This is a genomic window from Nocardia carnea (assembly GCF_029868325.1).
Classification (GTDB): Bacteria; Actinomycetota; Actinomycetes; order Mycobacteriales; family Mycobacteriaceae; genus Nocardia; species Nocardia carnea_C.
The window spans coordinates 1-115,343 of record NZ_JARWNW010000261.1; the positions used below are offsets into that span (position 1 = coordinate 1).

Annotated in this window: 79 protein-coding genes and 2 pseudogenes (1 of these 81 running past the window's edge); 42 read left to right on the plus strand and 39 right to left on the minus strand. The window is 68.2% G+C overall.

Annotated features, from left to right (window positions below):
* Positions 1-48: 48 nt before the first annotated feature.
* The 3 genes from QH196_RS23860 to QH196_RS23870 all read right to left on the minus strand — a co-directional run bounded on the left by QH196_RS23860 (position 49) and on the right by QH196_RS23870 (position 9,010).
* Positions 49-1,005, minus strand: a complete 957-nt coding sequence (locus QH196_RS23860) for an MFS transporter (RefSeq protein WP_280418055.1) — start codon at positions 1,003-1,005, stop codon at positions 49-51.
* Positions 1,002-7,721: a type I polyketide synthase gene (locus QH196_RS23865; RefSeq protein WP_280418056.1), complete on the minus strand. Its 6,720-nt coding sequence runs from the start codon at positions 7,719-7,721 to the stop codon at positions 1,002-1,004. The genes QH196_RS23860 and QH196_RS23865 overlap by 4 nt, the downstream gene beginning before the upstream one ends.
* Positions 7,722-7,960: 239 nt before the next feature.
* Positions 7,961-9,010, minus strand: coding sequence for an alpha/beta hydrolase (locus tag QH196_RS23870; protein ID WP_280418057.1), 1,050 nt, complete (start codon positions 9,008-9,010; stop codon positions 7,961-7,963).
* Between the two features lie 278 nt (positions 9,011-9,288).
* Here QH196_RS23870 and QH196_RS23875 point away from each other — a divergent pair, with 278 nt between their 5' ends.
* The gene (locus tag QH196_RS23875) at positions 9,289-9,789 is read left to right on the plus strand and encodes an SRPBCC family protein (RefSeq protein ID WP_280418130.1); all 501 of its coding nucleotides are present in this window, start codon (positions 9,289-9,291) and stop codon (positions 9,787-9,789) included.
* Positions 9,790-9,825: 36 nt separating this feature from the next.
* On the opposite strand, the gene QH196_RS23880 is transcribed toward QH196_RS23875, so the two are convergent.
* From QH196_RS23880 to QH196_RS23890, 3 genes are all read right to left on the minus strand, one after another.
* On the minus strand, positions 9,826-10,203 hold the full coding sequence (locus QH196_RS23880; RefSeq protein WP_157112590.1) for a hypothetical protein: 378 nt from the start codon (positions 10,201-10,203) through the stop codon (positions 9,826-9,828).
* A 192-nt stretch (positions 10,204-10,395) separates the two neighbouring features.
* Positions 10,396-11,373 (minus strand): hypothetical protein, encoded by a 978-nt coding sequence (locus QH196_RS23885; RefSeq protein WP_280418058.1) that lies wholly within the window; start codon positions 11,371-11,373, stop codon positions 10,396-10,398.
* A 72-nt stretch (positions 11,374-11,445) separates the two neighbouring features.
* Positions 11,446-11,625, minus strand: a complete 180-nt coding sequence (locus QH196_RS23890; protein ID WP_280418059.1) for a hypothetical protein — start codon at positions 11,623-11,625, stop codon at positions 11,446-11,448.
* Between QH196_RS23890 and QH196_RS23895 the strand changes: the two genes are divergently transcribed.
* The gene (locus QH196_RS23895; RefSeq protein ID WP_280418060.1) at positions 11,608-13,077 is read left to right on the plus strand and encodes a hypothetical protein; all 1,470 of its coding nucleotides are present in this window, start codon (positions 11,608-11,610) and stop codon (positions 13,075-13,077) included. The genes QH196_RS23890 and QH196_RS23895 overlap by 18 nt on opposite strands.
* A 42-nt stretch (positions 13,078-13,119) precedes the next feature.
* Here the strand turns inward: QH196_RS23895 and QH196_RS23900 are convergent, their stop codons facing one another.
* From QH196_RS23900 to QH196_RS23910, 3 genes are all read right to left on the minus strand, one after another.
* A complete protein-coding gene (locus QH196_RS23900) occupies positions 13,120-14,694 on the minus strand; it encodes a DHA2 family efflux MFS transporter permease subunit (protein ID WP_280418061.1) in 1,575 nt (524 codons plus the stop codon).
* Positions 14,691-15,173 (minus strand): MarR family winged helix-turn-helix transcriptional regulator, encoded by a 483-nt coding sequence (locus tag QH196_RS23905; RefSeq protein WP_280418062.1) that lies wholly within the window; start codon positions 15,171-15,173, stop codon positions 14,691-14,693. Before QH196_RS23905 ends, QH196_RS23900 begins: the two co-directional genes overlap by 4 nt.
* A 155-nt stretch (positions 15,174-15,328) precedes the next feature.
* Positions 15,329-16,267, minus strand: a complete 939-nt coding sequence (locus QH196_RS23910) for an alpha/beta fold hydrolase (RefSeq protein WP_280418063.1) — start codon at positions 16,265-16,267, stop codon at positions 15,329-15,331.
* 207 nt (positions 16,268-16,474) lie between these two features.
* Between QH196_RS23910 and QH196_RS23915 the strand changes: the two genes are divergently transcribed.
* Positions 16,475-16,801 carry a histone-like nucleoid-structuring protein Lsr2 gene (locus QH196_RS23915; protein ID WP_280418064.1) on the plus strand — a complete coding sequence of 109 codons (327 nt, stop codon included), beginning with the start codon at positions 16,475-16,477 and terminating at the stop codon, positions 16,799-16,801.
* Positions 16,802-17,083: 282 nt separating this feature from the next.
* On the opposite strand, the gene QH196_RS23920 is transcribed toward QH196_RS23915, so the two are convergent.
* The 3 genes from QH196_RS23920 to QH196_RS23930 form a co-directional block, all read right to left on the minus strand.
* On the minus strand, positions 17,084-17,944 hold the full coding sequence (locus QH196_RS23920) for an SAM-dependent methyltransferase (protein WP_280418065.1): 861 nt from the start codon (positions 17,942-17,944) through the stop codon (positions 17,084-17,086).
* A 228-nt stretch (positions 17,945-18,172) separates the two neighbouring features.
* Complete coding sequence (locus tag QH196_RS23925; protein WP_280418066.1) at positions 18,173-19,075, minus strand: SAM-dependent methyltransferase; 903 nt, start codon at positions 19,073-19,075, stop codon at positions 18,173-18,175.
* A gap of 49 nt (positions 19,076-19,124) precedes the next feature.
* A complete protein-coding gene (locus QH196_RS23930; protein ID WP_280418067.1) occupies positions 19,125-19,580 on the minus strand; it encodes a hypothetical protein in 456 nt (151 codons plus the stop codon).
* A 694-nt stretch (positions 19,581-20,274) separates the two neighbouring features.
* Here QH196_RS23930 and QH196_RS23935 point away from each other — a divergent pair.
* From QH196_RS23935 to QH196_RS23945, 3 genes are all read left to right on the plus strand, one after another.
* The gene (locus QH196_RS23935; RefSeq protein ID WP_062971388.1) at positions 20,275-21,168 is read left to right on the plus strand and encodes a helix-turn-helix domain-containing protein; all 894 of its coding nucleotides are present in this window, start codon (positions 20,275-20,277) and stop codon (positions 21,166-21,168) included.
* Between the two features lie 283 nt (positions 21,169-21,451).
* Positions 21,452-22,810: a M20/M25/M40 family metallo-hydrolase gene (locus QH196_RS23940; RefSeq protein ID WP_280418068.1), complete on the plus strand. Its 1,359-nt coding sequence runs from the start codon at positions 21,452-21,454 to the stop codon at positions 22,808-22,810.
* A gap of 21 nt (positions 22,811-22,831) precedes the next feature.
* Complete coding sequence (locus QH196_RS23945) at positions 22,832-23,359, plus strand: YbhB/YbcL family Raf kinase inhibitor-like protein (RefSeq protein ID WP_280418069.1); 528 nt, start codon at positions 22,832-22,834, stop codon at positions 23,357-23,359.
* Between the two features lie 64 nt (positions 23,360-23,423).
* Here the strand turns inward: QH196_RS23945 and QH196_RS23950 are convergent, their stop codons facing one another.
* The 3 genes from QH196_RS23950 to QH196_RS23960 form a co-directional block, all read right to left on the minus strand.
* Complete coding sequence (locus QH196_RS23950; protein WP_280418070.1) at positions 23,424-25,253, minus strand: AMP-dependent synthetase/ligase; 1,830 nt, start codon at positions 25,251-25,253, stop codon at positions 23,424-23,426.
* Positions 25,254-25,395: 142 nt separating this feature from the next.
* Positions 25,396-26,073: a GTP cyclohydrolase II gene (locus tag QH196_RS23955; protein ID WP_280418071.1), complete on the minus strand. Its 678-nt coding sequence runs from the start codon at positions 26,071-26,073 to the stop codon at positions 25,396-25,398.
* A gap of 236 nt (positions 26,074-26,309) precedes the next feature.
* On the minus strand, positions 26,310-27,824 hold the full coding sequence (locus tag QH196_RS23960) for a carbohydrate kinase family protein (RefSeq protein ID WP_280418072.1): 1,515 nt from the start codon (positions 27,822-27,824) through the stop codon (positions 26,310-26,312).
* Between the two features lie 374 nt (positions 27,825-28,198).
* Between QH196_RS23960 and QH196_RS23965 the strand changes: the two genes are divergently transcribed.
* Positions 28,199-28,579 (plus strand): hypothetical protein, encoded by a 381-nt coding sequence (locus QH196_RS23965; RefSeq protein WP_280418073.1) that lies wholly within the window; start codon positions 28,199-28,201, stop codon positions 28,577-28,579.
* Positions 28,580-28,588: 9 nt separating this feature from the next.
* On the opposite strand, the gene QH196_RS23970 is transcribed toward QH196_RS23965, so the two are convergent.
* From QH196_RS23970 to QH196_RS23980, 3 genes are read right to left on the minus strand one after another with little or no spacing between them, the layout of a single operon-like run.
* Entirely contained in the window at positions 28,589-29,665 is a 1,077-nt protein-coding gene (locus tag QH196_RS23970; protein WP_280418131.1) for a quinone-dependent dihydroorotate dehydrogenase, read from the minus strand.
* A gap of 5 nt (positions 29,666-29,670) precedes the next feature.
* Positions 29,671-29,937, minus strand: coding sequence for a DUF5703 family protein (locus QH196_RS23975; protein ID WP_033246167.1), 267 nt, complete (start codon positions 29,935-29,937; stop codon positions 29,671-29,673).
* Positions 29,937-30,929 (minus strand): YncE family protein, encoded by a 993-nt coding sequence (locus tag QH196_RS23980; protein WP_280418074.1) that lies wholly within the window; start codon positions 30,927-30,929, stop codon positions 29,937-29,939. Before QH196_RS23980 ends, QH196_RS23975 begins: the two co-directional genes overlap by 1 nt.
* Before the next feature lie 193 nt (positions 30,930-31,122).
* Between QH196_RS23980 and QH196_RS23985 the strand changes: the two genes are divergently transcribed.
* From QH196_RS23985 to QH196_RS23995, 3 genes are read left to right on the plus strand one after another with little or no spacing between them, the layout of a single operon-like run.
* Positions 31,123-31,470 (plus strand): hypothetical protein, encoded by a 348-nt coding sequence (locus QH196_RS23985; protein WP_280418075.1) that lies wholly within the window; start codon positions 31,123-31,125, stop codon positions 31,468-31,470.
* Positions 31,471-31,489: 19 nt separating this feature from the next.
* Positions 31,490-32,044 (plus strand): hypothetical protein, encoded by a 555-nt coding sequence (locus tag QH196_RS23990; RefSeq protein ID WP_280418076.1) that lies wholly within the window; start codon positions 31,490-31,492, stop codon positions 32,042-32,044.
* A gap of 15 nt (positions 32,045-32,059) precedes the next feature.
* Complete coding sequence (locus QH196_RS23995) at positions 32,060-34,309, plus strand: MMPL family transporter (RefSeq protein ID WP_432279548.1); 2,250 nt, start codon at positions 32,060-32,062, stop codon at positions 34,307-34,309.
* Between the two features lie 375 nt (positions 34,310-34,684).
* Here the strand turns inward: QH196_RS23995 and QH196_RS24000 are convergent, their stop codons facing one another.
* The 4 genes from QH196_RS24000 to QH196_RS24015 form a co-directional block, all read right to left on the minus strand.
* Entirely contained in the window at positions 34,685-35,659 is a 975-nt protein-coding gene (locus QH196_RS24000; protein WP_280418078.1) for a heme ABC transporter ATP-binding protein, read from the minus strand.
* Positions 35,660-35,781: 122 nt separating this feature from the next.
* Positions 35,782-36,873, minus strand: a complete 1,092-nt coding sequence (locus QH196_RS24005; RefSeq protein WP_280418079.1) for a FecCD family ABC transporter permease — start codon at positions 36,871-36,873, stop codon at positions 35,782-35,784.
* Positions 36,874-36,898: 25 nt separating this feature from the next.
* Positions 36,899-37,915 carry a heme/hemin ABC transporter substrate-binding protein gene (locus tag QH196_RS24010; protein ID WP_280418132.1) on the minus strand — a complete coding sequence of 339 codons (1,017 nt, stop codon included), beginning with the start codon at positions 37,913-37,915 and terminating at the stop codon, positions 36,899-36,901.
* Positions 37,916-38,051: 136 nt separating this feature from the next.
* Entirely contained in the window at positions 38,052-39,026 is a 975-nt protein-coding gene (locus QH196_RS24015) for an aldo/keto reductase (RefSeq protein WP_280418080.1), read from the minus strand.
* Positions 39,027-39,461: 435 nt separating this feature from the next.
* Between QH196_RS24015 and QH196_RS24020 the strand changes: the two genes are divergently transcribed.
* The 6 genes from QH196_RS24020 (at position 39,462) to QH196_RS24045 (ending at position 44,926) form a co-directional block, all read left to right on the plus strand.
* Positions 39,462-40,403, plus strand: coding sequence for an undecaprenyl-diphosphate phosphatase (locus QH196_RS24020; RefSeq protein ID WP_280418133.1), 942 nt, complete (start codon positions 39,462-39,464; stop codon positions 40,401-40,403).
* A gap of 76 nt (positions 40,404-40,479) precedes the next feature.
* Positions 40,480-41,181: a histidine phosphatase family protein gene (locus QH196_RS24025; RefSeq protein WP_280418081.1), complete on the plus strand. Its 702-nt coding sequence runs from the start codon at positions 40,480-40,482 to the stop codon at positions 41,179-41,181.
* Between the two features lie 123 nt (positions 41,182-41,304).
* Positions 41,305-41,889 (plus strand): DUF3090 domain-containing protein, encoded by a 585-nt coding sequence (locus QH196_RS24030; protein WP_068036102.1) that lies wholly within the window; start codon positions 41,305-41,307, stop codon positions 41,887-41,889.
* Between the two features lies 1 nt (position 41,890).
* Positions 41,891-42,685 carry an SCO1664 family protein gene (locus tag QH196_RS24035; protein WP_280418082.1) on the plus strand — a complete coding sequence of 265 codons (795 nt, stop codon included), beginning with the start codon at positions 41,891-41,893 and terminating at the stop codon, positions 42,683-42,685.
* Positions 42,686-42,851: 166 nt separating this feature from the next.
* Positions 42,852-44,093: a cysteine--1-D-myo-inosityl 2-amino-2-deoxy-alpha-D-glucopyranoside ligase gene (mshC, locus tag QH196_RS24040; protein WP_280418083.1), complete on the plus strand. Its 1,242-nt coding sequence runs from the start codon at positions 42,852-42,854 to the stop codon at positions 44,091-44,093.
* A 272-nt stretch (positions 44,094-44,365) separates the two neighbouring features.
* Positions 44,366-44,926 (plus strand): TetR/AcrR family transcriptional regulator, encoded by a 561-nt coding sequence (locus QH196_RS24045; protein WP_280418084.1) that lies wholly within the window; start codon positions 44,366-44,368, stop codon positions 44,924-44,926.
* A 69-nt stretch (positions 44,927-44,995) separates the two neighbouring features.
* Here QH196_RS24045 and QH196_RS24050 read toward each other — a convergent pair whose 3' ends face one another.
* Complete coding sequence (locus QH196_RS24050; RefSeq protein WP_280418085.1) at positions 44,996-45,574, minus strand: TetR/AcrR family transcriptional regulator; 579 nt, start codon at positions 45,572-45,574, stop codon at positions 44,996-44,998.
* Between the two features lie 119 nt (positions 45,575-45,693).
* Here QH196_RS24050 and QH196_RS24055 point away from each other — a divergent pair, with 119 nt between their 5' ends.
* Positions 45,694-46,353 (plus strand): class I SAM-dependent methyltransferase, encoded by a 660-nt coding sequence (locus QH196_RS24055; protein ID WP_280418086.1) that lies wholly within the window; start codon positions 45,694-45,696, stop codon positions 46,351-46,353.
* A 124-nt stretch (positions 46,354-46,477) separates the two neighbouring features.
* On the opposite strand, the gene QH196_RS24060 is transcribed toward QH196_RS24055, so the two are convergent.
* Positions 46,478-46,939, minus strand: a complete 462-nt coding sequence (locus tag QH196_RS24060) for a VOC family protein (protein ID WP_280418087.1) — start codon at positions 46,937-46,939, stop codon at positions 46,478-46,480.
* Positions 46,936-47,520 (minus strand): DinB family protein, encoded by a 585-nt coding sequence (locus QH196_RS24065; RefSeq protein ID WP_280418088.1) that lies wholly within the window; start codon positions 47,518-47,520, stop codon positions 46,936-46,938. The genes QH196_RS24060 and QH196_RS24065 overlap by 4 nt, the downstream gene beginning before the upstream one ends.
* Before the next feature lie 62 nt (positions 47,521-47,582).
* Between QH196_RS24065 and QH196_RS24070 the strand changes: the two genes are divergently transcribed.
* Positions 47,583-48,566 (plus strand): helix-turn-helix transcriptional regulator, encoded by a 984-nt coding sequence (locus QH196_RS24070; protein WP_280418089.1) that lies wholly within the window; start codon positions 47,583-47,585, stop codon positions 48,564-48,566.
* Between the two features lie 172 nt (positions 48,567-48,738).
* Here QH196_RS24070 and QH196_RS24075 read toward each other — a convergent pair whose 3' ends face one another.
* Genes QH196_RS24075 through QH196_RS24090 form a run of 4 tightly spaced genes read right to left on the minus strand, consistent with a single transcriptional unit; the run spans position 48,739 to position 52,456 of the window.
* Positions 48,739-50,355, minus strand: a complete 1,617-nt coding sequence (locus QH196_RS24075; protein WP_280418090.1) for an acyl-CoA synthetase — start codon at positions 50,353-50,355, stop codon at positions 48,739-48,741.
* Between the two features lie 42 nt (positions 50,356-50,397).
* On the minus strand, positions 50,398-51,648 hold the full coding sequence (locus QH196_RS24080; protein WP_280418091.1) for a hypothetical protein: 1,251 nt from the start codon (positions 51,646-51,648) through the stop codon (positions 50,398-50,400).
* Between the two features lie 5 nt (positions 51,649-51,653).
* Positions 51,654-52,205: a nuclear transport factor 2 family protein gene (locus tag QH196_RS24085; protein ID WP_280418092.1), complete on the minus strand. Its 552-nt coding sequence runs from the start codon at positions 52,203-52,205 to the stop codon at positions 51,654-51,656.
* A gap of 44 nt (positions 52,206-52,249) precedes the next feature.
* Positions 52,250-52,456: a ferredoxin gene (locus QH196_RS24090; RefSeq protein WP_280418093.1), complete on the minus strand. Its 207-nt coding sequence runs from the start codon at positions 52,454-52,456 to the stop codon at positions 52,250-52,252.
* Between the two features lie 319 nt (positions 52,457-52,775).
* Here QH196_RS24090 and QH196_RS24095 point away from each other — a divergent pair, with 319 nt between their 5' ends.
* From QH196_RS24095 to QH196_RS24115, 5 genes are read left to right on the plus strand one after another with little or no spacing between them, the layout of a single operon-like run.
* On the plus strand, positions 52,776-53,204 hold the full coding sequence (locus QH196_RS24095; protein WP_432279549.1) for a carboxymuconolactone decarboxylase family protein: 429 nt from the start codon (positions 52,776-52,778) through the stop codon (positions 53,202-53,204).
* A gap of 59 nt (positions 53,205-53,263) precedes the next feature.
* On the plus strand, positions 53,264-54,133 hold the full coding sequence (locus tag QH196_RS24100; protein WP_280418094.1) for an LLM class F420-dependent oxidoreductase: 870 nt from the start codon (positions 53,264-53,266) through the stop codon (positions 54,131-54,133).
* A 2-nt stretch (positions 54,134-54,135) separates the two neighbouring features.
* On the plus strand, positions 54,136-55,431 hold the full coding sequence (locus QH196_RS24105; protein ID WP_280418095.1) for a glycosyltransferase family 4 protein: 1,296 nt from the start codon (positions 54,136-54,138) through the stop codon (positions 55,429-55,431).
* Positions 55,425-56,156: a class I SAM-dependent methyltransferase gene (locus QH196_RS24110; protein WP_280418096.1), complete on the plus strand. Its 732-nt coding sequence runs from the start codon at positions 55,425-55,427 to the stop codon at positions 56,154-56,156. Before QH196_RS24105 ends, QH196_RS24110 begins: the two co-directional genes overlap by 7 nt.
* Positions 56,143-57,207 (plus strand): prenyltransferase, encoded by a 1,065-nt coding sequence (locus tag QH196_RS24115; RefSeq protein WP_280418097.1) that lies wholly within the window; start codon positions 56,143-56,145, stop codon positions 57,205-57,207. The genes QH196_RS24110 and QH196_RS24115 overlap by 14 nt, the downstream gene beginning before the upstream one ends.
* A 127-nt stretch (positions 57,208-57,334) precedes the next feature.
* Here QH196_RS24115 and QH196_RS24120 read toward each other — a convergent pair whose 3' ends face one another.
* The 3 genes from QH196_RS24120 to QH196_RS24130 all read right to left on the minus strand — a co-directional run bounded on the left by QH196_RS24120 (position 57,335) and on the right by QH196_RS24130 (position 60,100).
* Complete coding sequence (locus QH196_RS24120) at positions 57,335-58,201, minus strand: LLM class F420-dependent oxidoreductase (RefSeq protein ID WP_280418135.1); 867 nt, start codon at positions 58,199-58,201, stop codon at positions 57,335-57,337.
* A gap of 66 nt (positions 58,202-58,267) precedes the next feature.
* The gene (locus QH196_RS24125; protein ID WP_280418098.1) at positions 58,268-59,098 is read right to left on the minus strand and encodes a class I SAM-dependent methyltransferase; all 831 of its coding nucleotides are present in this window, start codon (positions 59,096-59,098) and stop codon (positions 58,268-58,270) included.
* Positions 59,099-59,716: 618 nt separating this feature from the next.
* Positions 59,717-60,100, minus strand: a complete 384-nt coding sequence (locus tag QH196_RS24130; RefSeq protein ID WP_280418099.1) for an ArsR/SmtB family transcription factor — start codon at positions 60,098-60,100, stop codon at positions 59,717-59,719.
* 41 nt (positions 60,101-60,141) lie between these two features.
* Between QH196_RS24130 and QH196_RS24135 the strand changes: the two genes are divergently transcribed.
* Positions 60,142-62,181, plus strand: a complete 2,040-nt coding sequence (locus QH196_RS24135; protein ID WP_280418100.1) for a heavy metal translocating P-type ATPase — start codon at positions 60,142-60,144, stop codon at positions 62,179-62,181.
* Between the two features lie 169 nt (positions 62,182-62,350).
* Here the strand turns inward: QH196_RS24135 and QH196_RS24140 are convergent, their stop codons facing one another.
* Both QH196_RS24140 and QH196_RS24145 read right to left on the minus strand, forming a co-directional pair.
* Positions 62,351-63,037: a TetR/AcrR family transcriptional regulator gene (locus QH196_RS24140; protein ID WP_280418101.1), complete on the minus strand. Its 687-nt coding sequence runs from the start codon at positions 63,035-63,037 to the stop codon at positions 62,351-62,353.
* Between the two features lie 185 nt (positions 63,038-63,222).
* The gene (locus QH196_RS24145; RefSeq protein ID WP_280418102.1) at positions 63,223-63,639 is read right to left on the minus strand and encodes a Fur family transcriptional regulator; all 417 of its coding nucleotides are present in this window, start codon (positions 63,637-63,639) and stop codon (positions 63,223-63,225) included.
* Positions 63,640-64,194: 555 nt separating this feature from the next.
* Here QH196_RS24145 and QH196_RS24150 point away from each other — a divergent pair.
* Together QH196_RS24150 and QH196_RS24155 are read left to right on the plus strand one after the other, a co-directional pair.
* The gene (locus QH196_RS24150) at positions 64,195-66,045 is read left to right on the plus strand and encodes an ABC transporter ATP-binding protein (RefSeq protein WP_280418103.1); all 1,851 of its coding nucleotides are present in this window, start codon (positions 64,195-64,197) and stop codon (positions 66,043-66,045) included.
* The gene (locus QH196_RS24155) at positions 66,042-67,787 is read left to right on the plus strand and encodes an ABC transporter ATP-binding protein (protein WP_280418104.1); all 1,746 of its coding nucleotides are present in this window, start codon (positions 66,042-66,044) and stop codon (positions 67,785-67,787) included. The genes QH196_RS24150 and QH196_RS24155 overlap by 4 nt, the downstream gene beginning before the upstream one ends.
* Before the next feature lie 204 nt (positions 67,788-67,991).
* Here the strand turns inward: QH196_RS24155 and QH196_RS24160 are convergent, their stop codons facing one another.
* The 3 genes from QH196_RS24160 to QH196_RS24170 form a co-directional block, all read right to left on the minus strand.
* The gene (locus QH196_RS24160; protein ID WP_280418105.1) at positions 67,992-69,371 is read right to left on the minus strand and encodes a salicylate synthase; all 1,380 of its coding nucleotides are present in this window, start codon (positions 69,369-69,371) and stop codon (positions 67,992-67,994) included.
* A 226-nt stretch (positions 69,372-69,597) separates the two neighbouring features.
* The gene (locus QH196_RS24165; protein ID WP_280418106.1) at positions 69,598-70,830 is read right to left on the minus strand and encodes a cytochrome P450 family protein; all 1,233 of its coding nucleotides are present in this window, start codon (positions 70,828-70,830) and stop codon (positions 69,598-69,600) included.
* 13 nt (positions 70,831-70,843) lie between these two features.
* Positions 70,844-71,857, minus strand: a complete 1,014-nt coding sequence (locus QH196_RS24170) for a methyltransferase (RefSeq protein WP_280418107.1) — start codon at positions 71,855-71,857, stop codon at positions 70,844-70,846.
* A gap of 145 nt (positions 71,858-72,002) precedes the next feature.
* On the opposite strand from QH196_RS24170, the gene QH196_RS24175 reads away from it, so the two are divergent.
* The 5 genes from QH196_RS24175 to QH196_RS24195 all read left to right on the plus strand — a co-directional run bounded on the left by QH196_RS24175 (position 72,003) and on the right by QH196_RS24195 (position 91,755).
* Positions 72,003-82,319 (plus strand): non-ribosomal peptide synthetase, encoded by a 10,317-nt coding sequence (locus tag QH196_RS24175; RefSeq protein WP_280418108.1) that lies wholly within the window; start codon positions 72,003-72,005, stop codon positions 82,317-82,319.
* On the plus strand, positions 82,316-87,817 hold the full coding sequence (locus QH196_RS24180) for a non-ribosomal peptide synthetase (RefSeq protein ID WP_280418109.1): 5,502 nt from the start codon (positions 82,316-82,318) through the stop codon (positions 87,815-87,817). The genes QH196_RS24175 and QH196_RS24180 overlap by 4 nt, the downstream gene beginning before the upstream one ends.
* 181 nt (positions 87,818-87,998) lie before the next feature.
* Positions 87,999-89,138 carry a saccharopine dehydrogenase NADP-binding domain-containing protein gene (locus QH196_RS24185; RefSeq protein WP_280418110.1) on the plus strand — a complete coding sequence of 380 codons (1,140 nt, stop codon included), beginning with the start codon at positions 87,999-88,001 and terminating at the stop codon, positions 89,136-89,138.
* 197 nt (positions 89,139-89,335) lie between these two features.
* On the plus strand, positions 89,336-90,466 hold the full coding sequence (locus QH196_RS24190; RefSeq protein ID WP_280418111.1) for a Gfo/Idh/MocA family oxidoreductase: 1,131 nt from the start codon (positions 89,336-89,338) through the stop codon (positions 90,464-90,466).
* Entirely contained in the window at positions 90,463-91,755 is a 1,293-nt protein-coding gene (locus QH196_RS24195) for a cytochrome P450 (RefSeq protein ID WP_280418112.1), read from the plus strand. Before QH196_RS24190 ends, QH196_RS24195 begins: the two co-directional genes overlap by 4 nt.
* 57 nt (positions 91,756-91,812) lie before the next feature.
* On the opposite strand, the gene QH196_RS24200 is transcribed toward QH196_RS24195, so the two are convergent.
* A complete protein-coding gene (locus QH196_RS24200; RefSeq protein WP_280418113.1) occupies positions 91,813-92,526 on the minus strand; it encodes a class I SAM-dependent methyltransferase in 714 nt (237 codons plus the stop codon).
* Positions 92,527-92,866: 340 nt separating this feature from the next.
* On the opposite strand from QH196_RS24200, the gene QH196_RS24205 reads away from it, so the two are divergent.
* A complete protein-coding gene (locus tag QH196_RS24205; RefSeq protein WP_280418114.1) occupies positions 92,867-94,333 on the plus strand; it encodes an MFS transporter in 1,467 nt (488 codons plus the stop codon).
* A 447-nt stretch (positions 94,334-94,780) separates the two neighbouring features.
* Positions 94,781-96,394: a (2,3-dihydroxybenzoyl)adenylate synthase gene (locus QH196_RS24210; protein ID WP_432279550.1), complete on the plus strand. Its 1,614-nt coding sequence runs from the start codon at positions 94,781-94,783 to the stop codon at positions 96,392-96,394.
* Between the two features lie 86 nt (positions 96,395-96,480).
* On the opposite strand, the gene QH196_RS24215 is transcribed toward QH196_RS24210, so the two are convergent.
* Positions 96,481-97,794: a salicylate synthase gene (locus tag QH196_RS24215; protein WP_280418115.1), complete on the minus strand. Its 1,314-nt coding sequence runs from the start codon at positions 97,792-97,794 to the stop codon at positions 96,481-96,483.
* 311 nt (positions 97,795-98,105) lie between these two features.
* Between QH196_RS24215 and QH196_RS24220 the strand changes: the two genes are divergently transcribed.
* From QH196_RS24220 to QH196_RS24260, 9 genes and pseudogenes are all read left to right on the plus strand, one after another.
* Positions 98,106-100,796 (plus strand): ABC transporter ATP-binding protein/permease, encoded by a 2,691-nt coding sequence (locus QH196_RS24220; protein WP_280418116.1) that lies wholly within the window; start codon positions 98,106-98,108, stop codon positions 100,794-100,796.
* On the plus strand, positions 100,793-102,547 hold the full coding sequence (locus tag QH196_RS24225) for an ABC transporter ATP-binding protein (protein ID WP_280418117.1): 1,755 nt from the start codon (positions 100,793-100,795) through the stop codon (positions 102,545-102,547). Before QH196_RS24220 ends, QH196_RS24225 begins: the two co-directional genes overlap by 4 nt.
* A gap of 278 nt (positions 102,548-102,825) precedes the next feature.
* Positions 102,826-106,230: pseudogene (locus tag QH196_RS24230) on the plus strand (amino acid adenylation domain-containing protein); the annotation flags it as partial.
* Positions 106,231-106,290: 60 nt separating this feature from the next.
* A pseudogene (locus QH196_RS24235) lies at positions 106,291-106,824 on the plus strand (GNAT family N-acetyltransferase); the annotation flags it as partial.
* Positions 106,821-108,653 carry an IucA/IucC family protein gene (locus QH196_RS24240; RefSeq protein WP_280418118.1) on the plus strand — a complete coding sequence of 611 codons (1,833 nt, stop codon included), beginning with the start codon at positions 106,821-106,823 and terminating at the stop codon, positions 108,651-108,653. The pseudogene QH196_RS24235 and the gene QH196_RS24240, both read left to right, overlap by 4 nt.
* Positions 108,650-110,998 (plus strand): penicillin acylase family protein, encoded by a 2,349-nt coding sequence (locus QH196_RS24245; protein ID WP_280418119.1) that lies wholly within the window; start codon positions 108,650-108,652, stop codon positions 110,996-110,998. Before QH196_RS24240 ends, QH196_RS24245 begins: the two co-directional genes overlap by 4 nt.
* On the plus strand, positions 110,995-112,446 hold the full coding sequence (locus QH196_RS24250; RefSeq protein WP_280418120.1) for a condensation domain-containing protein: 1,452 nt from the start codon (positions 110,995-110,997) through the stop codon (positions 112,444-112,446). The genes QH196_RS24245 and QH196_RS24250 overlap by 4 nt, the downstream gene beginning before the upstream one ends.
* Positions 112,447-112,527: 81 nt before the next feature.
* Positions 112,528-114,081: a pyridoxal phosphate-dependent decarboxylase family protein gene (locus QH196_RS24255; protein WP_280418121.1), complete on the plus strand. Its 1,554-nt coding sequence runs from the start codon at positions 112,528-112,530 to the stop codon at positions 114,079-114,081.
* Positions 114,074-115,343, plus strand: the 5' portion of a protein-coding gene (locus tag QH196_RS24260) for a lysine N(6)-hydroxylase/L-ornithine N(5)-oxygenase family protein (protein ID WP_280418122.1). The gene runs 44 nt beyond the window's last position; the window shows 1,270 of its 1,314 coding nt (coding positions 1-1,270); its start codon is at positions 114,074-114,076; the stop codon falls past the right edge of the window. Before QH196_RS24255 ends, QH196_RS24260 begins: the two co-directional genes overlap by 8 nt.

Consider the following 115,343-nt stretch of genomic DNA (forward strand, 5'->3'; position numbering starts at 1 on the left):
GTCCGACACCGACACCGAGTGCGACTGCGATGTGTGTTTCCTCGGGCATCAGGTGGTAGAAGGTCCAGAACTCCGAGATCGTCGGGCAGTAGGCGGCGTTTTTCGGGCGTTCCCGTTGGGGGTAAACTTTCCCAACAACGGGTGTTTCGCTTCCCCGCGGCCGGCTAAACGGCGGGGGGCGAACAGATCCAGCCGCACCAGCGGCCCGGAATCGCGCCGGGTCGCGGCACGTTCGTGGAGCAGGGTGAGCGCGCCCAGCCCGAGCGCCACCACGACGATCAGGCACGGAATCGGCCGCCACCCGCGCAGATGGATTTCCGACAATGCGTACAGCAGAGCGAACAGGGTGGCAGCGCACAGCACCACGCCCGGGTAATCCATCGGGACCCGCTGGGGTGGGGTCTCCAGGCGCAGGAACCGCCAGGCGAGGCCGAAGGCCGCGACCCCGAGCGGCAGATTCATCAGGAAGATACTGTGCCAACCCAGCCCCGCGATATCGGCGGTGACCAGGGCGCCGCCCAGGACGGGCCCGAGCAGGCCCGCGAAACCCGAGGTGGCGCCGTAGAGCGCGAACACCTGGGTATGTAACCGGCGCGGGAACAGGGCAGTGAGGATCGCGATGGTCTGCGCCGCCATCCCGCCGCCGGCCACCCCCTGGACGATCCGCGCCAGGACGAGCTCGCCGGCACTGTCGGCGGTACCACACCACACCGATGCCGCGGTGAACGCGACGACCGCGAACAGGAACATCCGCCGCCGCCCGATCCGGGCACCCAGCCGCGCGGCGGCGAGCAGGGTGCACGCGAAGGCCAGCGAATACCCCGACACGATGAGCAATTGCTGTGCGGAACTCGCGTGCAGATCGGCGGTGATCTCGGGTAGCGCGGTGTTGACGATCGTCACGTCGATCATCTGCATGAACACCGAGAGCAGACAGCCGGCGAAAGCCGCCCACGCGCCCGCCCCGGCGCCCGCCCGGGCGTCTGCCGTAGTGCCGGTGATCACCGAGAAGCCTGCCTGCCGAGCAACACGCCCTCGTTCCCCACGGACTCGGTGCCGCTGCCCCCTACGGATTCGCCGCTGTTACCGGCGGGCTCGCCGCCACTGCCCGGCGCCTGCGAGAGGTTACCGGCGCGCACCGTCGGGGTGTACGCGTACGGCGCAATACGGTGCGGCTCGCGAGTCACACCGTCGCCTCCTGCCGTGCCGTTACTGTCGGCTGTCCTGCGGTCGGTGGCGCCGTCGGCCCGGTCACTACCGTCCCCGTTCCCCGTCCCGTTGCCGAGGGCGGTGGGAGTTCCGGGATTCCGGGGCGTGGCCACTGTTGCGGAGGAGGCGGGCGTGGCCTCCCGGGAGCCGGCCGGTTCGGGTGCGGAACCCGGGAGGGCCGCCGCGAACCCGGCCGCCGGATCTGTGGCCAGAATCAGCTCGGCCACTTTCGGCCCTGCCTGTTCGAGGCTGAACGCGCGCCCCATCTGCAGCGACATGAGCTCGACGCCGAGCTGTTTGCTGACCCGGGAGCCGAATTCGACCGCCATCAGCGAATCCAGGCCCAGTTCGGTGACCGGGACGGTCAGGTCGATGGTGTCGGGTTGTACCCCCATCACGACGGCCAGCTGGTCGGCGAGCATCCGGGCCATGGCCTGCCCGCGTTTACCCTCATCGAGGGCGGTCAGGTCGGCTTTCAGTTTCGCCAGCATCGAATTGTCCTGGACCGAGGCCGCGACGAGCGCGGCGAGCCGCCCGGTGCGGCTCATCTGCGGAAACGCCGCGGTGAGTTTCGACCAGTCGGTGGGGATGACGGCGGCCCGGGTGACGCCCAGTCGCAGCGCCTGTTCCAGGTAGAGCGTGCCGTCGGCCATATCGATCGCCCCGAAACCGGCCAGTTCCAGGTATTTCGCGACCTTCTCGTCGGCGGCCATACCGCCGGCGGCGCCGGACATATGGCCCCAGCCCACGCACAGCACCCGTTCCCCGGCCCGTGACCATTCCTCGGCGAGGGCTTCCACGGCGAGGTTGGCGGCGGTGTAGTTGTACTGACCGAAGATCCCGAACATGGAGCCGCCGGAGGAGTACAGCACGAACATATCCGGTCGCGCCCCGGCTCCGGTGACCGCGTCGTGCAGTATCCGCGCGCCGTGTACTTTCGACCGGTACACCCGCGCCAGCTGCTCGGCGTCCATATGTTCGACGCGGTTGTCCGCGACGGCCCCGGCGGCGTGGAAGACACCACGCAACGGATACCGCGGATCGTGTGCCCGGGCCACCAACGCGGTGACGGCGTCGGCGTCGGCGATATCGGCCCGTTCCTCGATCACGGTGACCTCGGCGGCCCGCCACGCGGCCAGTTGCCGGCGGGCCGCGGGTGTGGCGGCACCACTGCGACCCACCAGCACCAGCCGGCGCGCGCCCTTGGCGACGAGCCAGTTCCCGGTGGCCATACCGAAACCGCCGAATCCGCCGGTGAGGAGATAGGTTCCCGCCGGGTCGATCTCGAGTTCGGGCAGCATCGGCCGGACCGGTGGCGCCTCGTCGGCCATCGACAGCGCGATCCGGCCGATCGTGGTCGAGCGGATGGTGTCGTCGAACGCCTTGGCGACCTCGTGCGTCCCGTACAACTCGTAGGGCAGCGGCCGGTATTCGCCGGTCCGGAACTTCTCCACCACGCGGCGCAGCAGATCCGCCAGTTGTAGCGGCCGGAATCGGCACATGCGGTCGAGATCCATCGAGAAGTAGGACAGGTTCTTGTCGAATACGGACAGTTCGAGCAGGCCGCCGGTGTAGATATCGGCCTTGCCGACCTCGACGATGCGCCCGAATTCGCGGATGGCCTTGAAGTTCTGCCGCAGGGCCTCACCCGGCGCCGAACTGAGAATCACGTCCACGCCGGTGCCGTCGGTCAGGGCCAGGACATCGTCGGCGAAGTTCAGCGACCGCGAATTCAACGCGTGGTCGGCCCCGAGTTCGCGGATATGTGCCCGCCGCTCGTCGGTACTCGCCGTTCCGATGATCCGCGCTCCGCGCGCCTTGGCCACCTGGATCGCCGCGGAACCCACACCGCCGGCAGCGCCGTGGATGAGCACGGTTTCGCCCGGTTCCAGGCGGGCGAGGTCGAGCAGGGAGTACTCGGCGGTGCCGAACGCGGTGGTACTGGTGCACACCGCGGGGTCCGTGCCGGCGGGCAGCGGGATGACCGCCGTGCGGTCGACGATGTGGTACCGCCGCATCATGCCTTTCGCCGCCAGCGCGACCAGATCGCCGACCGCGATATCGGTGACCCCGGCGCCGACGCGGGTGACGGCGCCGACGCCTTCCATCCCGGGGCTCGTGCCGAAGAACGTATCGGCGAGTTCGCGTTCGCCGAGAATTCCCATGACCTTGAGCGGGTCTTTGTAGTTGAGGCCGATGATGCGCATCCCGACCTCCACCTCGCCCGGCCCGGGATCCCGCCGCGGCGTACGCCGCCAGGCCAGTGCGGACAGCAGTTTCGATTTCGGGATCTCGAGCTCGAAATCGGCCTCGGGGTCGGTGAGCGGTTCCGCGGTTTCCAGGACGTCGATACGTTCCTGCAGCGGGGTGGTCACCCGCGGCAGCCAGCGCGCGCCGTCGCGCAGCAGCACCTCGTCGGAGTTGTCGTACCGGAATGCGCCGGGAACGCCCAGTTCGGCGACGAGGTCATCGAGGGAGGTGCCGGGTTCGGTATCGATGAGCCGCCAGCGCAGCGCGGGCTGTTCGTTCAGCAGCACCCGCCGCGCACCGGCCAGCGCTGCTTGGCGGGAATCGGGCGGTGTCGGCGTATCCGGCAGGGCGAAGGCGTGTTCGGTGACCAGCGTGACATGGCAGGAGCCGTCGCCGATACCGACGATCGGGGTATCGCCCTCGCCGGGTGCGGCGAACTCGTGGGTGGCGACCGCGATCCGCTTCAGGGTCCACAGATCGGCCAGATCGTCTTCGATTCGCCCGGCCACCACCACCAGATGGAGGCGGTCGGTCTCGGGATCAGCCGTGCCCGTGCGCAGGAGCTCGGTCAGCTCGGTCTCGAGATCGGGATCGTCACCCGTGGTGAGCCGGTACCGGGCGCCGGGCAGTGTTTCGGCCAACGCCCGGGCGCGGTCGCTGTCGCCCAGTGCGAGAACGACAGTCGCCGGGGATCCGGTATCACCGAGTGCCGCGGTATCGATGGGGTCGGCCGGTTCCATGGTGTCCGAGTAGTAGAAATCGGCCATCCGCTGCAGTGGGCTGCCCCCGGGCGTGAGGGCGCCGAGGCGTACCCCGATCAGATGCAGGCACAGCGTGCCGTCGGCGCCGAGCAGCCGCACATCGGCGAGACGCCCCGATTCCGGATCACGCCGTGCGACAACGGTCACCTCCTCGGGCAGCTCCCGGTACATCCGCACGGCCTCGACCCCCACCGGAACCATCGCACCGTCGCCGAGCCCGTCCTGGGCGAACAGCAGCGCCACGGTTTGCATCGCGGCGTCCACCACCGCGGGATGCGCGAGATGCCCGGAGCCGGCGGCGATGGTCGCATCGACGGTGGCGACCACCGCATCGCGTCCGGCACGTACGGCCGTGACCCGCCGGAAAGCCGGACCGTACTGCAGTCCGCGCGACGCCAGGGCCGCATAGAACAGTTCCGGTTCGAAGTCGACCGCGGATTCCGGTTCCGGCACTGTATCGACGACCGTCTCGTAACTGCCGTTGAGGATGCGGCCCGTGGAATGCACCGTCCATACCGATCCGGTGGCGCTGCGCGACCGGATCAGGAACCGGCCGCCGCCCTCCTCGATACCCAGTTCCAGGAACGGCACATCCGGTTGCGCCATGACCAGCGGCGCCACGAACCGCACATCTTCGAGCGCGACCCGTTTGTCACCGGCGCGGGTGGCGGCCGCGCTCAATGCCGCGTCCAGATACGCCGCGCCGGGCATGATCCGCAGACCGCCCACGACATGATCGGGCAGCCACGGCAGCAGTTCGGTCCCGACCTGCAGCATCCAGCCCGGCCGGCCCTCCATATCGGGGTCGCCGAGCATCGTATAGGTGCCGGGGCTGCCGAGCCGCAGCTGTTCGAACAACGGCAGCGGATTGTGCAGCCGGGTGTTCTGCCACGGATACCGCGGCAGCGGCAGATGTTCGGTGGCCGGGCCGTCCGGCGGGAACAGTGCCGCGATATCGAGGACTCCGGCGGCGTACACCCCGGCGATCGTGCGGCAGATACTGTCGGCGTCGTGCGCCTTACGGTTCAGGGTCGCAACTGTCGCACCGTTCTCGCCGGCGGCGAGCAGCACCTCCCGGATATTGCCGGACAGCACCGGATGCGGCCCGATCTCGACGAACACCCGGTGCCCGGCGGAGACCAGACCGGCGATCGCGTCGGCGAAACGGACCGGCTGCCGGACATTGGCACACCAGTATTCGGCGTCGAAACCGTCCTCGGCCTCCACCACCGCCTGCGCGGTCACCGTGGATACCAGCGGGATCCGCGGCGCCCGCGGGGACAGATCCGCGAGCGCGGTCCGCAATTCGCCGAGGATCGGGTCCATGAACCGGCTGTGGTAGGGCACCTCGACCCGCAGCGCGCGGGCGAAGGCACCGTCCTCGGTGAGTTTTTCGGCGATCTCGTCGAGACGGTCCACATCACCGGCCAAGGTGAGCGATCCGGGACTGTTGACCGCTGCGATATCCACCGCATCGTCGTCACCGAAATACTCGCGGACCTTCTCCGCGCCGGTTCCGACGGCGAGCATCCCGCCCGTCCCCGCGGTGGTGGCCTGTAACCGGGACCGGTGATAGGCGACGGTGACCGCTTCGCGCAGCGTGAGCATTCCGGTCACATACGCGGCCGTTACCTCGCCGACGCTGTGGCCCACGATCCGCGCGGGTGCGATTCCGTACTGCGCGAGCTCGGCCACCAGCCCGACCTGCACCAGGAAGTTCGCCGGTTGTGCGACCTCGGTCGCGGTGACCCGGGATTCCTCCTCGGGACGCAGCAGTTCTTCGAGGATCGACCAGCCGGCCACCTCGGCGAACGCGGCGTCGACGGTGCGCGCGGTTGCCGCGAAAACACCGTCGGCGGCAAGCAGGTCGCGGGCCATACCCCACCACTGCGGACCCATCCCGGAGAAGACGAACACCGGTTCGCCGGTGCGCTGGGCGACGGTGCGCACCGCATCGCGGCCCTCCCCGCCGGCGTACTGCCGCAGTTCCGCGACGAGCTCCCCGCGTTCCCGCAGCGGCATTCCGGTGCGGAACTGGTGGTGCGCCAGCCGGGTCCAGGCGGCCTCGGCCAGATGGTCGGGGTCCGCACCGGCCTCGAGCAGATCGGCGAACCGGCCGGCCATGGCACGGACCGCGGGGGCGCTGCGCGCCGAAAGCGGCAGTACCCCGAGATGGTGGCGTTCGCGGTCTGCGGGGGTAGCGGTGGCCGGCCGGAACTCCTGCAGGATCGTATGCGCGTTGGTGCCGCCGTAGCCGAAGCCGTTCACCGCGATCGTCATCGGCCCCGAGTCCGCGGGCAGCGGTTGCGGCTCGAGCTGAATATGCAGATTGAGATCGGCGAACGGGATATCGGGATTGGGTTCGTCGAGCCATCCCTGCGGCGGGATGGTGCGATGATGCAGGGCGAGTGCCGATTTGATGACACTGGCGATCCCGGAGGCGGCCTCGGTATGCCCGAGCGTGGCCTTCAGCGAGCCCACGCCGAGCGATTCCGGGCGGCTGCCGGCCGCGCCGTAGACCGTGCCCAGGGCGCGCAGTTCGATCGGGTCGCCCACCGGTGTGCCGGTGCCGTGGGCCTCGACATAGGTGATCTCTTCGGGCGAGAGCCCCGACCGCGCACAGACTGCCCGTGCCAGCGCCTCCTGGGAATCGGCGTTGGGCACGGTGATGGCCGCGGTGCGCCCGTCCTGGTTGGACCCGGTGGCCTTGACCACCGCATAGACGCGGTCGCCGTCGCGCACCGCCTCGTCGAGTTTCTTGAGAACGACGATACCGCCGCCCTCACCGCGGCCGTAGCCGTCCCCGGCCGCATCGAAGGATTTGCAGCGGCCGTCGGCCGCCAGGAAGCCGCCCTTGCACATCATGACGAAGGTTTCCGGCTGCAACATGACATTCACCCCGCCGGCCAGGGCCATCGTGCAATCGCCGTTCTCGAGTGCCTGACAGGCCAGATGGAACGCCACCAGCGACGAGGAACAGGCGGTATCGATGGTGAGCGCGGGCCCGACCAGGTCGAGAGCGTAGGCGATCCGGTTGGACAGCATGGTGTAGGACGCCGACGCCGCAGTATGCATATCCACATGCGCCAGCGCCGGGCCCACCACGCCGACCACGGACTGGTCGACCACGAATCCGCCGATGTAGACACCCACCGATTCCCCGCCGGCCTTACCGGCGGCCCCGGCGTCGTCGAGTGCCTCCCAGGTGACCTCGAGCAGGAGACGCTGCTGGGGGTCGAGGCCGGTGGCCTCGCGCGCGGAGATACCGAAGAAATCGGGGTCGAATTCCCAGGGGTCGGTGGTGAGGAATGCACCCCGTTTGGTGTAGCTGCGGCCGGGGGTCCGTTTTTCCGGGTCGTAGTAGCGCCGGTAATCCCAGCGGTCGGCAGGGATCTCGACGACGGCATCGCGTTTACCGGCCACGAAATCCCAGAACGATTCCGGGGAGTCGATCCCCCCGCCGAATCGGCAGCCGATACCGACTATGGCAATGTCCGACATCTACATGTCCTCCCGGATCCGGGTGAGCTGCGGTATTCGCCGCCGACGCCGCCGGAAACATCAGTTGCGATGAAAGTCCGGCAGAAGTGCCAAAAGTTCGCAAAATATCCGGTGCCGCTACGGCATTGGGGCCGACGCTACCGATGGGGTTCGAGTGACTGGAACAACTTCCGGACAACCTTCCGTCACCACACAAGCGGTCACGGGCCGAATTGTGAGGTAGCCCAGTAGGGTTGCGTTCACCCGCGCAACGCCGCGGCGAACAGCGGCCACGAATCATGCAGCTCCTGCTGCCAGTACCCCCAGGAATGCGTGCCGTCGGGTCGTAGTGCGACCGTCGCGGGAATGCCCAGCTCGTGCAGGCGTTCACCCAGCCGGGCCGTACACCCCGCCGCGACGGTCTCCAGGGCGCCGCCGATCAGCAGCTGGTCGACCAATTTGCCCGGATTGCGCCGGATCCCCGGGCCCTCCATGGTGTCGAGAGCGCCCGGCGTGCCGGTTCCGGCGGAGATATACAGGGCGAATCTGCGTAACTCCTCGGCGTGCAGGAACGGGTCGTTGTCCGACCATGCGGGATCGTGCGGCGGGCCCCACATATTGAGCGGGTTGCCCCCGTTGCTGCGCACCACCATCTCGACCACCGCGCGACCGTGCGGCTCACTGGTCCGGACACAGCCGCTGTAGGAGCCGAGCGCACGGTACCGGCCGGGTGCGGCGAGGGCGAGCTGGAACACCGACGCCGCGGCCATCGATACCCCGGCGAGCGCGTTGGCGCCGCTGCCGCGGTAGGTGGCGTCGATCAGCGGGGGCAGTTCCGCGGTGAGGAATGTGGTCCAGCGCTGGCGGCCCAGGACAGGGTCGTCGGCACGCCAGTCGGTGTAGTAGCTACCGGCACCGCCGATCGGATTGACGACGGTGACCTGCTCGGAGCCGAAGAATTCGGTCAGATCGGTGCGGTCGAACCAGTTGCCCCCGTCGCCGCCGCCGGTGATCCCGTTCAGCAGGTACAACACCGGGGCCGGCGCCGCCGGATCCCTGGCCGGTAACACCCGTACCGGGATCTCACGGCCCATCGCGGCCGAATACACGGCCAGCTCGAGCGCACGCCCACCGAGTGCCCGGCTACCGGTTATCCGGGTTTCCTGCGCTCCCGGTTGCCCGCGGGCGTCGGGCGCGGCCGGGGAGTGATTACCGGGCGCGGCGGAAGCGGGGGAGACCGCGACCGGTACGAGAGCGAGCGCGGCCACGAGGACGAGCAGGATGCGGTGCGTGCGGCGTGGGTGACGCATCGCCGGAAGTTATTGCGGCCGGCGGCCTGCCGGGGGTGGTTCCGCCCAACTCTGTGACGCGGGCCAGTACGCGAGGAAATTCGCTGCCACCGGTCCCAAGCCGGCCCTGGCGGGGCGGGCGGACGCCGGAGACCTGGACATACAACTGGACAGGTGTCACGATCGGTTCGCAGCCGGTATTCCGTGGCTGTGCCGAGCGACGAGAGGAACAGACGGATGGAAATCCGTGCGAATCGGGGACCGGAGCACAGGATCGGCGGTGGCCGGCGGTGAGCACTATGCGTCCGTGTGAACGAGTCGGGCTCGAATTCCTCGAGAACGCGCCGGTGCGGTGCAGTAACAGCGTGGACCTGGCGATCACCCCCGCGCAGTTGTTCGAGGTACTGGCCGATGCCGAATCCTGGCCGCAGTGGGCGAGCGTGATCACCAAGGTCACCTGGACCAGTCCGGAACCCCGCGGCGTGGGGACGACCCGGGTGGTCGATATGCGCGGCGGGCTCGTCGGTGACGAGGAATTCCTGGTCTGGGAACCGAATACCCGGATGGCGTTCCGGTTCAACAGTTGCTCCACCGGGGCGCTGGCGGCCTTCGCCGAGGACTACCGGATCGAGCCGACACCCGAGGGATGCCGGCTCACCTGGACCCTCGCGCAGAGCCTGGCCGGCCCCGCGCGGTTCACGGCCTTCGTAGCGACACCCTTCATGAATATGGCGTTCCGCCGGTTCCTCGCCAACCTGCGCCGCTACACCGACCGCCGGTTCGCCCCCGCGCAGCCCTGAGCCCGACCTGGGCGGACCGCGCCGGTCCGCCCAGGGTCAGCCCATCAGCAGCGAGCCCGCCAACCAGGCGGCCAGCACCAATACGACACCGATCAGCGCGCCGGGATACAGTGCACGCCCGCTGCGTGCCGCGTTCACCGAGGTGGCTGCGCCGATCAGGAAACCGAAGCAGCCACCCAGCACGATGATCCAGTTCCCCGTACTCGGATCGGTACTGCAGCCGGTACGCCCTTCGCAGACGCCCATTGCCAGCAGGAACCACGGGGAGATGACCACCGAGACGATGGCCAGCGTGGCGAGCAGGAACCACAGCAGTGCGGTGATCACCAGATCGGGCTCGCGGGGAGCCGGTAGCGGCGCGCCCCGGCCGTAGGCCTCGTCCGGGATGGGGGCGACAGGGTAGTCGGTGGACATCTGGTTCGGGAACATATGCCTCGCGATCGCTCGAGCCGACAGGGCCGCTGATAGGTATTTCGGAACCGTGCCTGTGCCGCAACTGATCCGGCACGCGCGCGACACTACACTGCGCGGCCGGTACGCGGCGGGGTCCGCGAGGATCGGGGCCCTGCCGGCCTCGCGAACCGGGCGGCGCGGTGCGGCCCGCGCCTAACGTTGCGGTGTCCCGGGCCGGTCGTCGTCCGGCGGATCGTTCTCCACCACTCGTGCGCCATCCGGTTCGGCTGCCGGGGACTCCGTGGCCGGCACCGGATCCGGTGGCCGATCGGCGCCCGCCGCCACGTAATTGCTCGTCGTCGCCCGGGATACGCTGATCCGCCACGGAATCCACGACCACGGCGACCCCTCCGTGCGGCGCGGCGCCATCGCGACCGCCACCACCGCTCCGGCCACCGAGACGATCACCGCGGTGATCGCGGCCGTGGTGACCGTACCCGAGGCCACGTAGTCGATTTGATTCAAACCCGCCACCGGTTTGGTGCCGTCGTTGAACGCCCAGTCGATCCAGGAACCGATCTGACCGCCGAGATCCCAGCGTCGCGCCGTCATATCCTTGAGGCTCTTCTGCCGGGCCGTCAGATACAGCAGGTTCACCACGACCAGTACGGCGGTGAGCACGGATGCGCCGGTGGCGATCCGTGCGAAACGCGGTGAATCGGTGACGATGTAGATCGCCACGGCGGCCAGGCAGACGGCGATCGCGGCACTCGCGGTCACCGCCCACGAACCGGTCAGGTCGGCGGCGGGCGGTGCGCCCTTGGACGACCATACGGCCAGGTAACGGGTGGTCGTATCGATCCGCCCGAACGCCGTGGCCGCGGCCGTTCCGTCCGGTCCGTTCGCCACCATCCAATGCTGGAACATCAGGATGAACGCCACGATGCCCCCGAGCGCACTGAATACGTAGCCCCACTTACCGGCCAGTCGTGGTGCCGTGCGGATATCGTCGGCGCGCCCGCGGGCCCGGCACAGTAGCGCAGTGGCCGCGGCCCTGCGCTCATTCCACCGCTGCGTCCGGTCGGCGGCCGGATCCGTGGCCGCCGCGCTCCCCGCGGTGCCGGCGAACGAGGAGCGCACCGCGTCGGCGTCCGGGCCCGCGTTGCGGCCCCACGGGGTCGGTTTGGCCATCATTCCAGTGTATTTCTGCGCCCACCACTGGGAATAGGATACGGAAACGCTTGCACGCCACCGGGTTCGGCGCTACGCCGCATCAGTCCGGTGCGCGTGCCCGTTGGCCACCAGATCGACCACGGTATCGCGGAGCACCGCCTGGATACGTTGCGCATGCTCGAGGAGTACGGCCGAGGATCCGTCGTGACCGGGCGCCCCGGCCTCGGCGGCAGCCACCAGATCGTTGGCGGTATGACACAGTGCGAGCAAGCGCCGCACCATATCCCACCGTTCGGCCGGCGGTATGACTTCTGCTTCCACGAAGAGGTCATCGCCGCCGGCGCGGTCGTTGTTTCGCGGCTCGGGCAGATCGCGGACACGCCGCGCCGGAAGAGCAGGTTCGGTCCAGGCATACCGGACGGTGATCGCCGGCCCGCACGGCACCGGCTCGTCCGGTCCGGTATCGCTTCGGTAGCGTCCACGTCACTGTCGATCTACCCGCCGGGAGGTAAAACGGTGTACGCAGGCCGGGTTCTGCTGACGCTGTTGGCTGCTGTGCTCGTGGCGCCGGTCGCCGCCTGCGGTGCCTCCGACGACGAGCAGGCCGCTGCTCCGGCGAACCGCGGGAAGATCGTGTCGGTCACCCCGATGCCGGCGATGAACGCCTCGGAAACCAGCGCCTATCTCGACAAGTGGATGTACCCCCTGCCGCAGGCAGGCGGTGTCCGCCGATACAGCGTCGAATACCGGACCGTCGCCGCGGACGGTGCCCCGACCACCGCCAGCGGATTGGTCGTAGTGCCCGAGACCGAGAATCGGCGCCTGCGTGCGGTGTCCTACGCGCACGGCACGATCGTGCGGCGCGACGAGGCACCGACCGCCGACGGCGAAACCGACCGCGCCCGGGCGACGCTGTTCGCCGCCGCCGGCTACCTCGCCGTGGCACCGGACTACCTCGGCCTGGGCACCGGGCCGGGCCCGCACCCCTACGCGCATGCGCCGTCGGAGGGCACCGCGTCCGCGGATCTGCTGCTCGCGGCCCGCGCGCTGCTCGATCGGCAGGATCGTGACCTTCACCCCGAGGTTCTGGTCACCGGCTTCTCCCAGGGCGGGCAGGCCGCACTCGCCCTCGCCCGGGATCTTCGCGAGGGTGAGGTGGACGGTTTCGGTCTCGGTGCGGTGGCCGCGGTGAGCGGACCGTACGCCGTCCAGGAGGTCCAGGCCCCGGCGGCCCTGGACGGGCGGGTGGATCCGCGGCAGGCGGTGGTCTATCTCGCCTACTGGATCACCGCGATGAACCGTATCTACCACCTGTACGACCAGCCCGCCGAAGCCTTCCGGGAGCCATACGCACAAAACGTCGAGGAACTCTTCGACGGCCGCCACGATATGCTTCGGATCGGGGCAGGGCTCCCGCGGACACCGCAGGAACTGCTCACCCCGGAATTCCTGTCCCTGGCGCTGAACCCGACCGGTGCCGCCCTGCGTGCCATGGCCGACAGCGATGCGGTCTGCGACTGGCAGGCCGGCGTCCCGGTCCGGTTGTACGCCGCCCCGGGTGACCGCAGTGTGCCGTTCGAGAATGCGCAGCGCTGTATGAAATCCGAACTCGGCGCCGATGCCGAGCTGATCGAACTCGGCGATCTCGACCACGGCGGCACCGTCCGTGCGGCGCTCCCGCAGATCCTCGAATGGTTCCGGAATACGGCACCGCCCGCCTGAACCGGCTGGGTTCGGGCGGGCGGTGCGCAGACTACCGGCGGATCAGTGCATCAGCACCGGCGCCGGAGCGTTCTCACCGGTATTCGGCACCGAACTGGCCTTACGTGGTAGCAACAGCGAGAACACGACGGTCACCACGCACAGCACGAACGCAACCCAGAAGCTGGTCGCGTAGGCGTCCGCCATCTCGCCGAGCATGACAGCCTCGAACTTGTCGCCCAGACTCGCCAGGTACTGCAACACCGAGGGGTCCGGCTGTGCACCGGTCTTCTGCGCCTCCATCATCGCCTGACCGGCCGAGACGGCCTCCGAGCTCTGCATCCGGTTGGTGAGCACCACCGAGATCACCGCGACGCCCACCGAGCTGGCGATCTGCTGAATGATGTTGAGCAGCGTGGATCCCCGTGCCACCTGCGCTTCCTTCAGCGTGCGCAGCGCGGCGGTCATCAGCGGCATCATCGTCAGGCCCATACCGAGCCCCATGACGAACAGCACCCCGAGAACATAGAAGTAGGAACTGTCGGCGCCGATCTGCGTCAGGCCGAACATGGTTGCGGTGAGGATCGCCAGGCCGACCGGGACGACCCGCCCCACCGGAATCTTGTCCACCAGCATGCCCGCGATCGGCATGGTGAGCAGCGAACCCAGGCCCTGCGGCGCCACCAGCAGACCCGCCATCAGCGCGCTTTCACCGCGCACCTGCTGGAAGTAGGTCGGGATCAGCAGCAGGCCACCGAAGAACGACGCGGAGAACAGGAACATGGTGACCGTGGCGACGGTCAGATCGCGGTTCTTGAACAGCCGCAGATCCAGCAGCGGATTCTTCGGCTTGAACGAGTACACGATGAACGCGGCGACGAGCGCCCCGCCGACCAGCATGGTCGCCCACACCTTGGGCGTATTGACGGTGCCTTCCTCCGGGATGGAGGAGATGCCGTACAGGAACAGCGCCAGACCCGGCGACAGCATCAGCATGCCCACGAAATCGAACTTCTCGGTGGGCCGCGCCTCGTCCTTGGGCAGGGCGAACCAGGCGTAGACGATGGCGATCGCGCCGAGCGGCAGGTTGATCAGGAAGATCCAGTGCCAGGACGCGTCCTCGATCAGCCAGCCACCGAGGATCGGACCGAGAATCGGGCCCAGCAGCATCGGCACGCCGAGGATGGCCATCAAGCGGCCCATCCGCTCGGGGCCGGCGGCTTTGGTCATGATGGTCATACCGAGCGGCATGAGCATACCGCCGCCGAGGCCCTGGATCACCCGGAAGCCGATGAGCGCACCGATGTTCCAGGACAGCGCGCACAGCACCGATCCTGTGGTGAACAGCAGCAGCGCCATCATGTACAGGCGTTTGGTGCCGAAGCGGTCGGCGGCCCAGCCGGTCAGCGGGATCACGGTGGCCAGCGCGAGGGTGTAGGCGGTGACCGTCCACGCGACCGTCGAGTAGTTGGCGACGTCGAATTCGGACTGGAACGTCGGCATGGCGACGTTCACCACCGTGATGTCCAGAATGGACATGATGGATCCGAGAACGACGACACCGGCCAGTTTCAGCACCGATGCGTCGATCTTCTCCGGGGCCCCCGCGGCGGGCGCGGGGGCTGGACTTGCGTTCACGAATTGTCTCCTGAAGATGCTGGGGGGCACGCCACGACGTTGTGAATGGCCCCGGATTCGAGGACAGCGGTGAGGACCCGGGAGAGGTCGGCGCGCAAGGGGCCGGGCAGGCGGTGTACCACCTGGTCGATCGTCGCGCGGTGGATGGCGATCTGGTCCCAGGCGAGCTGACGCCCCTCGGCGGTGGGGCCGACCAGTTTCACTCGCCGGTCGGTCGGGCTTTCCTCCCGCGTGAGCAGGCCCAGGCGCACCAACCGGTCGACATTGCGCCCGGCCGCGGTCATCGACAGGCCGAGTTCACCCGCGATGGTGTGGATCGGTTGCGGCTCGCTGCGCCGCACGACGCTGAACAGCACTCGCGCCTGGGCCAGGGTCAGATCCAGCTCGGCGAGCCGGTCCACCCCTTCCCACCGTCCTGGATCGCAGACTGCGAGCACGAAGTGCTCGATCAGTGTGCTCGTTTCCGCCTCACTTGCCACCGCGCGATGATATGGGCACCCGTGATAGTTGCGGAAGCGGGACTATCGCGTCTGTGATGGGAAACATAACCGCGTGTCTGTCCGCATCACGGGCGATTCGCCCGGGTACGGGCCTACGCGGGCCCCGGTGACGACAACCCGATCGCAGGCACCGATCAGTTCCGCGGCGCGGAGCGGCCGGCGCCGGTGAGGAAATCGCCGATCAGTCCGGCAACCGCATCGGGCTGCTCCAGATGGAGGAAGTGCCCCGTCTCCGGAACCATATCGACGGCCCCGCCCGCCGGGGCCAGGACATCGGCAACGCCGGCCGTGAACGCCGGATGCAATGTCGTATCCGCCGAACCGTGCAGATACAGCATCGGTACCCGAGGAGCCTGATCCCAGAAGCGGTGTGGTCCGGCATACGGTTCCGGAACCTTCCCGGTTACCCGCACGAACGCGCGATAGTAGGACAGCACCGCGGTCCGGTGCGCACCCGCGGGCATGGCATCGAGCGCATGGGCGATATCGCTGGTCGCCGGGTAACCCGGGGACCAGTCCTGCCACAGTCGAGGGACCAGCCGGTCCAGTGCGCGTTCGGCAACCCCGGGCAGCTGGTTGAACAGGATGTACCAGCTGTAGCGCAGCTGACGCAGATACGCCCCCGCCGACCGGAAGGCCGCCGCCCGCCGCGGCCGCATACCGGGCACCGGCGGCACGGCGAGCGAGACCACCTTACGGAACGGGCAATCGGGATCGGCGGCAATCGTATTGGCAGTCAGCGCTCCCCAGTCGTGACCGATCAGCACAGCATCGTCCGGTGCGCCGAACGCCCGATGGATCGCCAGCGCGTCGTAGGCGAGAGCGCCGAGGTGATAGACCCCATCGGCCGGTACCGCCGTCGGGGCATACCCCCGGGTGAAGGGGGCGATCACCCGGAAACCGCGGTCGGCGAGCGCGGGGCCGAGCCGGCGCCAGGTCCAGGCACTATCGGGGAAACCGTGTAGGCACAGCGCGAGCCGCCCGTCCGGCGCACCCCAGGCGAGAGCGGTCATCGCCAGGTGGGGGAGTCCGAACTCCAGGGTCTCGGGTTCGTCCCCGCGGTGTGTGTTCATCCGGCCGATCCTCTCTGGTCTGCCCGTCACCGTAGCCCGCCGGCCCGTATTCCGCCCCGGCGTCGGAGCATTCGCTCTTGGCGGTATGCTCACATCCCCCGGGAGAGGTGACGGTGCCGGTGCTGCGGGCAGGCCCGGATTCCGTGCGGCCGCGGGGTTGTTGATGTCATAGGTGGCAATGTATTCGGGGATCGGAGGAGTAGGCCCATGGCGCGCAAGGTCGTCATCAGCTTGATCGATGACCTCGACGGCGAATCACCCGCAGCCGAAACGGTGGTGTTCGCACTCGAGGGAGTGACGTACGAGATCGACCTGACCGAAGCCAACGCGGGGGAATTGCGCGCAGTCTTCGGAAAATGGACCCCGTTCGCCCGCAAGGCCGGACGTGCCGGGCGGACCAAACGGGAGCGGCCGGGCCGGTCGGCCTCGGCGCGGGTGGTCCGGGAATGGGCCCAGCGCAACGGTCACGAGGTATCGGCACGCGGCCGTATTCCGGCCGGTGTGCTCGCGGCGTTCCATGCCGTGAACGGCTGAGCTTCGTGGCCGGGAACGGCTGAGCGGACTGTGTTTCGATCCCGGTCGTGTTGTGCGACCGGGTTCGCTTCGTATCCTCCGCCGTCATCAGCGGCATGAGTGGCGTATGCGCCGGGGAGGACACTTTTCCCGAACGATCGGAACACGGAACACAGACGTGGCCGCGGAACGGTCTGACCACGGCAACCCGCATGAGAAGGACGACGACCACGCCGGTGTCTCCCTACGCGGCCGCCCGGACGATCACACGCCGCGGCGGTGGAGACCTCGGCGCGCCGGCGCTCAGGGTTTGTAGGCGATCCCGCCGACCATGACCTTCTCCTCCGGGAACCGCTCACGCAGCGGCGGGCCGGCGGGCCACCAATCGTCGAGCTGAACGAGACCGGGCGCAACGAGTTCGAGACCGCCGAAGTATTCGAGGATTTCCTCGCTGGTGCGATACCACCCCGACCCCAGCCCTTTCTCGGTGAAGCGCCGTTCGAGCTCGCGGGCCAGCGCGTGCAGTTCGGGTTCGCGCGGGCCGGGGTCGTGGAAATGGCTTATCGCGAGGTAGGAGCCCGCGGGCAGGAGTTCGACATAGTCGCGCATCATGCCCGCCGGATCGAACTGCTCGTCGATATGGTGCAGCAATCCGCACAGGATGAGCCCGAGGGGCCGGTCCATATCCAGGTATTTGGTGATATCGGAGGCGGCCAGCAGCGTGCCCTCCTCGAGGAGGTCCGCGGAGACGAAATGGGTGTTCTCGTTCTGTTCGAGCAGGACCCGCCCGTGTGCATTGCATACGGGATCGTTGTCCACGTAGACCACTTGGGCTTCGGGGTTGAGCTGCTGCGCGATCTCGTGCGTATTGGCGACCGTGGGCAGTCCGGCGCCGATATCGAGGAATTGGTCGATACCCGAGGTTCCCGCCAGATACCGGACCACGCGATGCAACCAGCGGCGATTCATGATGGAGACATCGCCCTGCCGCGGCGCCACCTCCAGGATCTGCTGGTAGGCGGCCCGGTCGACGTCGTAGTTGTCCTTGCCGCCGAGGCTGTGGTCGTAGACGCGGGCGATACTGGCGCGGGTGGTATCCACCCCGACGGGTTTGCGGGGGCGGACCCGGGAAGCCGGCTCGGCCATATCGACCTCTCTCTGCACAAAATGAACTAGACGAACGAAGTGTGAGTCGGATCACTCAGCGTAGAACGTTGCCGCAAGGTGAGCAATATCGTGAACACCGTGCGCGGCAGCATACTTCGCATCGTTGCGTGGCCGGCTCGGACGCTGCACCGCGGTATGCGGCCGGATGGGATGGAAAAGCATTGTCATACAACCCGATTCGATGAATACGCTACCGCGGCGTGCTCGGCGCCCCCCGGATTCCGGCTACCCGTCTCCGTCGATACTGTGCAGCCGGACCGCGGGAGTGCCCGGTTTGTACCCGACGCCGCCGATGACGACTCGTTCCTCCGGTAGCCGCTGCCGGGTGGGCGGACCCGACGGCCACCAGTCCTCGAGTTCGGTGAACCCCGGCGGTATGAGCTCGAGGCCCTCGAAGTATTCGAGCTGCTGTTCCCGGGTGCGGTACCACCCCGACCCGAGGCCCATTTCGGTGAAGGCACGCTCGAGTTGTTTCGCGAGTGCGTGGAGTTCGGGGTTCTCGTCGGCCGGATCCCAGAAATTGGTGATCGCGACATACGATCCGGCGGGAAGCCGGGAGATGTATTCGCGCATTACTCCCGGCGGGTCGAGTTCGTCGTCGAGATGATGCAGCAGCCCGCACAGGATGATCGCCATCGGCCGGTCCGGATCGAGATACTGCAGAACGTTCTTGTTCTCCAGCAGCGTGCGCTCTTCGAGAACGTCGCCGGAGACGAAATGCGTGTTCTCGTTCTGCTCGAGCAGGACCCGGCCGTGCGCGTTGCACACCGGATCGTTGTCGACGTAGACGACCTTGGCTTCCGGATTCTCCTGCTGTGCGATCTGATGGGTGTTGCCCACCGTCGGCAGGCCGGCGCCGATATCGAGGAACTGGTCGATTCCGGCCGGCCCGGCCAGGTACCTGACGACCCGGTGCAACCAGCGCCGGTTCATCCGGGAGACATCACCCTGCCGCGGGGCGTATTCCAGGATCTGCTCGAAGGCCGCACGGTCGACGTCGTAGTTGTCCTTACCACCGAGGCTGTAGTCGTAGACGCGGGCGATGCTCGGCCGGGTGGTATCCACCCCGACCGGTGCGCGAACCCCCGTCCGAGGAGCCGGTTCGGCCATGAAAACCTCTCTCTGCATTATCGATCCGACAGCGTGATGGTAAGACCGTGCGGCAGCGGGCGTGCGCTCAGGCTCCGTTGCCGCGTTCGAGCACCTTGCCCGGCAGCCAGCCGCCACCCAGATGGGTGACCCGCCACCAGTCGATATCGATGACGACCGCGGTGACGGGGGAGGCGAAGAACGGTTCGACCTGTGGTTCCTTGCGCAGCAACGCCTGGAAGGTCTCATCGCGTTCGCTGTCGTCGCGCAGGGTGACCGTGCCGAGGCCCTGCGCGAACGGATCGGCGATACCGCCCGGCACCACCTTCACGCCCACGTTGGGGTTGGCCCTGAGCTGATCCAGCGTGCGGCCGCGGTTCTCGAGGATCAGGGTGAGGCGGAACAGGTCGTCGTCGAGGTTGGCGAAGAACGCGCTGGTGGCCCAGTTGACACCGTCTTTGGAGGTTGCGAGGTCGATACTGGAATGGGTGAGGACCTCGGTCAGCTTCTTGCGGATCTCGATGGCGGTGACTTCGTCGGACATACGACCCTCCAGATTTTCTCGGTGTGCAAGGTAGTGCTTCGTACTCGAAACGCCGTGGGGGTTACGGCGAATCCGGGCCCGGACGGTTGCGCGCGAGCCTAGCGGTCCGCACCGATGCAGAACAGTCCGGGACCTATCGGTGACGCGACGGGAACCGGCTGCCGCCCAAGGGGTTACAGGTATGCGCGGAGTTGTCCGTGGGATAGCCGGAGGGGGAACCGGCAGGGGACACCGGGCGGATGTGGCCGTCCGGCGGTCACCGCGACCCCGCCCCATGGGCTCACCGGGGGAACCCGCGCCCGGACCGGCCGGTCGGTTGTCGCGATTCGGGCGGGCAGGAGGTAGGCTGGGGACGGCTTCCGTGGTGCCCGCACCCGCTTCCGGTGCCCTCATCGATGTCATCTCCCCAGGGTCTTCGTGGTTGCGAGGCCGGATCGTCGTGTCGTGGGGGAGTTTACGCAAACAATGCCGATACCGCGCGTAAACGTGCGAGAAGCTACGGATATGCGGCGCTGTAGAATTCGAGTCGAGTGGCGCGGCAGTGGGTTGCCGTGTGGATGCCGGGCCCGCCCGGTATGGGCGCGTTACCGATATTCAGTGCCTACTTGAGAGTAGGATCGCCTGCCGACCGGTGCGGTTCGTCGGCGGCGGGCGCCGTACGATGCAGCACAGCACGAACTGGCCAGAGGCGATCATGACTAACGAGCAGGACGATTCCGATCTCCCGGATAAGGCAGAAGCCGATCGCGGGCCCACCGTATTGCGTATATCGCTCGGTAGCCGGCTGCGGCAGCTGCGGGAGGCGTGCGGTATCAGCCGCGAGGACGCGGGGGAGCATATCCGCGGGTCGCACGCCAAGATCAGCCGCCTCGAATTGGGCCGTACCCGGTTCCGGGAACGTGATCTGCTGGACCTGCTGAAGCTCTACGGTGTCGACGATCCGGAGAAGCTCTCCGTCTACCTGGAGTTGATGAAGAAGGCCAACGATCCGGGCTGGTGGCAACCCTTCAACGATCTGCTGCCGCCGTGGTTCGAAACCTATATCGGCCTCGAACAGGCCGCGACCACGATCCGCACCTACGAGGCGCAGTTCGTTCCCGGCCTGCTGCAGACCGAAGCGTATGCGCGCTCGGTGATCAAACTGTTCAACGAGGAGGACACCGAACGCCGGGTGGGCGTGCGGATGCGCCGCCAGGAGATCCTCAGCCGCGCCTCGGCTCCGACGCTGTGGGCCGTGGTGGACGAGAACGCACTGCGCCGCCCGGTCGGCGGTTATGCGGTGCTGCGCGGCCAGATCGAACATCTGATCGCCGTATCCGATCGGCCGAACGTGAAGATCCAGGTCCTGCCCTACGAGGTGGGCGGGCATCCCGCCGCGGGCGGTTCGTTCAGCATCCTGCGCTTCCCGGAGCCCGAGCTGCCGGACATGGTCTATATGGAACAGCTGACCACCTCGCACTACCTCGAGAAGAAGCACGAGGTAGAGGTGTATATGACGGTGATGAACAAGCTCAGCGTCATCGCACCCACCCCGGGGGAGAGTCGCGATCATCTGCGCCGGGTGCTCGGCGAACTGCCGGACAAGTAGGCGCACGCCGCGTGCCGGCTGGCGGCGGGGGAGTCGACCTCGGTGGCGGAAGGCCTGAAGGCGTTGGACCGCAGGGTTTCCAAGAGCTGTGCGCCCGCCACGCGTTCCCGTGTGTGGGTAACCCGCTCCGCAACCTCATCAGCATGCCCGAAGCGCAAAAATGTCTATACGTAGATATGCGCATCTAACCATGAATGCCAACCGTCTTCAGGCTGCCGCCATGCGCAACCCACCGCGCAACACCAAAAGGAATCAAGGACGCGGTTGATGGTAGGAAGGGTGCGTGGCCGCGACAGGTGATAACTCTGGCTCCGCTCGTTCCCGTGCCGTATCGGAGGTGGTGGATCTGGTCAGTTCGCTGATCCGTTTCGACACCTCGAATACCGGCGACCCGGCGACCACCAAAGGCGAACGCGAGTGCGCCGAGTGGGTCGCCCGGCAGTTGGAAGACGCCGGTTACACCACGGAGTACGTGGAATCCGGCCTGCCGGGCCGGGGAAATGTTTTCGCGCGGCTGCCGGGCGCCGATTCGAGCCGCGGCGCGCTGCTGCTGCACGGGCATCTCGATGTGGTGCCGGCCGAGGCGGCCGATTGGAGTGTGCACCCTTTCTCGGGTGCGGTACAGGACGGGTACGTCTGGGGCCGTGGCGCCATCGATATGAAGGATATGGTCGGGATGATGCTGGCGGTGGCCCGCCAGTTCAAGATCGAGGGCACCGTGCCGCCCCGCGACCTGGTGTTCGCCTTCCTGGCCGACGAGGAGAACGGCGGTAAATGGGGGTCGCAGTGGCTGGTGCAGAACCGGCCGGATCTCTTCACCGGAATCACCGAGGCAGTGGGGGAGGTCGGCGGTTTCTCGCTGACCGTGCCCCGGCCCGACGGTGGTGAACGGCGGCTCTATCTGGTGGAGACCGCGGAAAAGGGTCTGGGCTGGATGCGGTTGCGGGCGAAGGCCCGCGCCGGGCACGGGTCGTTCCTGCACGAGGACAATGCGGTGACCATTCTGGCGGCCGCGGTGGCCCGGCTGGGGACACATACCTTCCCGCTCGTTCTGTCCGATTCGGTGGCCGAGTTCCTCGCGGCGGTATCGGAGGAGACCGGTCTCGCGTTCGATCCGGGCAGTAAGGATATCGAGGGCACGCTGGCGAAGCTGGGTTCGATATCCCGGATCATCGGTGCCACCCTGCGTGATACGGCGAACCCGACCATGCTGAACGCCGGGTACAAGGCGAATGTGATCCCGCAGACCGCGGAAGCGGTGGTGGACTGCCGGGTGGTGCCGGGCCGGCTGGCCGAGTTCGAACGCGAGGTGGACGAGCTGATCGGCCCGGACGTGGAACGCGAATGGGTCACCAAACTCGATTCCTACGAAACAACTTTCGACGGCCATCTGGTGGACGCGATGAACGAGGCGATCCTGGCGCACGATCCGCACGGGCGTACGGTGCCGTACATGCTGTCCGGCGGTACCGATGCGAAGGCGTTCGCGGATCTGGGGATCCGGTGTTTCGGATTCGCGCCGCTGCGGTTGCCGCCGGAACTGGATTTCGCGGCGCTGTTCCACGGCGTCGACGAACGGGTGCCGGTCGATGCGCTCGAATTCGGCACCGATGTCCTGGAACACTTTCTGTTGCACAGCTGATCCGATTCGAGAGAGGTTTCCATGACCTACAACCCCTATGACGCTTTGCCCTCGGTGCCGTCGTTCACCGTGACCTCCGCCGATGTGTCCGATGGTGCGACGCTCGGAAACAACCAGGTCAGCGGTGTGTTCGGGGCCGGCGGTAAAGATGTGTCCCCGCAGCTGAGCTGGTCGGGTTTCCCGGCGGAGACGAAGAGCTTCGCGGTGACGGTGTACGACCCGGACGCACCGACCGCTTCCGGTTTCTGGCACTGGGCGGTGGCGGAGATCCCCGCGTCGGTCACCGAACTGCCGTCCGGCGCGGGCAGTGAGGGCGGCACGCTGCCCGCGGGCGCGGTGATGCTGCGCAACGACGGCGGTTTCGCCGGGTACGTGGGCGCCGCCCCGCCGGCCGGGCACGGCCCGCATCGGTACTTCATCGTGGTGCACGCGGTGGATGTCGAATCGCTGGGTATACCGCCGGAAGCCACCCCGGCCTTCCTCGGGTTCAACCTGTTCTCGCATACGCTGGCACGGGCGACGCTGGTGGGTACCTACGAACAGAAGTGAATCGTGAACAGCACTGTGGCCCCGGCACATCCGGGGCCACAGTGCTGTCGGAGTACGGTTCGGCTCAGCCCCGTACGTCGATCACGGTGCCGGGGATCTCCTCGGCGTAGAGCGCGGTGATCTGCTCGGCGTATTTCTCGGCGATCGGCGCCCGTTTGAGCGACATCTTCGGGGTGAGTTCGTCGCCGCCGGGTTCCCATACGGTATCGACGATGGTGAACCGTTTGATCTGTTCGACCCGGGACAGTTTCGCATTCCCGGCCTGGATCGCGGCGCGCACGTCGTCGACGATGCGGGGGTGCCGGGCGAGGGTGGCGATATCGGCGTCGGTGGCGTCGATTTCCTTCGCGCGGATGGCGGCCATATCGGGATCGAGCACGATGAGCGCGGTGATATAGGGTTTGGCGTCGCCCAGCGCCACCGCCTGCCCGACGAGCGAGGAGGCGGCCTTGACGGCGTTCTCGATATTGCTCGGGGCGATATTCTTTCCGCCTTCGTTGATGATGAGTTCCTTTTTGCGGTCGATGATCCGCAGATAGCCGTCGGTATCGAGCGTCCCGACGTCACCGGTGTGCAACCAGCCCTCGGCGTCGAGCGCCTCGGCGGTTTTCTCGGGCATGGCGCGGTAACCGTGGGTGATGATCGCGCCGCGGACGAGTACCTCACCGTCGTCGGCCAGCCGTAGTTCGAGCCCGTCGACGGCGCGGCCGACGGACCCCGGCCGGGGTTTGTCGAGTTCGGTATAGGTGGCGACACCGCTGGTTTCCGACATCCCCCACACCTCGGAGACGCAGAAACCGAGCCCCAGGAAGAATTCGAGGGTTTCCGGCGGGATCGGTGCCGCACCGGAGGAGGCGACACGGAGTTCATCCAGGCCGAGCGCCGCCCGCACTTTGGACAGCAGCAGCTTCTCGGCGATGCCGTGCTGGATTTTCAGTAGCGGTCCGCGACCGGTACCGGCCAGATCGGCTTTGGCGGCCGCGATACCGGTGGCGACGGCCCAATCGGCGATGGCTTTCTTCGCCCCGGTTTCGGCGGCCAGTTTGGCCTCGACACCGCCTTTGATCTTCTGCCAGACACGGGGGACACCGAAGAAGACGGTCGGCCGGGCGTCGGGGAGGGCGGCGGCGATTTCCCGCGGATCGGGAACGGTGGTGATCTGGATTCCCGTGACCAGGTTGATCGCATGCCCGGAGATCCGGTCCGCGACATGGGCGGCGGGCAGGTAGGACAGTGCGCGGTCCTCGATACCGACGTCGAGCGGGCCGCTGGTGAGGGCGAGGATCTGGGCCAGCACATTGCTGTGGGTGAGTTCGACGCCCTTGGAGGGCCCGGTGGTGCCGGAGGTGTAGATGAGGGTGGCGAGATCGCCGGGTTCCACGGCCTGCCAGGCGGCGTCGAAATCGAACTCAGGGTCGGGATTCGCCTCGAGGTCGGCGAGTGTGGTCGCGCCTTCGGCCGGCCCGTCGACGACGATGAGGTGGTCGATCGGCACCCCGGCGGCCCGGATGGTGCCGAGGAACTGCTGCTCGGTGACCACTATTTTGTTTCCGGCGTTTCCGAAGACATGCGCGATCTGCTCGGGTGAGCAGGTGTTGTAGACGGAGAACGGGGTGGCGCCCACGTGCAGGGCGGCGGTGTCGAGGAGGTTGAACTCCGGCCGGTTGGTGAGCATGATGCCCACCGTGTCGCCGCGGGTGAGGCCGAGGGCGACCAGGCCCGCGGCGAGGGCGCGGACACGGTGCCCGTAGTCACGCCAGGTGATCTCCTGGGTGCCGCCGACGGTGCGCAGGGCGATCGCGTCGGGGCGGAGGGTGAGGGTTTGCTGGAAGGCCGCGGGCACTGTGCGGGCAGTGACGCCGGTGCGGTGGGTGTAGGCGATATCTGTGGTCATGGGTCCGTTCCCGAGGTGCTGGGGTTCCGGAACACTCACCGTGGTTACCGCCGGAGCCCGGAGGAGCGGCCGGCGACCGGTGAGTGACGCGGATCACTAATGGTAGCCGGGGAACGGTGCTGGTGGGGGCGTTCTGTCTGGGTCAGCGAAAGGCGGCGATCTGCCGGCCGCCCGGGCGCTCCGTAGCGGGTGCCGGGACCGGTCCGGATTCGCTTGCCGGAATCCAGTGCCCGCGATGACGGCGTTTGGCTTCCAGGTAGGCAGCCGCCCGCTCGCTGAGCGGCGGTGTGCACAGCGGCTCGATCATGACTTCGATACCGGCCGCGCGGACAGCCTCGACCTTTTCCGGGTTGTTGGTGAGCAGCCGGACCCGGGTGAGCCCGAGCCTGCGCACACTGTCCGCGGCGTGCGCATAGCCGCGCGCATCTTCGGGAAAGCCGAGGCTGCGGTACGCGGCGAAGGTATCGGCGCCGGTGCGTTCGGCCACCCCGTAGCCCTGCGCCTTCGCGATGAGCCCGAGGCCACGCCCCTCCTGTTCGAGATAGACGAGTACACCGTGGCCGGCTTCCTGGATGAGGTCGAGGGAGAGGCGGAGCTCCGGTCCGCAATCGCAGTCCTGGGAGTCCAGCGCTTCACCGTAGAGGCAGCGGGAGTGAATCCGCACGAGGCAACCGTCGGTGGGCCGGCCGAACACCAGTACATGACCGAGCTGGGGCTCGCCGTCGACCACGGGTAACACCTGCAGCGGGGATTCGTGGCCGTTGCGGGTGAACCGGTGCTCGGTGGTGGCGACGGCGGAGGGCTCCGCGGCTGCGGTCAAGGTCGATACTCCTTCGATGATGTGTCGGTACCGCAAAGTATGGATGGGGCCGGGCTACCGCAGCGCTCGGCCCGCCGATCGGGGACTTCGTTCCCGTGCGATGGCGGGCCGGTAGGAGACTTTACGCCTGCCTGCACCAATACGCACTTTGCGCGCGGCGGGTCGGTGAGGCCCGGTGGACGGGCCGGGAACTCGCGGAGCGGGCACCGGTCAGTACCTTTCGGACCGGGCACCGGTCAGTGCCGTTCGGCGGTGAGCCGGATGATGCGGTCCACCTCGTCGGCGGTGGGCATGGCGCCGGGCACGTCCCCGGCGAACGACTGGGTCGCCACCATGGCGGCGGTCGCCCAGGTGTAGTCCTGTTCGTCGGCCACCCGGCGCATCGGCCCGCCCTCGCCGTCGGCGACCGCGGGGCGTGACAGCAGGCGGTACACCAGTGCGGCGGAGAAGGCGCCGCGCGAACCCGGTACGTCGGTGAGTGCCGCGGCCTGGAAGCGCGGGATATCGAGGGCAAGCCCGTCGGCGCGGACGGTGCAGCCGAAATCCTCGACGACGCAGACGACGCGGGTGCCCAGCATCTGGAGTTGCCGGGCGATATGGGCCCCGGACTGGGCGGGTATCTCGGGAACCATACTGTCGAGCTCCTGGGTGGACCCGATCAGGTAGTCGACGGTGGACAGGTAGCGGTACAGCACCTGGGGGGTTTCGACATAGGCAGCGGTGAGCAGCAGGGTGGGCCGTTTCGGAAGGTTCTGCAGCGTCGTCAGGACTCGTTCTATCACCGGTAGCGGCGGTTCGAGGGTGATCAGGACGGCGTCGGTTTCGGTGAGCGCGGCCGCGACTGCCGGTCCGGTGAGTTCGGCCGTGCTGAGCCGGATGCGATCGTCCTCGCAGAAGATGGTGCCCGCGATACCCGTTTTACCGACGATGAGTGCGGTGATGGGAGTGGCGGCGTCGGGAACGACCCTGACCAGCGACGTATCGACCTTCTCGGAACGGAGATAGTCGAGGATCCGGCGCCCGGCCTCGTCGTCGCCGACCGCGCTGATCAGCCGCACGTCGATACCGAGACGGGCAGCCGCGACCGCGCGATCGAGTCCTTTACCGCCCGGGTTGTCGCTGAACCGGCCGCGCGCGAACCCGCGCGCATCGGGGATTGCGTCGACCCGGTAGATGTGGTCGATCACGGCGTCGCCGACGACAGTGAGCGTGCCGATCCGGCCGGGGGCGCCGTGACGGGTGGCGCCGAGAGGGGACCGGGCGTCGGTATAGACGTTCCCGGTCACCAACAGCGCGGCGAGTGCGGTGAAGGCCCGCCGTTCGGGGGTCGCGCGCAGGGAGCGCACGGTGGGCGCGGGCGGAATGGCCTCGGCGTCGGCGATCTCGTGTAACCGGCTCCAGTGTGCCGAGAGGTATTTGCGGCGGTCGCCGAGGTCCTGTGAGTAGAGGTCGTCGGGGTCGATTCCGGCGGTCTCGGTTTCGCGCAGCAGGCCCAGGGACAGTTCGGCGTCGGTGATGACGCGGTGGGTGGGCGGGAGGCGGCGGGCGTGTTCGCGGACGACGGGCAGGACGGCCGCGGTGCGGGTGATGCCGTGGGTGGCGGCGTATCGCCGGATGACCGGGAGATCGAGCAGGGGAGTGGTATCGATTTCGGTGGTGGCCAGGCGATCGGGGCTCAGACCGGAGCGTTTGCAGAGCCGGGTCAGGATATTGCGGATCGCGACGATTGCGGTGTCGTCGGTCGGGGACATACCGCGCGCCTTTCTTGTCTTTCGCCGTCGCCGAGGGGTTTCGACCCGGTCACAGATGGCAATAACCATAGTGCAGGACGGCGTTTGACATATGGATTGACCCGCAGAACAGTCAAATGACACACTGGACGTAGCGTTTCCCTCGATCAGAGGTACGGGAGGGCCTGGTGATGACAATGACGACAGCCCGGTTCCGCGGACACCGTTATCCAGCAGCATGCCGATGCGTCGCCTGCACCGGGACGGACTCGGAGGCCCCCTCCGCGACGGCACGCTGAGCGCGCCCGGCGGTCCGCCCCTTATCCGACGGCAGCGATGCCGTGCCGGCTGTGGTTCCGGCCCGGTATCGGTGCCGAGCCCCTGAGGAGGCAGCTGTGAGCATCCATATCACCGACTGGCTGATGACCAGCGGTATCTCCCTCGAATTCGCCGAGCGCGTGCAGACCCGTCACGGATCGTCGTGGCTGCTGAGCTGGTTGCCCGGCCGGGCCCTGACATTCGAACAGGCCTACGCGGCAATGGAACTCGACGAAATCCTGTCCGACCCCGAGCTGGTCTACGACGACACAGCACTGGCCTGGGCCCGGCATCAGGCGGAGCTGCTCGGGCTGGTGTTCGACCAGGTCGTGGTCCTGCTCGCCACTCGCGTCGAAGCCAGGCTGGCGGAGGCGCGGATCATGCAGGACGCACCGGTGACCCTGCCCACCGGGTATCGCGGCGATCCCGGCGCAATCCGCAGCGGTTCGGCCGCCTGACCTGCCCGGTCAGCGTTTCGCGGTGTGGCCGGCGCCCACGGCGTCGGCCAGGCTGCGATAGCCGCCGGCGCGGAGCCGCTCGGCGATTCCGCGGTGTATCCGCCCCGTCCACAACGGCCCGCCGTAGATGAAACCGGTGTACCCCTGGAGCAGCGAAGCGCCCGCCAGGATCCGTTCCCAGGCCTGGTCGGGGGTTTCGATACCGCCCACCGAAATCAGCACGAGCTGCCCGCCGACGCGGGTGTACAGCCGGCGCAGGACCTCCAGCGAGCGGTCGGCCACCGGCGGACCGGACAGCCCACCGGCACCGATGGCGTCGACCGCGGCGGGATCGCTGCGCAGGCCGGCGCGCCCGATCGTGGTGTTGGTCGCGACGATTCCGGCCAGTCCGAGTTCCACGGCCAGATCGGCCACCGCGTCGACATCCTCGTCGGACAGATCCGGTGCGATCTTCACCAGGACCGGCACCCGCACACTCTCGAGTACCGCCGCCAGGACGGGGCGCAGCGATTCGACCGCCTGCAGGTCCCGCAGACCGGGAGTGTTGGGGGAACTGACATTGACGACCACGAAATCGGCATGCGGTCCCAGGAGCCGTGCGCTGGTGGCGTAATCGCCGGCGGCGTGCTCGGCGTCCACGACCTTGGTTTTGCCGATATTGGCGCCGATGGGTACCGACGGCACCCGGCCGTGCAGCCGGGCGGCCGCGGCGGCCGCGCCGTGGTTGTTGAAACCCATCCGGTTGATCAGGGCACGGTCGGCGGGCAGCCGGAACAAGCGGGGTTGCGGATTACCCGGCTGGGCGGAAGCGGTGACGGTGCCGACCTCGGCGAACCCGAAGCCGAGCGCGCCCCAGGCGTTCGCCCCGGTGGCGTCCTTGTCGAAACCGGCGGCCAGTCCGAGCGGCGCCGGGAAATCGACCCCGAACACGCGGGTGCGCAGGATCGGATCGGGCACGGCGAAGAGGCGGTGCAGCAGGGCGCGGGCAGGTGCGAACGCGGTGGCCGCGCGGATCACCCCGAAGACGAGGCGATGGATCCGTTCCGGCGGCACCAGGAACATCAGGCGGAGCAGTAATCGGTACAGCACGCTCATAGCTCCGTGGTATGCCCCGCCGGGCTGGTGAGCGCGGTCTTGCGGCGGCGCAGCAGAACGCGGCGGCTGCCGTCGGTGTAGGCGCGGACCCGGGACAGTTCCCAGCCGCCGAATTCGGCCTGGATGGCCAGCCGCATCGATGCGGTCACGCGCGTGACGTCCGGGGGGAGCCGCAGGGGGATGTACTCGTAGTCGTCGCCGGTGGTCTCCCATCCGGTGGGGAGTTTTGCCCGCGTCGCCGCGCCACGGTGAGTGGATGCCATCACTGCCCTCTCTCGCGCTGGTCCGCGGATATCCGTTGCAGACCCGGTTCGGTGGCCGAGCCGATGTAGAGGTCGCCGGTATCGGCGTCGACGGTTACCGCGTTCGGCTGCCGGACGGTGGGGTAGCGGCCCACCTCCCGCGGTGCTCCCGTCGACAGGTCGTAGCCGACGATCTCGTTGCTCTGCGTGCACGTCACCCATACGGTGTCGGAACCGCGGTCGTAGGCGAGTGCGTAAGGCGACGATCCTACCGGGTAGCGCTGCCGGAGGACGAGCGGTTCGGTGGTGAACACCAGCAACTGGCCGCTGTCGGGGTCGGTGACGACGACCCGGTTGTCCGGGGCTTCGATCACATTCGCCGCGCCGATTCCGGCGCGTAGCGCCAGGCCCAGGTTCTCGTAGCCGGGTTCGATCTCGGTGAGCAGGGTCTGGCGGCGGTCGAGGACGGCGAGAGTGTCGCCGGTGAGCGCGATCCGGTCGGCGGAGGCCAGCCCGGTGACGGTCTGCTCGACCTTGCCCGTGCCGTCCAGGACGAGGACGCGGCCGTCGGCGGTCCCGGCGATCAGGGTGCCGTCCGGGCGGGCGCGCACAGTCTGCAGATCGCCGTCGACCGCCACCTCGGTGACCGTGCGGTCGGCGGCGTCGATCCGCAGGATCACCCCGTCGCCCGCGGCGAGGAATTCGCCCGGGGTACCGGCGGTGAGATCGCGGGCCGGGGTGGGCAGCCGTACCTCGTGGCCGGTGGGCGGTGTGGTCGCGGGATCGAGCACCACCAGGCCGGTGCCCGCCGGATCGAGGCCGGCGAGGAAACCGCTGCCCGGATCGGCGGTGAGGGTGGTGAGGGGAGTGGGGGCCGGGTACACGTCCCCGGCCGGGTCGGCGGCCACCGGTGGCGATACCGCCGGGGTCGCCGGGTCGCGGGTGGGTGAATCGCCCGCCCCGGAATCGGAATCACCGGAGCAACCCGCCAGCAGGGCGGCGGCGAGCAGCACGACGACGACGGTACCGCGGGGTTGCCGGTGTCGCGCTCGTCTCGCTGTGTCCGGAAACGACCGATACTGCATGGGATTATCTGATCACGACCGGGTGGTCACCGGTACCGGCGGGGTGTGGGGTGTCGGCGGCCGGTCGAATGCGGGGCGGGTTACCGTACGGATCAGACGGTGCGGAGTTCAGGAGTCGACGATGCACGAGGTGCCGGGGTTTTCCGCCGAAGAAGTGACGACGGGCCCGTTCGCGCACGGGTTCGGCCGTACCGGGGACGGGCGGACGTTCGCGTTCCGTACGGTCCGGGCGACCCTGCAGGTGGAGATCTACCGTCCGGACCTGGATTCGGAGGTGCCGGGGCCGGACGATGTGGTGGCCGTGGCCGAAGCCCGGGTGAGCGATATCGATCTCGACGATGCGCGCAGTGTGGTCGCGTTGGTGCGGGATCTGCTGCCGCGGGCGACTTCCCCGCCGGGGGGTCGTAATGTTCCGACGGTACGGGCCCTACTGGCGCGTATCGGCTCGGTGATCGAAGGCAGGCAGTGAGAGTGGTATGCAGGACGTGATGCGGTACACAGCTGTTTCCCGGCCGATGCGCGCGGTGCGTGCGGGCGGCGCCGTGACGGTTGCGGCCGCGGTGGTGCTGCTGGCCGGCTGCGGAACCGGTGTGGACGAGGATTCGGTGGCGGCGGCCCGATCGTCGGCGAAGGCGGCGTTGTCGTCCTCGGCGGCGGCGACCTCGAAGGAACTGGCATCGCGTGCCCTGCCCACCGCGGCGGAGCTGGACGCCCAGATCAAGCGGGCCTTGGATCCGGCGCTGCCCGATTCGGAGCGTACGAAACTGATCGAGGACGGGGACGCGTTCCGGGACGCGATTCCGGATATGTACAAGGCGTTGCAGGACAACCCGCGGGCCGTATACGGGGTCACCGATCCGGTGTTCGACAACCACGACGGCACCGTGACGGCGACCTTGCGGCTGGACAAGGACGGCTCGGGTACGGCGGTCCGCACGACGGTGGTGCATTTCATCTATCTGGACGGTGCGTGGAAGCTGTCGCGGACCGATCTGTGCGGGATCCTGCGGTCGGCGGACTACCGCACTCCGGCCTGCGGTTAGTAGCGGGCCGGCGCAATGTTGACGGCGGGGACTCGACGGTGGGGTCGTTTCGTGTACCGGCATCGGGTCGCGGTGCTGGTGATATCGCTGTTCGTGGTCGCGCTGTCCGGGCTCTACGGCCGGGATCTGGCGGATCGGCTCACTCAGGAGGGCTGGTTCGACGAATCCAGTGAATCGGTGGCGGCCTCGAAACTGGCCGATGCCACGTTCGGCCGCGATACCGACAGCGACGTGATCGCCCTGTACACGGCGCCACCAGGGAAGACGGTGGACGATCCGCAGGTGCGGGCGGCGGTGACCGCACAGCTGGCCGGTTTGTTGCACGACCATCCGGACCGGGTGCTGCGTATCGACAGCTATTGGGACAGCGCCCTGTCGGGACAGTTCGCCGACGATTCCCGGACGTACGCGTTCGCGAGTATCGGGCTGCACGGGGAGGGATCGGCGACCGTCGACAACTATCTGGCGATCGCCGGCGACCTGGGTGCCGACGCTCCCGGTGCGGGCCCGGCCGGGACGACCGTGGAGCTGGCCGGGTTGCAGCCGGTGGTGGAGGGCATCAACACCGGGATGCAGGATGATATCCGGCGCGCGGAGATGATCGCGCTCCCGCTGGTGGCGCTGCTGCTGTATTTCGTTTTCGGCGGCGTGGTGGCGGCACTGCTGCCGGTGCTCGTCGGCGGTATGACGATCCTGGGCACCCAGGGCATCATGCGGTTGCTCTCCGGCCATATCGACGTGAATGTGTTCGCCGGCGCGGTGGTGACCCTGGTGAGTCTGGGGCTGGCCATCGACTACGGCCTGTTCACGGTGACCCGGTTCCGGGAAGAGCTGGCCGCGGGCGGCGTCGGTGAGCCGGGCCCGGAGGCGGCGGCGAAGCGCAACCACGGAGAGCCCTCGCCCACGCCCGATAGAGACAGCGCTGTGGAGGACGCGGTCGCGCGGACGGTCGCAACGGCGGGCCGCACGGTGGTGTTCTCGGCGGCGATCATCGCGGTGAGCCTGGGGGCGCTGTTCATCTACCCGAACGGTGTGCTTCGATCGGTGCCCTACGGCGGGATCAGTTCGGTGCTGCTGGCCGCGGTGCTGTCGGTGACCGCGCTTCCGGCCATGCTGGCGATCGTGGGGCGCCGTATCGATCTGTGGCAGTGGCGGCGGTTCGCCCGCGCCAGTACCGAGGCCGAAATCGATCGCGGGATCTTCTCCCGGCTGGCGGTGCGGGCAATGGCGCGGCCGTGGGCGGTGATCGTGCCGGTGGTGCTGGGTCTGCTGCTGCTGATGGTGCCGTTCCGGCATATCGAATTCGGTGGATTGAGCGAGAAATACCTGGGTCAGGACAATTCCGCGCGGGTGGCGCAGGAGAAATTCGACGCGCTGTTCCCCGGCTTCCGCACCGAACCGCTGCGGCTGGTGGTGACGGGCGCGGATGCGGCGCAGCTGAGCGATATCCGCCTCCAGGCGAATATGACACCCGGTCTGACGGGCCCGTTCGAACCGGCGGCACCCACCAAGGACGGGATCAATGTCCTGGAAGCCGGTCTGGTGGACGAACGGGCCGCCGATACCGCGATCGCGGTGTTGCGCGGTATCGAGGAACCGGACGGTGTGCGGGTGATGGTGGCCGGGGTACCGGCGCTGGAACGCGACAGTATCCACGGGTTGCTGGAGGGGTTGCCGCTGCTGGCGCTGCTGCTGGTGGCGGCCGCGCTGGCCTTGATGTACGCGGCGTTCCGGTCGCTGATCCTCGCGGTGAAGGCGGTCGCGATGTCAGCGCTGAGTCTCGGTGCCACCCTCGGCGTCCTCACCTGGATCTTCGTGGAGGGCCACGGCGCGCAACTGTTCGATTTCACACCCGGGCCGCTGATGTTCGCGGTCCTGGTGCTGATCGTGACCGTGGTGTTCGGGCTGTCCACCGACTACGAGGTGTTCCTGCTGTCCCGGGTCGCCGAGGCGCGCGCGAACGGCGCCGACCCGCCCGAATCGATCCGGTACGGTATCGCGCACACCGGTGGGGTGATCACCTCGGCGGCGGCGATCCTGATCGTGGTGAGCGGTGCGTTCGGTTTCTCGGAACTGGTGATGATGAAATACATCGCCTACGGCATGATCGCCGCGCTTATCCTGGACGCCACGGTGATCCGGATGCTGCTCACCCCGGCAGTGCTGAAACTGATCTGGCGACCGAAATCTCCCGTCCCCGCAGCCGGTGTCGTGGCGGAGCCGGAAAACGCGGTCTCCGGGGCGCAGACCGCCGAGAAGGCGTAGCCAACCGGTCCTCGGGGGCGCCCGGTGTCCGAAATCGGTATCTGTGCCGGCCACGGCCCCTCGCGTCGAAGTGATCGACGGTCGCCACCGGGTCGGCGGCCCCGGGGCGAATGGATTGCTGGGGCATGACCGGTACCGGTGCCTGGGGCGGTGTTGTGAAACATGCCGAAGGCGCGGTAGTTCCGATGGACGACGTGGGCGCCCGATCGCATCCTCGGGTGCGCTGAGGAAGCCGGCTCACCGCCGTCTCGATCGCTGCCCGCCGCCGCAGCCCCCGAGTTCGACGCCGAATCCGACCCGCGCCGGTGCGGGGTCTGTTGATCGCAGTACTCCGAGTGCCGGCCGGGGCCGGGGCGTGGACTGTGAGCCGAGAGATCAACTGCGTGCCGGTCGGGCCGGCAGGACCAGTTGTGCGCCGGTGTCCGGATGGTCGAGGACCTCGATCGGATAGCGGTAGACACGGCTCAGCAGTTCCCCGGTGAGGACCTCGCGCGGCGTACCGGTGGCGGCGAGACGCCCGTTGTCGAGGACGGCGACGCGGTCGGCGTAGGCGGCGGCGGAGGCCAGGTCGTGGAGGACCACGACCACTGCGGCACCGGCGGCGGCCCGGTCGGCGGCCAGGGTCAGCACCGCCTCCTGATGGCCGAGGTCGAGGGCCGCGGTGGGCTCGTCGAGTAGCAGGGTGGCGGTGTCCTGGGCCAGCACCCGGGCCAGCGCGACCCGGGCTCGTTCACCGCCGGAGAGGCTCGGGAACGACCGCCCGGCCAGATGCGCACTGTCGGTCGCGGCCATGGCGCCGGTGATCACCGCGTCGTCCCGGTCGGCGTGGGATGTGCGCTGCCAGGGGGCGCGGCCCATGGCGATCACCTCGGCCGCGGTGAACGGAAACCCGACGGTGTGGGATTGCGGGAGGACGGCGCGGCGGCGGGCCATATCTATCGGGGTCCAGTGATCGAGTGCCCGGCCGTCGAGTTCGACGTCGCCCTGCCCCGGGACGAGTTCCCCGGCCAGGACGGCGAGCAGCGTCGATTTCCCGGCGCCGTTCGGCCCGACCAGCGCGAGTACCTGCCCGGCGGTGACGTCCAGGTCGACGTCGTCGAGGACGCGACGGGTGCCGCCCCCACCACCGTGCCGGTCCAGGGTGACGCCGCGGGCGCGCAGGGTGACGGTGCCCGGTTCGGTGGGCGCGGGCAGCCGGTGCGCTCGCTGCAGCAGTCCGGTGACGCGACGACGCAGCGGAATCCGCGCGGCAGCCCGGCCGAGCCCATCGGCCATATGGGGGAGCGCCGGCCGGGAGTGGCGCCCCGCGTGCTCCGTACCCGGTGCGCTCGTGCCGTGCTGAGGGGCCATGGCCGGGGATCCTCCGTGGTGATGGCGCGCCGCGGTCGCCGCTTCCCGTGCACCCTGTTCATGCGGGATGGCTGAACGCCCGCCGCCGTTACAGTGCGCTGCCGCCTCCTGCCTCGGCTCGTTCATGCCCACCCTCCCGAACGGGCGCGGGTGCGGCGCAGCAGCCAGAAGAAGAACGGCCCGCCGATCAGCGAGGTGAGCATGCCCAGCGGGAGATCGGCATTGTCGACCAGCGAGCGGGCGGCGACATCGGCGGCGAGCAGGACGACGGCGCCGGTGACGGCACTGACCGGGATCAGGGCGCGATGCCCCGGCCCGACGATCATGCGCACCACGTGCGGGACGATCAGCCCGACGAACAGGATGATGCCGGTGAACGCGACCCCGGCGGTGGTGAGGACGGCGACGATCACGATCACGGTGCGCCGCAGCCGTTCCACATCCACCCCGAGATGGCGGGCCGCGGATTCGCCGAGCGCCAGCAGATCCAGCCGCGGGGCCACGAACACCGCCGCCGCGATCCCGAGCGCGGCGAGGACCGCCACCACCGCGACCGCGTCCCAGGTGGCGCCGTTGAGGCTGCCCAGTTGCCAGAACACGATCTGGTCGCGGGCGGCGGGGGAAGCGACGAAAAGCAGGAAGGCGATGAGCCCGCCGGCGAAAGCGTTGATCGCGACACCGGTGAGGACCAGGGTGACCACTTCGGTGCGGCCTCCCGACCGGGACAGCACATACACCAGCACGGTGGTGATCAAGCCGGCGACGAACGCGGCGGCGGCCACCGACCAGGCGGCGACGAACGCACCCCCGAACACGATCACCGCGCCCGCACCGACCGCGGCACCGGACGACACCCCGATCACACCGGGTTCGGCGAGCGGGTTGGCGAAAACCCCCTGGAGCAGCGCACCCGCGGTGGCGAGCGCGGCACCGACCAGGATCGCGAGCAGCACCCGCGGGAACCGCACTTCCCACAGCGTGACCTCCCCGGCCGGGTGGGCGGGTAACGGCCCCCAGTCCAGCCCGATCCGGTGGGCGATACTGCCGGCCACCTCGGCCGGCCCGGTGGGGACCTGCCCGATGGCGGCGGAAGCGACCGCCAGTGCGACCAGCGCGAGAACAGCGACGGTGAACGCGAGCACCGCCCGCCGTCTGTGGTGGTGACCGAGGTCCGGGGTGACGGACTGTCGCGGTTCGTCCAGTTCTACGGTCATGCCACTGCCACCCGGCCCGATGCGCTCATGCGGTGGGATGACCATAGATGGCGTCGGACAGGGCGGTGATGACGCGCCCGGTGTTCGGGCCGAAGGACAGCAGCACCGAATCCGACATATCGACGATCCGCTTGTTACGGCCCGCAGGTGTCTGGGCAATGCCGGGTATCTGCGAGATACCGTCCACCCCGCCGATCGATTTCATCCCGTCGGTCATGACCAGCAGCACATCGGGCGCCGCGGCGATCATCGCCTCGCTGGTGATCGCCGTGAACGGTTCACTCACGCCGGATTCGACTCCGGCGTCGCGGGCACCGAGCGCGGCGATGAGCGCGTCCGCACCGGACCCGGGGCCGGCCAGCATCGTGATGGCACTGGAGCGCAGGTACAGGAACGCGATCCGCAGCGGCGGCTCCTGGGCGGGCACCGCGGCCGACGCGGCGGCGATCTCGTCCTGTGTACGCTGCGCGAGCTGCTGCCCGCGTTCCGGGACACCGAGCGCGCCGGCGACGGCCTCGATCTGCGGGACGACTCCCTCCATGGTGCGTTCCGGGTCGAAGTAGACGACGGTGATCCCGGTCGCGCGTAACTGTTCGCGCACGGCAGGAGAGGCGCTGGTGGTATCGGTGAGGAAGACACTGGGCCGCAGCGCGAGGATCGACTCGACATTCAACGCACCGTTACCGCCGGTGACGTTCGGCAGATCCGCCACGGCGGGAAACGAGGCGGCGGTGCTGCGGCCGACCAGATTGTCGCCGAGCCCGAGCCCGTACACGATCTGGGCGAGGGTGCCGTACCGGTCGGCGGCCACGATCCGGCTGGCATCGGTGACCGTCACCTCGGCGCCGTCGAACGACCGCACCGTCGCGGGTAACGCCGGGACCGGCGCCGGGGTGAGCGGTACCGGGTCCAGGTTGTCCAGCACCGCGGTGGCTGGGCCCTGCTGACCGGTCGTGGCGGCCGGTTCGGTACCACCGCAGGCGGCAGTGAGCACGAGCAGCCCGGCAGCGAGGCCGGCCAGCAGCGCCCGCGCCCGTCGCATGCGGGCCCCCGAGGTGAATCTGCTGCGCACGAGCGCGGTCCCTCCGTGATTTCGTTCCGCTGCCGCCTCCGGACCCGACTCGCTCATGTAGGCAAGGCTAATCCGTGCCGCGGTGTGATGATCGCCCCCGCCCCGGCTACGGGGTGGAGCTCACATCGTCGAGGGCGGCGGCGATCGCGCGCGGCAGTTCCAGTGTTTCGGCGGCCAATACCCCGGTGAGCTGGCCCATATCGCGGGCGCCGACGAACATGCTCGCCACCCCGGGCCGATCGCGCACCCAGGCCAGCGCGACCGCCAGCGGGGAGGTCGCCAGCCCGTCGGCGGCGGTGACGAGGGCATCGACCACGGCGGTAGCGCGATCATCGTCGAGGCGGCCGCGGATCTCGGCGGCGGTGGCTTCGTCGGCGGCGCGGGAATCCGCGGGTACGCCGTCGCGGTATTTGCCGGTGAGTATTCCGGCGGCCAGTGGCGCGGTGGCGACGATTCCCGCGCCGTGGTGGGTGGCGGCCGGGACCGTATCGTCCTCGGCGCCGCGGGTGAGCAGCGAATACGGCGTCTGCACGGCGGTGACCGGGGTCCGGGCGGCCAGGCTTGCCAGCTGCCAGGCGGTGAATCCGCGGACCCCCGCGTAGCGGACGCGGCCGGAACGGATCGCGTACTGCAGGGTTTCGGCGATCTCGTCGAGAGGTGTGGCGGTATCCCAGGCGGTGACCTGCCACAGGTCGAGGTGGTCGGTGCCCAGTTCGAGCAGGGTGCGGTCGAGTTGGCGCAGCAGGGTGCGGCGTGAGCAGTCGACCGTGATCCGCGCTTGTTCGGGCATGGGGGGTTCGCTACCGGCGGGGACGGCCGGTAGGTAGGGCACTTGACCGGCCCCCGCGCACAGTACGAGTTCGTCGCGGGACACCAGATCGCCGAGGAGGTCGGCGAGAATCCGCTGTGCGGCGCCGCCGCCGTAGGCGGGGGAGGTGTCGACGAGGGTGCCGCCCGCTTCGGTGAACGCGATCAGTTGCGCGGCGGCGGTCTCGGCATCGGTGCGGCTGCCCCAGGTGTGGGTGGCCAGCCCGATGCGGGAGACCCGCAGCCCGCTGCGGCCGACGGTGCGCTGCTCCATCACCGGGTCTCCGGGCTCGGAGAGGACGACACCAGCAGGTCAGGCCCGGAGACGGTAGCCGAGCGGGCCGCGCTCGTGCCCGGATCATGCAGGATGAGTAGGCCGCGCCCGGAGGTGGTACCGGAGCGTAACCGAGTATGGCTGGCGCTCATGCGCAGAAGACGCAGCACGGTTCGACGTTTCCTCACGGCGCCCAGCCTAGAACGTGACCGGCCGGTGACCGTTCGCGGCGAACGGTGGGCGCGGCGTGTCCGCTGCCGGTGGTGCCGGCTGGGCGCCCGGCGATATCGGCACGGCCGGGCCCCGGTCGCCGCGCGCGCCCGGTATAGGGCACTGTAGGGTCGCTGCGGTCGATCGCCGGGGATCGTGCAGCGGCTGCGGTGCCGTCGAGTGAAGGAAGAGCGGGGTTTTCGGCGTGGTTCAGGAGGATGTGTGATCGGCGAGTCGATGACCTGGGTACAGGCGTTGGTACTCGGTGTGGTGCAGGGATTGACGGAGTTCCTGCCGGTGTCGTCGTCGGGGCATTTACGGATCGTGTCCTCGGTGTTCTTCGGTGAGGACGCGGGCGCGTCGTTCACCGCGGTCACCCAGCTCGGTACCGAGGCGGCGGTGCTGTTGTTCTTCGCCAAGGACATCTGGCGGATCGTGACGGTGTGGTTCACGACCGTGTTCGAGAAGCTGAGCGCCCGGGAACGAGTGCCGCTCGCCGAACAGGTCACCACGAAGCTGCCGGTCGTCACCGGTTCCGGGCCCGTGGGTTACGACCCCGAGGCCGAGGCGCAGCGCGAACTCGACTACCGCATGGGCTGGTATGTGATCATCGCCACGATCCCGATCGGGGTGCTGGGGTTCCTGTTCAAGGACCAGATCCGCACGGGCGCACGCAATCTGTGGCTGGTGGCGATCATGTTGATCGTTTTCGCGCTGGTGATCGCGGCGGCTGAGCGCTACGGCCGCAAAGAACGTCCGATGGAACAACTCACCACCCGCGACGGCGTGGTGATGGGCCTGGCGCAGTGCCTGGCCTTGATTCCCGGTGTCTCGCGGTCCGGTGCCACGTCCAGCGCGGGCCTGTTTCTCGGTTTGAAACGGGAGGCGGCGGTGCGGTTCTCGTTCCTGCTGGCGATTCCCGCGGTCACCGCGTCGGGTCTGTTCAGTCTGCCGGACGCTTTCGAGCCGGCCGGTGAGGGATTGAACGCTTCCGGAATGCAACTGCTGGTGGCGACACTGATTTCGTTCGCGGTCGGGTACGCGTCGATTGCGTGGTTGCTGCGGTTCGTGGAGCGGCATTCGTTCTACTGGTTCGTCGGGTACCGGATCGTGCTGGGTTTCGTGATCATCGGTTTGCTCGCCGCCGGGGTCGTGTCGGCGACGTGAGCGAGCCGGGCCGGGAGGCGGCGCGGGGCGGGCTCATCGGGCATCGCCGTGCCGCGGCCGCCGTTAGGCTGGCAGCATGACGGTGATCCTGTTGCGACACGGCCTGTCGACATCCAATACCGGCGGGACCCTCGCCGGGCGCAGTCCCGGGGTGGAACTCACCGACCGCGGTAGCGAACAGGCGTGTGGGGTCGCGGCACGGCTGGCGAGCCTGCCGATCACCCGGATCGTGACCTCACCGATGCTGCGCTGTCAGCGCACGGTTTCGCCGCTGGCCGCCGGTCTGGAACTGGAACCGGTGGTCGACGACCGGCTCGCGGAGGTGGACTACGGCGAATGGACCGGACGCAAGATCAAAGACCTGCTGGCCGAACCGCTGTGGCAGGTCGTGCAGCGACATGCGTCGGCGGCGGTGTTCCCCGGCGGGGAAGGCCTGGCGCAGGTCCAGGCCCGGGCGGTATCGGCCATCCGGGAACACGATCGTGCCCTGGCGGAGTTGCACGACGGGGATCGGCTGTGGGTGGCCTGCACCCACGGTGATGTCATCAAGGCGGTGCTCGCCGATGCGCTGGGAATCCATCTCGACGGCTTCCAGCGCATCATGGTCGAACCCGCCTCGCTCAGCGTTGTCCGCTACACCCGGACCGCGCCGTTCGTCACCCGGATGAACGACACCGGTTCGGATCTTTCCGGTCTGGCGCCGTCACCGGCCCCCGAATCCGGGGCTTCGGGCCCGGTACCCGGTGGGGAGATCGGCGCGGGAAGGAAAGACGGATAATGGGTATGCCCGATACCGGCGGATGCGCCACCTCTCGGCGGCGTCGGGCGACTCGGCGGGTGCGCCGGGAAACGGCGCGGCGGAGCACCGCAGCCGAACAGGGTCACGTATCAGGAGGTGCATGTGTCACGAGCAATCCATGTATTCCGCACCCCCGAACGTTTCGTCGCCGGAACTGTCGGTGAGCCGGGCGATCGCGCGTTCTATGTACAGGCGGTGGAGGAACCCCGGGTGGTGAGCGTGCTGCTGGAGAAGCAGCAGGTCAAGGTGCTGGCCGACCGGATGGGTCTGCTGCTGGACGAGGTGGCGCGCCGGTTCGGTGCGGAGGTGCCGCCGCAGGCCGAACAGGTCAACGACAACGATCCGCTGGTGACGCCGATCGATGCCGAATTCCGTGTCGGCACCATGGGGCTGGGCTGGGACGCCGATGCGGGTGCCGTGGTGGTGGAGCTGCTGGCGATCACCGAAACCGAGGTGGACGAATCGGTGGTCCTCGACGATACCGAGGAGGGGCCCGACGCGGTGCGGGTGTTCCTCACCCCGGATCAGGCGCGGGAGTTCGCCCTGCGGTCCACCCGGGTGATCGCCGCCGGGCGGCCGCCGTGCCCGCTGTGCGGGGAGCCGCTGTCGGCGCGCGGGCATATGTGTGTGCGCACCAACGGGTACAAGCGCGGCGAACTGTTCGGCGCGAACGATCTGGAGGAATAGCGTGGCCGGGGACGTATTGTCCACCGGCGAGCTGACGGTCCTGGGCCGGGTGAGTGTCGCCAGTAACGTGACCCTGGTGTGCGACCTCGCGACCGGTGACGGTGCCGTGCGAGTGGTGTACAAACCCGTGCGCGGGGAGCAGCCGCTGTGGGATTTCCCCGACGGCACCCTGGCCGGCCGGGAGGTGGCGTCGTATCTGATCTGTACCGCACTGGGCTGGCCGGTGATCCCGGAGACGGTGCTGCGGGACGGGCCGTACGGTCCGGGCATGGTGCAGCGCTGGATCAGCACCCGCGAGCCCGGCACACCCGGCAGCACCCGCCTGGATCTGGTGGATCTGTGCCCGCCCGGTCTGGTTCCGGACGGTTACCGGGAGATCCTGCGGGCCTACGACGGCGCCGGTGACGAGGTATCGCTGGTACACGCCGACGACCCGCGATTACAGCGGATGGCGGTGCTGGATGTGCTGCTCAACAACGCCGACCGTAAGGGCGGGCATGCGCTGGAGGGGCTGGACGGCGAGGTGTACGGCGTCGATCACGGGATCTGCCTGCACCAGGACAACAAACTGCGCACCGTCTTGTGGGGCTGGGCCGGTGAACCCGTTCCGGCGGATCTGCTCGCCGATATCGCCGCCTTCACCGATGCCCTGCCGGGGGAGCTCGCCGATGGGCTGGCCGAACATCTCACCGATCCCGAGATAGATGCCCTTCTGCGCCGCGCCAAACGGCTGCTCGACGATCCGGTGATGCCGTTACCGGTCACCTCGCGCCCCATTCCGTGGCCGGCGTTCTGACCTCCCACCGGCGGTTCGTCGGATGATTCATTCGGTCCGAGAGAAATACTTGCCTTCCCCGATCCGTGGGTCCGGTGCAGGTCCGCGGGACGCGATGCCTCTCGATCCGGGCCGGGAGGGCGGGGTGGGCGGTACCCGGTCGTTACCGACCTCTACTCTCGAAGGTATGCAGTCCTGGTCCGACACCCCGATCCCCGCGGTCCCCGGAGCAGGGCCCCCCTTACGTTTGCACGACACCGCCGACTCCTGTATCCGCCCGGTGACCCCGGGTGCGACGGCCACCATGTATGTCTGCGGTATCACCCCCTATGACGCCACGCACCTGGGCCACGCCGCCACCTACCTGACCTTCGACGTGGTGAACCGGGTGCTGCGCGATAACGGGCACGATGTGCATTACGTGCAGAACGTCACCGATGTCGACGATCCGCTGTTCGAGCGCGCGGCCCGCGACGGTGTGGACTGGCGGGATCTGGGCACCGGGGAGATCGAACTGTTCCGCGCCGATATGGCCGCGCTGCGGGTACTGCCGCCGCGCGACTACGTGGGGGCGATCGAATCGGTGGACGAGGTGATCGAGCTGGTGCGCAAACTACTCGCCGCCGGCGCCGCCTACACCGTCGAGGACACCGAATTCCCGGATATCTACTTCCGCACCGATGCCACCGAACAGTTCGGCTACGAATCGGGTTACGACCGCGAGACCATGGCGCGGCTGTTCGCCGAACGCGGCGGCGACCCGGACCGCCCCGGTAAGCGCGATCCACTCGATGCGCTGCTGTGGCGGGCCGAACGTCCCGGCGAACCGTCGTGGCCGTCTCCGTTCGGCCCGGGCCGGCCCGGCTGGCATATCGAATGCGCCGCGATCGCGGTGAACCGGCTCGGCACCGAATTCGATATCCAGGGCGGCGGCAGCGATCTGATCTACCCCCATCACGAGTATTCCGCGGCGCACGGTGAGGCGCTGGTAGCCGGCCGCCGGTTCGCCCGCCACTATGTGCACACCGGGATGATCGGCCTGGACGGGGAGAAGATGTCGAAGTCCAAGGGCAATCTGGTGCTGGTGTCGAAGCTGCGGGCCGCCGGAGTCGATCCCGGCGCGATCCGGCTGGGCTTGTTCGCCGGCCACTACCGCGCCGACCGGATGTGGACCGACGAGGTGCTCACCGAGGCGCAGGCGCGGCTGGATCGCTGGCGGCAGGCGGTGACCGCACCGTCGGCCCCCGCGGCTGCGGATACCGTTGCGCGGCTGCGCACGCACCTGGCCGACGATCTCGATACTCCGCGGGCCCTGGCCGCGATCGACGCCTGGGTCCGCGACACTCTGGACTACGGCGGGACCGATACCGCCGCGGGCACGGAGATCGCCACCGTCGTCGATGCCCTACTGGGTGTGCGGTTGCGTTGACCGGCCGCCGGTCTCGGCCGGGCGTGCACGAAACCGGCCGGCGGACTGCACACGGACGCGAAGGCCGAACCGCAGGCGATCACCACCACCGAGTCTCGGTACCGACCCCGGCTCGTGGCCCGGCGCGGGTTCGCTCATGCCTGTTCGGGCGCAGTACGTTCGGCCGCCCGGATGGGCCGTGAACCCTCACAACCGGGGCTCTCCACTCTCCGGCGATACGGTACTGTTCGGTGCTCGAGATCCCCTCCGTTCCCCGAGCAGATCGGCGCCGTATGTCTCGTATCGTCAGTAAGGACAACTATTTCGACACCGGCCTCGAGGTGCTGTCCGACCTCGGATTCCGGCATCTCAATATCGGTGTGCTGTGTCGCCGGCTGGGGGTGACCAGCGGTTCCTTCTACCACCATTTCGGTAGCTGGCAGTCGTATGTGGATGCGCTGCTGGAACATTGGGAGAACCGGCAGGTCCTGATCCTGCGGTCGCTGCGTTTCGACCCCGCCACTCCCGATTCGGCGATCGGGGCGCTGTCGGATCTGACGCTGGGCCTGCACCATCGGGCGGAGGCGGCGATCCGGGCGTGGGCCGCGAACGACGAATCGGTGGCGGTGGCGCTCAAACGGGTCGACGAATCCCGCCGGCGCACCGTCCGCCGGACCATCTCCGGGGTGGTCGGTGACGAGGAGATCGCGGCGGTGGACACCGAATTGGGGATGGCCATGCTGATCGGATACCAGCAGATGGTCGCCTCCGGGCAGGACGTGCGCCTGGAGGAGTTGCTCGGTGAGTACGCCCGGCTGGTCTATTCCCATCGGCGGCCCGCCGCGCAGGATTGAGCCGAGCTGACCCAGGGGCGGACGCAGGCCGAATCGCCGGTTCGGCACGCAGAGTCCGGGATGCCCGGGTCATTTCAGGACGAGCAAGGCGGCACGTTCCAGTCGGTCGGCGATATCGACGTAGGACTCGTACCCCATCCCGGCGCGCACCAGCGCCCCCGCGTACAGCAGTTCCAGCGATTCCACGGTGCCGGGGTCGGCTTCCGGTTCCAGCGCGCGGGTGAGGCGGTGGCGGATCTCCACGCCGATGCGGGTGCGCAGATGCTGGACGTCCGGGTCGCGGCCGAGCAGCGCGCTGGTCACCGCGCCCGACAACTCTTGTTCGTCGGCCACGAGCAGGGCGATCCCGCGCAGTTCGGCCAGGACCCGTACCGTGGGGTCGGCATCTTCGCTGACCGGGGTTTCCGACGACCGCAGCCGGCGCCAGAAGATCTCCGCGACCAGATGCTCCTTCGAGGAGAAGTAGGTGTAGGCGGTGGCAGTACCCACACCGGCGGCGCCGGCGACCATCCGGATGGTGAGTCCGGCGAAACCTTCCCGCGAGAGCACTTCCATGGCGGCCCTGGTGAGCTTGTCGACAGTGTCCGCCTGCTTTCCGCTCAGCCGGCGCCGGGTGGCCTCGAGAATTCTGGAATCGCCTTCGGACATGTGTCTAGATAGTAGTGTCGGTGCCGTACCGGATCAACCGACTCCCCGGCCAGGGGGCCGGGTAGTGTCGGTCACCGCCGAGCCAGACGTGATTTTGCGGAAGAGAGACCACACCCCCGATGACTGCCCCAGCCCCCACCGCACCGCTGACCGACGAGCAGCTGTTCGACCACGCCCGCCGCGCCACCGGATTCATGCCGGAGGACGAGGGCCGGGCCCTGCACGCCGCCGCGGTGACGTACTGCCACGGCGGGGTGATCACCGAAATCGGCACGTACTGCGGTAAATCCGCGATCCTTCTGGGTGCCGCCGCCCGCGCGCAGGGCGGGGTCGTGTTCACCGTCGACCACCACCACGGCTCCGAAGAACACCAGCCCGGCTGGGAATACCACGACACCTCCCTGGTCGATCCGGTCACCGGCCGCTTCGACACCCTGCCCCGATTCCGGCACACCATCGATACCGCGGGGCTGAGCGATACCGTGCTCGCGATCGTCGGCGCCTCCGCCCGCGTCGCGCACACCTGGCGCACCCCGATCGACTTCCTGTTCATCGACGGCGGGCATACCGAGGAAGCCGCCGACCGCGATTACCGTGGCTGGGCGAAATGGGTCGTTCCCGGCGGCGGGCTGGCCATCCACGACGTCTTCCCCGACCCCGCCGACGGCGGGCAGGCGCCCTACGGCATCTACCGCCGCGCCCTCGACAGCGGCGAATTCCGCGAGGTCTCGGCCACCAGCTCGCTCCGCATCCTCGAACGGATCGCCCCGGCCGCCTGAAGCGCGGGCGAGATCATCCCGGCGGAGGTTACCGGCCCCCGCCGAGGCGGCGTGCCGATGACCGTCCGGTGAGTTCGGCCTCATTCGGGATCGTCGCAGGCGGAGAGTCGATCAGCGCACCGGATCAGTCCAGGCAGAACTCGTTGCCCTCGGGATCGGTCATCACGATGAAACCGCTTTCCATCGGCGGGTTCGGTTCGAAACGCTGCACCCGGGTCGCGCCCAGGGCGACCAGTCGTTCGCATTCGGCCTCCAAGGCCGCCATCCGCTCATCGCCCTGCAATCCCGGGGCCGCACGGATATCCAGGTGCACCCGGTTCTTGGCGACCTTGTCTTCGGGGACCTGCTGAAAGAACACCCGCGGCCCGCGGCCGTCCGGATCCTCGAGGGCCGACCGCGTATTGCGCTGTTCGGGCGGCACACCGATCCCGGCGAGGAACTCGTCCCATGCGGCCAGCGGATCGGCACCCTCGGCCAACTCGACACCCGGCGGGCCGGGATGGACGTAGCCCAGGACGTCGCGCCAGAAGGTCGACAACCCCCGGGGATCGCGGGCGTCGAAGGTGATCTGGATATCGCGGCTCATCGCAATTCTCCGTTCGTGGCGTGGGTGTGCAGGTAGAGATCGCGTAGCAGGCAGACTTCGGACAGATGGTGGATCAGTTCCCGGTGGATATGTAGCACCAGGTCGGCCATGGGCGCGTCCGGGTAGGGCTCCTTCGGGCCGACCGGCACGGCCAGCGCGGCATCACCGAGACCCCGCACACCGTCCAGCCAGACACCCAGCTGGGTATCGAGCTGGTCGAATGCCGTTCTCGCGTCGCCGGCGTACTCCCACGATTCGTAAGACGCGGCAGGCGCGCCGAAATATGCCGCATTACGGGCGGCGAGCACGCCGACGATGACATGCCCGAGCCGCCAGGCGATGGTGGTGAACGGTGCCGGGTCCGGCTCCGGAAAACCGTAGTCGATGGTGAACTCCCCGGTGCCGGCCCGAATCGGTGCGGACGAGGTGCCGCGGGGCCGCACGCTCCATCCCCCCGGCACCGGCGACCAGAAGTACTCGTCATCGGTGAGGTCCCGGAGCCGGTCGCGCAGCTGGTGGTTCCAGTGGAACTCGATCTGCTCACGCAAGGTTCGATTCCAGTCGAGTGTGTCGGTGTCCATAACGCCACCTTGGCACCCATGGCGGACAGGATCGGTCCGCTATCTCTGGAAAGCTGGACTGTGTGGCAGACAGTGACGAACGGGGGACGACCGAGCGGGTGCTGACCCTGCTCGGGTTGTTGCAGCAGCGCCGGGTGTGGACCGGTCCCGAACTCGCCGAGCGGCTGCGGGTCACCTCGCGCACGATCCGGCGCGATATCGAGCGGCTGCGCGCGCTCGGCTACCCCGTATACGCCGGGCAAGGCGTCGGCGGCGGCTACCGGCTCGGCGCCGGACAGGATCTGCCGCCCCTGCTGCTCGACGACGAGGAAGCGATCGCCACCGCGGTATCACTGCTCGTGGGCGCGGGCGGCGCGAGCACCGGTGATGCCGCGTTACGGGCGCTGACCAAAATCGACCGGGTACTCCCCACCCGGCTGCGGCAGAAGGTGCGCACACTGGCCGGCTCGGTGGAATCCTTCGGCAGCGGCCGCCCGCCGGTCGACGCCGAAGCACTGATGACATTGGCCCGAACCTGCCGCGACGAGGTCGAGGCAGGTTTCGACTATCCCGCCGCCGCCGGGTCACAACGCCGCCGGGTCGAACCGTATCGCCTGGTGGCCTCGGACCGGCGCTGGTATCTGCTGGCCTACGATCTCGACCGCGACGACTGGCGCACCTTCCGCGTCGACCGGATGACCGCGGTCACCGCCCGCACCTGGCGTTTCCGCCCGCGACCCGCCCCCGCCGCCGCCACCTACGTGCAGGAAGGCGTGGCGAGCCGGGCGTACCCGCACAGTGCACGGTTCCTCGTGCACGCACCGGCAGAAACGGTCCGCGACCAGGTCCCGGCCGCCGCGGCCGTGGTTCGGCCACGCGGCAGCGACCACTGCGAGCTGATCAGCGGCGCCGGCGATCTCGATCGCGTGCTCGCCCACGTGCTGTTGCTCGGGCACGAGTTCGAGGTGCTCGACCCGCCGGAACTGGCGGCCCGCTGCCACACGCTCGCGCAGCGCCTCCTACGAGCCGGCCCGTCGACCTCGCCGCAACCGGATCCGGAGCAGTAACCGCAGCCGGCGTGCCGCGTCAGCAGCCGTGAGTGCCGTATTCCACCGGCGGCTACGGACAGACCCGATGCCGTGTGCGGACTGTATCGGCGCTCGGCCGTGGTATTGATTCGGCCGTGGGCGTGAATCGGGGGGTGACCTGTCGGCATGCGCGGCGGGCGTTCGGTGCGGCCTACTCTCGATCGGCGCGGTAGTCGGGCGCGCGTTCGGCCGCGTACTTCCGGGCCCACGTGTAGTCGGGTTTCCCACTGGGCGAACGGGTTACCGTCTCGGTGATCCAGACCGCGCGTGGCACCTTGTATCCGGCGAGATGGCCGCGGACATGGGCCTGTAGATCGGGCAGATCCAGCACCTCGCCCGCGCCGGCCGCCAGACTCACCACCGCGGCCACCTGCTGGCCCCAGCGCGGATGATCCACCCCGATCACCGTCGCGTCGTAGACGGCGGGATGGGCTTTCACCACGCCCTCCACCTCTTCGGCGAATACCTTCTCCCCGCCGGTGTTGATGACCATATTGCCGCGGCCGATCAAGCTGATCGTGCCGTCGTCCTCCAGGATGGCCCGGTCGTCGGTGATGACGATCCGTTCACCGTCGACCGTTTTGAACAGTTTCGCGGTCTTGGCCTCGTCCTTGTAGTAGCCCAGCGGCACCGCCCCGGTTTTCGCCAGCCAGCCCTGATCGCCGGGTTGGACGGGCCGGCCGTCGTCGTCGACGACCACCGCGCCGCGGCCGATCGAGACGCGTGGTTTGCGGGACGGGTCGGTATCGCGTTGGGCGAATCCGATCCCGCCGAAACCGGTTTCGGAGGAGCCGATGGAATCGGAGACGAACAGGTTCGGGATCAGGTCCAGCAGATCGTTCTTCGTGGCCTGGGTGAGCAGCGCCGCGCCGGAGGCGATCATGAACAGGCCGGTGGTGTCCACCGGGCCGGCGCGGTAGGTGTCGATCAGCGGCCGGGCCATGGCGTCGCCGGTGATCACCATGACCCCGGGGTGTTCCGCGGCGACCGTCTGCCAGACGGTGGCCGGATCGAAGCGGGGTTCGAAGATCACGCAGTTGCCCGACCACAGCGCGATGAACGTGGGCATCATCGCCGCCAGATGCATCAGCGGCGGCAGAATGAGCCAGGTGGAAGGTTCACCGGCCGCACCGGTGCGGGACTGCTGGTATTCGTCGGCGACGGGTTCGTTGCTGTAGAAGTCGATTCCGCCGCCGAGCACCCGCCACATATCCTCTTGCCGCCACAGCACCCCCTTGGGCATCCCGGTGGTGCCGCCGGTGTACATGATGAACCGGTCGTCGGCGGTGCGGGTGACGTCGGGGCGGGTCGCGGGCGCGGCGGCGGTGACCTCGGCCAGGCAGTCCACGCCCGTATCCGCCGCGGTCCGGTCGTCCGCGGCGCACAGCAGGTATTTCAGCCGCGGTGACCGCTGCGCCGCCGCGCGCACCGCATCCCCGTAGCAGGCGTGGTAGACGAGGTGTTCGAGGTCGGCGTTGTCGTACAGGTAGGCGAGCTCATCCGGCCCGTACCGGAAGTTGATGTTCACCGGGGCCGCCGCCAGTTTGAAGCAGGCGATCAGCGTTTGCATCGTATCGATGCTGTTGTGCATCTGGAACCCGACGTGGGTTCCGCGTCCGACGCCCACCGACGCGAGATGGTGGGCCAGCCGGTTGGCCCGCTCGTCCAGTTCGCGGTAGGTGATGCGCCGGCCCTGTTCGATGAGGGCGATCCGGTCGGGCATGGCGTCGACGGAGTGTTCGAACAGGTCGGCGAAATTATTTGCCATATCAATCCTGCGGTGCTGGCGGAGCCTCCCGGGCCGGGAGGTTCAGAGAACGGTGAGGGGGAGCGGTATTCCGCGATCGGTGAAGCGGAAGTCGACGCCGGTGCTGAACCGGGTGATCGCCACTTCCGAGAACTCGTCGAACGGTTCGGCGGCCGCGGTGATCTCGGCGGTCCAGCCGCCGGGACCGTGATCGGTGACCCGGGCCTGGAAGTGCGGGTTCACGCCCCGCACCAGGGAATCCAATGGCCCGAGATGATCGGGATCGATCATCGACGGCCATGCACGGTCGGTGAGCGCACCGCTGGCGCCGGGGAACCGGATCCGCACGCTATCGATGCCGGGCTCGACTTCGACATCGGTGTAGTGCAGCGGGTTCAGCGCCGGGTGGATGCGCAGGACCTGCGCGAGCGCGTCCATATCGTCGCCGAGCCCGAGGCAGGCACGGATTCGTTCGGAGGCGACCCCGGCGATCCCGGTGAACTGTTTACGCCCGATTTCCAGGGCGGAATCGTCGTCGGTGCGTTCGTGGACGGCGATCATGAAACCGAGTACCAGCAGATGCTGCTGCAGGCACACCTCCTCGGCGATGCGTACGAGTGCGGAATGGGAGAAATCCGGGAAGCGCAGATCGCTGAGCAGCGGTCCGCTGTAGTCTCCGCGGCCCTCGCCGGCGGGGTCGATCGCGGCGAGCGGCAGCCGGGCGGCCACCGATTCCGCGACCAGCGGCGCATTGCGCGGAACCTCCGGCGGGATATGCGATTCGTCGATGATCACCGTCCACGCGCATACCGGGTGCCGGTCGGCGGGGACGCGCGGCGGGCGGTGGATCGGGCGGACCTGGGCGTATTTGTTCGTTGCCAGGGCGGTGGCGTCGAAGGTGGGGTCCTCGATGTCATGACACATCGCCTTCACATACGGCTCGCCCATGGGCTCCACATCGGCGAGCGCACCGCAGTGGTCGAGCCAGAACTCGCCGTGGCGGGAATCGTCGACCCGGAACCGGAAATCCATGAACTGCGGTGGCGCACCGATATCGAGCTGCAGGCCCTTGAAGATGGTGACGATATCGTCGCCGGTGTATCCGAGGGCTTGCTGCATCCGGCGGGTATAGATCGGGCTGGACAGCTGCCATTCCTCGATCGCGACTTCGGCCATCCCCTCCCGGCCGAAGGCGGAAATACAGTGCGCCATCCCGGATCGGTCGATGAGCTGCCCGCACAACAGCAGCTCGGGCACCAGCGCTGCCAGAGCTTCGCGGCTCAGCGCGTGGAACCTGCTGGTGGGTAGGGTCATCGGAGTCACCACAGCGACGCCGGCGCGGTGCCGATCCTGTACCAGCCGGGCAGCCGGGAGGCGGTGGATTTCGCGATCCGCTCGTTCATCGGCTCCGACATCACCTTGTTCGTCATCATCTCCAGGAACAGCGCCGAGACGTTGCCGAAATCGAAGAAATCGCGCTGCCAGGACCACTGGTAGTTGCCGCCGTACCGGAACCAGCTGCCGCCGATCCCGTTCACCGTGTACAGGCTGCCGTCTTCCCGGGGCGTGGTGGTGTACTGCTGCTTCCAGAATCCGATGCAGTCGCCGCTGCGCTCGTCGATGACGAACTGCTGGTACGGGTACTCCCAGCCCTGCAGGCCCTCCATCTCCTGGCCGAGGGCCAGTTCGCGGATCTCGTCGCGGCCCACCGCCATGAACTCGTCCTTGGGACCGTAGTTCCAGCCGTAGGTGGCATCCTCGGTGTACATATCGGCCAGCGGCTTCCAGTCACCCAGCTTCTCGCAGCGCTCGTTCTCGGCGATCCAGCGGCGCACCATCTCGTCGAGTTCGGCGCGATCGAAACCTGTCATCGGTGTTGTTCCCTTTCGAAAAGAACCTGTGGAGCTGTTGTCGGTCAGTCGGTTGCGTCGTCGGCGACGAGCAGGAGGGCCTGGGTCGGGCAGTAGCGCACGGCATTCTCGACATCGGCCTTGTGTTCCGGACCGGGGGTGGGGTCGAGGATCTCCACCTGGCCGCGTTTGGGTACGGCGAAGATGTCCGGCGCCTCGGCGGCGCAGACGGCGTGCCCCTGGCACAGGTCCATATCGGCCACGATCTTCATGGTGTGTGCTCCCTCGGCGTCGGATATTCCGAGAACGAGTTCTTCCCGGTTCGCGCGGGGCGAACCCCTCGGGAAGACACATTGCTGGACATGTGTCTGGACGCTACCACCGGCAACTGCGTCCGACAACGATTCAGCAATTTTTCCAGAACCGGGCGCCGCGACGGGCCGATTTGCGAATGCCTGCACCGGCGGCGGCCGACTGGTCGGCGACGGGGCCGACGAGAACACGTTCTTGCGTGGCGGAGAGTGTCCGAATTATATTCCGTACACCTGTCCAGACACTTTCGCCGGACCGTTGCGGCGCCGAAGGAGCAGCATGACCGATCCCACGACCCAGCCCGCGGCGAACGACCCCGCCGCGCACCCCACGGTGCGGGAGCGGGGCCTGGCCAAAATGGCGGAAGTCTACGGATGGGAATTCCAGGACGGCCCCGGCGACCATTTCGCCGTCACCGCCGACCACCTGTTCGCTGATATCTGGTCCCGCCCCGGGCTGTCGCTGCGGGACCGGCGGCTGCTGCTGCTCGGCGCGCTCACCGCGCAAGGCCTGTTCGATGTCGCCGGTATCCAGATCGGCGCCGCACTGAAGAACGGCGAACTCGACGAAACCGCGTTGCGTGAAATCTCCCTGTTCCTGTGCCACTACGTGGGCTGGCCCGCCGGCACCTCGCTGGACCATGTGATCGGCGCCCAGATCGATCAGCACGCCAAAGCCGCGAAGAAGGCCGACCGCAACGGTCGGTGACCACCTCCTCCGGGACGCTGCCGCGGCCCGCTCCACATTCCGACAGACAAGGCTCAGGTATGCGTTTCGGCATCGTTCTGTTCACCAGTGATCGCGGGATCAGTCCCGCCGCCGCCGCCCGCGCGGCCGAGGACAACGGATTCTCCTCGTTCTACGTCCCCGAACACACCCATATCCCGGTGAAGCGCGAGGCCGCGCACCCGCAGACCGGGGACGCCACCCTGCCCGACGACCGCTATATGCGCACCCTCGACCCGTGGGTCTCGCTGGCCATGGCGGCCGCCGTCACCGAACGGATCGAACTCGCCACCGCGGTCGCGCTGCCCGTCGAACACGACCCCATCACCCTCGCCAAAACCATCGCCTCCCTCGACCACCTCTCCGGCGGCCGGGTCACCCTCGGCGCCGGTTTCGGCTGGAACACCGACGAGCTGGCCGACCACGGCATCCCCGGCAACAAACGCCGCACCGCGCTGCGTGAATACCTGGAGGCCATGCGCGCCCTGTGGCGTGAGGACGAGGCCTCCTACGACGGCAACTTCGTGCAGTTCGGGCCGAGCTGGGCCTGGCCCAAACCGGTCGACCGCACCGTTCCCGTGCTCATCGGTGCGGCAGGCACCGAACGCACCTGCGCGTGGATCGCCGCCCACGCCGACGGCTGGATCACCACCCCCGGCGAAACCGATATCTCCGGCCGCCTGGCGACCCTGAAGAAGGCGTGGGCCGATGCCGGCCGCGAAGGTGCCCCGCGGGTGGTGGCACTGGACTTCAAACCCGACGCCGACCGGCTCGCCGCCTGGGCCGCCGACGGCGTGACCGATGTGCTGTACGGGTTGCCGGACAAGCCGGAACCGGAGGTGCGTGCCTACCTCGAACGGCTGGCTGGCAAACTGCGGGACATGAATTCGATCACCCGTGAGGTCAGCTAGCCGTGCGAATTGCCTTGTTGTCCTACCGCAGCAAGCCTCATTGCGGTGGGCAGGGGGTCTATGTGCGCCGGCTCAGCGCCGGACTGGCCGAACTCGGCCACCAGGTGGAGGTGTTCTCCGGCCAGCCGTATCCGGCCGACCTCGACCCGCGCGTGACCCTGACCGAGGTGCCCAGCCTGGACCTCTACCGTGAGGACGACCCGTTCCGCACCCCGCGGCCCAGTGAGATCCGCGACCGGATCGACCTGCTGGAACTGGCCACCATGTGGACCGCCGGATTCCCCGAACCCCGCACGTTCAGCCTGCGGGCGGCGCGGATCCTGCGCGACCGGGTCCAGGATTTCGATATCGTCCACGACAACCAGTGCCTGGGCAGTGGCCTGCTCGATATCGCGCGGCGGCTGCCGCTGGTCGCGACCGTGCACCACCCCATCACCAAGGACCGGGAGGTCGATCTGGCGGCCGCGATCTGGCGGCGCAAACCGCTGGTGCGCCGCTGGTACGGGTTTCTCGGTATGCAGCAGCGCATCGCCCGGCAGATCCCCGATCTGGTCACCGTCTCCACCTCGTCGGCGACCGATATCGCCGACGATTTCGGTGTGGACCCGGCGCAGCTGAAAGTGGTCCCGCTCGGCGTGGACACCGAATTGTTCGCGCCGCGCGGGCCGCGGGTGCCCGGCCGGATCGTCGCCGTCGCCAGTGCCGACAAACCGCTCAAGGGCATCTCCCATCTGCTGCAGGCACTCACCCGGCTGCGGGTCACCCACAAAGTGGAACTGCAGCTGGTCGCGAAACTGGAACCGAACGGGCCGACCGAGAAACAGATCGCCGAACTCGGGCTCTCCGATATCGTCACCGTCCGCGCCGGGCTGACCGATACCGAACTCGCCGAACTCCTCGCCTCGGCCGAGATCGCGTGTATCCCGTCGCTGTACGAGGGCTTCTCGCTGCCGGCGGTGGAAGCAATGGCCTCGGGGACTCCGCTCGTGGTCAGCCGCACCGGCGCCCTGCCGGAGGTCGTCGGCGAACCCGGCGTCTGCGCCGAACTCACCGAACCCGGCGATTCGGCCGCCCTGGTCCAGGTGATCGGCCGCCTGCTCGACTCCCCGCAGACCCGGCAGCGTATGCAGGCCGCGGGCCGGGACCGCGCCGTCTCCGTATTCAGCTGGGAATCGGTGGCCGCGCAGACCGTGCAGGTGTATCAGAACGCGATCGACCGGCACGCCGGGCGCGTCGCAGGCGACCGGGCAACCGGCGTATCCGCCCAGCTCACCACCACAGGAGGCGCCTCGTGCTGACCGTCGACTTCGACCGCGCCGGCATCGGGCCGGGCACCCGGGTCATCGATGTGGGCTGCGGCGCCGGCCGGCATTCCTTCGAGGCCTACCGCCGCGGCGCCGATGTGGTCGCCTTCGACCAGGACGCCCCCGAACTCGCCAACGTCGCCACCATGTTCGAAGCCATGGCGCAGGAGGGGGAGGCCCCGGCCGGCGCGAAGGCCGAAGCGGTGGAGGGTAACGCCCTCGACCTGCCCTACGGTGCGGGCGAATTCGATGTCGTGATCGCCTCCGAGATCCTCGAACACGTGCCCGCCGACGACGCCGCCATCGCCGAACTCGTACGCGTGCTGCGCCCGGGCGGCCAACTGGTGGTCACCGTCCCGCGCTGGCTGCCCGAACGCGTGTGCTGGGCGCTGTCGGACGAATACCACGCCAACGAGGGCGGGCATATCCGCATCTACAAGGCGGACGAGCTGCGTGACAAGATCACCGCCCGTGGGCTGCGGCACACCCACCGCACCCATGTGCACGCTCTGCATTCGCCGTACTGGTGGATCAAATGCGCGGTCGGTGTGGATAAACCCGATCATCCGCTGGTGCGCGGTTACCACCGGATGCTGGTGTGGGACATGATGAAACAGCCCCTGCTCACCCGGGCCGCGGAAAAGGCACTCGACCCGTTGATCGGTAAGAGCGTGGCCCTGTACTTCAGCAAACCGGCGGTGACCCGTGCCGCCAGTTGAGCTACCGTCGGTGCCCTCGGTCCTCACCCGCCGCCAGTGTCTGCAGACCGCGCAATCCATCGCCGCCGAGCAGGAACCCTCGGGCGCCATCCCCTGGTTCTCCGGCGGCCACACCGACCCGTGGGACCACGTGGAATCCGCGATGGCGCTCACCGTGGCCGGGCTCCGCGACGAAGCCGTCGCCGCGTACACCTGGTCGGCCCGCACCCAGCGACCCGACGGGTCGTGGCCGATGCAGTTCCGCGACGGCGAAATCGAAAACGCCGCCACCGATGTCAACTTCTGCGCCTATATCGCCACCGGCCTCTGGCACTACCTCGCGACCACCGGTGACACCGCCTTCGCCGCCGATATGTGGCCGGTGGTCCGTGCGGCCATCGACCTCGTCGTCGACTGCCAAGGTGACCAGGGCCAGATCTACTGGCTGCGCGACGGCACCGATATCCTGCCCGAAGCGCTGGTGACCGGTTCGGCCAGCATGTACCACAGTCTCGGCGCCGCACTGGAATTGGCGCGCCGCCTGGGTGACCCGCACCCCGAGTGGGAACTGGCCCGCACCCGGCTCGGCACCGCGCTGCGCGAGCATCCTGAGCTGTTCACCGCGAAAGACCGGTACTCGATGGACTGGTACTACCCGGTCCTCGGCGGCGCGTTACGCGGCCCCGCCGCGCGGGCGCGGATCGCCGAACGCTGGGATACGTTCGTCGTCGGCAATATCGGTATCCGCTGCGTCTCCGACCGCCCCTGGGTCACCGGCGCCGAAACCTGCGAACTGGTGCTGTCGCTCGACGCCCTCGGCGACCGCGAACGCGCCCACCAGCTGTTCGCGAATATGCAGCATCTCCGCGAAACCGACGGCTCGTACTGGACCGGCCTGGTCTACGCCGACGGAAAACGCTGGCCGGTGGAACGCACCACCTGGACCGGCGCCGCAGTGATCCTCGCCGCCGACGCCCTCTCCCGCACCACGCCCGGTAACGGCATCTTCCGCGACCTCGCGGCCGACGCCGTCCCCGCCCAGCCGGTACCGCTGCCGGTCAGCAGCGGATAACCCCGCTTCGCCGAGCCCGATGCCGGGCGACGGGCTGGTCACCGACGACGACCACCGGGTGGTGGGACAGATTCTCGATTCCGCATGCCGGTTCCGCTCCTCCCGGTTCTGACCCACCCCGGCGGCCTCAGAGATCGGCGAGCTGCGGTACGACCGGCGCCACGCGATCGACCCACGCCGCCGGCGACCCACCGGGCGGCATCACGATCGCCGTGTGCACACCGAGATCGGCGTAACCGGACATCTGCCGCACGAAATCGTCTAGTGCGGCCGGGTCGGGGCTGCCCGCGAGCACGGTTTTGCGGATCCGCTCGTAGTCGGTTCCGACGTCGTCGCAGTGGCGCCGCAGCACATCGAGCTTGTGCGCGACCTCCTCCGTACCGGAAGCGAACAGGTTGCAGGCGTCGCCGTAGCGCGCCACCAGTCGCAATGTCCGCTTCTCACCGCCGCCCCCGATGAGCACCTTCGGCCGGTGCAGCGGCTGCGGCGCGCACAACGTCTCGGCCAGCTGGTAGTACTTGCCCTCGAACGGCCCGTTGTTGTCCGGATCCCACATCTGCCCGCAGATCCGCAATGTCTCCTCCAACCGGTCGAACCGTTCGCCAGTCGCCGGATACGGCACCCCGAGCCCGTGATGCTCACGTTCGAACCAGGCGGCGCCGATCCCGAGCGCCGCGCGGCCCCCGGAGAGCACATCCAGCGTGGTGACGATCTTGGCGAGCAGCCCGGGATGCCGGTAGGTCACACCGGTCACGAGTAGGCCCAGTTCGATCGTGGAGGTGTGCGCGGCCATGAACCCCAGGCTGGTGTAGCCCTCCAGCATGTTCGCTTCCGCGGGCAGCCCGGTCGGTTCGATCTGGAAGAAATGGTCCATGAACGACAACCAGCTCGCCCCGGCGGCCTCCGCCGCCGCGCCCACGCGTGCCAGTTCCCCGGCAATGGCGGCGGTCCCGCCGTCGATCTCGAAAATCGGAACATGGAAGCCGAGTTCCATACTCATCCCCTTGTGATGGTGGGTGATCGGGTCGATCACACGCTACGACCTGGAGAGCACTCCAGGTCAAGTGTGTCGTGGAGTGTTCCGAACCGGAGGCCGATCCGTTGCCTCGGCCGCCGTGGCGAGGAGGTAATCCAATGGCAGGAGAAGATGATCGCGGCGGTGCTCCGCCCGATGCTCGACGAACCGGCGCAGATCCCGGTGTAGCTCGTCCCAGCGACCCTCCGCTGTCAGCCTGTCCTGTTCGCTCATGACGTGGCCCGCAGTGCGAACCAGGAATTCGGCAGCCTCCTCCGAGGCAGAGAACCGCAGGATCACCTGTCCCGACGAGGTGGCCGTGACCCGTAGGCGATGGGGTTCGAGAATGCCGGCGAGCGCGCTGGCCTCGCCCCAGCGGCTGGGCGGGCCGCTGCCGGCCGGCGGTGGCGGCAGGTACGCGCTGAGCACCTGCCCCATCGCAGGCAGCACGCTGCCGGGCTGCCACGACGCCAGCACCACCCGCGCGCCCGGTGCCGCGACCCTCGCGAGCTCGCGGGCCGCGGCCTGATGGTCGGCCGCGTACATCACACCGAATACCGAGAGCACGACATCGGCCGATCGATCCGGAACGGGAAGGGCCTCGAGCTCACCACACAGCCATTCGAGGTCGAAACCTGCACAGCGAGCGCGTTCCTCGGCCAACCGCAGCAGCGACGGTTCGAAGTCGATGCCGGCCACTCGGCCGCCGCGCCCGGCCGCGAGCAGCGCCGCGTTCCCTGTGCCGGTAGCGATATCGACCACGCGGTCACCCGGGCCGACAGCGGCCGCCTCGACAGCCGCCTCCGCGACGGGCTGCAGATAACGGCCCATCGAGGGGTAGTCACCGACACCCCACGTCGTCATCGGACTGTTCACTCGCCTACCTCCTGAAAGCAGGAGGCGCCCTTGACCGTGTCGACCGGAGTCGAGCGTGGCGGACCGGGTCCGTCGCAGCGCCTCTCGCTCCGGATAAGGATGCCGACAGCCTAGCGAACCTGTGTCCGCGGTCGACCGGCTCCTCGATCGTGAACCACCCGTCGCGCCGGGAGTCGCGTGCCTGACCCGGCATGGAGGCATCGGCACAGTTCCTACCGGAGCCGCCGGGAATCACCGTCCTGAGCATCTCCGGGATCGGGGCCCCGCGCGGCAACAGCGCCTCGACCTGGCCGGGTGTGTACGACTACGGCAACGCGGCACCCAACGCGCCCGACCCAACGGCCGCGCCCCGCGGAATCCGGTGTGTTGAGTCGCGCCGTTCCTTTCGAATCGGGCTGATCCCAACCGGGCGGGCTGGGGCACGGGTGGCGCAATAGCCATGAAACCGCTTGTCCACGCCGGTCGCAGTCGTCCGTGCCCCGGCGTATTCTCCGAGCCCCGCACGCGCCGCTGTCGTCGACATCGAGGTACCACTGCCTTTCGGCGTCGGAGACGAGACCGAAGCAGGAGTCGCCGTGCCTGGGAACCATCGCGTCCACATAGACCAGCGAGCTGATGTCACGCGGGTGTCTGCGTGGCGGGCGTATCGGTGTCGTCGTGGTCGGCGAGGCCGAGGCGCAGATGCTCGCTGTGGTAGACGGCCTCGTCGAGCAGTTGGGCGACGTGGTTGTCGTATAGGCCGTAGACGATACTGCGACCCGACCGGGTGCCGGTGACCAGGCCGAGGTTGCGGAGCAGCCGGAGCTGATGCGAGACCGCCGACTGTTCCATACCGACCGCTTCGGCGAGTTCGGACACCGCACGTGCGCCCTGGCGGAGTTCGGTGAGGATCAGCAGCCGGCTCGGGGTGGCGAGCGCCTGCAGTGTGGTCGCCACCCGTGCGGCGGACTCGGCGTCCAGGCGCGCGGCCGGCCGGTCACGGCCTTCGACCCCATGTCCCATGGGGAGGGAGTCTAGCTCATTCATATTGAACGAATGAATACATGTTCATTTGTTCTGTTATGGTGAGCCGGTTGTGCTCCGAGCTCTGGAGGTTCCTCGTGGTTTCGACCACCGTCACGAACGGCCGACCGGCCACCACGCCGGTGGTCCGGACCGGCCTGTTCACGCTGCCCGAGGTGCGCTGGGCGGGCGCTGCGCTGCTGCTGTTCCTGCTCGGCCTGATCACGCAGTGGCTGGGGGCGCCGGCATGGCTGTGGTGGGCGCTGTACCTGGCCTGCTACGCCACCGGCGGCTGGGAACCGGGACTGGCGGGACTACGGGCGTTACGGGAGAAAACGCTCGATGTGGACCTGCTGATGGTGGTCGCGGCCATCGGTGCCGCGGCAATCGGTCAGGTATTCGACGGTGCGCTGCTGATCGTCATCTTCGCGACCTCCGGGGCCTTGGAGGCGCTGGCCACCGCGCGGACCGAGGATTCGCTGCGCGGACTGCTGGGCTTGGCCCCCGAAACCGCCACCCGGCTCACCGACGACGGCGGTGAGGAAACCGTCGAGGCCGCCGGCCTGGCAATCGGTGAGGTGATCCTGGTCCGCCCGGGCGACCGGATCGCCGCCGACGGGACGGTTGTCGCCGGAGCCGGGGAAGTGGATCAGGCCACCGTCACCGGGGAATCGATACCGGTGGACAAATCCGTGGGCGACGAGGTGTACGCCGGAACTCTCAACGGCACGGGCGCCCTGCGGATCCGGGTGGACCGTCGCGCCGAGGACTCCGTGGTGGCCAGGATCGCCGGACTGGTCGAAGAAGCCGGCCGGACCAAGGCGAAAACCCAGTTGTTCATCGAGAAGATCGAGCAGCGGTACTCCGTGGGCATGGTGGCGGTCACCCTGGCCGTGTTCATCGTGCCGCTGCTGTTCGGCGCCGACCTGCAATCCGCGCTGTTGCGCGCCATGACCCTCATGATCGTCGCCTCCCCGTGTGCGGTCGTGCTCGCGACGATGCCGCCGCTGCTGGCCGCGATCGCCAACGCCGGCCGCCACGGCGTGCTGGTCAAATCCGCCGTGGTGATGGAAAAGCTGGGCACCACCACCCGCGTCGCGTTCGACAAGACCGGCACGCTGACCCTCGGTGTTCCCGAGCTCCTCGAAATCCGCCCGATGTCCGGAATTCCTTTCTCCGAGGAACAGCTCCTGCGGCTGGCCGCGGCCGCCGAATACGGCAGCGAACACCCGCTGGCGGCGGCGGTGGTGCGCGCTGCTCGCCGCCGTGACCTGACCCTGCCTGTCGCCGAGGACTTCGGCACCCGGCCCGGCCGGGGTGTATCGGCCGTGGTGGAAGGGTATTTCATCCGGGTCGGTTCCCCCGCGGCGCTGCTCGGGGCCGACGATCCCGCGGCCGCCGAGGCTGTCGCTGTCGCCGACGAACTACAGCGCGGTGGGCATACCGCTGTGGTCGTCCTGTGCGACCGGACCCCGCTCGCCGTTCTCGGCCTCGCCGACCGGTTGCGTCCCGAGGCCGCCGCGGCTGTCGCGGCGCTCACCGATCTGACGGGAACCACGCCCACGCTGCTCACCGGTGACCACCCCGCCACCGCCGCCCGGCTCGCCGAACGGGTCGCCCTCACCGACGTGCACGCCGGACTGATGCCCGAGGACAAGGTCGCCGCCGTGCGCCGGTACGAGTCCGCCGGCGAGCGGGTTACCTTCGTGGGTGACGGCGTGAACGATGCTCCCGCGCTGGCCGCCGCCCATGCCGGAATCGCCATGGGCGGAGCGGGATCCGATCTGACCCTGCAGACCGCCGACGCGGTGGTGGTCCGGGACGATCTGACCGCCATTTCCACCGTGATCGCGCTGGCCCGGCGCGCCCGCCGGATCGTGCTCGCCAACCTCGCGATCGCGGCCGGCTTCATCACCGTCCTCGTCGTCTGGGACCTGGCCGGGCATCTGCCGCTACCGCTCGGCGTCGCCGGTCACGAAGGCTCGACCGTGATCGTCGGTCTCAACGGTCTGCGCTTGCTGTCGCGCCGCGCGTGGGACAAGGCCGGTCGCAGCGGGCCGGCGGCCGCGGCCCGTCTGTGATGGCCGGCGGTGACCTTGGGTGTGCTGTCGGGATTCGGGCGCATGGAGCCGGAAGCAGGATTGGCCGGTGGTCTACGCGAGCAGGCCGCACGCGGTATCGACCGCCGGGGTCGAGTGCGCGGAAACGGCGTGCCCGTGTCGTCCGAAGAGGTGGGCGCCGTGCCCGGAGCTAGGAAATCCTGGACCGGTCGAGGTTTGCCACCAGGCCGTCGATGATGTCGCGCGCGGCTTGCGACGCGTCGTAGCCGGCCATCGCGGCTGTCCACTGTGGCAGGAGGCGGACCACGGAAGGGAAGTCGCCGAGCTGCTCCGCGGTGGCGGACTCGGTCCAATGCACGGGTGCCTTCCCGTGCCGGGCGGCGGCCGAGCGTTCTTCGGCCGCTCTCCGGGTGCTGAGCTCGCCGAGCGTGAAACGCCACAGTACCGAGTACATGTATGCCGCATAGGTGTCGTCGGCGCCGAGGGCCTTTGCCGTGGTGATGAATTCCTCGAGGATCCACATCGCCGCGCGGCCGTAGGTTTCGCCGGTGTTGAGTATATCGACCACCCACGGAAGTTCGTGCAAGGTGTCGATCAGGTAGATGATGATCGCCGCCAGCCGGTTTCGAGGATCGGCGGGGAGTTGCGGACGCTGAAGCTCTTCGGCGCGTGCGTCGAGGACGGCGAAGAAAAGCGCGCTCTTGGTGGGGAAGTGGTGGTAGATCGCGGCGGTACTGACGTCGAGGCGGCCGGCCAGCCGCCGCATGCTGAAGGTCCTCGCGCCGTCGGCGGTGAGCATCTCGTCGGTGGCGGCAAGGATCGTTTCGCGCTCGAGGCGAACCGGTCGGCCGCGTTTGCGGGGCGCGGAGTTCGACACGAGGTCCCATTGTGCGTAGGGCGCTGCCGACCGCACCGGCCGGGGTGCTCGGGATGCGTCGGGGAATGCGGGAGGTTGCTGTGACCGGCCGCGATGCGGTCGTCGCCACACGCGCTCCGGCCACTCGAACAGTTGTCCACCAGGATTCGAGCCGACCGGCCCTGCGGGTCCGGCGGCGGTACGGCTCAGGTGCTGCGGCACCGAACGCACACGCCGTCGAGTTCGAGTGTGTGCGCGATATCGGTGAATCCGGTGATCGTGGGCAGTCCGCCGATCCATGCTTCGACGACGTCTGCGTCCAAAACGGTGCTGTACCCGCATGCTCGGCAGATCAGATGATGCCGGTGCACGGACGATCGGCGCAGTTGGTATCGCCGTTCGCCGGTTTCCTGGCGGACGACGTCCAGGTGCTGTGCTCGGTCCAGTTCCGCCAGTGTCCGGTACACGGTGGAGATACCGATGCTATGGCCCGCCAGGCGCAGCCGGGTATGTAACTCCTGCACAGTGGTGAATCCGCCCTGTGCGTCCAGTGCGGACACGATCAACTCGCGCTGTCGCGTCCAGCGGCGCATTCCAGGGGCTGCTACATGCTCCCCGATCATGGGCCTAGTTGAGCATAAATGAAAAGCGTTTTCAACAATTGGTCGCTCGTGGCCCGGGGGTGGGTGCGCTGGATCGGATCGGTGTGTTCGCTGTCCATTTGCGCGTTGAGCGAACCGTGTCGACATGGCATGTGGGGTACGCTTCTTCTGCTATAAATACGCGTTCGTTAATTGCATGCGGAAAGCCTGGACTGTAGGTGGGCCCGGTGGCGGGTGTGGCGTGCGCGGGTGCTTTGCCCGGGTCGTTTGCCTATTCGATGGTGGCCCGGCCGGTCCGCGCCGACCGTGGTGGCCGCAGGGTGGCACCATTCGGTTGCCTCTCGTGCGCGGGGTCGAAATTGTGCCTCGCGGTTCGCGCTCCGGTGGTCGATGTGCCGACCGGGTGGGTCGCATCGGCGCCAGGGTTGTGTTAGCGTCCGGCTCACTCGATAATGAAAATCATTTCTAGGAAGCATGCTGTCGCCGCTGATCTGGCCGATCCCGTTCTGGTACCCGGGGGGCCCGTCCCTTGGGGTGGTGGCGGGAGCTTCGCGTAAATGACGGACAGGAGCCGTGATGGGTGGTGCCGGGATATCGCTCCAGGTAGACGATGTGGGGCAGGAACCCCGGGAAGCCGCGGCCGAAGCCGGGGTGACGCCCGGTAATGCCTTGTTCCGGGTGACCGAGCCGGTCCGCGGCCGGCTCGGTGCGTCGATGGTGATCGGTGCGCTCGGAGGCGCGGCCGGGGTGGCCGGTTTCGTCGGGCTGGCGCTTGCGCTGGGAGAACTGTTCGAGGCCGATACCGAGACCGGCGTGGTGGTGGCGTTCCTGGTACTGGCCGCGGCCGGGTTCCTCGTTCGATTCGCGCTGCGCGCCTGGTCTTTCCTGCTCTCACATCTCGCGTCGTTCGATCTCGAACAGCGGTTGCGCAGCGACCTCGCCGCACACCTGGGCCGGGTTCCGCTGGGTGAGGCGCAGCGCCTGGGATCGGGTGCCGTGAAGAAGGTCGTGCAGGACGATGTGCGCGGCTTGCATATGGCGGTGGCCGATGCGGTACCGCTGGCCGGGTTCACGGTGGCGCAGCCGATCGCGGCGCTGGTGGCTCTGGGGTTCGTGGATTGGCGGCTGTTGCTGGCGGTCGCATTGTTGCTGCCGGTGGTCTTCGTCGGGATGCAGCTGACCCTGCGGGATTACGTCGAGACCCGGCGTCGTTACGACGAAGCCAACGAAGCGATCAACGCGGCAACGGTGGAGTTCGTCCAGGGGATGCCGGTGGTGCGGACCTTCGACGACGGCACGGTGTCGTTCCGGCGCTTCGTCGACCGGGTCCGGCAGTTCAACGTGGCCACCACGGTCTGGCAGAACAACAATCGCACCGCGATGATCTTCGCCAATCTGACGGTGGCGCCGTTGCCGACCATCGTGATCGTAACCGCGGTGGGAATCTGGCTGACGGCGAACGGGTCGATATCGCCCGCACAGCTCGTTGCCGCGATCCTCATCGGCACGCTTCCGGTGGAATCGGTTGTGCCACTGATGAATCTGTCGAATCTGATCAACGATTCCAAGGCCGGTGCCGCGCGCATCGTCGAACTGCTCGATATCGAGCCGCTGCCGGAGCCGGAGAACCCGCAGTCTCCCGCCGATGGGTCGATCGTGTTCCGGGACGTGCGGTTCGGTTACCGAGGCGCGGAACGCGCCGCCCTCGATGGTGTGGACCTGACGATCCCGAGTGGCACGGTGTGCGCGCTGGTCGGTCCGTCCGGCTCGGGTAAATCGACGGTCGCGCGCCTGATCCCACGCTTCTGGGAGGTGGATTCGGGAGAAGTGCTCGTGGGCGGGGTGGACGTCCGCCGCATCGGCTCCGCGGATCTACTCGGCCGTCTCGCGATGGTGTTCCAGGATCCGTTCCTGCTCTCCGACTCCGTGCGGGAAAATATCCGGCTTGCCCGCCCGTCGGCCACCGACGCCGAGGTCGAGGCCGCGGCACGGGCCGCCCAAGCGCACGAGTTCATCGTTTCGGAACTACCCGAGGGCTATGACACACCGGTCGGTGAGCGCGGGGCGCGATTGTCCGGCGGACAACGCCAGCGGATCACCATTGCCCGGGCACTGCTCGCGGACGCGCCCATCGTGATCCTCGACGAAGCGACCTCGTTCGCCGATCCGGAGAACGAAGCGGCCATCCAGGCCGCCATCGCCGAGCTCACCCGCGGTCGCACGGTGCTCGTGGTCGCCCACCGCCTGTCCACGATCGTCGACGCGGACCAGATCGTGGTGCTCGAATCCGGTCGGGTGTCCGAATCCGGTACCCATACCGAACTACTCGCGGCAGGCGGCCGCTACGCCCGGCTCTGGGAGCACCACCAGCGTGCCAGGGACTGGGGCCTCGGCAGCGGCAAGAACACGGAGGCTACCGACCGATGAGACGAATCCTGGGACTGATGCTGCTCGCCGCCGGCGACTACCGGGACGAATTCCGCCGCACGCTGTGGTGCGCGTTCCTGGGCTCGATCCTGCAGGCGGCCGCGTATGCCACCCTGATCCCGCTCCTGTACGAGCTGAGCCGACCGGAGGTGAACACCACCGTCGTGTGGACCTGGTTCGGTGTGCTGGTGGCCTTCTGGGTGGCGCAGGCGGCATTCCACTACGGGCAGTTGCGGTTCGAATTCGGGAGGTGGGCCGATGTGCTCGCCGCTACCCGGATGCGGTTGGGCGACAAGCTGCGAACCATGCCGCAGGCCGACCTCGAACGCCGGGCGGCGGGCGACCTCACCACGGTGATGGGCAGCAATGTCGCCAACGCGACGATGAGTTCGTCCGGGATGGCGCTGCTGTTCATCCAGATGGTGACGGTTCCGTCGATCATCGGGGTGATCATCCTGGCGGTCGACTGGCGGCTGGGGCTGGTGCTCGCGGTATCGCTGCCGTTCGCGGTGCTGTTCGTCCGGCGAATCCAGCAGATCACCGGGGCGGGCGCGCGCCGCACCGATGCGGCCGATGCCGCGGCGGCGAGCCGGGTGGTCGAATACGTGCAGGGTCTGCCGGTGCTGCGCGCGACCGGGCAGATCGGCCGCTCCGCGCAGCGGCTGGTGGAAACCCTCGAAGAGCAGAACGAAGCCATGTCGGCCATGCAGAAGCGGCTGACCTGGCCGGGCCTGCTGGCCTCGAGTGTCGTCCAGCTCTGTCTCGTGGCGATGACCGCTACCGGGGCGGCAATGGTTCTCGGCCTGGACATGTCAGCGGCATTGCTCATCGCCGTGGTGGCCGCGGCCGTACGATTCGCCGAACCGTTGTCGGCCATGGCCAATCTCTCCTCGATTTTCGAGATCACCGATTCTGCGCTGGAACGGGTCGGTGAGGTGCTGGATGCGCCGGCGCTGCCCGTGGGTGACCCGGAGGCCCGGATCACCGCCTACGACATCACCTTCGACGATGTTCACTTCGGATACGCCGATGGCAGCCGGGTGCTGCGTGGGGTCTCCTTCACCGCTCCCGCTCGGTCGCTCACGGCCCTGGTGGGCCCGTCGGGTTCGGGCAAGACGACGGTCACCAGGATGCTGACCCGCTACGCGGACCCGGACAGCGGCACGGTGCGCATCGGCGGACAGGACCTGCGCATTCTCGATCCGGTGGAGATCTACCGCAAGATCGCGGTGGTCTTCCAGGATGTATACCTGTTCGACGATACGATCCGCGCGAATATCGCGATGGCCGCACCCGGCGCCACCCAGGAAGAAATCGAGGCCGCGGCGAGGGCGGCCAATGTGCACACCTTCGTCGAACGGCTTCCGCACGGGTACGAAACCCGCGTCGGTGAGATCGGTGGTGCGTTGTCCGGCGGTGAACGCCAGCGCATTTCGATCGCCCGCGCGATCCTGAAGAACGCGCCGATCGTTCTGCTGGACGAACCGACCGCGGCGCTGGACACCGAAAGCGAGGTCTACGTCCAGGAGGCCATCGACGCGCTGGTTGCCGAGAAGACCGTCGTCGTGATCGCGCACCGGCTCTCGACCGTGGTAGCGGCGGATCAGATCCTGGTTCTGGAGGACGGATCGGTTGCCGAACGCGGCACCCATCACGAACTACTGGCGCACCAGGGGCGCTACAGCGCGATGTGGGAGGCGCAGACTCGGGCGCGGCACTGGCGGGTCACCGCCTCGGCCTAGAGTGGGGAGTCGTCGTTGCTCTCGTCACCGGATCATCGGGGACGAGGGCAACGTTGTGTCCGGTGGGCCGCGGATCGCACGGATGCGACCGGAATGCCGGTCCAGGCAGGCGATGCTGTACACCCGTACTCAGGCCCCGGGCCGAGAACGACCGGGGGCTGGTTACCGTGGCCCGTCGTTTGTGTTCGGTGCCGGAATCGGCAATTACTCGTGGCCGCCGCGTTTTTCGGGGCGTTCCGGCACGAGGTAGGGGGCGATACAGGCCAGCTTTTCGCAGGTCTCCTCGTATTCGCGTGCGGGTGTCGAGCCGGTGACGACGCCCGCACCGGCACGGAGCCAGCTTCGTCCCCCGCGTTGATAGACCGCGCGCAAAACGAGGGCGGCATCGAGAAAACCGGTGCTGTCGGCTCGTACGACGGCGCCGCTGTAGAGGCCGCGGGTGCCGGGTTCGAGGTCGTCGATCGCGGCGCAGGCGGGTGCTTTGGGGATACCGGATGCTGTGATGGCGGGATACACGGCGGCCAGGGCGTCCCATGAGGTCCGGTCGGCGGGCAGCAGGGTCTCGACGCGCGACGCGAGATGCTGGACGCTGCCGCGCTCTTTCACGGTGAGGAACTCGCTGACCCGCGTGGTGCTGCCGACGCTGTCGAGTTCGGTGTAGGCCAGGCGAACGGAGGTGGCATGCTCGTAGATCTCTTTCGGATCGGACAGCAGATCATCCCGCAACGCTCGGTCGCGTTCGGCATCGCCGGTTCGGGCCCGGGTACCGGCCAGCGGCTGGGTGGTGGCCAGCCCGTCACCGTCGGCCTCCAGAACGGTCTCCGGGCTGACACCGGCAGCTTGCCATCCGCCGAGGTCCAGCAGGAACGATCGTGCCGGGGTGTTTTCCCGGCGGACCGTGGCGTAGGTGGCGGGCATGTCCACCGCGAAGGGTACGTCTACCCGGCGGGACATGATGACTTTGTCGAATTCACCGTGGCGGATCCGGTCCAGCGCCTCCTGCACGCGCAGGAGGTAGGCAGGGTCGACGGCATCCACGGCAACCGGTCTGGGCGCCGGCACAGCGGCGGAAGTATCCGGTAGGTCCAGTTCGAACGGTCCACCGAGGCACCGGGTGTGCACCGCGGTGTGGGTGATCTCCAGTTCCACCCCGGGCACCATGAAGTGGGCGAGGATATCGTCCGGTGCCGCGGTGGCCGGACGGCAGAGCTCGAAGCAGGCCCAGCCGTAGGCGCGCCAGCGGTGTACCGGTGCCCGGTCGAGTGCGGCGTGGATACGCGGCCAGGGATTGCCGCACCAGGATTCGGTGTGGTTGCCGCCGAGAGTGCTGTGTAGCCGATCCGGACCGACGGTTACCGCGCCGATCGGATTTCCGGCTATGTACCAGCGGTTTCCGTCTTCGTACACGACGTAGTCGGTGAGGTGTCCGGAGGCCGCTATGGCGGCTGCCAAGGTCAGTGGGTCGGAGTTGTGCGAACGCACGGTATGCGCATAGGCGTCGATGCCGAGTGCGGTGGTCCGGCTCATCGAGAACGCTCCGAGGAAATCCCCGCCTTCGGGCATGGCGAGGGATCGGAGGGCCATTCACGCATTCCGCTGGTTTTCGTCATTCTTGTCGACCGCCTCCAAGGGGTATGCCGCCGAGGAGTGGCGACGAAGTAGTTGTTGGTCCACAGCGTCGGGGGTCGGATCGAGATCGATCCGGTCGATGGATCACGGCCGGGGCTTCGGCAGTCATGGTCGTACTCCTTGGTGTTGTCGTGTTCGGGCCCGGCCACGGAACGTGGTGCCGGGTTCGCGAGGCGGTGAGTCAGAGACGTACCGGCAGATGGCGCAGGCCGCGTAGTCCCATACCGGGGCGCCAGCGCAGATCGGCCGGAGGAACGGCGAGGCGCAACCGCGGTCGGCGTGTGGTGAGGGTGGTCAGTGCGATGGCGACTTCGGTGCGGGCGAGGGCGGCACCCATGCAGTTGTGGATCCCGCCACTGAATCCGAGGTGGGGCCGGGGTGCGCGGTGGATATCGAAGCAGTGTGGGTCGGTGATGTGGGCGGGGTCGCGATTGGCGGCGGCGGTGCACACCAGGACTCGGTCGCCGCGGTCGATGCGCCGGCCGTCGAGTTCCAGTGATTCGAGTACGAGGCGTATCGTCGCGGATTCCACCGGACCCCAGTAGCGCATGGCTTCCTCGACGGTGGGCGCGGCCAGGTCCGGGTTGTCGCGAAGTGCGGCCCACTGGGCCGGGTGGGTGAGCAGGGACAGCGTTGCGCTGGCGATGAGGCTCGCCGAGGTCTCGAAACCCGCGGCGACGAGCAGGCCGATCATGGACGTCAGTTCGCCGTCGGACAGCGCGTCTGTGCCGGACTGCGGGTGGACCAGTCTGCTGGTCAGGTCGTCGCCGGGGTGGTCTCGTTTGAGGTGGAGGAGGTCGCGGGTGTAGCCCTCGAGCAGCTCGCGCAGGGCCGGGTCGGGGCCGGACAGCGGAGTGGAGGCGGTGGCCGCCCGAACGGCGAGGTCGCGCAGGCCGGGATGCCAGGCTTCGGGAAATCCGAGGATCTCCCCGAGTACCGTCAGCGACAGCGGATAGGCATAGGTGTGCAGCAGGTCCACGGTGCCGTCACCGTCTCGGGCCGCCTGCTCCGTTTCGTCCAGTAGCCGCCCGGCGTGCCGGACCACCGCGGGCCTGAGTGCGGTGACCGACCTCGAGGTGAACGCCTGTTGCGCGGCCCGCCGCAACCGGGTGTGCTCCGGTGGATCGGACAGCAACATGGTGTGAGGTGGTTCCGGGATCCGGGCTCGTGCCCGCGCGGCGAGCTGGCCCGGCGACAGGAGGGCGCGTGGGTTGTTCGCCAGCCGGTGGTCGCGCAGTACCGCCTCGGCCGCCGCGTATCCGGTGATCATCCAGAACCCCCGGCCCGGTTGTTCCGGCAGTTCGGCGAAGACGACCGGTGAGTGCGCGCGCAGTTCGTCGTAGACGGTGTGGGCTCGCTCGTGGAAATCGTCGGCCAGCAGGTCCACCACGATCGGGCGTGATTTGTCGGGCATGGGTGATATCCGTTCAGGCCGGTACTGCCTCGACCAGCGAGTACGACGTGGGCAGAACGGTCGGATGCACAGCGGTGACGCTGAATCCGGTACGACGGCACAGCTCTTCGTACTCGGTGCGGGTGCGTTCCTGGCCGCCCATGTTGACGAGCATGCTGATATCGGTGAGGTAGGGGGTCGGGTCGGAGGTGTCGACCACATCGGGCAGTACGGATTCCACGATCAGCAGGCGACCGTCGGCGGGCATCGCCTCGAGGCACCGTTCCAGGATGATGTGGCAGTGCTCGTCGTCCCAGTCGTGCAGGATGTTCTTGAGCACGTAGATATCTCCGCCCTCGGGTACCGCGGCGAAGAAGTCACCGGCCTCGATCCGGCAGCGATCGGCGACACCGGCGGCGGTCAGGGTCGAAGAGGCCTCGGCGACCCCGCTCGGCGAATCGAAAACCACGCCGTGGAGTGCGCGTGCGCCGCGCAGGATCTGCGAGACCAGGGTGCCGTCGCCGCCGCCGATATCGATCACGGTGTGGTAGCGGGTGAAGTCGTAGCTCACCGGGATCAGCTGGGCGATGGGCAGGCTGACCTGCCGCATGGTGGTGTTGAATCGTTCGGAGAGCTCGGGTTTGGTGGCGAGGAAGCTGAAGAAATCGGTGCCGTAGAGCCCTTCGAAAGTCGGCTGTCCGGTCCGTACCGCCTCCTCGGTGAGTTTCCAGGAGTCCAGCAGTGCGGGATCGGTGAACAGTAGTACGGCCGCCGCCTGGGAGTCCGGCCGATCGGTGCGTAGTGGTATTCCCGCCTGGCCCAACCGGAATGTGCCCGGCCGGGTTTCGACGACGATTTCCAGCGCGGCCAGCGCGCGGAGCAGCCGGGCGAGTGCGCCGGGATGGGTGCCGGTGCGCTCGGCAAGTTCGGGGTAGCCGAGTTCGTCGTCACCCAAGTGATCAGCGAGCCCGAGGCGAGCTGCGGTGCCGACGACCTGGGAGCAGATCGTGCCGAACATCATGTTCATGAGTCGCTGGTGAGATGCCATGCCTACTTCCTGTGCATCGCGGAAGCGGTGCGCCGCCAAAGTATTTCGTGGAGCCGAACTGAAGAGGTCGCTTGACCGAAGCTGTCGGCACGTCCTAGATTGTAGCACTATTGAAAATGGTTATCGTTTCCTAGTTGGGACTGTGATGCAGGAAGAGCTCCGTTTGCCACCCGTACGCACGACGAAAGAGGTGGCCTGGGGCGCAAACCGGCTACGGCGGGAAGTCAGCACCCTCACCGGAGTGCCGGTGGAAGACCTGGCCGAGGATGCCGACCTACTCGGTCTGGGGCTCGACTCGGTGACCGTGATGCGCCTCTCCGGGCTCATGCGAAAAGCGGGTAACCGGGTGGAATTCCGGGATCTCGTGCGCAATCCGACGCTTAGGTCCTGGCGGAAATTGTTGGACGACAGCGCAACCGGCGCTGTCGCCGCTCACCACACCACCGTGAATCCGGTCGCTGTCGATCACTCGGAGCCCTTTCCGCTGGCGGTGATGCAACACGCCTTCTGGATCGGGCGCACCCGGACACAAGACCTGGGCGCGGTCGCCGCCCACTTCTACAGCGAATTCGACCACGCGGGGGGCATCGAACCAGATCGGCTGGAACGCGCGATGCGCGACTTGATCGCGCGGCACCCGATGCTGCGGGTGACGATCGACGCCGCCGGTATGCAGCGGGTGACCGACCGCGGTACCTGGCCCGGTCTTCTCGTCCACGACCTCCGGGAACTATCCGAATCGGACCGGATGCAGCGCTTGACCCAGACCCGGGATGCCTGCTCACACCGCAGTATGGATATCGGCGCGGGTGAAGTCATCGATCTGCAGCTCTCGTTGCTGCCCGGTGGCCGGACCCGAATGCACTTGGACTTGGACATGATCGCCGGGGACGCACTGAGCCTGCGCACTCTCCTTGCCGATCTGTCCACCTTGTACGAGCGCGGCCCTGGGGCACTGCCCGCACTGGAATACTCCTACGGCCAGTACCTTGCCGATCGTGACCGGGCTCGTGCCACCGCCCGGGAGAATGCCCGGCAATGGTGGAAGTCGCAGCTACCCAATCTGCCCTCGGCACCCGGTCTTCCGCTGCTGACCACGGAAACGGCAAGCAGCGGGCCCCGGGTCGACCGGCGCACGTACTGGCTGTCCCCGGAGCGTGCGGCACAATTGCGGGCGCGGGCGCAGCGCGCGGGCCTGACCACCGCCGGCGTGCTCGCGACGGTTTTCGCCGAAACCATCGGAGCCTGGAGCAGTACCGACCGCTTCCTGCTCAACCTGCCCGCCTTCGACCGGGAGCCGCTACATGACGACGTGGACCTGCTCGTCGGTGACTTCTCCAGTTCGGTCCTGCTCGATGTGGACCTGTCCACACCGATGTCGGTCACCGACCGGGGGCAGAAGGTCACCGAGCGGCTGCGCGAGGTACTGGGATACACCGCATACTCCGGCGTCGAGGTGCTGCGGGACCTGAGCCGAGCCGAGGGGGGCGAGCGGGTGCTGGCGCCGGTCGTGTACACCAGCGCACTGAGTTTGGGGGAGCTGTACGCCCCGGAGGTCCGGAAATGCCTCGGTGATCCGGTGTGGACGATTTCGCAAGGCCCGCAGGTCTGGCTGGACGCGCAGGTGACCGAATTCGACGGTGGCATCCTGCTCAACTGGGATGCGCGGGTATCACTGTTCCCGCCCGGGCTGCTGGACACCATGTTCGACGCCTACGTGAAGTTCGTCGACCTGCTGCTCGACGACGACGGCGCATGGGATCGCCCGGCACCGTGGCCGGCGCCGGGCCGCCGGTACAGCGAGATTGCTCTCACTCCCGCCCTACCCCTGCACGAGCGGTTCTTCGCCCGGGCTGTCACAGATCCGGATCGGACCGCCCTGGTCGCTGCCGGATCGGTGATCTCCTACGGCGAGCTCTCCGCACGGGCACGGCGTATGGCAAGGCTGTTGCGGGACAAGGGGATCGGCCGTGGCGACAGTGTGGCCGTCACCTTGCCCAAGGGGGTCGATCAGATCGTGGCGACCTTGGGTGCGCTCGCCGCCGGGGCGACCTATGTGCCCTCGGGGATCGATCTGCCTCCGGCGCGCCGCGAGCGGGTCTACCGCACGGCAGGCGCACGGCTGGTCGTCACCGACCGGGACACCGTGACCGCCGGCTCATGGCCCGGCGATATCGAACCGGTCTTTCCGGAGCAGGCCCGTGCCGCCGATCCGCTGACCGAAATTGTCGAAGTGAACCCCGAAGACGTGATGTACGTGATCTTCACCTCCGGCTCCACCGGTGCGCCCAAGGGCGTGGAAGTCCCGCACCGGGCGGTGGCCGCCACCATCGATGCGGTCAACGGCCGTTTCGGTATCGGCGCGGACGATCGCACGATCGCGCTGTCCGCGTTGGACTTCGACCTCTCCGCCTACGACCTGTTCGGGTTCCTGGCGTTCGGCGGCTCGGTGGTCGTGGTCGACGAAACACAGCGTCGTGATGCCGCTGTCTGGGCCGAACTGATCCGCCGGTGGAACGTGACCGTCGTCAGTGCGGTGCCGGCGCTGCTGGACATGCTGCTGATCGCGGCCGCCGACTCCGGGCTGGGTAGCGCGTTGCGGGTGGTCATGCTCGGTGGCGACCGAGTCACCGTGGACCTGCCGGAGCGGTTGCGCCGGTTGGTTCCGGACTGCCGGTTCGCCGGGCTCGGCGGTATGACCGAGGCTGCCATCCATGCCACCGTCTGCGAGGTCGGCATCGTCGATCCGAGCTGGTCGAGCGTGCCGTACGGGGTTCCGCTGCCGCATGCCGGCTGCCGGGTGGTCGACCGGCACGGCCGGGACTGCCCCGAATGGGCAGCCGGGGAACTGTGGGTGACGGGGCTCGGGCTGGCACACGGTTACCGCGGCGACCCGGAGCGCACCGCCGAAAAGTTCGTCGAGCACCATGGGATCCGGTGGTATCGGACCGGTGACCTGGTGCGCTACCGGGCCGGCGGGATCCTCGAATTCCTCGGTCGCATCGACCATCAGGTCAAGATCCGCGGCCATCGGATCGAACTGGGCGAGGTCGAAACCGTACTGGCCGAGCATCCGCGGGTCACCACCGCTGCCGCCGCTGTGCTCGAACACCCCACCAGATCGCTCGGCGCTGTTCTCGTCGGCGACCTCGGCGACCTCACCGACGACGCCCTCCGGTCCTGGCTCGGCGAGCGGCTGCCCGCCTACATGGTGCCCCGCCTGTTCGTACACAGTGCGCAACTACCCATCACGCGCAACGGGAAGATCGACCGGGAGACCGTACACGGCGCCCTCGCCGCCGCCGCAGATAGTCGCGGCGGTACCGAATCCGCGCCGCCCTGTCAGGGCTTGGAGCGGACCGTGGCCGAAGCCTGGGCGGATCTCCTCGACGTCGAGGAGATCCGGCGGGACGACGACTTCTTCGTGCTGGGCGGTGACAGTCTCCTGGCTACCCGCTTGGTCCGGCGGCTGCTTACCGAGGGGGTGGCGGGTGCCGATCTCGCTCACTTGTTCACCGCACCCACCCTCGCCGCATTCACGGCGACCCTGACCGCCGGTGGCACCACCGAGATTCCGGAGATCGCCCCGGACCCCGAGCACCGCTACGAGCCGTTCCCGCTCACCGATATCCAGGTCGCGTACTGGCTGGGCCGATCGGAGGACTTCGCTCTCGGCGGGATCCCGGCGCAGCTGTATATCGAATACAACTGGCCAGGTGTCGATACGGACCGGCTGGAAACTGCTTGGAATCGGCTGATCGACCGGCATCCGATGCTGCGCGCCGTGATCGCAGGGGACGGGACGCAGCGAATCCTCGACGAGGTCGCTCCGTACCGGATACGGGTGGTCGACGGGTCGGTGGCGGGCGTCCGAGAAGATATGTCCGGCAGCCTTCTCGATGCCGGTAGCTGGCCGCTGTTCGATATCCGGGTAGTCCACGACGGCGGGGATACGCGGGTCTGCGCGGCCTTCGACACCCTGATCGCCGACGGTCTGAGCGTGCTCGTGCTGCTTTCCGAATGGACGCGGCTCTACGCGGAGCCGGGTCTCGCGCTACCCCGGCTCGGACTGGAATTCCGCGACTACGTGCGCAACTGTACGCCGTCGGAAGGGGAGGTGCGGGCGAGCCTGTCCTTCTGGCGGTCGCGTCTGCCGGAACTGCCGCCCGGCCCGCAGTTGCCGTTACGGGTGTCACCGGCGATGGTGCAGCGTCCTCGATTCGTCCGCCGGGAGGTTCGGCTGGACGCCGGAGTCTGGGGTCGGCTCGTCGCGCGGGCCCGTGGTTTCGGCGTGACGCCGAGCGTACTGCTGTTGGCCTGTTACACCTGGGTTCTGGGGAGCTGGAGTGCCCAGCGTGAACTGACGGTCACGCTCACGAGATTCGATCGCCGGGAGGTTCACCCCGACATCATGCGGGTGGTCGGCGATTTCAGTTCGCTGTTACTGGTCGCGGACCATCCCGTCGAGAACGAGACCTGGCTGGGGCGGGCGCGGCGATTGCAGGAGCAGTTGTGGAGAGACCTGGACCATCAGCAGGTTTCCGCGGTACGGGTGCTGCGCGAACTGGCGCGTGACAGCGCGGTTCCCGCGGAACCGGTCCCCGTGGTGTTCACCTCCATGCTCGGTGTCGACGATGAACTCGCCCGGTCGGTGCGCTGGCCGGATCACCTGCGAACCCAGACACCCCAGGTCTGGCTCGACCACCAGGCCATCGAACTCCCGGACGGGTTGTTATTGAGCTGGGACTCGGTGGACGAACTGTTTCCCGACGGCCTGGTCGACGACATGCTGGCGACCTACCACATGCTGCTGAACCGGCTGAGCGAGATCGACTGGGAACAGTCACTCGACAAGGCATTGCCGATACTGCCGCCCGCCCAGCAGGCGGTCCGCGACCGCGTGAACGACGCCGCTCTCCCGGTGGCACGTGATGAACGCACCACCGGGGAGGCGCGCACCGCGGGCCACGGTGCTCCGGACAGCTTGTTGCACACGCCGATGTTCGACACAGCGGCTGCCGATCCCGGCCGGACGGCGCTCGTCGCCGGCGATACGACAGTGTCGTTCGGCGAGCTCGCCGAGCACAGTCGCCGGATCGCGGCGCTGTTGATTTCACACGGTGTCCGGCCCGGCGATGCGGTCGCGGTCTGCGCGGCCCGGGGCGCGGCGCAGGTGGCGGCGTTGTACGGAGTGCTGGCCGCGGGAGCGGCGTATGTACCGGTGGCAGTGGATCAGCCACCGCAGCGGCGGACCGCGATCCTGGAACAGGCCGCGGTCGCCGCGGTACTCACCGACGACAACGCCCGGTTTGCGGTTGGTGTTCAAAGCGATAACGTCGGCGGATCGGCAGATCGCGCCGAGCACAACCCCACGGACCGCTCCGTCGGCGACACCGAAGTTGCCGGTGCCGGCGGCGCCGGTGGCGTTGCCGGGATTGCCGGTACGGGAGGCCTCGGTGGCGACGCCGAGGGTTTCACCTCACCGGGCGGTGACATTGTTCCCGGGGAAATCGGCGGCGCCGGTGTCGCTCGTGCGGCGGGATCGAACGCCGTTGGGGTGCCGGTGGTGTCGATCGCGGACGCCCGAGATCACGAGCCCGCGCCGGTTCATCGCGGAAGTAGCGGAGATCTCGCCTACGTGATCTTCACGTCCGGTTCGACCGGTGTCCCGAAGGGCGTCGAAATCGAGCACGGACAGGCAGTGAACACGCTGGCCGATATCCGTGATCGCTTCGGGCTCGGAGTGGACGACCGGGTACTCGCTGTTGCGGCGGTCGATTTCGATCTGTCGGTGTTCGATCTCTTCGGTGTGCTGGGCGCCGGTGGAAGCGCGGTGATCGTGCCGGAGGAGGACCGGCGCGATGCGGGCCGCTGGCTCACGCTGGTTCGAGAACACGGCGTGACGGTATGGAATACGGTGCCGGCGATGCTGGACATGCTGCTCACGGCGGCCGAGTTCGGCTCGGGTCTGCCGCCGTCGCTGCGGCTGGCTCTGGTGTCCGGGGACTGGGTGGGCCTGGACTTGCCGGGGCGTCTCGCGGCGCTGTCGGAGAAAAGCCGGCTGATCGCCTTGGGCGGGGCTACGGAAGCGTCGATCTGGTCGAATTTTTTCGAGGTCGAGTCGGTGGATCCGGAGTGGACGTCGATTCCCTATGGTCGCCCGTTGCGTAATCAGCGGTTCCGGGTGGTCGATGAGAACGGCTTGGACCGGCCTGATTGGGTGCCGGGGGAGTTGCTGATCGGTGGTGCCGGGGTGGCGCGGGGTTATCGGGGCAGGCCCGATCTGACTGCCGCCGCGTTCTTCGTCGAGGCGGGAACACGCTGGTACCGGACCGGAGACCTCGGGCGGTACCGGCCGGATGGTGTGCTGGATTTCCTGGGTCGTGCTGATCGTCAGGTGAAGATTCGCGGGCATCGGGTGGAACTCGGTGAGATCGAGCAGGCGATCAGCGCGCATCCCGAGGTCCGCCGGGTGATCGCGCTGGCGGTGGGGCAGCGGGCACAGGCACGGTTGGTCGCCTTCGTCGAACCGCTACTGCCCGAGGATATGCCGAGTTTCCTGGCCGACCGGGTTCCCGCCGGATGGGCGCCCGAACTGATCGCGCTACCGGACCCACCGCTGACCGGCAACGGGAAGATCGACCATGCCGCCCTGGTACGGCGTGCCGAAGCGGCGATGGCGCAGGAGGACGCATCGATTCGCGGCGAGCCGGTCCGGCCGGGACTGGAAACCGGGATCGGCCGGATCTGGCAGGAAACAGTCGGCGGTGGACTACCCGACCGGGACACCAATTTCTTCGCGGTGGGCGGTGATTCGCTGTCGGCGACCCGTCTGGTGGGGCGGCTCGCGCAGGACCTCGGCATCACCGTGACATTGCGTGAATTCTTCACCGACCCGACCGTCGCCGGACTCGGCCGCGACCGCACCGGGGCCGATATCGCCGTGCCGGACGACCGGCTGCGCAGCATATCCGCGGCGGCACCGCTGACGACCGATGTCGCCCGTCGGCTGGATCCGTTCGAGCTGACCGATATCCAGGTGGCGTACTGGCTCGGCCGGTCGGCGGATTTCGATCTCGGCGGTATCGGCGCACAACTGTATTTCGAATACGACCTGCTCGGTCTGGATGTGGCCCGGTTGCAGTCTTCCTGGAACCTGGTGGTCGAGCGGCACCCGATGCTGCGCGCGGTGTTCGGTACCGATGGTGTGCAGCGAGTGCTGTCCGGGGTCCCCGAGTACCGGATCCGTGTCGTCGAGGCCGCCGGCGATTTCGTCAGCGTGGCCGCGGTAGTGCGAGAAGAGATGGCAGGTGGTGCGCTCGATGCCGCAACCTGGCCACTGTTCGATATCCGGGTCGTTCGTGAGGGCGACCGGGCCCGCATCTGCGTGGTTTTCGACAGCCTGGTCGTGGATGGTCTGAGTGCCCTCGTGCTCATCTCCGAATGGACCCGGTGGTACACGGATCCGGAACTCGAAATCCCGCCGTTGGCCATCGAGTTCCGTGACTACGCGACGAAGTGCGCGCCGTCGGAGGACGAGATTCGCGCCGCACTGTCGTATTGGCGGGCGCGGCTGCCGGAACTGCCGCCGGGACCGCAGCTGCCGTTGCGGGTATCGCCGGCTGCGGTCCGGTATCCGCGCTTCACGCGCCGGGAGGTCCGGCTCGATCCGGGTACCTGGCACGGGATCGTGGCCCGTGCGCGGGGTTTCGGCGTGACGCCGAGCGTGGTGCTGCTGGCCGGCTACAGCTGGGTACTGGGCACATGGAGTGCCCAGCGGGAACTGACCGTCACGCTGACCCGGTTCGACCGCCGGCAGGTGCATCCGGACATCATGCGCGTGGTCGGCGACTTCAGTTCACTGTTGCTGGTCGCGGATCGCCCGGCCGAACACGAGCGCTGGCTGGACCGGGTCCGGCGGTTGCAGGAACAGCTGTGGAGCGACCTGGACCACCAGCAGGTATCCGCCGTGCGCGTTCTGCGGGAACTCGCGCGCGACAGCGCCGTTCCCGCCGAACCGGTGCCCGTGGTGTTCACCTCGATGCTGGGGGTGGACGACGAACTGGCCCGGTCGGTGCGGTGGCCGGATTACACGCGAACCCAGACTCCGCAGGTATGGCTGGATCATCAGGTCATCGAGCTGCCGGAGGGGCTGGTGCTGAGCTGGGATTCGGTGGACGAGCTGTTTCCCGTGGGACTGGTCGAGGACATGCTGGCCGCCTACCACGGCGTGCTGACCCGGTTGGGGGAGATGGACTGGGCACTGCCCCTCGACGAGGTCGTACCAGCTCTGCCACCCCACCAGCAGACGACCCGTGACACGGTCAACGACACCGCCGGGCCGTCCCGGCACGAGCAGGATTCCGGCAGCAGCCGGGGCCAAGCCGGACATGCCCCTGTGCCGGATCGGCTTTTGCATACCGCGATGTTCGAGGTGGCCGCCACCGACCCCGATCGAACAGCGCTCATCGACGGAGACGTGAGGGTGTCGTTCGGTGCCCTGGCCGAGCAGAGTCGGCGGATTGCGGCATTGCTGGCTGCCTACGGCGTGCGGCCGGGGGATGCGGTCGCGGTATCGGCGGCGCGGGGAGCGGCGCAGGTGGCGGCGTTGTACGGGGTGCTGGCCGCGGGGGCGGTGTATGTGCCGGTGGCGGTGGATCAGCCCTCGCGACGCCGGACAGCGATCCTGGAACAGGCCGGAGTCGTCGTGGTACTCACCGACGATATCGAGCGGATCGCCGCCGCGGCGATCCCCGGCGACCCGAGTGGTTCCGTCGGCGTCGAGCACATCGGCATGAGCGGTTCCGACCGCGAACGCACGGCCGCCCCGCATGTCGTGGCCGAAGCCGGCGCTGCTGTCCGGATCGGCGATACCGGTCTCGGTCCCGTTTCCGCGGTCTCCGGCGAGGCCGACACCGCCGGTACCGATGTTCTCGGCGATCTCGCACTGCGCAACGGTGCGACCGGCGGTGTCGGTCGATGCCCCGAGGGCACCGCGATACTCACTGGCCGGGTCGCAGTGGTGGCGATCGCGGAGGCACGGAATCACGAGCCCGCTCCGGTCCATCGCGGAAGCAGCGGAGATCTCGCCTACGTGATCTTCACGTCCGGATCCACCGGCACCCCGAAGGGCGTCGAAATCGAGCACGGACAGGCAGTGAACACCCTCGCCGATCTGGCGGACCGTTACGACCTCGGCGTACAGGATCGGGTCCTCGCGGTCGCGGCGTTCGATTTCGATCTGTCGGTGTTCGATCTGTTCGGTGTGCTGGGCGCCGGTGGCAGCGCCGTTCTCGTCGCCGACGAGGATCGGCGTGATCCGGACCGCTGGCTCACCCTGATTCGCGAGCACGGCGTGACGGTATGGAACACGGTGCCGGCGATGTTCGACATGCTGCTCTCGGTGGCGGAATCCGCTCCCGGCCCGGTCTCGTCGTTGCGGCTGGTGCTGGTGTCGGGGGACTGGGTGGGCCTGGATCTGCCCGGCCGTCTCGCCGCCTTGTCGGAGAATTGTCGTTTCGTTGCCTTGGGCGGGGCTACGGAAGCGTCGATCTGGTCGAATTTTTTCGAGGTCGAGTCGGTGGATTCGGAGTGGACCTCGATTCCTTATGGTCGTCCGTTGCGTAATCAGCGGTTCCGGGTGGTCGACGAGGCGGGGCGTGATCGGCCTGATTGGGTGCCCGGGGAGTTGCTGATCGGTGGTGCCGGGGTGGCGCGGGGTTATCGGGGCAGGCCCGATCTGACTGCCGCGGCGTTCTTCGTCGAAGACGGGACACGCTGGTACCGGACCGGAGACCTCGGGCGGTACCGGCCGGATGGTGTGCTGGATTTCCTGGGTCGTGCTGATCGTCAGGTGAAGATTCGCGGGCATCGGGTGGAACTCGGTGAGATCGAGCAGGCGATTGCCGCGCATCCGGAAGTGCGCCGGGCGATCGCGCTGGCGGTCGGGGAGCGGGCACAGGCGCGGCTGGTCGCCTTCGTCGAATACGACGTGGCCGCCGATCCGGCGGCCGGCGAGCCCGTACCGGCAGCGCTCCCCGGCGATCTCGCTGCCTTCCTCGCCGACCGGATCCCCGGCGGCTGGATGCCCGAACTGATCCCGCTGCGCGACCCGCCCTTGACCGCCAACGGCAAGATCGATCACGCCGCCCTGGGGCGGCGCGCCGAATCGGCGACCAGCCCGGCCACCCGCAGCGGCCAGGGCGAGCCGGCCCGCCCTGGACCGGAAGCCCGGATCGCGCGGATCTGGGCCGAGACGCTCGGCGCCGCGCCGGCCGATCGGCACACGAGTTTTTTCGCGGCGGGCGGCGACTCGTTGTCGGCGACTCGCCTGGTCGGCCGTCTCGGCCGGGAACTCGGTATCACCGTGACGCTGCGCGATTTCTTCACGACCCCGACCATCGCCGGACTCGGCGACCACCGGCCACAAGCCGATATCGACCTCGAAGAAGGTGCTCTGTGAACGTCCCCGAACTGGTAATCGATCTGCGACAGCGCGGAGTTCACCTGTGGGCCGACGCCGGACAATTGCGGTTCCGTGCCCCTCGGGGCGTGCTGACCGCCGCACACCGGGAACAGCTGGTGGCGAACAAACCTGCGGTACTGGAATACCTCGCGCAGGATCAGGCGGTGATCAGCGTGTCCGCCGACACGGCTGCCGCATACGACCCGTTCCCGCTGACCCCGGTGCAGCAGGCCTACCTGATCGGCCGCGACGCCACCTACCCGTTCGGTGGTGTGGCCTGTGCGAGCTATCTCGAAATCTCCTACGACGGTGCCGAGCCCGGCAGCCTAAAGAAAGCCTGGAACGCACTGGTACGTCGCCACGATATGCTCCGCGCCACCGTGCACACCGACGGCTACCAGCAGGTCGCCGCGACCGTGCCCCACTACGAGATCCCGGTGACCGATGTCCGGGGCAAGGACGTCGCGGGCGTCGACGCCGAGCTCGACCGGCGGCGCGACGCTCTTCTCGGCCCGGCGGGCACCACGGATACATGGCCGTTGTTCGACCTGCACATCACCCGCACCGACACCGCATGCGTCCTGCACCTGCTGATGGAACTGCTGGTGGTCGACGCCTCGAGTCTGCAGCTGCTCCTGGCCGAACTCGACGAACTCGTCCGGGCGGCCGGCGCCGACGAAGTGTTGCGCGCCGCACCGGGGATCGGCTTCCGCGACTACGTCCTGGGCGTGCAGCAGTTGCGTAACGGGTCGCGCTATCAGCGGGATCGGGAGTACTGGCAGGAGCGGATCGAAGTCCTGCCCGGCGCACCGGAACTGCCCACCCGGGCAACCGGCGACTCCACCGCGGCGAACGGCAGCCCGGGCTTCGACCGGCTGCACCACTGGCTACCCGCCTCCGTTCTTTCCGGTTTGGCGGATAATGCGACCCCGTACGGCCTCACTCCGTCGGGAGCGGTACTCGCCGCCTACGCCGAGGTCATCGGACGCTGGAGCCGGAAACGGCAGTTCACCCTGAATCTGCCGGTGTTCAACCGGCTGCCGGCGCACGACGATATCGGCGCGGTGCTCGGTGATTTCACCTCGGTCGAACTGCTCGGCATCGATCTGGACGAACAGGACACCTTCGCCGAACGTGCGCGTGGTATTGCCGGGCAGTTGTTCACCGATCTCGATCATCGACTGTTCGACGGTGTGGAGGTGCTCAGCGAACTGACTCGCCGAGCGGGCAATCCGGTGTTGATGCCCGTTGTTTTCACGAGCACCCTCGGCGCCGGTGATACCGGTGTACGCGCACACCGCGGCCGTATTCTGCGCGGGATCACCCGTACCCCTCAGGTGTGGCTCGACTGCCAGGTGACGCCCTACGACGACGGACTGATGATCGCCTGGGACGTGCGCCGTGACGTCCTGGCCGGTGATACGGCCGCCGAGGCGTTCGATGCGTTCGTGGATCTCGTCACCAGGTTGGCCGCCGCGCCCGAGATATGGTCCGAGCGTTTCCCGGTCGCCCTGCCCTCTGCGCAGCGTCGGCGTCGCGACAGCTACAACGACACCGCCGCCGAGATGTCACCGCGACTGTTGCACCGGCGGGTTCTGGAGTGGGCCGATACCGCTCCGGATGCCGCCGCGGTGATCCATCGGGGCGAGGTGATCGGCTACGCCGAGCTGCGCCGCCGGGTCGCCGGGACCGCTGCCGCCCTCCACGCGGCCGGCGTGCGGTCCGGTGATCGGGTGGCCGTCCTGATGGACAGAGGGCCGGAGCAGGTCGTGGCGGTGCTCGCGGTCTCGGTGATCGGCGCGGCCTACGTGCCGATCGCGATCACGCAGCCGATGGCCCGCCGGGAACGGATCATCGATCGCGCCGGGGTAGCGGTGGCGCTCACCCAATCCTGGCTCCGCGACTCCGGCGAGATCCCCGCGTCCGCCGAGGCGATAGCCGTGGACCTGTTGCCGGGTCTCGACGCCGTACCCGAGGCCGACGGAGATCCCGAAGCCGCCGCCTATGTCATCTACACCTCGGGCTCCACCGGCGAACCGAAGGGCGTCGTCGTGACCCACCGGGCCGCGGCCAACACGATCGACGATATCGGCGAACGATTCGGCCTGACGTCCGGCGATCGGGTACTGGGCGTCGCGAGCCTGGCCTTCGACCTGTCGGTGTGGGACATCTTCGGTGTGCTCGCGGCCGGTGGTGCCGTGGTACTGCCCGAACAAGACGGTGCCACGGACCCGTCGCATTGGCTCGAACTGGTACAGCAGCATTCGGTCACGCTCTGGAACAGCGTGCCGGGACAACTCCAGATGCTGCTCGATGTCCTGGAATCCACCCCCGGGGCCCGCGCCGAATCGTTGCGGCTGGTCCTGCTGTCCGGTGACTGGATCCCACTGGACCTGCCCGGCAGGATGCGCGCGAACCACCCGGACCTGGACGTGATCGGATTGGGGGGTGCCACCGAGGCCGCCATCTGGTCCATCCACCACCCGGTGGGCGATATCGACCCGCAGTGGCGAAGCATCCCCTATGGCACCCCGTTGCGCAATCAGACCGTGCAGGTGCTCGACGGGGCACTGCAGGAATGCCCCGACCTGGTCACCGGTGAGATCTATCTCGGCGGTGCCGGATTGGCGGAAGGGTATCTGGGTGACGACGACCTGACCGCGCGGCGGTTCTTCCGGCATCCGCGCACCGGCGCCCGCCTCTACCGCACCGGCGACCTGGGCCGATTCCACCCGGATGGCCGGCTCGAATTCCTCGGTCGCGAAGACACCCAGGTCAAGATACGCGGCCACCGCGTCGAACTGGGCGAGGTCGAATCCGCGCTGCGGAGTCATCCCGCGGTGGCGGATGCCGCGGTCCTGGTCGACGGCCGGGGGCCGAGCACGCGGCTGCTCGGTTACGCCGAGATCGCGACCGGCGCCTCCGGCGAACACCTACCCGGCGCGCCCGCCGAGGATGTGCTGGCCGCCGCCGAGCACGCCGCCGCGGCGGCGCAGCAGGAGGTCGACGGGGATTCGTTCGTTGCACTGATGCGGGCCGTGGACGAGATGGCCATGTTGTCCATCGCCGCGCAGCTGCGCGGGTCCGGCCTGTTCGGTGATCGTGAGCGTTCGCACGACCTCACCGAGATCGCCGCGGCCACCGGTGTATCCGAACGGCAGCACGGACTGCTGAAACGCTGGCTGTCCGCGCTCGCGGACGGGGGAGCGGTGATACACGACGCGGACACCGGTCGCTACCGCGACCTGATCGCCGCCGGCCCGCGTGCGGTCGAGACGGCGTGGAAGCGTATCGACGAGCTGGAAGAGATCGTCGGCTACGGCAGCGAGACCCTGTCCTACATTCGTGCTTGCAGCAGCCGGTTGGACGATCTGTTGCGCGGCTCGCTCGATGTGCGTGAATTACTGTTCCCCGCCGGGACACCCGGTGCGGCACACGCCGTGTACCGTACCAACCTGGTGGCGCGTAGTTCCCATCGCATCGTGATCGACACGGTGCGTGAGATCGCCCGGAAGTCGCCGCATACGCTGCGGATGCTGGAGGTCGGCGCGGGTATCGCCGGTACCAGTACCGATCTGATTCCCGCGCTGGCCGAATTCGCGCCGGACTACCTGTTCACCGATATCTCGGAGTACTTCCTCGGCGAGGCCCGGACGAAGTTCGCGAAGTATCCGTGGGTGCGATACGGCCGCTTCGACATCAACGCCGACACGCAGGACCAGGGCTTGCGGCCCAACTCGGCCGATATCGTCCTGTGCGCGAACGTGTTGCACAATTCGGTGAACGCCGACGAAGTGCTGGCGCGACTGCGCGACGTGCTCGCACCGGGCGGCTGGCTGATATTCCTCGAGCCCACCCGGCAGCACAACTATGCGTTGCTCGTGTCGATGGAGTTCGAATTCTTCAGCGAACTCACTGCTTTCACCGACGTTCGCGCGGGCGCCGGCCAGGCGTTCTTCACCCGCGATCAATGGCTGCGTCAGCTCGATACCGCCGGTGCCGACCATATCCGGGTGCTGCCCGCCGAGGACGCGCCGCTGGCGGCGTCCGGTCAGGGCGTATTCGTCGCCCGGTTCAAGGGTGAGCGCCGCACTGTGACCGAACGGCAGCTCACCGAGCATGTCGCGGCGCTGCTGCCCGGCCATATGGTGCCGGACGAGCTGGAGCTGCTGGATGCGCTGCCGCGCTCGGCCAACGGGAAACTGGACCGGGCGGCACTGGCCGAACGCGCCGCCGCGACTCCGGCCACCGGCGCCGACGCCGATTTCGTTGCGCCCGCCGACGAGATCGAGGAGCGGATCGCACAACTGTGGCAGGAGATGCTCGGCGTTCCGAAGGTCGGTCGCGACCAGAATTTCTACACCCTCGGCGGCGATTCGCTGTTGCTGTCACAAATGGTCGGGAAATTGCGGGACCGTGTCCCCGAGGTCGCCGATATCGAATGGCAGGAACTGCTGCGCGATGTGCTGCGCAATCCCACCGTCGCCGCCCTCGCCGCCCGCCGCCACAATGCGCCGACCGGCGAGACGGCGCCCGCGCGGACCGCGGTGCGGCCGCTTGGCGGCCGGCCCGGCCACGAGACCGGCACCTGGGTGCTCGTACACGGTGGCACCGGCACACTGTCACCGTACGACGCGTTGCTTCCCCATCTGCGAGAAGCGCATCCCGGTGCCCTGCTCGGCCTCGAGGTCACCGATCCGGCGAAGTACCTGGACCTCCCGGCCGACACCGTCATCGCCAGGCAGGCTGCAGATTACGCGACGGAACTGCTCGAACACGACAACCGGTTCCGCATCATCGGGTACTCGGTCGGCGGTCTGCTGGCCGCCGAGATCGCGCACACGCTGACCGAGTCGGGAGCGACAGTGGACGAGCTCACCGTGATCGGCTCGTATCAACCGCCCGCGGTGTACGACGAATTGATGGCCGAATACGTGTTCGCCCAATCCATCGGCGTCGATCCGGCCACGGTCGGCTTCCCCGCCGATACCGCGGCGATCGACACCGCACTGCGCACGATCCTGGACCGCACTCCCGACCGGGTGCCCACCGGAGCGATCACCGCGCTCGACGGCGAGTCGGCACCGCTGGCGGCCCAGTTCCGGAAGCTGGCCTCCGTACCCGCCGCAGATCGGCTCGCCGCCCTGCGCGTCGCCGCCACCTCCGGAACCGGCCCGTACCGGTCGGCGGAGCTCGCGCCGGCGGAATTCCGCAGGCAGTTCGAGATTTTCGCGCATAATCTGCGCGCCATGGGTGCCCATCGTGCCGAACCGTATTTCGGTTCGGTGCGGGTGCTGAGCAACAGCGGTGCCGCGACGCTGCTGGGTACGCGGGCGGACGTGGAACGCTTCTGGTCGCGGATCGCACTCGGGGTCCTGGTCATCGAGGAAATTCCCGGAGACCACCTCACCAGTATGTCCGCCGCCCATGCTGCCGAGCTCGCGGCTCGGATGACCGCCCGCTTTCCCGCGACCGGCAGCGACCCGCGACCGTGACCGGGCGCAGCGGAGAGAAGCAATGGATCGTGACCGAGCGCAGCAACGGGCAACCGATGGGCAGCGATCGAGCATGCCCGGCGGGTCGGTGGAGCGCGACCGATCACAGCGAGGACTCGAGGCAACCCAGGCGCACAGCACCGTCGGTCGCGGTGGCGCCGAGCGTCGGCGAGCGCCGGTCGTGACCGCTGCGACGGGCCCGGTGGCCGTGCTCGGCGCGACCGGGACGGTCGGGCGGGCGGCCGTGCACATGCTCACCCGGCGCGGTATCGGCGAACTGCGGCTCGGTGCGCGCGACGTGGACCGGGTGGACCCGGCACTGGTACCGCCCGGTGCCGAACCGTGCCGGGTGGATGCCGCCGACCCGGATTCACTGGCGCGTTTCTGCGCGGGAACCCGGCTTGTGCTGAACTGCGCAGGCCCCTCCTACCTGCTGATGGATCGGGTCGCGCGGGCCGCTCTGGCGGCGGGCGGCGACTACGTCGATGTCTCCGGGGACGGGCCCACCTACCGGCTGCTCGAAGGGTCCCCGCTGCGGGACGGTGCGCGGACCGTGGTGTTGTCGGCGGGTATGCTGCCCGGCCTGGCCAATATCGTGCCGCCGGTGCTGGCCGACGACCTGACAGGCGCCCGGCTGGTCGTCTATGCGGGTGGTATCGAGCCGTTCGCCCCGGCCTCCGCCGCCGACCTCGCCCTCTCACTCGACAGTTCCGATGGCGCGGCCGCCGAGGGCCACTGGTACGGCGAAACCCTCGCCGCCTGGTGTGGCGGCGGCCGTCGGCGCAACGCCCTGCCGGTGCGCGAGGACGTCGAGATCGCCGGGTTCCCGGGCCGGGTCACCACCATGCCGTTTCTCACCGCCGACGCCGAACGGCTGGCCCGGTCGACCGGCCTCGCGGAACTGCACTGGCACAACGTATTCGTCGGCACCGCGCTGCGGCTCACGCTCACTCGGCTGCGCGGCCGGGTCCGCAGCGACCCCGCCGTTCTGGCCGGAATCGCCGAGGAGATCGGCGCGGCGGCCGAACGCGACCTCGCCGGGCTGGACCCCTTCTACCTGATGGCGTTCACGGTGCACCGGCCGTCGGGCACCACTACGGCGGTGCTGCGCACCCCGAGCAGTTTCGCGCTCACCGCCGCGACCGCCGCGCATACGGTCGAGGCCGTCCTGTCCGGGGCGGTCGCGCCGGGTCTGCACTACGCCGACGAGGTCCTCGACCCCCGCGGGCTTCTCGATGCGGTCACCGGATTCGGCGCACTACCCGTTTTCCAGACCCACGGGCACGCCCATGACGAACCGATGGAGGCAGGCAGCCTGTGAACGAATTGCCACCCACGCGCGTCCGCCGGCGGACACCGGTGCCGGCCGCCGAACCGTCACCGGCGCCGGGCGTTCGGTCGTCTGCGGTGCCGAATTCTCGGATGCGGGCACCGGGGGAGCGGAGTCTCGGACTGCTACCGGCCGGGAGCACGGGGGCCGGCCGGCCGGCACCGACGCCGAATCCGGGAAGCGCCTGTTTGCCGTCGCGCGCGGGCGCACCGAAGGTCGTCGTGTGCGGGACATCGTTCGGCCGCGTGTACCTGCACGCGGTGCACGAGGACCCGGAGGTCCAGCTGGCCGGTATCGTCTCGCGCGGCAGCACCACCTCACAGGCGTACGCGAACTCGTACGGGGTACCGCACTATATCGACGTCGAGCAGCTGCCCGGCGATATCGATATTGCCTGCGTCGCGGTGCGCGCCGGCGCCGCCGGTGGGGACGGCGCGATACTCGCGCAGAACTTGCTGAGCCGCGGTATCCATGTGTTGCAGGAACATCTGCTGCACCCCGACGAACTCACCGACTGTCTGCGGACCGCCCGTGAACACGGAGTCCGGTACCGGCTCAACGCGTTCTATCCGCATCTGCGACCGGTCGCGCAGTTTCTGGAGGCGGCCGAGACCCTGCGCGAGCGGCAGCGGCCGCTCCATGTGGACGCCGTGGCCGGTGGCCAAGTGGTCTATCCGCTGCTCGATATCATCGGCCGAGCGGTCGGCCGGCTCCGGCCGTGGGCGATCGGCGACCCCGCGGCCCTTCCGGCGGAAGTCGCCGCACTTGCCGATTCGCCGATGCCCTACACACATCTGCCCGTGGTGATCGGGGGTGTTCCGGTGTCGCTGCGGGTTCAGAACCAGATCCACCCGGCCGATCCGGACAACCACGCGCTGCTACTGCACCGGATCGCGATCGCTTTCGAAGGCGGTGTGCTGTCCCTGGCCGACACCCACGGTCCGGTGCTGTGGAGTCCGCGCCTGCACACCGATCGCGACCCCACGGGGCGCCTGGTCATGACCGGGCCCGGTACCGAACGGCTGAACGTGCCGAGCACCGAAATTCTGGAACCGGCCGTGGCACCCACATTCCGGACAGTTTTCGATGAACTCTGGCCCGGAAGCATCCGATCGGCGCTGGGCGAGCTACGGGCCGATATCGCCGATCCGCGCCGGTCGATCGGCGCAGGCCAGTGGGCGATGACCGTCACCGCACTCTGGCAACGGCTCACGACCGTACTCGGGCAACCCGAGCTGATCCGACCGGATACACCGGCACCGACAGCACTTCCGGAACTGCTCGCCGCCCGGCGCGCACGCGGGGCGGCCGCCCGATGACCACCACAGACGAACCGCGCGAACTCGCGGACCTGCGGGCGTTCTCGGCGGACCCTTACACGACGATGCAGCGCCTGTACCGGGAAAATGGTGCGATCTCCACGCTCGGGGCCGGGCCGATGCGTTTCCGGCTGACCCTCGGCATCGAAGCCTCGCAATTCGTTCTCGCACACAGCGACCTGTTCAGCTGGGAGGCAGCGTTCACCGCGTTGGCGCCACTGACCGGACGGTCGGCCCTGCTGGTCAACGACGGTGACCGGCATCGCCGCCTGCGCCGGCTGGTCGCCCCGGCCTTCACCACCCGTCGGGTCGCCGATCACCTCGGCACAGTTACCCGGCATATCGAGTCCGCCCTCGCGAGTTGGACACCGGGAGAGACCGTCGACATCTACCCGCCGTTGCGCCGGGCCATGCGGCGGGCCACCTCGGAAAGCCTGTTCGGCGCGGCGGCCATGGAACGTTCCGAGGGCGTGGACGACTGGCTACACGATATCCACCGCGCCATCGACACCGATGTGATCGGCGGCAGTATCGAACGCGGTTCCGGGTCGCCGGTCTGGCGGCGGGCCCTGCTGGCCCGCTCCTCGGTGCACCGCTGGGTGGTTGCCGAGATCGAAAGACGCGGCGCGCAGGACGAACCGGGTCACGATGTCCTCGGTGTGCTGCTGCGCGGTGTGGACGGCACCCGGCTCACCGACGACGAGATCACCGATCAGCTGGTGAGCCTGCTCGAGGCCGGCGCCGAAACCACGGCGGCGCAACTGGCCTGGTTGCTGTTCTGCACGCTGCGCGATCGAGCCCGATGGACGGAGATCGGCGCCGCGATCGCCGCTGGTGGCGAGGTCCGGCCCGATCTTCCGCTGCTCGACCATCTCGTATCGGAAACCATGCGGCTCTATCCCGCCACCGCGATCGTCTCCCGTAAGGTCGCGCGTGAGTTCACCTTGGCAGGAACGGAATTCGTGCCCGGCGATCTGTTGATCTTCAGCCCGTTCCACACCCACCGGTTGGAGTCCGTGTGGCCGGAGCCGCAACGGTTCGATCCGGGCCGTTGGGATCCCGGTTCCGAGCGCTATCGGCGTCCGGCACCGTATGAATTCCTGCCGTTCGGAGCCGGTCCGCACCGCTGTATCGGCGCCAATTTCGCCACCATGGCGATAAAGGCCGCTTTCGTCGCGATTGTGCGCCGGATCGACGGTGAGCTGGTGACCACGGACGCACGACCCCAGGGACTGATCGGCATGCACCCCGGTGCCGGAATCACCGTGCGTATAGAGCGGAAACGCTGACACGGTAGGAGGTACCCGCGGCAGGTGCTGCGGGTACCTCCTACCTCCGCTACCGGCTCAGTTGCGCGGTACGCGCAGTACGCCGGCCTGCACGGTGAGCTGCTCGCCTGCCAGACCGGTTTCCTCGGCCAGATCCTCGATACCGAACGTATGCCATTCGCTGACGTTGCGAACCACCCGCGTGGGCGCTGCGTCACCACTGATCTGCCACGTGGAGGTCATCCGGATCAGATCCCCGCCGGCCGGTTCGGCTTCCAGCGACCCTTCGTAGACGAGGTCGCCGATCTGCTCGCGCGCCAGCTCCATCCTGGGCATTGCCGTCGGGCGGGTGACCGGCAGCAGCTCAACCAGCACCGGCGCACCGGGCGCCAGCCGGGGCAGCACTCGATCCCACAGCGCCCGGCGCGCTTCGGCGCCGATATGGCCGAGCACACCGAAGACGATCAATGCCGATATCGAATCGGGCAGCACCACCGATTCCGCCGGTTCGGCCACGATGGTGACCCGGCGCCGGAGATCCTCGTCGGCGACGACATCATGGGTGAGGACCGCGCGCATCGCCGGTGCCGGTTCACAGGCGAGGATTTTCGCCGAGGGCAGCACCTCGGCGACGATGCGGCAGGTGCGCCCCGTGCCCGCCCCGATATCGACCACCGGGCCCGCGCCGGGATCGACCTCGGCCAGTATTTTCCGCAGGGCGGCTTCCCCTTCGGCGTGGGCCCGGGGGACCAGGTCGTAGAACTCGGCGACCGGTGAGTAGAAGTCGTCCATGCGCATCTCTCCTGCTTGTGGGCACCGGAGCCAACTCGGCTCCTTAATGAAAAAGATTATCATTATGTACTAGCTTGGGGGGTGGTGCCGGCGAAGCGTTTTCGTGTCATCGGACCGGCGTCGCTGTCTCGCGGCCGTAACTCTCGACATCGAAGTAAGGGTGTGCTAACCATAATAAAAACACGCGTCACTAAATACGGGGTCGTGGAGCCCGGCCAGAGCCGCGCGGCGCGGTGCCGGCGGTTCGGTACCGGAGGCGCCGTCGACCGGTTTTGCCGCGCGACTCCGGAACCGGTGGAAGCCGGGCGGAGTGGCCGTGCTGATGATCGTGGAGAGGTAGATGTCGCAAACGAACGAACCGGCCGCGGCGCCGGGAACCGGCGAACCGGTCGCGAAGCCGCCGACGCCCGAGCCGGCCGGGGGACCGCAGTCGAACAAACCGGCCGCAGTGCTGGCGACCGTGGTCATCGTGCAGTTCATGGTTTCGCTGGATCTGTCGGTGGTGAATGTCGCGCTACCGGCGATCCAGTCCGAATTCTCTGTGCCGGCTACGACGCTGCAGTGGATCGTCAACGCCTATGCCGTGGTCTTCGGCGGCTTCCTGCTGCTCGGGGGAAGGCTCGGCGACGTGATCGGACGCCGCCGCACCATGCTCGCCGGACTCGCGATCTTCGGTATCGCCAGTCTCGCGGGCGGTCTGGCCACCGACCCCGCGCTACTCATCACCGCTCGCGCGGTACAGGGGCTGGGCGCCGCCGCGCTGTCGCCGCTGTCTCTGGCCTTGATCACCGTCACTTTCGAGGAGGGCCCGGCCCGGAACAAGGCGGTGGGTCTGTGGGCCGGGGCGACCATGCTGGGTGGCGCACTCGGGGTGGTGGCCAGTGGAGTACTCACCGATTTCGTGGATTGGCGGTGGGTTTTCCTGATCAACGTGCCGATCGTGCTGGCCGCAGTGTTCACCGCCGCGACCGGAATCGCCGGCGCTCGTCAGCAGGCGCGGCCCCGGCTCGATATCGCCGGTGCACTCCTGGTCACGGCGGGAATGCTGCTGGTGATTCTCGGTGTGGTGCGAACGGACGAACACGGCTGGGCGTCCGGCGTGACCATCGGAACCCTCGGGGTCGCTGTCCTCTTGCTGGCCGCCTTCGTCGTGGTGGAAACCCGGGTCCGCGAACCGTTGATGCGATTGCGTCTGCTCGCGCACGGAAGTGTGGCCGGCGCCAACGTGTTCGGGTTCATGATCACCGCAGGCCAGCTGACTGCCTTCTACTTCGTTTCGCTGCATATGCAAACGGTGCTGCACTACACACCGGCCACCGCAGGTCTCGCTTTCGTGCCGTTCGCGCTCGGCGCGGTGGTGGGTATGCGCCTCGTGGCGATCATCGTGAATCGGTTCGGGCACCGCGCCGCGTTGGTGACCGGCGGACTACTCGGTGCGCTCGGTATCGCCTGGTTCGGCGTGGGTGCACCCGGCGGTTCGTTCCTCACCGATATCCTCGGACCGTCGATCGTGGGCAGTATCGGCATCGGCATGAGTTTCGTCGTTATGGGAACTGTTGCCATGCGCGGGGTTTCGGCCGAGGAGGCGGGGATGGCCTCCGGGCTGCTCAACAGTTCCCGCCAGCTCGGCGGCGCGCTCGGTCTGGCCGTGCTGACGACGGCGGCCGCGGCGGTGACCGCGGACGATCGGTCGCCACAGGCGTTGAGCGACGGCTACTCCACCGCATTCTTCCTGGCCGGTGGTCTCATCGCGGTCGGGACAGTGGCCGCCGGCCTGTTGATCCCGCGAGCCGAAAAGGAGGCCTGAGATAAAGGACCCTGTCGACCGCCGCTAGTGGGCGCCGACCGGCACGGCCTGTTTCGCGTCGTCCGCACTCGGCGGTTGTGGCAGCTGCCCTCGTGAACCTGCTCGACACCAGGGGGCGCCCAGCTGAGTGTCGAGGCCGATGGTCGTTAGCAATATGCCGGCGGTGGTGTGGTCGGTCGCGGGGCTGTCCACGATCGCAGGAAGAGTGTTAGCTTAGGCTAAGCGAAGTGGGTGTCCGGGTTCGGCGGTGACCGTGCCGGGCGGTGAGGCGGGAGCGGTGGTGAGCGGTCCGGTGGCGACGCGGGGTCGAATGCTGCCCTGCCGCATCCCTGGCGTGCGCGTGCCGCTCCGGACGGGACACCGCCGTCGGTGCACCTATGAGGACCGGTTGACCATCTCATCCCGAGCACCCGCGGAGGCTCCCGTGCTTATCTCGAGAGGCGTATCGTGACATCCCCTACCACGTCCAGCACCTACCGCGACGGCTATGTCGCCTTTCCCGCCGAGCAGGCCGCGGAATACCGCAGCGCCGGCTATTGGCAGGGACGTTCACTCGGTGAACTGCTGCGGGACACCGCGCGGCGGTATCCGCATCGGACCGCGCTACTCGGCGACGAGGCGCTCGATTACGCGACGCTGGACGCGGAGGCCGATCGGATGGCACACGGGTTTCGTGCGCTCGGGATCGCGCCGGGGGACCGGGTCGTGGTGCAGCTACCGAATGTGGTGGAGTTCGTGCCGGTGTTGTTCGGGCTGTTGCGGGCCGGAATCATCCCGGTGCTCACCTTGCCCGCGCATCGGCGCAGCGAGATCGAGCATCTGGCCAGGCTCTCCGAGGCGGTCGGCTATATCGTGGCCGACCGGATAGGTGACTTCGACTATCGCGAGCTGGCCGCGGCGGTCCGGGACGCGGTGCCGTCGCTGGGGCACGTGCTGGTGCTCGGTGATCCCGGCGCCTTCGTCGATCTCGGGTCTGTCCCGCGGGCGGGCGGTTCGCTCCCCGCGATCGATTCGAGCGATATCGCACTCATGCTGGTGTCCGGTGGCACCACCGGGCTGCCGAAGCTGATCGCGCGCACCCACGACGATTACGTCTACAACGCGACCGCCGGCGCGCAAGTATGCGAACTGACCGCCGACGACGTCTACCTGGCGGCACTTCCCGCGGCGCACAACTTCCCACTCGCCTGTCCCGGCATCCTCGGCACCGTCGCCGTCGGTGGCGCGGTGGCCTTCGTCGCCGAGGCCAGTCCGGAGAACGCCTTCGCCGCGATCGAACGGCACCGCGTGACCGTGACCGCCGTCGTCCCGCCGATCGCCCAGTTGTGGTGCGCTGCGGTCGAATGGGAAGAGGCCGATCTGTCCTCACTGCGGTTGCTGCAGGTGGGCGGTGCCCGCCTGGCCGAGGTGAACGCTCGTGAGGTCGGACCCGCCCTCGGTGCGCGGTTACAGCAGGTGTTCGGTATGGCCGAGGGGTTGCTCAACTTCACCCGCCTCGACGACCCGGACGAGCTGGTCCTCGCGACGCAGGGGCGGCCGCTGTCCCCGGCCGACGAAGTCCGGGTCGTCGACGGTAACGGCAATGATGTCCCTCCGGGGGAGGAGGGCGAACTGCTCACCAAGGGGCCCTACACGATTCGGGGCTACTATCGGGCTCCCGAGCACAATGCCCGCGCTTTCACTCCGGACGGCTACTACCGCAGCGGTGATCTGGTGCGCCGCCTGCCGAGCGGCCATCTCGTTGTCTCCGGCCGTATCAAGGACGTGATCAACCGCGGTGGCGAGAACGTCTCCTGCGACGAGCTCGAGGAACATCTGCTCGCGCATCCGGCGGTTCGCCATGCCGCTGCCGTCGGGTTACCCGATGATGCGCTCGGTGAAAAAGTCTGTGCCGTCCTGGTGGTGGACGGCGAGATGCCGACGCTGCCCGAGATCAAGACCTTCCTGACCGATCGCGGTGTGGCCACCTACAAACTTCCCGATGTCCTCCGTCGTTCGGATGCGCTGCCCACGACCGCAGTGGGCAAGATCGACAAGAAGGCGCTGCGCGGCGCGGGGTGACGGGCGAGGGACGCGGGCCGGCGTCGTCGCCTCTGGAGCGAGGTTCCCCGGTAGGTGAGCGCCGGTTGTCCGGTACCAGCGCTCGGCTATGCCGCGACGACGTATGGCGCGATGCTCTCGAGTTTCTCGCAGGTCTCCTCGAATTCGCGCTCGGGCGTGGATTGTTCCATGATCCCGGCGCCGGCGCGGAGCCAGGCGCCGTGGATGGTCTGGTAGACCGCACGGAGGACCAGCGTGGCCTCCAACGAACCCGTGGGCGAAACATTAAGTACCGCACCCGAATACAATCCGCGCGGATCCCGGTCGAGCCGGAAGATGGCATCGACGCCTTCGCGCTTGGGGATTCCGGAGGCGGTGACGGCGGGGAACAGTGCCTCCAGGGCGTCCCAGCCGGTGCGGTCGGCCGGGAGCAGGCCGCGGACGGTGGAGGTGAGGTGTTGGACGCTACCGCGTTCCCGCACGGTCATGAACTCACTGATGGCCGGTGTGCCCGGTGTGGCGATACCGCTGATCTCGGTGAACGAGGTGTTCACCGACATCGCGTGCTCGGCGATCTCCTTGGGATCGCCGAGCAGATCCGCACGCGCGGCGAGATCGGCCGCGTGGCTGCGCCCGAAGCGCCGGGTGCCGGCCACCGGCATGGTGGTGATCACGCGGCCGTCGTCGACGGAAACGACCAGTTCCGGGCTGAAACCCGCCGCCGCCAGCCCGCCCAGCCGCAGCAGGAACGAGCGCGCGGGGGTGTTGTGCGCCCGGCCGAGCCGGTAGGTGGCCGGTACGTCGACAACGAAGGGCAACTCGACCTTCCGTGACAGGATCACCTTCCGGTAGCGGCCGTCCCGGATTTCCGCCGACGCCTCGGCGACGCGTTCGCGATAGCTGGTCCGATCGCTGCGGATATCGGTCGGGTGTGGTATCGGTGGGGCACTGTCCTGCGCGGCAACGACGAGATCGTGGATCGTTCGTGCTTCCTCGGGTGTCGCGCCGGAGATCCGGATACCGGAGGTCGCGATGCGCACTTCGATACGGGGAATCATCAGATGCGCCAGTGTGGTCGGCGCTGTCACATGCACGGTCGCGTCCAGTGCCCATGCGCAGAATTCGAATCCGATCCACCCGTAGACGTTCTGTCCCTCGAGTGGTAGTGCGCGGAGTGCCTGGTCGAGAGTGTTCGCGGGTCTGCCTGTCCACCGGCGTGTGCTGGTGTGACCGTCCCATTCGACGCGCAGCTCCTCGACGCCCAGTTCGACAGTGCCGATCGGGTCGGCCGCGAACACCCACATGCCCGGTCGTTCGTACACCACGTACTCGCCGAACCGGTCGGACCCCGCCAATCCCGCCACCGCTGCCACCGGATCGGTCACATACTCCGCCTGTGAGCGTTCATCCGTGATCGACAACGGTCCTCCAAGATCATGCGTACAAGCGAAGGGTTAGGCTAGCATAGCCTAACCTCGATGGGGTGGCTTCCTGATGTGATGCGAAAACGCTGGTCGCGCAGCTACAGTGCACTTCTGTCGAGGGGGTGTGAATAGTCTGCTGGATCTGGTTTTTGCGCCTCAGGTATGTGTAGGCTAACCAAAGTTGTCGGTCATGTCCCGGTCGGGAGGCACGAAGGCGGCGTATGGCGGTGCGCCGACTCGTGCGCCGTGGTTGTTCGGCAGATGACCTCGACGGTCATCGAGTCTGGTATCGGAGGACACATACCGCAATGGCTCGCAGAGGATTTCAAGGTGTGGTACTGAACGCCTTCGGCGTCCAGTACCACACCGCCACCGTCTCGGCTGCTGAGCAGTTGACACCGCGGATGCGCCGGATCTGGTTGAGTGCGCCGACGCTGCTGGCGGATATCGATATCGAACCGACGGCGTGGCTGCGGATGTGGTTCCCGGACAACAAGGGTTCGGACGCGGAATTCCAGCGCGGATACACGATCGCGGAGGTCGATCCGGAGGTCCCCGGCCGGTTCGCGGTGGATTTCGTACTACACGAACCCGCGGGCCCGGCGTCGGCGTGGGCGGTGGACGTCACCGGCGGTGAGACGATCGAGGTGACCTCGTTCGGCTCGCGGGGATTCTCGGTCTCGGAAGATCTTCCGGCCGGATACCTGCTGATCGGTGACTCGGCGTCGGTTCCGGCGATCAATACGATCCTGGCCGCACTGCCGCATCAGGTGGCGGTCGAGGTGTACCTGGAACAGCATCACGACGATGACCTGCTGATTTCGCTCGTGCACCACCCGTTGGCGCGGGTGCACTGGGTGCCACGAACCTCGGAAGAAGCCCTTGCCGCGGCCCTCGAAGTGCGGGACTGGTCGAACTGGTACGCCTGGATGGGCCCGGAATCGAAGGCGCTGAAGCACCTTCGCGCACGGGTGAAGGAATTCGGCTTCCCCAAGACCGATGTGTACGCGCAGGCGTACTGGGTGCACGGCCGGGCGATGGGAAAGGAACGCGGCGCCGAGGAGCGTGCCGCCGCGGCCTCCGCCCTGCTCCCGGCCGCCGCGGCGGAGCATGCAGTCGCCGGCACTGCGCCGGACGGACCCGTATCGAAGGCGCCCGAAGCGAAAGAGCCGGAGACCGCCGCCGTCGAACCGGCCTCGGGCACAGCCGCGGCGGCGCGGGCTGCCGGTGACAACTCGGCTCAGGACGCAGACTCCATTCGGGCCGGCAACTGGCGTTCCCAGGCGGGTAGCCGGCTGTTCGCCGACGTCAAGCCGAAGCTCTACGTGGCGGGCGTCCTGCAGTTCTTCGTCACACCGATCCAGCTGGCGCCCTACGTGCTGCTGGTGGAACTGGCACGCGAACTCCTCGCGGGCAGTGGGAACGACACCCTGTGGCGTCTCGGCCTGTGGGCACTGGGACTGTTCGGGCTGGGCGTGGCGCTGGAATCGGCGCTGCAACTGTGGTTGCACTCGGTCGACGCGCGGTTCAGTCGTGATCTGCGTGGCCGGTTGCTCGGCAAGCTGGCGAAGCTGCCGCTGGGCTGGTTCACCGCCCGCAGTTCGGGACAGGTGGACAAGCTGATCAACGGTGACACCTTGTCACTGCACTATCTGATCACGCACGCGGTGGTCGACGCGGTGGCCGCGGTGGTGGCGCCGCTGGCCGTGCTGGTCTACCTGTTCTTCGTCGACTGGCGCATGGGTCTGGTGCTGCTGATACCGATCCTGGCCTACATCTTCACGATGATGACGATGATGGCGACATCCGGGCCGAAAACGATGCAGGCGCAGCGCTGGAGCGAACGGATGAAGCGCGAGGCGACCTCCTATATGGACGGGCAGCCGGTGATCCGGGTGTTCGGTGGTGCGGCGGCATCGCCGTTCCGGCGCAGCCTGGACCAGTACATCGGCTTCCTCGACGGCTGGCAGCGGCCGTTCGTCGGCAAGAAGTCGGCGATGGACCTGATCACCCGGCCGGTCACCTTCCTGTGGCTGATCCTGGTGGCCGGCACCGCGCTGGTCGTGGGCGGCGGCCTGGCCCCGGTGGATCTGTTGCCGTTCCTGTTCCTGGGCACCACCTTCGGCTCGCGCCTGCTCGGTATCGGCTACGGCATGATGGGGCTGCGGGAGGGCCGCGAGGCGGCGCAGAAGATCCAGGTCGTCTTGGACACCGACGAGCTCGAGGTGCGATCCGGCCCCGCGGGTCCGGCGGACGAGCCGGGCCGGGTGGTATTCGACGAGGTGACCTTCGGCTATCGGCCGGGTGCGCCGGTGATCGAGAATGTCTCGCTCACGCTGGAACCCGGCACGGTGACCGCGCTGGTCGGCTCCTCGGGTGCCGGAAAGTCGACGCTGGCCGCCTTGCTGGCGCGCTTCTACGATATCGGTACCGGTGCGATCCGGGTCGGTGGCCGCGATATCACGACCCTGACGCCGGACGAGTTGTACGCGCAGGTCGGCTTCGTTTTCCAGGACACCCAGCTGATCCGCGGTACGGTCCGGGAGAATATCGCCCTCGCGGTGCCGGAGGCGTCCGGCGAAGCGATCGAGCGTGCCGCGCGGGACGCCCAGATCCACGACCGGATCCTGCGATTGCCGCAGGGATACGACACCGTGCTGGGCGCCGGCAGCACGATGTCTGGAGGCGAACGGCAGCGGCTCACCATCGCCCGGGCCCTGCTGGCCGATACCCCGGTGCTGGTGCTGGACGAGGCCACCGCGTATGCCGACCCCGAGTCCGAGTATCTGGTGCAGCAGGCGCTCAACCGGCTGACCATCGGGCGGACGGTACTGGTGATCGCGCATCGGCTGCGTACGGTCACCGAGGCCGATCGGATCGTGGTGCTGGAGGGCGGCCGGATCGCCGAATCCGGCACACACAGCGAACTGCTCGCTGCCGAGGGGCGCTACCGGCAGCTGTGGAATGCCGGCGCCGATATGAAGGAGACCGCCCGATGATCCGCACCATGCTGAGCCTGCTGCCGGCCGAGCAGCGCAGCCGGACCACCGGTTACCTCGGTCTTCTCCTCGTTTCGGTGATTCTGCGGGCGATCGCCGTGGTGCTGGTGGTGCCACTGGTCACGGACCTGTTCGGGAACACCCCGGCCGACGCCTGGCGGTGGGTGGGGGCGCTGACCGTCGCCGTCGCCGCGGGCTGGATCGTGGACACGATCACCTCGCGGATCGGTTTCGATCTGGGCTTCCATCTGCTCGACAATGCCCAGCGGTCGGTATCGGCGCAGGTGGCGCGAATTCCGCTGCGCTGGTTCACCGAGGAGAACTCGGCCGTCACCCGGCGCGCGATCGCCACCACCGGCCCGGATCTGGTGGGCCTGGTGGGATATCTGGTCACCCCCTTGATCCAGGCCGTCGCCCTCCCGGTCGCGATCGCCGTCGCGCTGGTGCCGATCGCCTGGCAACTGGGCCTGGTCGCGCTGCTGGCCCTGCCGTTGATGCTGGGTTCGCTGTGGCTGACCGGCCTGCTCACCCGGCGCGCGGCCACGGTGTCCAAGGATACGAACAGTGTGCTCACCGAGCGCATTCTCGAATTCGCCCGAACCCAGGCGGCGCTGCGCGCGGCGCGGCGCGCGGAACCGGCCCGCAACGAGACCGGTGCGGCACTGGCCGCCCAGCACGGCGCGACGACCCGGTTGCTGCTGCTGAACATCCCGGGACAGGTGCTGTTCGGTCTGGCGAGCCAGATCGCGCTGCTGGCGATGGCGGGAACCGTCACCTGGCTGGCGGTGGCGGGCACCATCGGTATTCCCGAGGCGATCGCACTGATCGTCGTGGTGGTGCGGTTCCTGGAACCGTTCGCCGCGTTCGGTGATCTCGCGACGGCGCTGGAAACCAGTCGTGGTGCGCTGCGCGATATTCGCACCGTCGTCGAGGCGCCCGAACCGGAACGGCACAGCGAGACGGTCCCCGAGACCCGCGAGCCGGCTCCGGTGGCGTTGCGCGCCGTATCTTTCGCCTACGGCGCCGAGCCGGTGCTCGACGGTATCGATATCGAGTTCGCGGCAGGCAAGGTGACGGCGGTGGTCGGACCGTCGGGATCCGGCAAGAGCACGCTGCTCGCGCTGGTATCGGGTTTGGAAGCGCCCACCTCCGGCAGTGTCACCGTGGCCGGTGTGGACCGCGGTGCTCTCGACGCCGCGCATCGTCCGGCGGTGGCGAGCATGGTTTTCCAGCAGCCCTACCTGTTCTCCGGCACCATCCGGGAGAACGTCCTGGCGGGAGCTCCGGAGGCCGATCCGGAGCAGGTCGCGCAGGCGCTGCGCCTGGCGCGGGTCGACGAGTTCGCGGCACGGCTGCCGGACGGGCTGGACACTCCGGTCGGGGAGGCGGGCACCGCGTTGTCGGGTGGTGAACGCCAGCGGGTCTCGATCGCCCGGGCACTGTTGAAGCCGTCGTCGGTATTGCTTGTGGACGAGGGCACCAGTGCGCTCGATGCGGAGAACGAGGCCGCGGTGGTCGCCGCGATCACCGGCGACCCGCAGCAGCGGACGCGGGTGGTGGTGACGCATCGCCTCGCCACCATCGCGGGCGCCGATCGCGTGCTGTTCCTGGACGAGGGCCGCATCGTCGAGGACGGCACGGTCGACGAATTGCGGGCGGCGAACGGGCGTTTCGCCGAGTTCTGGGCACAGCAGCACCAGGCTGCCGGCTGGCGGATCAGCGCGGACCCCGCCGCGGTGGGCGCGCTCTGACGGCTGCTCTGTATCCGTAGGCCGGGGGGCATCCACGGCGGATGGGTGCCCCGCTTCTGTGCGGAATCCAAGGGCCGAGAAATGTTGAATACATCCCATTTCTGTTTGGGTTAGCTTAGGCTAAGCTACATTTGGTTACCCTGATGCGCCGGCGCTCATGGTTGCGCTGCGGTGCAGCGGTTTCCGTGCGGCAACCGATCGTCTCAGCATTGGTAAGTACACCCTAATTTATTAGGGTAGGCTAAGTCTGCAATACGTGATCTTCGAGAGGCGTCCTCATGGTGGTTGCTCGTCCAGAGGCGGGCCCGGATATCGATATCCGGGCGGAAGTGGGAGCGATCCTGGGTATTTCACCGGAGTCTCTCGACCTGGATACCGACCTGGTTACGCAGGGTCTCGATTCGCTGCGCATGATGCGACTGGCCGGCCGGTGGCGTAAGCAGGGACTGGATATCGACTTCGCGCGCCTCGCCACGGCGCCGACGATCGGTGCGTGGTCGCTGCTGCTGCGGCCCGGTGACCCCGCGGACCGGCGCGGCTCCACCGAGGACGCTGCTCCCGCAATCGATATCGAGCAGCCCTTCCCCTTGGCGCCGATGCAGCACGCGTACTGGATCGGCCGCTCCCCGAGCCTCGCCTACGGTGGTGTGGCCGCCCACCTCTACGTGGAGTTCGACGGCCGCGAAATCGACCCCGAACGCTTCCGGGCGGCCGTGGCCGCCCTGGTCGCGCGACACCCGATGCTGCGCCTGCGGGTACTGCCCGACGGCCGGCAGCTCATCGGGCAGCACGCGGCAGTGTGTGCGGTACACGATCTGTCGTCGGAAACACCGCAGGCGGCCGCCGAGATCCTGGAACGCCGCCGTGGCGAGGGGACACACCGGGCGCTGCCGGTCGAGGACGGCGAGGTGCTGCGCGTCGAACTGACCCGGCTGCCCGCCGGGGGCGCGCGGGTGCACCTCGACGTGGACATGATCGCCGCCGATGCCATGAGCTACCGGGTGCTCGTCGACGATCTGGCCCGTCTCTACCGGGGCGAGGAACTGCCGGAATTGGGCGTGACCTTCCCGGAACTGTCGGCGCAGCGCGCCGGGCGCAGCGCACGCGCCGAGGATATCGCCTGGTGGCGGGAGAAGATCGCCGATCTGCCGGGCCCACCGGAACTCCCGGTGAACGAGGACCGGACCGGCGGCGCCGCCACCGTGCGGTTGCATCACGTGATCGATGCCGGTGACCGGCGCCGGCTGGAGGAACACGCGCATCGCCGTGGCGTGACCCCCGCGGCCGCGGTGGCGGCCGTTTTCGCCGAAGCCGTCGGCGCGTACTCGGCCACCCCGCACTTTCTGCTCACCGTGCCGCTGTTCGATCGGGACATGGGGCATGCCGATATCGACAAGGTGGTCGGCGATTTCACGTCCTCGCTCGTGGTCGATGCCGATCTGCGGGCGCCCGCGACCCTGGCCGAACGAGCCGGGCAGATGCGTGCCGCGATGCACGAGGCCGCTGCGCACGGCAGCTTCGGTGGACTGGAGGTACTGCGCGAACTCAGCCGCCGGCGCGGCGAACCCGTGGTGTCGCCGGTGGTTTTCACCAGCGCGCTGGGCCTCGGTGAACTCTTCTCGCAAGCCGTCACCGATGTGTTGGGTGCGCCGGCCTGGATCGTCTCGCAGGGTCCGCAGGTGTTGCTGGACGCCCAGGTCACCGAGGTGTCGGGTGGACTTCTGCTGAACTGGGACGTGCGCGCGTCCGACCTCGAACTCCGGACCGCACAGGCGATGTTCGCCTACTACGTGCGCCTGCTGGACCTGCTGATCGCGGGGGACTGGGATATCCCCGCGCCCGACCCGGTACCGGACGAGGTGCGCGCGCAGCGGCGGGCGACCGAGCGGGCGCTTTCCGCGACCGACGTGTTCGACGGCACGCTGCACGGGAATTTCCTGGCCGCGGCCGAACGCCGTGGCGACGCGCCCGCCGTCGTCACCGACACCCGGACCTGGACCCATCGCGAGGCCGCCGGCGAGGCGCGACGCGTTGCGGGTGCCCTGCACGCCGCGGGAGTGCGTTCCGGTGACACCGTGATCGTCGACCTGCGCAAGAGCGGTGACCAGATCATTGCCGTGCTCGGCGTGCTGACCGCCGGTGCCACCTACGTGCCGGTGGCACCCACCCAGCCGCGGGTGCGCCGGGCCCGGATCGCCACGGTCGCGACCCCTGCCGCCGTGCTCACCGATCGGCCCGAGCGCTGGGCGGATTCGCCGAACCCGGTGCTCGATATCGCGACCGCGCGTACCGCCCCGGCGGTCGAGCCGGTGCCGGTCTCGCCGGATGCGCTCGCCTACATCCTGTTCACCTCGGGCTCGACCGGACAGCCCAAGGCGGTCGAGGTCTCCCATCGTGCCGCCGTCGCCACCCTCACCGATCTGACCGGGCGCTACCGCCTCGGTGCCGGGGACCGCAGCCTGCTGGTCTCGTCGCTGGAGTTCGATCTCTCCGTCTTCGATATCTTCGGGTTGCTCGCCGTCGGCGGCGCAGTGGTGGTCCCGGGCGCCGACGAGGACACCAAGGTGGACGAATGGTCCCGGCAACTGCGCGAGGGTGCGGTCACCGTACTCAACTGTGTGCCCTCGATCCTGGGCATGCTGCTGGACCTGGCGCCGCTGCCCGAATCGCTGCGCGTGGTGATCATGGGCGGTGACAAGGTACCGGTCTCCCTGCTCGACCGGGTGGCGCGGCGGCTACCGGACTGCCGGGTCGCCGGCCTCGGCGGAACCACCGAAACCGCGATCCACTCCACCATCTGCGAAGCCGCCGAGGTGCCAGCGGGTGCGGCGTTCGTCCCCTACGGTATCCCGCTGGACGGTGTGCGGTGCCGGGCGGTCGACAGCACCGGCCGGGACCGGCCCGATCTCGTCCCCGGCGAGCTGTGGATCGGCGGTGTCGGCGTGGCCGACGGATACCGGAGCGACCCGGAGCGCACCGCGGACCGGTTCGTGGACTACGACGGCGTCCGCTGGTACCGGACCGGAGATATGGTGCGCTACCTGCCGGGTGGCTTCCTCGACTTCCTCGGCCGGGCCGATCACATGGTCAAGATTCGCGGTTATCGCGTGGAACTCGGCGAGGTCGAAGCGGGCCTGCTGACCCTGGACACCGTCACCGCCGCGGTGGCCTGGTCCGACGGAAAAGAACTGTGCGCGGCGGTGACCGCCGGAACCTCGGAGGGTCCGGCGATCCGCGCGGCACTCACCGAAGTACTGCCGCCGCATATGATTCCGCGGACGGTTACCGTGCTCGACGAGCTGCCGCTGACCTCGAACGGCAAATACGATCGCGTCGCGGTCGGAACCCTCGTCGCGGCCGTCGATCGGATCGGATCCGTCGCCCCCCGTACGCCGCTGGAGACCGCTCTCGTCACCGTGCTCGGCGAGCTGCTGAGTACCCGGCCGATCGGGGTCACCGACGATTTCATCGCTCTCGGTGGCGATTCCGTGCTGGCCACCGCATTCGTCGCCCAGGTACGCCAATGGCTGGACGTTCCGCGTCTGACGGTGTCCGATATCTTCCGGCGGCGCACCCTGGCGGCACTGGCCGAACGACTGGTCGAACTGGAAGGGGAGCGGACCGCGCAGGTCGCCGAGATCTTCCTCGACGTGATCCAGCTGTCCGACGAGCAGGTCCGGGCCGAGGTCGGTGACGGTACGGCGACCTATCACTTCCAATCCCGCAGAATCGATGTGGACCGCGATTCGGAATCGGTGCACCGATGGCTCACCCATCCCAAATCCCACTACTGGGACATGCTGAACAGTTCGCTCGCCGATGTGGAGAAAATGATCCGCGATGCCGAGGCCGATCCGGACCCGCGTTTCGGTATGCGCATCGGGTATTTCGAGGGTGAACGTCAGTTCCTGTTCGAGTTGTACAACCCGCTGACCAGCGATCTGGCCCAGCCGGGGACGGGCTATGTGCACGAAACCGGTGATATCGGCATGCATCTGCTGGTCTCCAGCAGTGAACGGCGGCTGCCCGGTTTCACCGGTGCGGTGATGCTGCACATCATGCGCACCGCTTTCGACGAGGCCGGTGCACGCCGGGTGGTGGTCGAACCGGATGTGCGTAATACCGATGTGCAGCGGCTCAATGCCGCCGTCGGCTTCCGGGTCGCGGGGGATTTCCCGGTCCCGGGCAAAACCGCCCGGCTCAGCTACTGCACCGGTGACGATTTCGTCCACGCGACCGATAACGGCCGCACCCTGGCCGGAGAGGCCGTGTCGTGAGTATCGATGTCCCGGGGGCCACCGCGGTGCCCGTCGCCGTGTCCTCGTACCGGCAGGAGTACAACACCCGGCTCGCGCGCAAAATACTGTCCGAGTTCTGTCATGAACGGTTCCTCCGGCCCACCGAGCTGTCGCCGGGTGAGTACGTGGTCCATTCCGACGATCGTGAGACCGAGTACCGGTTCCGGGCCGAGGTGCTCGCACTCGACAGCTGGTGTATCGACGCGGCGTCGCTGCGGCGAATCCGCCGGGGCGAGCATGTGCGGATCGACTCGATCGATCTGCTCGTCGACTTGAGCGACAGCCTCGGCATCCGGGCCGATGCGCTACCGGAGTATCTCGAGGAGTTCACCAACACCGCCGCGATCGGCATGAATCGCCCGGATGCCCGCCGGATCCCGGCGGCGGACCTGGCGGGCGCGGATTTCCAGACCATCGAGAAAACGATGACCGAGGGGCATCCCTGCCTGGTCGCCAATGCGGGCCGGCTCGGATTCGGTGCCGGCGATATCGAGCGGTACGCCCCGGAATCGGGCGCTCGTTTCGCGCTGCTCTGGGTCGCGGTGCTGCGGGCGAACACCGATTTCGCTGCGATGTCGGGTGTCGACTACGACAGCCTGGTGCGGGACGAACTCGGGGCGGACACGCTGGCCCGGTTCGATCGTGTGCTCACCGACCAGGATCTCGATCCGGCGTCCTACTACTACATGCCGGTACATCCGTGGCAATGGGCCGCGAAAATCGCCCGGATCTATGCCTTCGATATCGCGGAAGGCCGGATCGTGCCGCTGGGTGCCGGACCGGACCGGTACCAGCCGCAGCAGTCCATCCGGACCCTGTTCAACGTATCGGTCCCGGCCCGGCACTACGTGAAAACGGCGCTGTCCATCGTCAATATGGGCTTCACCCGCGGAATGTCCGCCGATTACATGCGCACCACCCCGCTGATCAACGACTGGGTCCGCAACCGGTTGGACGGCGACCGGTATCTGGCCTCGATCGGTTTCGAGATCATCTACGAGGTCGCCGCCATCGGCTACCGCAACCCCACGCTCACCGCGATCACCCGGCCGGGTTCGGAGTACCGCAAACTGCTGAGCGCGCTGTGGCGGGAAAGCCCCGTTTCCCGGGTAGCCGACCACGAGCAGCTGACCACCATGGCAGCGCTGCTGCATATCGACCACTACGGTGTTCCGCTGGTAGGCGCGTTCATCGAAGCCTCCGGAATGGCCGCGCAGGAATGGCTGGCCCGATATCTGCGGGTTTATCTGCACCCGATCATCTATCTCCTCTACCGCTACGAGTTCAAATTCTCGCCCCACGGCGAGAACCTGATCCTCGTCCTCGACGGCGGCGTACCCGTGCGCGCGATTCTCAAGGACATCGGTGAGGAGATCTCCAGCTTCGGTGCCCCCGACGATATTCCCCAAGCCTGCCGGCGGGCGGTGTCCGAGGAAGCCGACGAGATACGCAATCTGGGTGTGCTCTCGGATGTCTTCGACGATTTCCTGCGCCATCTCGCATTGCTGCTGCACGAGAGCGGGCTGGTCACCGACGAGGACTTCTGGGCCACCGTCGCGCGCAGTGTCGGCGAATTCCAGGCCGGGCATCCGGATCTGGCCGAGCGCTTCGCCAAGTGGGACCTTTTCGCGCCCACCTTCCAAGCCATTCATCTGAATCGCCTGCAGATATCGAACAACCGCCGCATGGTGAATCTCGGCGACTCGTATTCGACACTGGTGGACAACGATCATGCGCTGGTGAATCCCCTCGCCCGGCACCGGTCCACCGTCGCGGCGGCCTCCGGAGAGGGGGTGCATGCCGCATGAGCACCGCAAACGAACTCCCGCCCGACCTGGAAATCCTCCGGGACGAACGGGGCATCCCGCATATCGTCGCGGACTCGGCCGAGGGTGCACTGTTCGGCCAGGGATACGCGTGCGGTATCGACCGCGCCTGGCAGATCGAATTCCTGCGGCTGCGTGCCGAAGGACGCACCGCGGAGATTTTCGGCGCGGACACCGTCGAATGGGACACCTTCGCCCGCCGCGCCGGAATGGAACGCGCTGCCCGCCGGATCTATCTGGCCTCCTCGGCGCGCACCCGCGCCCTGCTCACGGCCTATTCCGAAGGGGTCACCAGCACCCTCGATACGGTCGAAACCCCCGAGCTGACCGAACTCGCGCACCGCCCGGCGCCGTGGCAGCCGTGGACACCGATCGCGGTGTTCCTGATGCACCACATCCTGTTCGGCCGATTCCTCACCAAACTGTGGCGGCTGCATGCGGTGCGCGCGCTCGGCCGGGAAGCGTTGACCCTCTTCGATTGCGAGGGTGTGGACCCGGCCGGCGAGACCGTGCCCGAGTATCCGGACGACGCGTTCCTCACCGAACTGCTCGCGCAATTCCCCACGGGACCCGGTGCGAGTAACGCGGTGACGGAGTCGTTCGGTGACGCCCTGTCCGGTAGCAATGCCTGGGGTGTCGCTGCGGCGCGCACCGCCACCGGAGCACCGCTGATCGCCGGCGACCCGCACCGGTTCCTGGAACTGCCCGGCATCTACCAGCAGTTCCATGTGGCGGCACCGGAATTCGACGTCGTCGGGTTCGCGTTCGCCGGGGTACCCGGCACACCACATTTCGCGCACGCGGGGACCGTGGCCTGGGGCATCACCAACGGGATGGCCGACTACCAGGATCTGTACGTCGAGCGTCTCGCCCGGGCCGGTACCGGCGTGTTCGCGGAGACCGCTACCGGACGCCGCCCGGCCGAGACCGCCACCGAGCGGATTCTGGTGCGCGACGGCGACCCGGTCGAGATCGAGATCGTCACCACGGGCAACGGCGCCGTCGTCTTCGGCGGCCCGGACGCACCGTTCGCGGTGAGCCTGCGCTCGCCCATGCTCACCGATCCCGGCACGACCTTCGACGCCGCACTGGATCTGCTGTTCGCCCGGACGACCGCCGATGTGGAAGCCGCACTCACCCGATGGGTGGAGCCCGTCAACCGGATCGTCGTCGCCGATACGACGGGGCGGCTCACCCACCATGTCACCGGCAAGTTCCCCCGGCGGGCCCCAGAGAACTACTGGCTGCCGGTACCCGGCTGGGACGAGCGCTACCAGTGGCGCGGTTACGTCACCGAGTCGGTGCGCGACGAACGGTTCGACGCTACCGTGCCCGGCTATTCGGTGATCGCGAACCAGCGCATTCCGGACAACCCTGCGCTGCAACCGACCACCACCGAAACCGTGCCGCCCCATCGCGCCGCCCGCATCGATACGCTGCTCGCCGAGGCCCCGGCCGTGACAGTGGCCGAGTGCGCACGCGTCCATGCCGATGTGCACAACGCGGCCGCCGGCGCCCTGGTGCGCCTGCTCCCGCCGCTGACCGGGTTGAGTGCGGACGCCGACCGGTTGCGCGGACGGCTGCTGGAGTGGGACCTCCGGATGCACGCCGACAGTACCGACGCGTACCTGTTCGCCGAAGTGCGCGCTCATCTGGTCCGGGCGATCACCGCCGACCCCGCGCTGTCCGGGCTCGCCGCACCGCACGGGTTCGGCGTCACCTTCACCCCGTGGTTCGTGGCGCAGACCCGGATCGCGGCCGCACTGGAATCGGTGGTCGGCGGTGCCGGGGCGCTGGGCGTGGATATCGCCCGGTTGCTCGCCGGCGCACTCGAGGCGGTCGCGGAATCCGCCGCCGCTGCGACGCCCCTTCCGACGTGGGGGAGTGTGCACGTGCTCGCGCCGATCCACGGATGGGATCTCGTCGGGGCGACGGCGAAACATCCCGAGATCGCGCGGCAGCTCCGCCCGCGACCACAGCCGCTGGGCGGGGATGCCGAATGCGTGATGGCCAACGGCAGTGCGGTGGGCTTTTCCCACGCGTGCGGTGCCGGGTCGGCCGCGCGCTACGCGTGGGACCTGGCCGACCGGGACGCGAGCCGGTGGATCGTGCCGCTGGGCGTCAGCGGCGACCCAGGGTCCCCCTGGTTCGAGGATCAGGCGCCGCTGTGGGCGCGCGGGGAACTGATCGACATTGTCAGCGACTGGACGGTACTGCGGGATACCGCGGTATCGCGCGACGAATTCACCCGAATTGCCGGAACTTTGCGGCGCGCGCCCGCGGCACCGGCGCAGTCCCCGATCGGCCCGACGCAGGAAGAAGTATGACGACCTTACTGACCGACGCGCGACTGGAAGTCCTGCGGCGGCGCCTGGCTGTCGCGGGGGCCGGCGGCAGCCCGGCGGCGCATCCCGCGACTGCCGAAGCGGCTGCCCCCGCCGGCCTCACCGTCGCCGAACGCCGGATGTGGAAGATCTACCGGCTCGACCCGGATTCGGTATCCCACAACATCGGCCTGATCCTGGACTTCACCGGAGCCCATACGCTCGACTCGGTGATCGCCGCGTTCGAACTCATGGTGCGCGAAGCGGCGGTGCTCAGCTCGGTGATCGTCGCCACGGAGGAGGGGGACCCGCGCCGGGAACCCCGCGAGCACACCGGGCGCTGGATCGAACCCGGCGCCGTCTGGGAGTGGGGCACATTGCCGCCGCACGGCCCCGCGGGCGAGCCGATCGGCCGGGAGCAGATCCGGGCGGTGGCCGAGGCCGCGGCGCAGGCGCCGTTCGACCTGACCCGGGAGCCGCCGTTGCGGGCGCGGATCTTCGCGAATGCCGAGGGTGCGGTCACCGTAGTGCTGGTCGTCCATCACCTTGCCGTGGACGACACCTCCTGGCCGTTGCTGCTGGGCACCCTGATCTCCGGCGCCTGGCCCGCGGACGCCGGCCGGCCGTCCCGCCCGGCCCGGGCAGCGAGCCCCGGCGATATCGACCGGGCACTACGGCACGCCCAGCAGACGTGGGCGGCCGCGGATATCCGGTATCCGCTATCCGGGGAGTTGCCGGGTGACAGTGCCGAACAGAGCTGGCTCGCCCCGCTCGTCGACGCCGCCGGTATCCGTCTCGAAACACCGATCGAGCCGGCGGACATCACGGCATTGGACGACGTCGCCCGCGACGTAGGCGCCACCCTCAACGCGCTGCTCATCGGCGTATGCGCGGTAAGCGTGTACGCGCTCACCGGAGCCTACGACCACGTCCTCCTGGTGCCCGCCGACAATCGTGACCCCGGGGACGGCCCCGACCGGGTCGGCTACAGCGGCAATATCGTCCCGATGCGTTTCCGCTTCGATCCCGCGGCGAGCGTGCGTGAATCCCTGCACGCGGCAGTCTCGGTGGTGTACCGGGCGATGGAATTCGCCACTGTCGACTACGGCACCGTGCTCACCGCCCTGCGGAACGCGGGCGGGCGCTTCCCCGTCGCCGAGATCATGGCTTCGGTGCGCAATGCGCCGCTCCGCGGTATCCCGGTGCCGGATCGGGGCCCGGTGCACTACGAATCCGTCTTCCACGGCGTCGGCAACTATCCGCTGACGCTGGCCTTCGAACGGGGCGCCGACGAGCGCGTCCACCTGGAGGTCGACTACCAGCCGGAGGCGGCCGGCGCCGATCTCGCCCGCGGTGCGGGTGCTGTGGTGTCGGCACTCGTCGCCGCCGTTCCGCGTACCTTGGACCGCCCCCTGGACGAACTCGTGCGGACCGTCCGCGAAACCACCTAGAACACGCTGTCGAAGAATGCGTCGCGCGTCGCGGTGGCGACGGACGGGGGTCGAACGCAGTCGTAATCCATATTCGAGTCGATGGGGCTACCCGTGTCAGAGATAATCGCATTCCCGCGAAGACAGAGATCCGCCTTCGCCACGCCGGGAGACGGGTGGACGGCAATCGGCCACGGCCTCGCGCAGTTGGCCGGCCCGGTCGCTACCCAGCACCACGGCGCCCCGCTGCCCTGGGGCGATCCGGCCGACGTACTCGGCGCTGTGGCCGAGCAACTGGGCCCCGAGCAGGTACCCGACGACGGGGTGGGGGAGGCCGCGGCGCTCGACCGGGTGGCCGGACTGATCGCCGCCTACGGCCTGGACCTGACCCACCGGCATGCCGCGGCGCATCTCCAGCCGCCCGCGCTGCGCGTGGCCGTGATTGCCGATGCGCTGGCCAGCGCCACCAACGCGTCACTGGACACCTACGATTCGGGTCCGGCGACATTGGCCATCGAGCAATGGACCATCAACGCACTTGCCCGGCTGGCCGGTTTCACCGAAGGCGCCGGTGGCGTTTTCGGCCCGGGTGGTTCCTACTCGAACCTGCTCGCGCTGCTGATCGCTCGCGACTACGGCGCCGCCCGGTTCGGGATCGATATCCGCGGCAACGGCGTGAGCGGCCTGCCCCGCCCGGTGGTGCTGTGTTCGCAGATCGCGCACTTCTCGGTCCACCGGGCCTGCGCCGCACTCGGTCTCGGGGAGAGCGCCGCGATCGGAGTCCCGGTCGATTCGGCGCACCGGATGATCCCGGAGGCCCTCGACGGGCTGCTCACCGAACTCGCCGAGAGCCACACCCCGCTGGCGGTCGTGGCCACGGCGGGCACCACCGATTTCGGTTCCGTCGATCCGCTGCCCGAGATCGCGGAGATCGCGGCGCGCCACGAGGTCTGGATGCACGTCGATGCCGCATACGGTTTCGGCACGCTGTTCTCCGACCGGCTCGCCGGGCTGCTCACCGGACTGGATCGGGCCGATTCGGTGACCCTGGACCTGCACAAGGTCGGCTGGCAGCCGGCCGCCGCGAGTGTGCTGCTGCTCGCCGACCGGAATCGGTTCACCTCGCTGAACCGGTCGGTGGCCTACCTCAACCCGGACGACGATATCGAGGCCGGTTTCGGCGGCCTGCTCGGCCAGACCCTGCAGACCACCCGCCGCCCCGATGTGCTGAAAGTGCTGGCCACCTTCCTCGCCTACGGTCGCACCGGGCTGGGCGGGATGCTCGATACCTGCCACGATCTGGCCCGCCACGCCGAGCGTCGGATCGCGACCGAACCGCAGCTCGAGCTCGTCGCACCGGTCACCATGACCACGGTCGTATTCCGCTACCGCTGCGAGGATCTCGACCTCGACCAGGTGAACGGGGAACTGCGCCGCCGCCTGATCAGCTCCGGTAAGGCGCTCATCGGCCGTACGCAGGTATGCGTCCACGGCGAGGGCGAGCCCCGCACCTGCGTGAAGCTCACCCTGCTCAACCCCGAGACCACCGAACGGGATATCGATGTCCTCTTCGACGAATTGCTGCGGGTGGGGCTGGAAGTGGAATCCGAAGGTCTGCGTAGCGCGCACGACGAGATGGTGAAGATCCATGAGTGAGATACCGAAAGTCGATATCCTGGCGATCGGCTGTGGCCCGTTCAATATGTCGCTGGCGGCCATGGCCTCGACGATCGACGACCTCGACGTCCTCGTGGTCGACTCCGCCGCGGAATTCCGCTGGCATCCGGGGCTGCTGTTCGACGAGGCCAAGCTACAGGTCAGTTTCCTGTCCGATCTGGTCTCGCTGGTCGACCCGACGCACCCGATGTCGTTCCTGGCCTACCTGGCCGATGTCGACCGCCTGTACCCGTTCCTGGTGCGGGAGGACTGGTTCCCGACCCGCCGCGAGTACGAGGCATATCTGCTGTGGGCAGTCGGGAAACTGGACTCGCTGCGGTTCGGTACCACCGTCGAGGCGGTGCGCTGGGATACCGGGCGGGGGCACTTCGAGGTGTCGATCTCCGGTTCCGGCACCACCTCGATGCTGTACGCGGACCATGTGGTGGTCGGGGTGGGTACCGAACCGTCGATCCCGCAGGCGCTGTCGACCGACTCCGCCGCGCTCGTGCACAGTGCGGATTATCTGTACCACCGCGACACCGCCCATCGTGCGGAGGCGGTCACCGTGATCGGCTCCGGTCAGTCCGGCGCCGAGATCGTCATCGACCTGCTCGAAGAGAATCTGCGTGGGGGGCCCGCGGTGCGGTGGTGGACCCGCACCCCGTGGTTCGCGCCCTTGGATTTCACCAAGCTGTCCCTGGAGATGACCACACCGGCTTACATGGACTACTTCCACAGTCTGCCGGAGGACACCCGCGATCGGGTACGCGCCGGGCACTGGCAGTTCCACAAGGGCATCTCCACCGAAACCCTGGAACGCCTGCACGATCTGCTCTACCGGCGTCAGCTGCTGGAGAAGCCGCAGCCCGTGGAATTGCGCAACGGTGTCGCGGTCGAGGGGCTGGAAACGCTGCCCGGCGGCCGGCTCCGGATCCGGGGGCAGCACCGGGACACCGGAAAGACGATCGCGCACACCGCCGACCTGGTTATCGCGGCCACCGGTTACCGTCCGCGCAGGACCGACTTTCTGGAACCGCTGCAAGAGTATCTGCGGCGTGATTCCCGCGGCCGCCTGGTGGTCGAGAACAACCATGCGGTGCGCGCCGACGAGGCGCTGCGGGACCGGTTGTTCGTGGCCAATGCCGAGGAGCACAGTCACGGTGTATCCGCGCCGAACCTGGATATCGGTGCCGTGCGCAATGCCAAGATCCTCAACACGGTGACCGGTCGTGCGGTCTATCGCATTCCGAAGAACACGG

What these genes read in the sequence shown, in the direction of transcription:
- QH196_RS24245 (WP_280418119.1), top strand. Translation starts at nt 108,650, where the DNA reads ATGAGCACCGCAAACGAACTCCCGCCCGACCTGGAAATCCTCCGGGAC.
- QH196_RS24135 (WP_280418100.1), top strand. Translation starts at nt 60,142, where the DNA reads ATGTTCATTTGTTCTGTTATGGTGAGCCGGTTGTGCTCCGAGCTCTGG.
- QH196_RS24170 (WP_280418107.1), bottom strand. Translation starts at nt 71,857, where the DNA reads ATGGCATCTCACCAGCGACTCATGAACATGATGTTCGGCACGATCTGC.
- QH196_RS24250 (WP_280418120.1), top strand. Translation starts at nt 110,995, where the DNA reads ATGACGACCTTACTGACCGACGCGCGACTGGAAGTCCTGCGGCGGCGC.
- QH196_RS24000 (WP_280418078.1), bottom strand. Translation starts at nt 35,659, where the DNA reads ATGGCCCCTCAGCACGGCACGAGCGCACCGGGTACGGAGCACGCGGGG.
- QH196_RS23960 (WP_280418072.1), bottom strand. Translation starts at nt 27,824, where the DNA reads ATGTCCCCGACCGACGACACCGCAATCGTCGCGATCCGCAATATCCTG.
- QH196_RS23880 (WP_157112590.1), bottom strand. Translation starts at nt 10,203, where the DNA reads ATGTCCACCGACTACCCTGTCGCCCCCATCCCGGACGAGGCCTACGGC.
- QH196_RS23990 (WP_280418076.1), top strand. Translation starts at nt 31,490, where the DNA reads ATGCGGTACACAGCTGTTTCCCGGCCGATGCGCGCGGTGCGTGCGGGC.
- QH196_RS24060 (WP_280418087.1), bottom strand. Translation starts at nt 46,939, where the DNA reads ATGAGCCGCGATATCCAGATCACCTTCGACGCCCGCGATCCCCGGGGG.
- QH196_RS23875 (WP_280418130.1), top strand. Translation starts at nt 9,289, where the DNA reads ATGCGTCCGTGTGAACGAGTCGGGCTCGAATTCCTCGAGAACGCGCCG.
- QH196_RS23995 (WP_432279548.1), top strand. Translation starts at nt 32,060, where the DNA reads ATGTTGACGGCGGGGACTCGACGGTGGGGTCGTTTCGTGTACCGGCAT.
- QH196_RS24130 (WP_280418099.1), bottom strand. Translation starts at nt 60,100, where the DNA reads ATGGGACATGGGGTCGAAGGCCGTGACCGGCCGGCCGCGCGCCTGGAC.
- QH196_RS23870 (WP_280418057.1), bottom strand. Translation starts at nt 9,010, where the DNA reads ATGCGTCACCCACGCCGCACGCACCGCATCCTGCTCGTCCTCGTGGCC.
- QH196_RS24165 (WP_280418106.1), bottom strand. Translation starts at nt 70,830, where the DNA reads ATGCCCGACAAATCACGCCCGATCGTGGTGGACCTGCTGGCCGACGAT.
- QH196_RS24065 (WP_280418088.1), bottom strand. Translation starts at nt 47,520, where the DNA reads ATGGACACCGACACACTCGACTGGAATCGAACCTTGCGTGAGCAGATC.
- QH196_RS23885 (WP_280418058.1), bottom strand. Translation starts at nt 11,373, where the DNA reads ATGGCCAAACCGACCCCGTGGGGCCGCAACGCGGGCCCGGACGCCGAC.
- QH196_RS24085 (WP_280418092.1), bottom strand. Translation starts at nt 52,205, where the DNA reads ATGACAGGTTTCGATCGCGCCGAACTCGACGAGATGGTGCGCCGCTGG.
- QH196_RS23975 (WP_033246167.1), bottom strand. Translation starts at nt 29,937, where the DNA reads ATGGCATCCACTCACCGTGGCGCGGCGACGCGGGCAAAACTCCCCACC.
- QH196_RS24205 (WP_280418114.1), top strand. Translation starts at nt 92,867, where the DNA reads ATGTCGCAAACGAACGAACCGGCCGCGGCGCCGGGAACCGGCGAACCG.
- QH196_RS24010 (WP_280418132.1), bottom strand. Translation starts at nt 37,915, where the DNA reads ATGCGACGGGCGCGGGCGCTGCTGGCCGGCCTCGCTGCCGGGCTGCTC.
- QH196_RS24015 (WP_280418080.1), bottom strand. Translation starts at nt 39,026, where the DNA reads ATGGAGCAGCGCACCGTCGGCCGCAGCGGGCTGCGGGTCTCCCGCATC.
- QH196_RS24080 (WP_280418091.1), bottom strand. Translation starts at nt 51,648, where the DNA reads ATGACCCTACCCACCAGCAGGTTCCACGCGCTGAGCCGCGAAGCTCTG.
- QH196_RS23865 (WP_280418056.1), bottom strand. Translation starts at nt 7,721, where the DNA reads ATGTCGGACATTGCCATAGTCGGTATCGGCTGCCGATTCGGCGGGGGG.
- QH196_RS24145 (WP_280418102.1), bottom strand. Translation starts at nt 63,639, where the DNA reads ATGATCGGGGAGCATGTAGCAGCCCCTGGAATGCGCCGCTGGACGCGA.
- QH196_RS23985 (WP_280418075.1), top strand. Translation starts at nt 31,123, where the DNA reads ATGCACGAGGTGCCGGGGTTTTCCGCCGAAGAAGTGACGACGGGCCCG.
- QH196_RS23930 (WP_280418067.1), bottom strand. Translation starts at nt 19,580, where the DNA reads ATGTCCGACGAAGTCACCGCCATCGAGATCCGCAAGAAGCTGACCGAG.
- QH196_RS24025 (WP_280418081.1), top strand. Translation starts at nt 40,480, where the DNA reads ATGACGGTGATCCTGTTGCGACACGGCCTGTCGACATCCAATACCGGC.
- QH196_RS23915 (WP_280418064.1), top strand. Translation starts at nt 16,475, where the DNA reads ATGGCGCGCAAGGTCGTCATCAGCTTGATCGATGACCTCGACGGCGAA.
- QH196_RS24090 (WP_280418093.1), bottom strand. Translation starts at nt 52,456, where the DNA reads ATGAAGATCGTGGCCGATATGGACCTGTGCCAGGGGCACGCCGTCTGC.
- QH196_RS24195 (WP_280418112.1), top strand. Translation starts at nt 90,463, where the DNA reads ATGACCACCACAGACGAACCGCGCGAACTCGCGGACCTGCGGGCGTTC.
- QH196_RS24150 (WP_280418103.1), top strand. Translation starts at nt 64,195, where the DNA reads ATGGGTGGTGCCGGGATATCGCTCCAGGTAGACGATGTGGGGCAGGAA.
- QH196_RS23950 (WP_280418070.1), bottom strand. Translation starts at nt 25,253, where the DNA reads ATGACCACAGATATCGCCTACACCCACCGCACCGGCGTCACTGCCCGC.
- QH196_RS24095 (WP_432279549.1), top strand. Translation starts at nt 52,776, where the DNA reads ATGACCGATCCCACGACCCAGCCCGCGGCGAACGACCCCGCCGCGCAC.
- QH196_RS24100 (WP_280418094.1), top strand. Translation starts at nt 53,264, where the DNA reads ATGCGTTTCGGCATCGTTCTGTTCACCAGTGATCGCGGGATCAGTCCC.
- QH196_RS24220 (WP_280418116.1), top strand. Translation starts at nt 98,106, where the DNA reads ATGGCTCGCAGAGGATTTCAAGGTGTGGTACTGAACGCCTTCGGCGTC.
- QH196_RS24255 (WP_280418121.1), top strand. Translation starts at nt 112,528, where the DNA reads ATGGGGCTACCCGTGTCAGAGATAATCGCATTCCCGCGAAGACAGAGA.
- QH196_RS23910 (WP_280418063.1), bottom strand. Translation starts at nt 16,267, where the DNA reads ATGAACACACACCGCGGGGACGAACCCGAGACCCTGGAGTTCGGACTC.
- QH196_RS24005 (WP_280418079.1), bottom strand. Translation starts at nt 36,873, where the DNA reads ATGACCGTAGAACTGGACGAACCGCGACAGTCCGTCACCCCGGACCTC.
- QH196_RS24055 (WP_280418086.1), top strand. Translation starts at nt 45,694, where the DNA reads ATGACTGCCCCAGCCCCCACCGCACCGCTGACCGACGAGCAGCTGTTC.
- QH196_RS23895 (WP_280418060.1), top strand. Translation starts at nt 11,608, where the DNA reads ATGACACAGTGCGAGCAAGCGCCGCACCATATCCCACCGTTCGGCCGG.
- QH196_RS24050 (WP_280418085.1), bottom strand. Translation starts at nt 45,574, where the DNA reads ATGTCCGAAGGCGATTCCAGAATTCTCGAGGCCACCCGGCGCCGGCTG.
- QH196_RS24200 (WP_280418113.1), bottom strand. Translation starts at nt 92,526, where the DNA reads ATGGACGACTTCTACTCACCGGTCGCCGAGTTCTACGACCTGGTCCCC.
- QH196_RS23945 (WP_280418069.1), top strand. Translation starts at nt 22,832, where the DNA reads ATGACCTACAACCCCTATGACGCTTTGCCCTCGGTGCCGTCGTTCACC.
- QH196_RS24225 (WP_280418117.1), top strand. Translation starts at nt 100,793, where the DNA reads ATGATCCGCACCATGCTGAGCCTGCTGCCGGCCGAGCAGCGCAGCCGG.
- QH196_RS24175 (WP_280418108.1), top strand. Translation starts at nt 72,003, where the DNA reads ATGCAGGAAGAGCTCCGTTTGCCACCCGTACGCACGACGAAAGAGGTG.
- QH196_RS24045 (WP_280418084.1), top strand. Translation starts at nt 44,366, where the DNA reads ATGTCTCGTATCGTCAGTAAGGACAACTATTTCGACACCGGCCTCGAG.
- QH196_RS24155 (WP_280418104.1), top strand. Translation starts at nt 66,042, where the DNA reads ATGAGACGAATCCTGGGACTGATGCTGCTCGCCGCCGGCGACTACCGG.
- QH196_RS23925 (WP_280418066.1), bottom strand. Translation starts at nt 19,075, where the DNA reads ATGCAGAGAGAGGTTTTCATGGCCGAACCGGCTCCTCGGACGGGGGTT.
- QH196_RS24160 (WP_280418105.1), bottom strand. Translation starts at nt 69,371, where the DNA reads ATGGCCCTCCGATCCCTCGCCATGCCCGAAGGCGGGGATTTCCTCGGA.
- mshC (WP_280418083.1), top strand. Translation starts at nt 42,852, where the DNA reads ATGCAGTCCTGGTCCGACACCCCGATCCCCGCGGTCCCCGGAGCAGGG.
- QH196_RS24120 (WP_280418135.1), bottom strand. Translation starts at nt 58,201, where the DNA reads ATGGAACTCGGCTTCCATGTTCCGATTTTCGAGATCGACGGCGGGACC.
- QH196_RS23935 (WP_062971388.1), top strand. Translation starts at nt 20,275, where the DNA reads ATGACTAACGAGCAGGACGATTCCGATCTCCCGGATAAGGCAGAAGCC.
- QH196_RS24075 (WP_280418090.1), bottom strand. Translation starts at nt 50,355, where the DNA reads ATGGCAAATAATTTCGCCGACCTGTTCGAACACTCCGTCGACGCCATG.